Below are 115,343 nucleotides of genomic sequence, written 5' to 3' on the forward strand. Positions count from 1 at the left end.
CCTCTTCATAGCTGCCCCCTAAGACAATATCCGTACCGCGACCCGCCATATTGGTCGCAATCGTCACTGCACCTGGGCGACCTGCATTGGCAATAATATGCGCCTCGCGCTCATGTTGCTTCGCATTTAACACTTCATGCGGAATCCGCAACGCTTTAAGCTTATTAGACACTAACTCAGAGGCTTCAATCGAGGCAGTACCGACCAAAACTGGCTGGCCTTTATCAACGCAGGCTTTAATATCTTCGATAATCGCATCGAACTTTTCTTCAGCGGTCAAATAAATCAGATCATTCGCATCCTTACGCACCATTGGGCGATGGGTAGGAATCACAACCACTTCTAAACCATAAATTTGTTGTAGCTCAAACGCCTCTGTATCCGCTGTACCGGTCATACCTGACAGTTTTTTGTATAAGCGGAAATAATTTTGGAAGGTAATCGAAGCAAGCGTTTGGTTTTCAGATTGGATTTCAACGTTTTCTTTCGCTTCAATCGCTTGATGCAAACCTTCAGACCAACGCCGACCGGGCATAGTCCGCCCAGTAAACTCATCAACAATGATGATTTTGCCATCACGTACAATATAGTCGACATTCTTTTGGAATAAAGTCTGGGCACGCAAGCCTGCATTTAAATGATGCAGAATAGCGATACTGGCTGAGTCATATAAACCTTGGCCTTCAGGTAGCACGCCGCGCTCACTCAGAATTTGCTCAACTCGCTCTTGACCTACTTCAGACAGAAAAACCTGCTTGGCTTTTTCATCTACCCAGTAATCACCAACGCTATCTTCTGCTGCTTGGCGATCTAATTCGGGAACAATCGTATTAATAGCGCGATATAAATCCGAGGCATCTTGGCTAGGGCCAGAAATAATCAGTGGGGTACGTGCTTCGTCAATTAGAATCGAGTCAACTTCGTCAATGACGGCATAGGATAATTGCCGTTGTACACGTTCATCCATCGAGAACGCCATATTATCGCGCAGATAATCAAAGCCGAACTCGTTATTAGTACCATAGGTAATATCAGCGGCATAAGCTGTGCGACGTTGGTCTTGAGTTAAGCCATTAATAATCACGCCCGTGCTTAAACCTAAGAAACCATATAGCTTAGCCATCCAGCCAGCATCACGCTGCGCGAGATAATCGTTGACAGTAATAACATGCACGCCTTTGCCCGGCAAAGCGTTCAAATAGGCTGCTAAAGTAGCGACTAAGGTTTTGCCTTCACCCGTGCGCATCTCTGCAATTTTGCCACTATGGAGCACCATGCCACCGATCATTTGCACATCATAATGACGCATACCTAACACACGTTTACTGGCTTCACGCACCGTGGCGAACGCATCAGGTAATAAATCATCAAGGGTAGCACCCGCTACAAGGCGCTCACGGAATTTCACAGTGCGATTTTGCAAGTCGGCATCAGATAACTTGGAGTAATCAGCTTCTAATGCATTGATATTCTTGACGATCTTTGCATAACTTTTAACCAAACGGTCATTACGGCTACCAAAAATCTTTTTAGCAACAGAACCCAGCATAATCTCTTATTTTCTCCTAACTCATCCTGCCAGTGGCTCTAACCGGCAATTCCCTGAGCCAAACGACAAGGCAGAGAGCACACTCCCTTGTGATGACGCAGCCATAGTTGTTCCCCCACTATGGGGGCTAGCCCAAACAAAACAAGCTCAATTTACAAAAAAGTCCGGCGCAATCCTAAGAGAGGAATTGCGCCGGACTAATAGTATAGCCTCATTAACTGGCTATACGGTGAATTATTCCTACTCCGCCAAACCTAAATAAGTTTGTGGATCAATCGCCTCGCCGTTTTGTAGAATCTCCAAATGTAAATGTGGCCCTGTTGAACGCCCCGTACTACCTAAAAGTGCCACTCGATCCGCTTTTTGAATAATCGTACCTGCTTCAACTAAAGCCTGATCCAAATGAGCATAGCGACTCATCAAGCCATTGCCATGATCTATTTCCAGCACAGTACCATAGCCACCTTTATTGCCTACATAAGACACCACCCCACCTGCTACAGCATGCACATCCGTACCACGGGGTCCTGCATAATCCATTCCTTTATGCAGACGCGCCCCGCCATTAAACGGATCGCGCCGAAAACCAAACGGCGAAGAGACATAACCTAATTTCACTGGGCGTGAAGAAGGCATCACCACCGCCTCTAAGGCTTTACCTTCAAGCACTTGATATAAACCTTCCAACAGCGCTTGTTGCTGCTCCATTTGAGATTCCATAGTCTCAAATGCACCTAATAATTCACGAGTGGACACTTTAGGCACTGCGGCTGGAGTATAGTCTTCATCTAAACCACCGCGCGGTGGAGCTTGATCGAAGGAAAACTCATTAGGATCTAATTTAGCACGATTCACCACTCGCTTCGCTAAAGCGTTTAAGCGTACAATCTCCGCCTCTAAAGCACCTAAACGTACTGCCAGTGTGTCAACATCAACCGTATAGGTCGAGTAGGTTTTTTTGATTTCATTGACCGTCTGCATTTGCTGCTCAAGCGTTGAGATAATTTTCTCCGCTTCCTCGGCTGTTAGTGCTTTATGTTGAGGTGTATTATCCAAACGATATAGACCTAACATTTGGTTCACGGATAAGCCAATAATCAGTAAGGCGACTAAGCTGGCCGGTAGCACTAAATGGGTGATAGGGTTCAAACTAAACGAAGCGCGTCGTGCACCATCACGACTAATACAAATAACTTTCATGCGACTAACATCCGATGATGCCCTCCACAGGCAAACTAAGCACTCTTTTATAATAGTTGGATGTAGTGCAGGTTGATGTAAAAAGATATTATGAGAAAAATCAACTACTTTATTAATGATGGTTTGTCTGAAAGGCTGGATCAACTAGATAAGCTGAGCGATTTGATTAGCCAGCATACTCATATGTGCCTCGATAACCGGATCTGGCCGATGATACGCAATCGACGTTTGCTTGTGCTGACTGACGACCCTCATTTCGCCACCCAAGCACGATTTACACAGAAGACACTCTGCCATCATCTCAATAAAGAGTTGAATATTAAACTAAATGGCGTGGATATTAAATTGATTGCTATGCCGCTGGCAAGTTTTGGGCGAAAAACCAACAGAACACCGATGAGTGAACAAACCATTGAAACGCTTGCCAGTATTGCCCAGCAAATTACGGATGAAGGCTTACGACAAGCTTTAGTTCGCGTCGCTTTAGTCCATCGAACCCATACTTATCAGCCTCAAACCGCTAAGGCATAACCATCCGCGAAGATCGCACGCTCACGTTGTCTTTCTTCCAACGACACCATTTCCCAAGCATCTTTACGCACTAACAGTTCACGGACTAAGAGATTATTGATGGCATGCCCGGCTTTATGCCCATGAAACGCGCCGATGATGCCATGCCCTAAGGTGTACAAATCGCCAATTGCATCTAGGATTTTATGACGAATAAACTCATCACTGTACCGCAAACCATCTGGGTTCAACACGCGGAACTCATCTAAAACGATGGCATTTTCAAGACTGCCCCCTAAGCCCAAATTCTTTGAACGTAGCAGCTCAATATCACGCATAAAACCAAAAGTACGAGCACGAGCTATTTCGCTAGCATAGGCTTGTTTAGAAAAATCCAACTCCATGCTTTGGCGCGTAGCACTCACGGCGGGGTGATTGAATTGAATATCAAAAGAGGCTTTAAAACCTTCATAGGGGGTTAAACGCGCCCAAGCATCACCTTTACGGAACTCCACGGGTTTTTTAATCCGAATGAAGCGCTTAGTTGCCTGTTGTTCAGCAATACCCGCCGAGAGAATTAAATACAAAAAAGGAGCAGCGCTGCCATCCATAATGGGGATTTCAGCGGCATCAATATCCACATATAGATTATCCACCCCCAAGCCTGCCAAAGCCGATAAGAGATGCTCAACAGTAGCCACTTTCACCGGCCCATCCAATAAGGCTGTGCAGAGCATTGTCTCGCCTACTCGTTCAGGATGCAGACGAATTTCTGGCCGCTGTGGAAGATCAATTCGACGAAAAATAATCCCTGTGTTCACAGGTGCAGGCTGTAGGCGCATGGCTACTTTCTTTCCAGAATGCAAACCAATACCAGTTGAAGACACTGCCGTTTTTAGTGTTCTTTGTTTCAGCACTTGTCAGCCCCTATTTTTTCCATAACTACGTGTACCGCTTAATAAACGGCGCTGATCATATCACAATTAATCGCAGTCATTTTAAATAGATTTTGCCAAGCTTACGCTGAATAAAACCTTCTTACCGACCTCTAAAAGCAACCAACTGGGGTCAATCGGTTGCTAAGGCAAGTTTGAATCATGACAAGTGGCATTTAATCGGCTTGATGACGCAGAAATGCCGGCACATCTAAAGTCGTGCCATTATTAAGTTTATTACCGTTAGTGGAAACACCTGCATTCGTGCGAATATCGTCAATATTCACAACCACCCGGGGTTTTGCGGGGCGCATAGGCGGTACAGGCACGGTTTCATGCTTAGCCCCTTGATAGGCTGATTTAGAAGCTACTGGTTTAGAGACTGCGGTTGTCGCTGCATCTTCTAAGCCTGTGGCTACCAAAGTCACGCGAATTTCATCACGCATTTCAGGGTCAATTACTGTACCGACCACAACAGTGGCCTCATCTGAAGCAAATTGGCGAATCACTTCACCGACCTCTTCAAACTCATGGATACCCATATCAAGGCCAGCTGTAATATTCACCAGAATACCACGAGCACCATCTAAGCAAATATCTTCCAATAAGGGGTTAGATACGGCTGCTTGAGCTGCTTTCTCAGCACGACCATCACCTTGAGCTTTACCCATACCCATCACGGCCATACCCATGCCAGACATAACGGTACGCACATCCGCAAAGTCGACATTGATTAAACCAGGGCGAGTAATCAGCTCAGCGATCCCTTGAACCGCATTTAACAGCACATTATTAGCTGACTTAAAAGCATCTAATAAAGTAGCATTCTTACCTAAAGCGGTTAACAACTTTTGGTTAGGAATCGTGATCAAGGAATCTACATGACGTGCTAATTCAGCGATACCCGCATCCGCCAATTTCATGCGCTTATTCCCTTCTAAATGGAAGGGGCGAGTCACGACCGCAACGGTTAAAATCCCTAAATCACGGGCAATCTCAGCGACAACCGGTGCTGCACCAGTACCCGTACCACCGCCCATACCCGCTGTGATGAACAGCATATCCGTACCACGAATTAATTCTTTAATCCGCTCACGATCTTCCATCGCTGCTTCACGTCCCACATCAGGATTAGCACCTGCACCTAAACCTTTGGTCAGATTAGTACCTAATTGCAGAATCGTATCAATTTCACAGGTTTTTAGAGCTTGTGCATCCGTGTTAGCGCAAATGTATTCAACACCTTCAATACCGGAGGTCAACATGTTGCTAACTGCATTACCACCACCGCCACCAACCCCGATGACCTTAATCACGGCACCGGACTTTTGATTATCCATAATTTCAAACATGCCCATTCTCCAACTGTTACAAATTTCCGTTAAACCAACCTTTAATGCGCTCCCATAAGCTATCCGCTGAGCTTATTGGCACCGGGTGTATTCCTCTGCGCTCTCCATAAACCTGTTGGGTAATACCATACAACAGGAGTCCTACCCCAGTGGAGTGGATAGGATTTTCGACTTCACCACGTAAGCCACCAATATCACGCGGCATACCTAACCGAACTGGCATGTGAAAAACCTCCTCAGCCAATTCGATAGCACCTTTCATTTTCGAAGTACCCCCCGTGAGGACAATACCTGCTCCGATCCGCTCTTCATAACCACTGCGTTGAAGTTCATCCAAAACTAACGCGAACAACTCCGCATAACGTGGCTCAATAATAGAGGATAAGACGAAGGTGGATAGGCTCAGCGCTTCCCGCTCACCCACACCGGGTACATCAATAAATTCTTCCTGCCCAATCAATTTTTGTAAGGCGATACCATGTTTAATCTTGATCTCTTCCGCATGGCGTGTTGGAGTACGCACACCTAGCGCAATATCATTGGTCACTTGGTCGCCAGCAATAGGTATTACCGCTGTATGATGAATAGCACCATTGAGGAAAACGGCAATATCGCTAGTTCCCCCACCGATATCCACCAAACAGACACCCAACTCTTTCTCATCCTCCTCAAGCACGGCATAGCTAGAGGCCACTTGCTCAAGGATAATATCTTCTACACTCAGCCCACAGCGCTCAACGCATTTAATAATATTTTGCGCGGCCCCATGTGCGGCAGTCACTAAATGCACCCGAGCCTCCAAGCGGACACCTGACATGCCGACTGGCTCACGGATACCTTCTTGAGTATCAATCACATACTCTTGAGGCAAAACATGCAAAATACGTTGATCCGCAGGAATAGCGACTGCCCTCGCCGCATCCATCACACGCTCAAGATCTTGACTGGTCACTTCTTTTTCTTTAATAGCGACAATTCCGTGTGAATTGAGGCTACGCACATGACTTCCAGCAATACCTACATAGACTGAACTAATTCTGATCCCAGACATCAACTCAGCTTCTTCAACGGCTTTTTGGATCGACTGAATGGTCGATTCGATATTGACAACCACCCCACGCCGCATCCCACGTGAAGGCGAACTTCCAATTCCGACCACTTCAAGGCGACCATTTTCGTTCACCTCACCGACCATAGCGACAACTTTTGAAGTACCTATATCTAAGGCGACGATCGTGTTACGCTCTGATTTTTTTGACATCTTTAGCTCCCTAGGCTCTGTTGTGCGAACCTGTCTAAGGAACTCACAGCCGCGCCATTACCAACACCAGGTTTCCATTCCACAGCGAATCCATTGGTATAGCGTAGGTCAATCTGATCAATCTCACCGAGACGATCCTTCAAGCCTTGCAAATAGCCCACTTTAAAACGTTGCACTCGTTTTTCCTGTTCTTTACGGCCAATGATGATTTCTGGCCCATGACGCAACTTCATCCGCCATGACCCACGTTCATCTTCTGATAGCTCGATAATTTCTAAACTTAAGCCAGACAGCATTTTAGTGAGCTGCACATAACGCTCACCCATAACACGCCCATTAGTCTGAGGACTATAAATAATGGGAAAAACACCCTGCTTTTCTGGCAATGTACCGACGTAAATTTCGCCGAACTGATTCAATAACTTATCATCACCCCAAAAAGCAATCGGAAATTGCGTTTCTACCTCAACAACCAGTTGATTTGGCCAAATCTTGCGCAAACTAGCCCCTCTGACCCAAGGATGAGCCTCTAAAGCCAGCTCTAAACCTTGGGTATCCAACAAATATAAATTTGTCTGCGTATACGGCTCAGCCAGTGCTTCCAACTCAGCTTGCCTTAAATACTGAAAGTCGCCTTGCCACTCGACTTTTTGGATCGCCAAACTAGTGGGGTCGCTAATCCATGCACGAAACCAGAGTACAGCACCACCGACTACCATTAACACAGCCAACACCGTTAACCAACGCGCCATGCTAGGCGACAACTCAGGCACGAGCTGTACGTCTTTCACGGGGCGCGCTTGAACACGGCGCTTAACCGGTTGGCTAGGCTGCTTGGCCATTACAAAGTAGTCTCCAAAATACGTAAGACTAGGGTTTGAAAATCCATACCAACCGCACGAGCCGCCATTGGTACTAAACTATGATCGGTCATGCCGGGGTTAGTATTGACTTCAATCAACCAAGCTTTACCTTGTTGATCACGCATCATATCGACCCGCCCCCAACCTTGACCACCTACCGTAGCAAAAGCTTCTAGGGCTAAAGCACGCATGGCTTGTTCTTCGGCTTCACTCAGACCACTGGGGCAAAAATAGCGAGTGTCATTGGAAATATATTTAGCTTCATAGTCATATAACACGCCCGGCACTTCGATTCTAATCAAAGGCAAAGGCTCACCTGCTAGTAAACCTGCGGTATATTCAGCCCCAGTGATCCACTGCTCAACAATCACCACAGGATCACTCTTAGCCGCTGCTTCATAAGCCGGTTTCAAAGCAGCCGCTTCAGTCACCTTACTAATGCCAATACTGGAACCTTCACTAGCGGGTTTGACAATCAGTGGTAGACCTAGCTCCGCAACGACCTCAGCAAAATTAGTTTCAGCGGTGAGCACACGATAATTAGGCGTAGGCAAACCCGCCCCCAACCATAAGCGCTTAGTCATGAGTTTATCCATGCTAATAGCAGCGGCCTTCACCCCACAGCCAGTATAAGGCAAACCTAGTAACTCTAGAGCACCTTGAATCACCCCGTCCTCACCGCCACGACCGTGTAAAATATTAAATACTCGGTCATAATGGCCTGCTTGCAAAACACTCAGAATATCGCGATCTACATCAATACCGTGGGCATCAACACCACTTTCTTGCAAAGCCGCTAATACGGCTGCGCCACTTTTTAAAGACACCGGACGTTCAGCAGCCCAACCTCCATACAATACGGCTACTTTGCCAAAACGTGAAAATGTTTTATCCATTTATGCCTGCCCTGTTTGATAAAAAGTCAGTTTTTCTGGCAAACTAGCGGCTAAGCCACCCACACTGCCCGCGCCTTGGGTCAAAATCACATCACCGTCTTGCAGAATATGCTTGAGCACACCGGGAACATCTTCCACATCGGCCACAAAAATTGGGTCAACTTTGCCACGAATCCGAATGGCTCGCGCTAAGGCACGCCCATCGGCACCCGGAATAGCCTGCTCACTCGCGGCATACACATCCATGAGGACTAAGACATCCGTTTCTGAAAGTACTTGCGTGAAATCCTCGAATAAATCACGGGTGCGCGTATAGCGATGTGGTTGAAAGATCAACACTAAGCGCCGAGTTGGCCATACGCCACGCAAGGCCTTTAAAGTGGCCAGCATTTCACGGGGGTGATGACCGTAATCATCTACTAAGGTGGCAATGCCTTTACCAAAGTTAATATCACCATACAGTTGGAAACGCCGCCCCACCCCACTGAATTTACGCAAACCATTCAGAATCGCCTCATCTGCAATATCTAACTCCATTGCAATCGCAATCGCGGCCAAGGCATTCAGCACATTATGTTGTCCGGGTAAATTCAGAGTCACCTCTAAACTACGATGACAACGTTTGCAGTGCACCGAGAAAAAGCTCTGCGTACCTTCAAAATGCAGATTAGAAGCCCGTACATCAGCGTCTTGATCAATACCATAGGTAATCACAGTACGATTGACCTCAGGCAGAATAGCACGCACATGCTCGTCATCCACACAGAGCACTGCCAAGCCGTAGAAAGGCAAATGATGTAAGAATTCAATAAAGGTTTGTTTTAGTTTAGAAAAATCACCGCCATAGGTAGACATATGATCTTCATCAATATTCGTAATCACCGAGATCATTGGTTGTAAATGTAAAAAGGAGGCATCACTTTCATCCGCTTCTGCCACCAAATACTCACCCGTACCTAGTTTCGAATTACTCGCAGAGCTATTCAGTTTGCCACCGATCACATAAGTAGGATCTAATCCACCCTCAACTAATAAGCTCGTGGTTAAACTTGTAGTCGTCGTTTTTCCATGTGTCCCCGCGACAGCAATACCTTGGCGGAAACGCATTAACTCAGCCAGCATCTCAGCCCGCCTTACAATCGGAATCCGTTGCTCACGGGCAGCGATAATTTCTGGATTCTGAGCATCAATCGCCGTCGACACCACAATCACATCCGCGCCTGCAATATTTTCTGCCGCGTGGCCTTTGAAAACAGTAATGCCCATCGCTTGCAACCGCCGAGTCATGGCACTCTCGGCCAAATCAGAACCACTCACGGTATAACCTAAAGTAGCAACGACCTCAGCAATTCCGCCCATACCTGCCCCACCGATCCCAATAAAGTGCAGGCGATTAATTCGTTTGCGGGCGAGGTTGTCATTCCCTGTTTTCATGCTTGCTTCCTAGTCTCTTGAAAATCATAACCTGCATAAGCTGCACAGATAGCGGCTACCTGTGTAGTGGCATAGGGCATCGCTAACTGACGTGCAGCGATCCCCAGCTTTAATAAACGCACTCGATCAGTGCAGAGTTCGGTTAGCACTTTAGCTAAACGCTCTGGGCTTAACTCAGCCTGCTGCAGCAATAGACCCGCCTGCTGATCAACCAAATAACGGGCATTCGCGGTCTGGTGATCATCAACCGCATGGGGATAAGGAATAAACAATGCCGCTAAACCGGCTGCTGACACTTCTGCCACGGTCAAAGCCCCAGCACGACAAATGATTAGATCAGCCCAAGCATAGGCCTCAGCCATATCATCAATAAACGGAGTGACTGTAGCCCTAACGCCTGCTGCTTGATAAGCCTGCTGAGCCGCTGCTAAATTCTTTGCACCCGCTTGATGACGAATGTCAGGCCGCACACTAGGGGCGACTAAGGCCAAAGCCTGTGGTACTGTTTGATTTAAAGCGGCGGCACCTAAGCTGCCACCCACCACTAATAAACGCACAGGTTGATCTGCACGATCCGCTAACCGCTCTAAAGGCTGTGGTAAAGCTGCAATATCCGCCCGCACCGGATTACCTGTGGCTTGAACCTTGTCACTATTCGGAAAAGTCCCGGGGAAACCCTCCAAGACACGTTTGCTGAGTTTCGAGAGCAGCTTATTCGTTAAACCTGCCACCGCATTTTGCTCGTGGATCACGACAGGTTTACCCATCAAAGCAGCAACTAAGCCCCCAGGTCCGGCAACAAAACCGCCCATACCTAACACCGCTGCTGGTTGATGCGTCCGCATAATTCCAACTGACTGCCATAACGCTTTAGCTAACCGGAAAGGTGCTAAAGCAAGCGCTTGCCAACCTTTGCCACGTAGACCTGAAACCTCAAGCCAAGCCACTTCAATACCCGCCGCTGGAATAATTTTCGCCTCTAGCCCCGCCTTAGTCCCCATCCAAATAATAGGAATCCCTTGTGCTTGTAACTCGCGTGCAACCGCTAAGCCGGGGTAGACATGCCCACCTGTACCACCTGCTGTGATTAAAATCGGTTTAGGTTTAAGCACGCTTATTGCCCCCTAATAAAGGAGAACGTCGCACAGCAGCTTTCACTGGCTTGCGAGTACTGGTTCTGGTTTTTACTGGTAAACCTAAAGCAAGGATTTGTGTATCGCGGTGAATACGCATCAGCAAGCCCATTGCTAATAAAGTCACTAATAAGCTACTCCCGCCATAGCTTAAGAAGGGCAAAGTCAGCCCCTTAGGCGGTAACACGGCAAGATTAACCCCAACATGCAAAATGACTTGGAAACCCATCCAAAACCCAATGCCGTAAGCCACATAAGCTCCAAACTGCAAGCCTTGCTTATCTGCATTAAAACCAATCACAAAAGCGCGATACACCAACCAACCAAAGAGCACCAACAGTAACATCATGCCAACAAAACCGAATTCTTCCGCTAAAACGGCAAAAATAAAATCATTATGTGCCTCTGGCAGATAAGAGAGTTTTTGCACGCCCGCCCCTAAACCATTACCAAACCACCCACCATCACCGATGGCGATCAGTGAATTAATAATTTGATAACCGGTATTTTGGGTGTCCGCCCAAGGATTCAAGAAAATCTCAATCCGGCGCAAGCGATAACCCTCAAGGGCAACCACTGGCAACATAATTAACAGAGAACCGCCTAAAAACATCACTAATCTTTTTAAAGGCACCCCACCTAAAAACAATAAGGCCAACCCCACCATAATAATGATCACCGCCGAACCGAAATCTGGCTCGAGCAATAACAAAACCCCCACCCCAGCTAACACTAATAAAGGCATGACTAAGGGTTGATAAGAAGGTGAAGTGGATAATTTTTTACCATGCCGAACCATATAACTTGATAGGTACATAATCATAATGATTTTCACCAGCTCCGAGACTTGAAAAGCAAAAGGCCCTAAAGCTAACCAACGTCGGCTTCCCTTGACATATACACCAATTCCCGGAATCAACACCAAAATCAATAAGATCACTGCGATGGGTAACAGCTTGACTCCTAAATCCTCCCAGAAGCCAATACGCACTTGGTACAAGGCAAGAGCACAAAACACACCCACAAACACAAACAACAACTGGCGATTGAAAAAATAATACATATCGCCATAAGTCTTTTGCGCTACCCAAAACGAAGCCGACCCCAGCATCACTAGCCCAAGCCCAATGAGCGCAAAAATAACCAAGCCTAGATCACGATCAAAATAGCGTGACCAATCAATAGCCTCGATCCGTTCAAGTAGCTTCGTGGGTTTGCTTACTTTCATGCGGGTAAGCTCCTAACAGCAGCACTAAATACCTCACCACGATGCCCATAGTTTTTGAACATATCGAAACTAGCACAAGCGGGAGAGAGTAAGACATTATCACCCGGCTGTGCATAATCAGCGGCCCATTGCACAGCCTCTTCCATAGTGCTGGCATAATGCACCGGCACTTCAGAAGCAATCACCTTGGCGATTAAAGGTGCATCTCGACCGATTAACACCACTGCCCGTGCTTTGGCTTGAATCACTGGGCCAAGCGGGGTGAAATCAGCATCCTTTCCAATCCCACCAGCGATTAAAACCGTCTTACCCGGCAAGCCTTGCAAAGCCGCTAAAGTCGCACCGACATTCGTACCTTTGGAATCGTCATACCAGCAGACACCTTGGCGCTCCCGCACCCATTGGGTTCGATGTGGCAAACCTGTAAATTCGCGCAAGCCCGCTAGCTGACCGTCTAAGGACAGCCCAATAGCCTCACCTAAAGCTAAGGCCGCCAAGGCATTGGCATGATTATGACTACCGGGGAGTTTCATGGCAGAAGTCGCTAGCAGTAAAGCCTCACCCTTAGCCAGCCAAGCTTGCCCGTCATGTTCACGAATACCGTACTCATCTGCTGCAGGCACACCTAAGCCAAAACTGAGCTGTGGCCGGCCAACAGGTAACATTGAGCCTACTAAAGCATCATCACGATTCCAGACCGCACAAGCGCAATTTTGATAAATCACCTGCTTAGCCGCTGCATACTCTGCATAACTGGTGTAACGATCTAAATGGTCTTCACTCACATTCAAGACAACCGCCGCAGCGGCCTGCAAAGAATGCGTGGTTTCTAATTGAAAACTCGATAGCTCCAGCACATACCAATCAGGCACCGGTAACTTCAGTAAATCCAAAGCAGCCTCACCGAGATTGCCACCCGCTAAAGACTGCTTACCCGCTGATTTCACCATGAGATCAACAAGAGTCGTCACACTGCTTTTACCGTTAGAGCCAGTAATCGCCACGATGGGGGCTTGAGCCACTCGGACAAATAACTCAATATCGCCAATAACCTCAGCACCACGCTGTTTAGCGGCATGAATTTCAGGAGTGGCAATGGCAATCCCTGGGCTAACAACTAAAGTCTGAGCCTGCTCAAACCAAGCACTTATTGCGGAAAACTGACCAAAGAAATACGGCACTTCTGCAAAATGCTGAGCTAACTCCTCTTTGCCCGGTGGATCTATGCGGCTATCCACCACCGCAAAATCTATACCCGCTGCCTTTAAATAGCGCGCAACAGACAATCCAGTCACCCCAAGGCCGACAACTAAAGTGCTCCAATTTGAACTAGCCGTTGACTTCATTAGCGCACCTTCAAAGTAGCTAAACCAATCATGACCAAGACCACGGTAATGATCCAAAAACGCACAATCACTTTCGGTTCAGGCCAGCCTTTCTTTTCATAGTGATGGTGTAAAGGTGCCATACGGAAAATGCGCTTCCCACCTGTTGCCTTAAAATAGCCCACCTGCAAAATCACCGATAAGGTTTCTAGTACAAAAACCCCGCCCATAATGGCCAGTACAATTTCTTGGCGAACCACAATCGCAACAATGGCTAAGGCTGCACCTAAAGCCAAAGCGCCTACATCCCCCATAAAGACTTGCGCAGGATAGGAGTTAAACCAAAGAAATCCTAAACCAGCCCCGACAATTGCTGAGCAAAACACCAGCATCTCACCCGCACCGGGTACTTTGGGTACACCTAAATAAGTTGAAATCGAGGCATGACCACTGGCATAAGCAAACACACCCAAACCACCGGCGACCAGAATAGTGGGCATAATCGCTAAGCCGTCGAGACCATCCGTCAGGTTGACCGCATTGCTAGTACCTATCAGCACCAAATAAACCCAAGGAATAAATAACCAACCCATTTCCCAATGGACACCCTTCAAAACTGGCATATACAAGGTTATTTCCGTCGGAGATTGAGCGGTATAAAATAAGAAAAAGGCGGCGGCAAAACCGACTAAAGTTAAGCCCACCGTTTTTTGGCGTGCCGTTAACCCTAAGTTACGTCGTTTCTTCAGCTTGATGTAATCGTCTAAACCACCGACCAAACCAAATCCCAGCATCACCGCCAGCGCAACCCAAGTAAACCGATTACTTAAATCGGCCCACAATAAGGTTGACACGCTAATCGCAAGGATAACCATGACCCCACCCATGGTCGGTGTACCTGCCTTCATTTGATGTTGAGGGCCATCCTCACGAATGTACTGACCAATTTTCAAGCGTGTGAGTGCTCGAATCATCGCCGGTCCAGTCCAGAGTGCAATCGCTAAAGCGGTGAGTACACCTAAAATAGCGCGGAAAGTTAGGTATTGAAAAACATTAAAACCACTATACAGATCGCTCAGTTGTGCAAAGAGCCAGACTAGCATGTAGCGACTCCTTGCTCAGTCAAAGCCTCAACTACCCGTTCCATCCGTGCAGAACGTGAGCCTTTCACCAAGATTTGAGTGTCAAGGGTCAAGTTTGGCCTTAATGCCGCTAGTAAGTCGGCTAAGTCCTGAAAAGCATAAGCCCCTTCACCAAACGCTTGGCTAGCAGCGGCACTTAAACGCCCTAACGTATAAATTTCATCAATTTTTGCTGCTTTTGCGATTTGCCCAATTTCAAAATGCAGTTGTTCACCGGTTGCGCCCAATTCAGCCATATCCCCTAAGATTAAAATTTTTCTTCCCTGTTGTTCGGCAAGCACTGCCACCGCAGCAGCGGTCGAACTTGGATTTGCATTGTAAGTATCATCAATCACTAAACCACCATGCTGACCCTGCTTGGGATTTAAGCGCCCTTTAACCGGCTGCAAGGACTCTAAACCTTGCTGAATCACGGTCAAGGGTAAGCCCAGCGCGGAAGCACCGGCTGCCGCTGCTAAGGCATTTAATTGATTATGTTTGCCCAAAAGTTTCAAATGCACCCTGACGGAATCAGCGCCGTAGTGAATCACTAATTGCTGGTCAAGACTCAGCTCACCACGTAAATCCGCATCACTAGCAAAGCCAAAACTCAGTAAACGGCGGTGCTTATTTAAATCGTGCCAATAAGCAGCATAAGCATCATCCGCATTAATCACCGCCACCCCATCGGCTGCTAGACCCGCAAAAATCTCACCTTTAGCCCGTGCAACACCCGCTAAATCCCCAAATCCCTCTAAATGAGCGGCCCCAGCATTATTCAGAATGGCGACTTTGGGTAAAACCAAATGGGTCAGATAATCAATTTCACCAAAATGATTAGCTCCCATTTCAATCACCGCAAACTGGTCTTCTGCCCGTAAGCGTAATAAAGTTAGTGGCACACCCAACTCATTATTTAAATTCCCCACCGTGGCTAAAGTTTGGCCTTGCTGACTCAAAATAGCCGTGAGCATTTCTTTTAAGGTGGTTTTGCCATTGCTACCCGTCAGACCGATCACGGGTTGAGTAAACTGTTGTCGCCAATGCTTCGCCAATTGCCCCAAAGCCAAACTCACATCCGGCACTATCACTTGCGGGATTGGCGCAGCCACCGGACGTGTCACTAAAGCCGCACTCGCCTTACCGACGACTTGTGGTACGAATTCATGCGCATCAAAGCGCTCACCTTTGAGGGCTAAAAATAAATCCCCCGCTTGCACAGCCCGCGAATCGCGCTCTGGTCGTTCTAAATTGAGTTGCTGGGCAGCCGCTAAACTCACCTGATACAAAGGTGCTTGCAGCAACTCGGCCACTTGAGCTAGGCTCAACCAAGTCATACGCCGTACTCCTGCAAAGCCAAATAGGCTTGAGTACGATCATCGAAAGGAATCGAGCGATCTGCCAAAATCTGCACGGTTTCATGGCCCTTACCAGCAATTACGACTGTATCGCCCGCTTTAGCTTGCTGGATAGCTAAACGAATCGCTGCCGCACGATCATGCTCAAAATAGATCTTTTCAGGCTGAGCAAAACCGGCACGAATATTGGAAAAAATAATTTGTGGATTTTCTGTACGAGGATTGTCGTCCGTCACGATCACTAGGTTCGCTATTTGTTCAGCTATTTTTGCCATTAAGGGGCGTTTACCAGCATCTCGATCCCCACCACAGCCAAACACACAGATTAACCGCCCTAAAGTATGGGCTTTAGCCGCCTGTAGGGCTTGCTGCAAAGCGGTTGGAGTATGTGCAAAATCAACCACGACCAATAAACCTGTTGCTTTACCCGCACACTCCACCCGCTGCATACGTCCGGGTACTGTTTGCACCTGTTGAAAGGCAGTCAAAGCAGCATCTAAAGACCAACCCTTCGCTAATACACTCGTTAAAGCAGCTAAGAGATTGTGTAGATTAAAACGCCCTAACACCGGGGCGGTTAATTGGCCAACACCCAAAGGTGTGGTCACGGTCGCTTGAATACCGCGAGCATCAAACTGCGCCTCCGTAGCAATGACCGCATCCGCTGGATAGTCAGCAGCAGCGCCCACACCATAACCCCAAACTTTCACAGGGCTTTGGCTCAATTCTTTAGCTAGATCCTGCCCAAACGCATCATCTAAATTCAAAACGACCTGTTGTAACGCTGGCCAATGAAATAATTTACGTTTAGCAGCAGCATAAGCCTCCACTGTGCCATGATAGTCCAAATGATCGCGGGTCAGATTAGTCAGCACAGCTAGCTCAAATTGCACTCCATTCACCCGCCCTTGATCAAGAGCATGTGAGGACACCTCCATCGCAACTGTTTTAAAACCTTGCTGCTTAAGCTCGTGGAATTGCTGTTGTACTTGAATCGCATCCGGCGTGGTATGTGTCCCTTTTTGCAAAGCACCCGGTTGACCACGACCTAAAGTACCTAAAACCGCTGCCGGCTCGCCTAAATAAGTTAACGCCTCTGCAATAAAATGCGTCGTGGAGGTTTTGCCATCTGTACCTGTTAGGCCAATCACCGATAAATCAGCGGCCGTCACTTGATAATAACGTTGCGCGATTAAACCTAACACTTTGGATAACTGTGGCACAGCCACTAGTGGCACGGACAAAAGGGGCAAGTCTAACTCTGCAACAGGTTCATATAAAACCACGACCGCCCCTGCCTCAAGTGCTGCAGCTGCATAAGCTAGGCCATGTTGACGAGTACCTTGCAAAGCGATAAAAGCCATACCCGCTTGAATTTGACGATGATCCAACGCCAAACCACGAATACTTAAGTTTGGAACATCCTGAGTAAAACCGTCTAATAAATTGGCCAGCTGCTTCACGTATTGCCCTCTTTAATTGTTTTTGTATCGGCTTGTTTTAAGTCATCGGGTGGAATATCTAATAAGCGTAAGGCCTCTGCCATCACCTTAGAAAACACGGGAGCCGCAGCACGTCCACCACTATCATCTTTTTTCGGCTCATCAATTTGTACCGCGACCACTAAGCGCGGCCGACTCGCGGGGGCGATGCCACTGAAACTTGTCATATAGCGCGTATTGCTATAGGCATTATTGATAAATTTATAGGCCGTACCTGTTTTACCTGCGATCCGATACCCATCAATCATCGCTCGTTTACCCGTCCCATCGGCTTGAACCACCGCCTCCATCATCTTCACGACTGCCTGAGCATTAGCGGCGGACATCACGGTTTGAGCCAAAGGCAATTTATCCAGTTTATAAATCGTGGCAGGCATCAACTGACCTTGGTTAGCTAAAGCACTATAAGCATGTGTCAGTTGCAATAAACTGGTGGATAAACCATAGCCATAGCCATGTGAGGCATGATCGACTTTGCCCCATTCTGTGTAACTTGAAAGTTGGCCTGAGCTTTCACTGGGGAAACCTGCTGCAGGAACACGCCCTAAACCTAAACGGCTCAGAAACATCCAATGATCGCGTGGATTCATTAACAAAGCGACCCGACTTGCGCCCACATTACTGGATTTGGCTAGCAAACTCGCTAAGGAGATCGGCCCATAATTGCTAGGATCACGCACCGTATATTTGCCAAACTTTAATTGCCCGGGTGAGGTATCAATTTCCACCTCCGGTGATAACACCCGTGACTCTAAGGCCGCCGCCACCGTTAAAGGCTTTAAGGTAGAACCGGGTTCTGATTTATCCGTAACCGCTCGATTCCGATAATTTTGAGCATCCAATTGTTTACGATTATTGGGATTGAATGAAGGCAAATTAGCCATCGCGAGGATTTCACCGGTTTGGGCATCCATCACAATAATCGAGCCAGCCTTAGCTTCCAAACGGACTACTTGCTCTTTGAGCTGCTTATACGCGATATATTGAATCCGCCGATCAATACTCAGCTGAACCGCTTGACCAGGCACCATATCCTTTAGGCTTTCGATACTTTCAACAATCCGATTACGCCCATCTTTGACGACTCGCATCCGCCCGTCTTGACCTGCTAACAGCGTATCGCTAACTTTTTCGATACCCTCGATGCCCTTACCGTCGGTATCAGTCATCCCCAAGACATGGCCACTGGTTTCTGCTAAAGGATAAAAACGCCGATACCCCAATGTACTTTCAATACCTGGTATATCTAAAGCGAGGATGTCTTCCGCTAATTCAGGAGGTAATTGTCGACCGAGATAATAAAAATTCTTACTGCGTGCTTCCTCAAGGTTTTGTAATAATTGCCCCGGAGGATACTCCAGAATTTCCTCGACTCGACGCAAGGACTCTTCTAACTTAACAAAGCGAGTTGTCGCTAAAGCACGTTCAGCCGCTAAGCGCTCATCACCTTGCGTCGCTTCTGCTAAACGCAAGGCCGCCTCATACTCATCCCGCAAACTAGTGCGCGTATCTAATAATAATTTAGGATTGCAGCTTAAGGTTTGAACGGGGGTACTGACTGCCATCGGATCGCCATTGCGATCTAAAATCATCCCACGATAAGCAGGAACCGTCACAATTTTGGTTTGACGCTGATCAGCACGCTCTTGCAACATAGACTGGTCAAAGATCTCCAACCAAACTGCTCTGAGCATCAGCACACCAATAATCGCCAGCAAAGCCAACATTAAGAAGCGTCTTCTTCCTTGAAAAACGGGCGATGCTAGTTTGCGTTTACTCATTCACGAATTACCTGCGTGTTGTCTGCCATGGGTTTTTGCATACCTAAAACATTTTTGGCTTGGTCTTCTACACGCACTTGATTTAACTGGGTGCTCTGCTCGAGAATGAGACGACTCCAATTGGCACTGAGCTGGTCGCGCTCTTTTTGCATCTGCTGCAATTCACCAAATAACTGACGCGCATGATGACGATTGGCCACCACCATCACTGCCAATACAATTACTAACACATAGAGCATCGCCGTAGCTAAGCTTTGCCAGCGGTGTAGGTTCATCCTTAGATCTTCTCAGCAACCCTTAAAGTCGCGCTGCGCGCACGTACATTGACTTCAACCTCGGCCTCACTCGGCCGCAAACCTTTCCCCACCAAGCGCAGCGGTGGAGTCATCGCTATCGCTTGAATCGGCAAACCCTTTGGCAACCGAGGCGGTGTAGCATGCTCACGCATAAAATGCTTAACCATTCGGTCTTCTAAGGAATGAAAGCTAATCACGGCTAAACGTCCACCACTTTTTAAATGTTTTAAACTAGCCTTCAAGCCAGCTTCTAAATCGTCTAACTCTTGATTCACTTTAATCCGAATCGCTTGAAAACTACGGGTTGCAGGGTTTTTACCCGGCTCACGCTTAGGCACTGCTTTAGCAATTAAATCCGCCAGCTGCACAGTGGTTGCTATCGACTCACTCGCACGCGCTTTAACAATGGCGCGAGCAATTTGCCGTGAAAAGCGTTCTTCCCCATACAACCACAAGACTTGAGCAATGTCCTTTTCATCCGCTTGCATTAACCATTGCTGAGCACTTAAGCCCAGTGCTGGGTTCATCCGCATATCCAAAGCACCTTCACGCATAAAACTAAAACCACGTTCAGCTTCATCGAGTTGTGGCGATGACACCCCTAAATCCAGCAATAAACCATCAATGGTTGGTGCTAAACCTAACTCAAGCAAAGCCTGTGGAAAATCCCGAAACGAACCCTGCCAAATCTTAAAACGCGGGTCACCTTGATGAGCGGTGAGCGCATGCTGAATCGCACTGGGATCTTTATCAATCGCTACTAAACGCCCGTCTACATCAAGACTTTCAAGAATCTTGGCAGCATGCCCACCACGTCCATAAGTACCATCCACATAAACGCCCTTGGAGTTTATATGGAGAGCCGTTACCGCTTCGTTCAGCAGTACGGTGGTATGCACAAGTACTTTTGACATCACATGCAAACCTGACTTAATAAGTCATCAGCTTCATCGTCGGCACGAGCTTCTTGTAACCAAAGATCACGGGCTTGTTGCCACTGGTCTGCATCCCATAATTCAAACTTATTAATTTGCCCGACTAATACCACTCGTTTGTCTAAACCTGCATATTCGCGCAAAGGTGCTGGCAGTAAGACTCGTCCTTGTACATCTAACTCCAGTTCAGCGGCATGCCCAAGGATCAGGCGTTGCATATTGCGCACACGGCGACTTAGATTAGGAAGACTCATTAATGCTTGCTCTACCTTAAGCCATTGATCCATCGGATAAATCAATAGGCATTGATCAACATGGTCTACGGTGATGACAATCTGACCTGCTGCACTTGCTAAGATAGCGTCACGGTATTTCGAAGGCATTGACAGCCGCCCTTTGGTATCTATTGAAATGTTTGAGATGCCACGAAACATGCTGTCACTCAGGGCTTTAGGTATCTTGGATAGTTTTTATCTAACAGTGAGTTTAGTCCACGTTTTTCTACTTTTCCCCACTTTTTCCCACCATACCCTAAATGATAGAAATTATATCCCACCCTGTCAATCAAATGGCGGCTTGGGTTGCTTGAAAAGCTGCAGGGCGGCCGTAAAATTCCGGCTGAAATTAGCCGAAGAATTAATCAGCTATTGATGGAGAACTAATCGAATGTATGGGGGGGTGAGTAAATAGAACCGAAACAGCCAATGAATTAATTGAACACAATTAGAACATTATTCGATCATTATTAGATAATTATTTATACAATTTGAGGAAAAAATAGCCGATCTGTAAGCCGGGTTCTGTCGAGGACAATCATTCATCTAGGGTATACGTCACCATATACCTCAAGCAACCTACCCGAATGCAACGCGGGCCGCGTCAATGCATTCCTATTTGGTCTTGCTCCAGATGGGGTTTGCCCTGCCGCACACTGTTACCAATGGCGCGGTGCGCTCTTACCGCACCTTTTCACCCTTACCTAAGCTAATTAAATAGTTTAGGCGGTATATTTTCTGTGGCACTTTCCGTCGACTTGCGCCGCCCAGGCGTTACCTGGCATCTTGCCCTATGGAGCCCGGACTTTCCTCCCCTTCGGTTTACTTGCGCAAACTGAAGCAGCGATTGCCCGATCGGCTAAGTGCTTTATAGCAAAAAAGCAACGGCTTGTCTCTAAGGCGCGGCACGATGTCACAGATGAGTTTGCTAATGGCGCGATGACGGCAGCTTTTGTGCATTTGTTTAATGCTGAATGGAGTCCGCGTTTCCACCGTCCAGAACCCGTCATGGAGTATGAGACAGCGGCACCTGCGATTGAGACGGGAGTAGCGGTTGCAACTACAGTGACCGATAACTTTGAAGTTGCTGATTTTCATACCTACTTTGTGGGACAGTTCGGCGCTTGGGTGCATAATAGTTGTTGGAGAAGGCTCGATGAGCTTATACCTATTCATTCTTCAAGTACTGTCGGTATTCGATCCGATTTGGTAAAGCTTTCAGATGACATGCACCCCATCTACCTCAACCCTCTCACCGATTTCGGCCTCAAAAAACTCTTCGGCGAAGAGCCGAATAAAGACCTGTTGATCAGCTTCCTCAACACCCTACTGCCCGCCCATCATTAAGTGTCGGAGCTGACCTACACTGAAAACGAATACCAAGGCATCAGTGCCGCTGACCGCAAGGTCATTTTTGACCTCAACTGCCTCAGTCCGTCCGGTGAACGCTTTATTGTGAATTGCAGCGCGTCAAACAAATCTACTTCAAAGATCGTAGCCTGTTCTATTCCACCTTTGCGATTCAAGAACAAGCCAAATGCGGTGATTGGAACTACAAACTCGCCGCCGTTTACACCATTGGCATTCTCGACTTTCTGATCGACGATCACGGGCAGGACGTGCTCTATCATGCTCAGCTCCCGCCCGAAGAGCGTCAAGTGTATGAGCGGATTTAGAGATGTGCTTAATGAGCTTACAACCAGAGTACCTGCTATCAATTAGTTAGCCATTGATAGAGTGCCACCTATAGAAAATCAGCACAAAGCCAATCCAATTTCCAAACGACTGCGTATTAGCTTTATCCAGACCGCATCAGTTTTAAGCTACAGCGGGCTAGTACCTTAACCCTCAACTATCAAGGAAAACATCATGAACCCTTCTATCCTTGCTCTCGCTTCTGCTGCTGTATTGATAGCGGCCTGCTCAACTAGCAGCATGAAGCCAGTTGAATTGCTACCGACGACCATTCAAGTCCCCGCAGGTCATAATATGGCGATGGAAACCGTAGGAGTTGGTGAAATCACCTATCAATGTCGGATTAAACAAGGAGCCGCGAGTGAATTTGAATGGGCTTTTGTCGGCCCTGATGCCGTGCTGTTTAATCGCAGTGGCCAAGTGGTCGGGCGGTATTATGGCCCACCGGCCACTTGGGAAAATAATGATGGCTCAAAAGTTACGGGCAAACAATTAGCTACCGCTCCAGCGGGTGAGGGAAATATCCCGTTACAATTAGTGAAAGCCAATCCAGCAATGGGCAATGGCATGATGCAGGGCGTAACTTACATTCAACGGCTTGCGATCAAAGGGGGGGCAGCACCTGCGCATAGCTGTAGTGCTAGCAATTTAGGTAATAAAGTGATTGTCAAATACCAAGCCGATTATATTTTCTGGAAAGCCGCTTAACTGCTAGCTTGACCTACCCAGTGTTAGCCTTGGAACAGATACACACTGGGTAGGGTCTTTTATTTAAACCTAAATTAAACGTGAATAAGCACTCAACTTATTTAACATCTAAGAGTTCAACATCAAAAACCAAGGTAGCATTCGCTGGAATCAAACCACCACCCGCCCCAGTTTCGCCATAAGCGAGGCTAGCGGGAATAGTTAAAGTGCGTTGGCCACCGACCTTCATGCCGACGACGCCTTGATCCCAACCTTGAATCACTTGGCCACTCCCTAAACTAAACTCAAAGGGTTCGTCTCGGTCATGGGAACTATCGAATTGAGTACCATGCTTATCAGCAGCTTTTTCATCATACATACAGCCAGCCCGTGTAATGTACGCTAACCGTTTTACCCGCCACTGCCTCAGCACCAGAACCTAGTTTCACATCATTACTTTGTAAGCTAGTGACGGCTGAACTGCTGGCTGCTAGAGCAGGAGCGGCAGGTTCAGCGGGCGCAGGTGCCGCCGTAGCAGCCGGATCAGTAGTTGCTGGCGCTGCTGTTGCGGCGGTGGCTGAAGCAGCAGGATCAGCTGGCTTGGCTTCAGTAGTTGTAGTAGTTGCTGTTGTGGTCGTTGTGGCCGGCGTAGTCGCTTGATCACCACAAGCAGCCAATAAAGCTCCAACCGATAACAGCGTCGCAAGGGATAGACTGAGTTTTTTATTCATTTCAAAAAGAATCCAGAATAATAAAGACAAAAAGAAAACGCATTATGCCTATTTTTTATGAGCTTTTGCAGCTACTTGCAGCAGATTGAGCTTAACGCTTTAATAAGACATACACCGCACCCGTTCCACCATCGACCGGGCGAGCTGAATGAAAGGCTTGAACCCGATCATGTTGGCGCAACCAGTGATTCACTTTAGTTTTTAGCACCGGGCCACGATGGTTTGAGCGATTACCCTTACCATGAATAATGCGCACACATTCGCCGTGTAACGGATAAACGGTTACTAAAAACTCGGCTAAATAAGCACGAGCTTGGCGTATATTCAAACCATGCAAATCTAGCTCGGCAGCAACCCGATATTCACCCCGTTTTAACTTATTAAAAACCCGATGTTGCACCCCCGGACGTAAATAACTCAGCATATCGCCGGGTTGTAATTCAGTGGGGTCGTATTCATCTGAAAACATATCTAACAGGACTTGCTGTTCGTCCTCGATAGTTTTTAGAGGAATCGCAGGAGGCTTCTTGAGTGCTAACTCGGCTTGATTTAACGGTTGCAGGGGGGCTACATCCTGCATAGACTCCCGAAATAACACGAAGTCATCAGCGGGAGGTGGCCTGTGTTCGTTTTGCATTGAGCATCCTCCTGCTAACTATAATAATTGCATCGACTAATACTTAGGACATCATGAATATATTGCTGAGCAATGATGACGGCTTTCAAGCACCCGGCCTCACCGCCCTGCGCCTCGCTTTAGCAGCGCAGCATCATGTTATCACAGTTGCACCTGACCGTGACCGCAGCGGTGCAAGCAACTCACTCACCTTGGTGAATCCACTGCGGTTGCGCCCACAGGCGGAAAATCTGTACAGCGTGAATGGTACACCGACTGATTGTGTCCATTTAGGCTTAACCGGATTGTATGCGAGTCCGCCAGATATTGTGATTTCTGGTATCAATTCAGGGCCTAATTTGGGGGATGATGTACTCTATTCAGGAACAGTGGCCGCAGCGATGGAAGGTCGACATTTAGGCTATCCCTCGCTCGCTGTTTCCATGAATTCACATGATCCTAGTCACCTGCAAAGTGCCGTCAATGCGGTTCTATATTTGCTGCCGCTCACTCATCAATACCCAGACCGTAGCCACATGATTTTAAATATTAATGTACCCAATCTGCCGTGGGAACAGATCCGTGGCTTTAAAGTGACCCGTCTAGGTCAGCGTCATTATTCAGAACCAGCCATTCGCAGTACTGATCCACGCGGCCGAGAAATTTTCTGGGTGGGAGCTGTCGGGAGTATTGCAGATGCCGGTGAAGATACCGATTTTCATGCCGTTGAACAGGGCTATATTTCTATTACCCCGATTCACAGTGATTTAACCCGCTATCAAGCTTTAGCTTGTACGCAGCAGTGGTTAGAGGAGCAAGCTCATGGCTCTTAGTCGATTAGCCATCGAAGGGATTGGCATGACCTCGCAACGGACTCGTGATCGCATGATCCTACGTCTGCGTGAGCAAGGTATTCAGAATGAAGCCTTATTAGCCGTGATGCGCAAACTTCCACGTCATTTATTCATGGATCAAGCACTAGCCACCCGTTCTTATGAGGATACTGCTTTGCCCATAGGCCACGGGCAAACTATCTCCCAACCCTATATCGTAGCGCGGATGACTGAGCTGCTCTTAGCCAGTGAGCATCCGTTAGAAAAGGTATTAGAAGTGGGAACTGGCTCGGGCTATCAAGCAGCTATTTTAGGCAAGCTCATTGCTAAAGTGTATTCGGTTGAACGGATTCAAGCTCTACATAAACAAGCCCGCGCTTTATTGGATGAGCTGGCCTATCGTAATATTCGCACCAGTCTCAGTGATGGTAGTTGGGGATTGGCCTATGAGGCCCCCTTCGATGGGATTATAGTGACCGCTGCACCCGCAGAAATTCCCCAAGCCCTGTTAGAACAACTTGCTGTCGGTGCACGTCTAATTATTCCTACCGGAAAACAAGGCGAGGTTCAGGTATTAAAAGTTGTCACCCGAACCAACGAAACTGACTATCAAGAACAAGTGATTGAATCTGTGCAATTCGTACCTTTAGTTCGTAGTGAGCGGCTGTAATGAACGGTTTGTATTAGGAAAATAAATGGATACTGAAACTTTTCCGTTATTTATACGACAAAGTATCCATGCAGATAAGAGTGAGTAGATGTTTTCGGGCCTGCACTCTTGGATGAAACACCACTAAAAGTATAGTGATTGCGTCGTGTACATTATCAACAGTCTTGATTCCATTTATAATTACGGACATGATCAAATTGGGAGCACGTTCTTTCTTAGTGCAGCGCTCAGTACCTGCACCAGCCCCAACGTGTTTTGATAATTGGGTTCGTAGCCTCGACGGGTCTAGCTGTTTGCAATGTGGCTGCTCTCTTTTTTAAGCGTTTAAATAACACAGGTGTATCTCATGGATAGAACAATCAAGCTTCTCGCAGCAAGCTCCGTAGTCATGTTAACAATGACAGCTTGTGCACCAGGCTATTCGCCTTATGGCTCATCCGGCACGGGGAGTACTTATGATGCAGGTAGTAGCAACTATGGCGGGGGAGGGGCTACTAAAGAGGCCGTGACCCATTCTCACGGTGGCAAAGTTCACTCTCATGCCCTCCCTGGCACTGGCTTACGACATACCCATGCCACAGGTGGTGGTTATGGTGGCGGTGGCTATACTGGGGGAGGTGGCGGCACAACGTATGTAGCTCCTCCGCGCAATCCCAATCCTTATCCACAACAATATAATCCGGGCAATAATAATGGTGGTGTACCGCACTCCCATTGTGGTCGTGTCCACAGCCATCCCTTACCTTCTCAAGGCTTAGCTCATACACATGGCAATCCAGCCTGCCCTGCTGGCTCAGCCTCTGGTGGTGGTAGTGCTAACGCTGGCCAATATAATAATCAACAAGGTGGCGGTAACCCACAGCAAGGCAATAACAGTGGTTATGACTATGCTTATGGGGGCAATACCAATAACGGTGGCGGCAGTAGCAGCACTTACGATTATTCTGGGCAAGCAGGCAATGGCACTGCCACGAATAACAATAGCTATTATAACTATGGCGAAGCCGGTAGCGCTACCAATAATAACAACTCTAATTACTACGATAGTACACAGCCTAAAGCACCGTCTAACTATTACGACAATAACTCCAATACCAACTATGACTACAGCTCACCTAGCTCAAATAGCTATAGTTCAGGTAACACCGCCAACACCGACCCCTATGCAAGCGGCGGAAGCAGCAGCGGTGGCTCGTTTGCCCCGAATAACTACTCCGGTGGCAATACTTATACTGTGAAACGCGGTGATACGGTATTCCAAGTCATGCGCAATACTGGCGTGTATTGGAAAGACATTATTCGTTTGAATAACTTACAAGCTCCAAACTATCAAATTAATCCGGGCCAATCCTTGCGTCTTAAATAAGATCCATTATGAAAAACCCGTATTTTTAAGTACGGGTTTTTATGGTTTTTTGCTAATCAGCAGTCAGTATTACCTAGACTTATGATCAGCATAAGTTACCCGTACAAGGCTTTTGAGTATCTTTATCGGAAAGCATACTAGCGCCTCTATTAAAATATCCCTTCAACTGATCGACTGTGACAGCCCCCATATGCGTATCAATCACTTGACCTTGAGGCGAAACAATATAAGTGGTTGGCACACCATAAATTAACCCAAGAGCAAACATTGTGCTATCTTGAGTGGGTACCACGGTATAATTAATCCCTTTTTGGCGAATGAAACGCCGTAACTCGGCATTGGGTGTTTCACCTGCATCCATGCCTAATACCACGACATTATTACGATACTGTGCTGCCACTTGCTTTAAAGCTGGAATTTCCGATAAGCAAGGTCCACATTGGGGCGACCAATAATTAACAATCACCCATTTACCTTTGTATTCAGAAAATTGGTGTTGTTTACCGTAAATATCTTGAAAAGAAAAATTAGATACTTGTGCAGAAGCCACTGCAGACATTAACAAACCAGAAAAAACAGTTACCCACTTCATGACTTTCATAGAGATGCCCTCAAACCTTTGATTTAGTAATTGAAAATAGCCCATGCACCAAGAGTTATTATTTTGTATAAAACATGAATGATAAAGGTGTTAGTTATATTTAGATATTATTATCAATACCATTTAGGATCAACGATTTAGTTAACTCACCTGTGCATGACCGATAATAGATAGCCCACATCGCAACCTCGAATACACTCCTAAGATTATGGATACCCTGCTTTGATTGCAAGTTGTATTTCCACAACATTTTGACAGTCAAATAATTTTTTTTATCTATCAATAAAAAAGGTCAGGGGCGTTAAACCCCTGACCTTTTAATTAATTAAATAAATGTGCTTTACTGCTTTTTAGAAAAACGCCGAAACGCTAGAAAACCTAACAACATCGTCAACACAAGCTGCGCCCATTGACTTAGGGTCGGCACTGACACCTGAGTACTGACTACCGTGTTAATAAAGTTTTTATCCAAATAATCGGGTAAACCATTCTTATCCACATCCACTGCATCGCTTGGATTACCATCTTTATTAGCATCAGCACCTTCTTGAGGAGTCGGTACTCCATCGCCATCATCATCGCCATCAAGATAGTCGGGTATCCCATCAGCATCGGTATCCGTATTCAGTACACCCGCCGCCTTATAATTCTCATAGAGACTGAAAATCCCATCATTATCATCATCTTTGTCGACTGCATTGATTTTACCATCGCCATCGGTATCTATCGGCTTGGCTAGCTCACTGCCCACCTCTTTAGCGTCTGGCACACTATCGCCATCCGTATCCGCTTTACTAGGGTCAGTGCCTAAGGTTTGCTCTTGGGCATCGGTCAAGCCATCGCCATCCGTATCCCCTCCTGAAGCTTGAGCCGTGATGGTAATGGAGATAATCGCGGTATTTTTACCACCTTTACCATCTGAGACCACATAAGTGAAATTATCCATCCCCACATAGCTGGAATCAGCGGTATAGATCAGTTTATTCGATACCAGCGAGACTGAACCATGAGTTGGCTCCATTACACTATCAATACTTAAGGTATCACCATCTGCATCGGTATCATTAGCAAGCGCATCAATCGTCACTGATCCCCCTGCGACAACCGAGGCACTATCCGCCACCGCTTTGGGCACAGCGTTTGTTGAGGTCGTAGGGCTATCACTGGCATCAATCGGATCAGGAACACCATCGCCATCTGTATCCCGTGGATTAGTTTGCGGATTGCCATCACCGTCGGTGTTGTTATCCTCATCCTTAGTCAACTTGCCATCGCCATCATCATCGGCATCTAAATAATTTGGTTTACCATCCCCGTCCGTATCGGTGGCTTGCGTCGCTGGATTCTTATCTGCATCTAGATTTTGATCCTCACCTTTAGTGGGAATACCATCGCCATCATCATCCGTATCGAGGGCATTGATTTTGCCATCCGCATCGGTGTCGACTGGCTTAGTCAGATCAGCACCGACTTCGACTTTATCCGGCACACCATCCCCATCCGTATCCGCGAGGGCAGGATTCGTACCTAAAGTTTGCTCTTGAGTATCACTCAAACCATCCCCATCCGTATCGGTGGCAGAAGATCCACTCGTCACGGTCACATTGACCGTACCTTCAGTCACGCCACCCTTAGCATCAGACACAAAATAGCTAAAGCTATCCGACCCCACATAAGCCGCATCAGCGGTATAAACGGGCTTGCCATTTTTAATGACAACCTTCCCAAAATCACCATCGGTGACATGTTGCAGAGTCAAAGTGTCATTGTTTGCATCCGTGTCATTGGCTAAAGCCTCAACAGTGATCGAGCTACCACTCACTACCGAGATAGTGTCTGTTACCGCATTAGGCGCAGTATTAGCACTGGCACTCGCCGTACAATCAGCTTCAGCGGGACTGCCATAATTACCCAGATAATCATTATCCCCAGCCCAAGAGTTATGACTGAACTCATTACCGGCATTAAGATTCGATACCCCACCGATAATAGGATCGGTTTCATTATTGATAATTGAAATAGCCCCTAAACATTTCCCAGTATTCTTAAAACTGAAGACCTCTTGCTCTACCCCTGCTTGCCAGCCCACATCACGGGAAGTGCTGTTGGGAATACTTGCGGTAAAAGAAAAATAATCAAAGCTTGAGCTTTCGGGGGGTGCATAGGCTTTTGAGGTAACAGGCCAAGCCCATTCACTATGCGCAGCCGTAATCCCCGTGGTCGGAATTGTAAATTGATTAGGTAACTCCGTATGCGGTACACGAATCGTCACCTGCGCCGAGATCGGAATATCGGGTGCGGCGGGAGTAGCCACTGGGCGGATATAAACACGATAGAGACCGCTAGTGCCATCCCACCTGATACTATACTCGACCCCCTCAGTGGGTGCAGCCAAGGCGTAGCCTGCTTGGGCAGTAAGAACTAAGGTAATCCCCCTAAGAACAGCTTGCTTCAGTGACTTTTTCATAATTATTTACCAGTTTTAATTCTTATTAAATCAGCCGAGTTTTTCAGTGAAAGTGGGTTAATAACCCACCTTCAACTTTAACCTGCTAAGGTAACTGACTTTTTACAATGTAGTTCGCATTGAAGTTCGTATTTGCTGGATAAACCAACACATTAGCCACTAAAATATTGGTATCATTATTCGGGCCAGTAAAAATGGTGTCCCCATCCAGGGTGAAATCGGTGGTATTGTAACCACTGACAACGAAATTACTGCTGAACGAACTATTCAACGGAGCGCTTAATATTTTTGCATAAATCACTCCTGCATCTTGCCCGACACCATTACTGATTAAGCGCGTATCCATATTGGCATCCCCAGCCCACAGTAAACTAACACCTTTAGTTTGGGTGCGTCCGGCTGCATCACCGTAGATCTTGGTAGTAGAAGTCGTAAAATCAATTAAGGTCGGTGTCGTCATTAAATTTACCGCCGATGAGCTCATCACCCCTAGATGATTCCGGTGGCGAATAGCAACATAGTAATTGCCGGGCAAAGCACCTGAGATGCGTAAGGTACTATTACCTGTGTCGGCCTCAACCAGATCACCATCCCGTTGGACTAGCGCGGCTTTACGGTACAATACGGTTTTACCATCTATCGGCGAGCGTAGCTCAATCAATACCCAATCCACGGGGGCATTATTACCCGTGATACTCAGCTGACTCGTAGCCACTTGTTCCACACCTGGATAAGCATAAGGTGCTACGGTGTAAGGCTGTTTACTGGGAATTAAACCTTTCGCACGCAGATCATCCCGCATTAATAAGCTTGAACTATTGAAAGCACCTTGCAACATCGCACGCATTTGTAAAGTAATCGCATTCACGGTGGCATCTAAGTAATCGACAATTCCATCCTGATCTGCATCCACGGCATCCTCAGGTAAACCATTTTTATTCGGGTCATTACCTTCACTCGCGGATAAGATACCGTCATTGTCATCATCATTATCTAGATAATCCGGCTTGCCATCTTTATCAGTGTCATCATCTAAGGCCGTGTTGCTATTATAGTTTTCACTGCTGGTTAACAAACCATCACCATCATCATCGGCATCTAAATAATTCGATTTACCATCACTGTCCGTATCGGTAGCTTGTGTCGCTGGATTCTTATCACCATCCAGATTTAAGTCCTCACTCGCGGTTGGAACACCATCATTGTCATCATCGCTATCTAAAGCATTGATTTTGCCATCAGCATCCGTATCCAGGGGTTTAGTCGGATCACTGCCTATCTCAAGATTATCTGGCACACCATCACTATCACTGTCGCGAAGGTCAGGATTGGTACCTAAGCTCAGTTCTAAATTGTTAGTTAAGCCATCCCCATCTTTATCGCCTGTTGGGCCATCCGTGTCCACTGCATCCAGATAATCGGGAACTCCATCACTATCCGTATCGGTCGGACTGGTCGCCGGATTTTTATCACTATCAAGATTTTTGTCTTCAATCGCCGTTAGCTTTTTATCACCATCATCATCGCTATCTAAATAATTAGGCAAACTGTCTGTGTCGGTATCTAAAGGATGGGTTGAGGGATTCTTATCGCCATCTAAATTCATATCTTCAGTGAGCGTTGGAATACCATCGTTGTCATCATCCGCATCCAAGATATCAATTTTGCCATCGGCATCCGTATCGCGGGCTTTAACGGCAGTTCCAAACTCTTGACCATCAGGAATACCATCATCGTCACTATCAGCATCAGTCGGTGAAGAGCCAATTAATTGTTCTTGCTCATTCGTCAGACCATCTTTATCCAGATCACCCTTTACACCATCGGTATCATTACTGTCTAAATAATCCGGCTTAGCATCCCCATCGCTGTCTAGTGCATCATCAGGCCAGTTATTTTTATTCGGATCATTGGATTCTGCTACTGAAAGCTTGCCATCCCCATCATCATCACTATCGAGATAATCGGGTTTACCATCCTTATCAGTATCATCATCCGTCGGTGTAGCCCCATTGTAGTTTTCGCTTACACTCAATAAACCATCATTGTCATCATCGGTATCGAGTGCATTAATCTTACCATCTGCATCCGTATCTATTGGCTTTAAAGGATCAGGACCAATTTCAATACCATCATTCACGCCATCGCTATCACTATCCGCTTTCAAGGGGTCAGTTTTAGTGGTATTGATTTCAGTACTATCCGTCATACCATCCCCATCGGTATCACTACTTAAAGGATTCGTTTTAGTGATATTAATTTCAGTGCTATCATTTATCCCATCACCATCCGTATCGGCTTTCAACGGATCAGTTTTAGAAACATTCACCTCATAATGATCAGATAACCCATCACCATCAGAATCTATCATTAATGGATTAGTTTTATTTAGATTAACTTCAGCCCCATCAGTTAAACCATCACCATCCGTATCCGCTTTCAACGGATCGGTTTTGGTCGTATTGACTTCCATTCCATCGGTTAAACCATCCCCATCGGTATCCGCTTTGAGTGGATTGGTTTTAGTGATATTTAATTCAACCTGATCACTAATACCATCTCCATCGGTATCCGTTTTGAGTGGATCAGTTTTAGTCGTATTGACTTCAAACCCATCGGTTAAACCATCACCATCGGTATCAGCTTTTAAAGGATTAGTTTTGGTGGTATTCACTTCCAGCCCATCCGTTAAGCCATCGCCATCCATATCAGCTTTGAGTGGATCGGTTTTAGTAATATTCACCTCAACACTGTCTGTTAGACCGTCCCCATCGGTATCTGGATTATCAGGATTAGTCCCTAATTGACGCTCTAAACCATTATTTAGGCCATCACCATCGGTGTCTAAACTATCAGCACAGTTAGCAGCACCTCCGTAACTACCTAAATAAGCATTTTCACCCATATCCCAGCCGATATTACTTAGCTCATTCCCCGGATTCGTTTGTGCTGAGTTAGAACCGGTATTAAATGGATCGGTATTCTCCATTAAGGTGACTGGCCCTAGACACTTACCTGCATTAGCAAAATTAAATACTTCAATTTCTTTATTAGCTTGCCATGCAAAGGCATTGACTTGATCAGCTCTTAAGATAAAAGACAGGTAATCATAAGCACCGTTAGTTTCAACCGGAGCATTTACCCGTGAACTGGATGACCAAGTCGTATTAACGACTGTAGAAAATAGATCGTTTATCTTAAAAGCCGTGCTTAATTCACTCGAGTGTGGTACAACTATAGTCACTTGCCCATTTAAATGAGCATCGGGTGCAGGAGTAATACTTGGCTTCATATAAACATGATAACGATCATCAGTAGTACTCCAACGAATAGCAAATTCAACATTAGGAGCAGCCCATGCTGCCTGACTACTCGCAGCGAGTAAAAACACAGAAACACTTAGCCCTAAATACTTATTTAACGTGAAGGTGCGGGTACGCATTTGCTTTATCTCTTTTTTATTTTGACGCAAAGGCTCTAGAGCAAGCAAACTCAAATTGCCTGCCCAGAATAAACAATTTTACTGAAGCTAATACAATCTAATACTTTATTTAATTATTACTTGTTCAATATTTTCAATTATTATTTTCAATTAATTCTGAATTTATTTATTAAATTATTATTTTTTCAAGCATTTAGGTGAAGCACCATAAACACCTTTAAAATTATTTTCGCCGACAGCACCCCAGCCTAAATTGGTAAATTGATTGCCGGGATTGGTTTGCTGCGAGTTATTAGGGATATTAAAAGGATCATTATCCTGCATAATGCTCAGACCATTCACACAACCTTTTTCATTAGCAAATGAAAACACTAAAAGCTCTTCATCTGCCACCCAAGGATAATTTTGTGCACTATTCCCTTGTGCGCCAATATAAGAGAAAGAAATATAATCATGCTCAGGATCTTCTTTAGGTGCATCGACCCGCGAAGCTTCAATCCAATCAGCACCCTCCACCCCTGCTACCACATTCAAAGGTTTAAATTTCGCGGCATGCGGCACTTTTAGAGTCAGCTGCCCCGTTAAACTAATATTCGGCTTGGGTGTTACTGAGGGTTTCATCCAAACTTCATAGCTTTTACCATCATCAGCGAGTGCTAGCTTATATTCAAGCACTGGATCAGCTAAAGCGGAATTTGCAGTCAAGCCTAGACTTAGGGTGATTAATAGACTAAAAATGGAGGATTTATTTTTATTGTGCATCTGTGAATTCCTAAAATTATTATTTTTAATATCAGCTGATTGTAGCGACTAGCTTAATTAATCTGCTAAATTTACAGACAGGCGGACTAAGGGCTGGCAAAGCTCTGTGCCTGCCAGCCCCTTGAGTTACTTAGCTAATCCACCTACTGCTATATAGTTACTATTTTTATCCTTATTACTCGGGAATAAAAATAGATTCCCCAATAAAATATTGGCATCATTATTGGGTCCCATAAACAGAGTCACTCCATCCATGTTCAAGTCAGTTGCTAAATAACCTGATAGGCGATAACTACTATTGAGGTTAGTATTTTTAGGTGCTTTGAAGACCGCATTGAGCATTACTCCGGCATCACTGCCAATCCCAATCGCGATTAAACGGGCATCTTGATTAGCATCACCTGCCCACAGCAAGGCTAAGCCTGCACTTTCAAGCCGCGCATGTAGACCCGCGACCTGAGTAGCGGTTTGGCTGAAATCAACGACAGTTGCTTGGCCAGCCAAGGCAATTGCCGTAGCCGTTCTAACACCTAAGTGATTACGATGCCGCACACTCACAACATAATTGCCTGCTGCTACCGGGAAGTTCAGTGCAGCCGCTCCAGTCAGTGCATCAACCACATCACCATCCCGCTGTAGTAGTCCAGCTTTACTCGCCACTACGACTTTGGGATTCGCTGCTTCACGTAATTCAATCAGTATCCAGTCAACTACAGCATCCTTACCTGTCACGGTAGCTAAATCCACATTCAGCTGTTCAGTCCCTAAGTAATTAAACGGACTCGCTGTATAAGGCTGAACCATCGGCAATAAACCTGTCGCCCGTAAACTATCCTGCATCAGTCCAGTTGAAGTGAGATAAGGCCCTTGTAGCAAGACTTTAGTTTGCAGATAAACGCCCTCATTGAGCTGATCATCAATCACTGCCAGTTTTAGGCTACGCACACTACTCAGCCCTTGATCATCCATCACCCGCACATCCAGTACGTAGATATTGTTTTTGTCTGCATCTAACGGCTGTTCAAAATCCGGCGCTGCGATAAAGCTCAACTCACCTGTTTTAGGATTAAGTTTAAAACGGCTGCGGTCAGCGCCACCCGAAATCGCATAGCTAATCCCTGCCCCTTCCTGATCACCTGCATCAGGATCGAAGGATTCAACATTAAGTGCTACCCCAGTTTTACCCTCTAAAACCTCTGTCTGGTTTTCATTGATAATGACAGGCAACTCATTAATATCTCTGACTCCTACGGTCATTGGACGCACATAAGCTTGCCCCTTGACGGTCGCAGTAATCGTCAACTCATAACGATTGTCACCACCACTATCGCTAGGGGCTTCATAATTCCCCGGTATTAACAACGGCGAGGCTTTAGTGATAGAGGCCGAACGTGCACTCACAATATTAGGGTTACGGAAGACGATCAGCTTGCAGTCTAAGCTTGCACCCGGACTGGGGTCTTGCACGATAAACTGCTGACCATCAGCTCCGCCACTAATCACATAAGTAATCGGATTACCATTATCATCAGTCGCTTCCAGATAAGTAATGACCGGTGAGTTTTCATTCACTGTCATATCCGCACCTGTACCACTAATCAAATCAGTACACACTGAGACTGAACCATTCTGTACCCCAGAAAACTCCGAGGTACTGCCTAGGCTCGTCGCACTGGTTTTCTCGGTTACTGTCACCGCAATATTGGCATTCGCAGGCACGGTTTGATTAGCGTTGAGTGAGCCTTTAAAGTTTAATACCCCACCACCCGCATGATTAATATCCACATAACCGAGATAGATCTCACCCTCCCCATGCTTGGAGCTATCCACCGACGTATTACGGAAGAACTCTAGGCGATAACCATGCGTATTCGTCGGCAGATCCAGATCAAAATCATAAGCAACGACTTTCGTACCATTTGAACTAATAGAAGAACCTGCCTCAACCATTGGATAATTGAGTAACTTATTAGGGCCAGTATCACTATCAAGATTGTCATTCGCGGTCACGCCATCAACGCCTAAATCAATCCCCAAACCACCATTGTCATGAATACTATTCTGGCTATAGGTATTGCCTAGGCCATTACCGATATGGGCGATACCTGCCCAAGTATTCTGTGCAATCGTATTGGTGATCACCCGATTATTGAGCACCTCGTTGATTAGGCTAATACCGTATTGGCTATTATTGAGCACCGCGACCCGCTCAATCACTGCATTATCAGTATCATCCAACACCACACCACTACCAGCAGCATGGCTCACTGTCAGATCACGAACTGCCGAGCCTGTTGCACTAGGCAATAAATTCAAGCCATTGCTCGTACTGTTATCTAAAACAATCCGACCACTACCAATATTAGCTAGCTGGGTACGCCCATCCAGCGCCGTATTCGCCCGCTCTAAACTTAGAGCACCACTGGTTAAATTAATCAGGGCTTCACCGGCCGTCAGTTGGCTAGCTGGGATCATGAAAATACTGGTTTCAGTTCCGGCTGGATACTCAGCAGCTAAGGCAGCAGGTAAGGCTTGTGCCAAACTATTGATGGCCAACTGTTTATTATTTAATAAAAATTGCCGTAACGAACCCTGTCCACTGTCATTCGTATTGACCACTGTACTAAAGTTAAAGCCGAAATCAACCTGTTTTACACTATTACCTGCTAGGGTTACTCGTTGCACTGATTGCGCAGGCTTAGCCGTTAAACTACCACCACTAAACAAGAAGGTCGTCGTATTTAAGGTCGCAGTCCCCGGATTCACACCCGCATCAACCAAGTTTGGCCGATTACCACCAATCTGATTCGTGGTCGCGGCGACACCATCTGAGCGATAAGTCAACACCGCTAGTTCAGAACCATTCGAGCCTAATCGACTAGAACTCACCGTCTCATCCACAACCCGTACCCAGTAATCTGCATCTGGCAGATTGGGCAGCATATATTTGCCATTGGCTGCACTGACGATACTGGCCACATAATTACCCGTCTGGTCATACACCTCAATAACCGCCCCTGCGATTCCCACAGTACCCGCAGTCCCGAAAGGACGACCACTCCCACCTCCATAATTGGTATCCTCGAAAATAGTCCCAGAGATACCACTGCTACAAATCGCTGTTCCTTCGACCAATTCATCCACTTGTTCAGTGGTTAATTGGAAACCCGAAGTCACTGCAACATAACGACGTGGCGTGGTTTGTGAACCCTCAGGATCTTGTGGATTTGCCTCAATCGCGGCGGTATAGCCACCTCCCACTGAAGCAATCGCAGCGGAGGCCGCAATATCAACCGGTTCTGGATTAAAGCTGACGACTGAAAATGATACGCCTTCGGCTTTCATTTGGTTATACACAGTGAAAGCCGAGCCATCATCAGGTTCTGCACCTGAGCCGGGTGGATCAATCAACATAGAAATATCGACAGGCACAGCATCTATATAACGTGCTGCATCGGTCATTAATACAATCTGTAAAGGTGCTGCAGTATTGCGCGCTGTTTCCTTGATTGGGCTGAGAATATAACTAGACAGGGTACTGACCTGACCATCCAAGGCATAGCGCATTTGTTGGATAGCACCCGCCAAATGATCAGCCGTCCAACTAGCATTAAAAGCCCCACCCCAAGCAAACTGCCGCACTGGTGCAGACATCGCGGTACTGGAGAAGTCACGCTCAATATAAACATACTGACCACCACTGACCAGAGAATCCGAAGGTCCGCCGAAATGAGCCACTGCGATACGATTATTCGGATTATTCACCAATAACTGACTACCCACGGTTTGAATGGTTTGGGCAAAATCAGCATATTCTAGTTCAGTAATTGAGCCTGAATTATCGACAATGAACAGAATATCTGAACCACCCGTCGCTGCACAACTCCCTGCACCAATCGGTGGCGGGCCAGCAATCGCCGTGACGGTCGGTCCAAACTCGGAAGTACCTACACTCAAAGTTGCAGTGGCAGTCAGCACATCACCTGTCATCAAGCTAGCCGGGGTTGGTACAGAGAATTGGAAGGCTTTCATACCCGTGTGGTTGTTACCATCTTGTGCAGGGACATTACAATTGCCGTTATCCGTATCGGCTACACTCCCTTCCACCATGCTACCTAAATAGACCTGACCTTCACCATAATCCTGTGATAAACCAAACCGATTGCTACCCGCTGTGGCAGCACCGCCCACACTGACATCGGCCTCGAAAAACTCCACGACTGCTCCGGCGGGTGCACAACCACGCACCAAGGCATTGCCATTACTAATCACCAGCTGTTGTAATACCGGGAAGTTGAGCAAGTCATTCGAACCATTATCCGCATCATTTAGGTCATTAAGTGTGATCTGATCATCGGCTAGGTCGATACCTAAACCCAGATTAGCATAGATACTGTTACTAGAAATACGCGCCGCTTCGTTAGTACCGACGCCATTAAAGTTCCATACAACCACACCATCGCCTTGGTTATAAGCAATCCGATTATTCTGAATAAAATTCAGGCCAGAAGGACTCATTACATCAACCCCAGGCCCAGTATTACCTAGGTTAGTCGCCGTGCCTGTGGGGTCAGTACCAATATAATTGGCTTCAATCAGATTATTTTTGGAGTGATAGATCTTAATACCTGCGGTTGTAAAGCGATTAATTGCCAAATATCTAATCGTGCTACCACCATTGACCCCATTCAGGCGCAAACCATTGCCAAGTACACCTGCGGGCAGATTACTACCGCTCAACTCAATCGTCGGCCGATTAGCGAAACTAAAGCCTACCCGAGCTGCTTGGGTAGAACCATCAATCACTATATCGTCCCCGATCAGAGGCAATTCACTTTGTACGGAAATCCTCCAATATTGTTGGGCTGCTTGATAATTTGGATCAGTCGTGGTGAGTTCTAAAATCGCATGCTCTTTACCGGCGGTACGCCCCGCTTGTGCCAAACTGCTCTCCCCACCCAAGACCGTAGTATTGAGAATAAATTGGCGTAAAGACCCTTGCCCACTATCATTAGTATTAACCACCGTATCAAAATTGAAACCAAAATCGACCCCACTGCTCTGACTGGTTGCAACTGTCACCGCTTGTACAGACTGAGCCTGACCGCCTCCAGACAAAAGGAAACTCGTGGTATTGAGGGTTTGGTTGGTAATATTTGCATTCGCATCCGTAGCCGTCACTTGACGCCCACCGACCTCATTCAGAGTCGCGGTTGTCCCATCAGTACGGAAAGTTTGGATACCACGCTCTGTACCATCAGACCCCACTCGCGTCGACTTAACACTGCTATTCACGACACGCACGAAATAATTATTGGCGCTCAGATTGTTAAAACTATACTGGCCATTGGTATCAGTGAGAGTGCTGCTAAGGAGGCTACCATTATTCGCATATAATTCGACCCTTGTTCCCGTAACCCCTACCGCACCGGCGGCTGAGGATGCACGCCCAGCGCCACCGCCGTAATTCACATCTTCAAAGATCTTGCCGGTAATAGAACCCGAGTTACCAACCGATAATGCCAAGGCATAATCTTCCACTTCGCCGTCAGGGGCATTAACTGCGGTGGCTCGTTCATCGACTGTGGTCGTGCCTGCATTATCGGTGAGTGTTCCCGAGGTAAAGCGGAAGCGCGCATAGGTCGTTCCCACTGAACCAGCGACAATACCTGTCCAGCTTAAAGGACCGGAGAGCGTGCCATTGGTAACCGTGACCGAGCGATACTCACCTGAGGTAAATCTACCATCTTTATTGAAGTCGATCCAAGCGTGCAAAGTTCCTGTGCCAGTTGCTGAAATATTGGCAACCGGAATGGAATAGCTGGTGGCACCGGCCAACAGTGCGGGGAAACTGGCCACTCCATCTTCATCATCAATGCCATTGACATCATCGCCCGTACCATTCAGGGGTGTCAGCGTGGTTTCACTGTCGGGGGCATTGGCACCGAGCTTGAGTGTACCTGCAATACGATGGATGGGGCTGCCATAGGTTGCGGGTGCGTCACCGTAATCCAGTGTATCAAAGCCGAAATCCTGATTCGCTGTTGTGCCACCTGCGGTGACACTGATACCCGTCAATGGGTTAGTAGTGCCAATGGTTTTACCTGCCAGATCAGGATCAGCCGTATCCACCTGAATCTTGTAGGTCAGGGCAGGATTCACCGTGGCGAAGCTGTAGGTGCCGTTCGCGGCGGTGCTGGTCGTGGCGACGGTGGCATTATTTGCCGCATTCAGCAGAGTGACCGTGATGGAGCCGATACCGGATTCAGTGCCGGAATTGTAAGCATTGTTGCCATTGCTATCGGTGTAAACCGTGCCACTGATCGAACCCGTCGAACCCATTTTCTCAAGGCACAGTGCATCGACTTTAGCAAAATCCAGCCCCCCGTTATTGGCTTCGACCCGGACGGCGACAGTACCTGCGGGAGCAGCGCCCAAAGCCAGTGAGTAAGGCCCTCCCAGGATCTGTGGAGAAAAGTTATCCGTATCGAAGGCAATAGCGTAGGTAGCAGGTGTCCCCAGTGTTCCACCCGTGCTATTCAAATAGCGGATTGAAACCGTTTGTGATCCCGGTGCATGGGCCCCCGCATAGAAACGCATGGAGAACGCTTCACCCGCAACGGCAGGCACATCCTGATACAAGGTACCCGCAGGGCCATCATTGTCGTAAGCGAACTTGCTACCATCCGGCTCGCTCGTGTTATTCCCGGCGACCACACCCGTTCCACTCCAGCCCGTGGGCGGTGTCGTGTTCAGGGCATCCAGCTCAAAGCTGGCGTTGGCAAGCAAATTACCGGGACAGGCCGATACACAGCTACCGGGATCAGCCAATGGAACAGCCAGTGTACAGCTTGCATTGGCACCATCCGTAAGGGTGAGCGTCTTATTCCCACTGCCGGCAGAACCAGCACCGAGGACAAACCATTGGTGAGTACCATAGTTAACCGCCGATGCGGGCGCAATCGTCATTCCGCCAGAAACCGTGACGCTGTAATTAACGCCTAAACCAGTACCAGTGGGATTCAGGCTGAAATAGATCTGGTCATCCGCAGGTGCAGCCGGTGTACCGTTAGCATGGCAGGCTACATTCTGTAAAGCAGCCGCATTAATGGCACATCCTCCAGTACCGACCGTCAGTGCATAATCCTCCACCTCGCCATTAGCGGCAGCACCACTTGCCCGCTCGTCAACCCCTGGTGTGCCTGTGTTGTCCGTCAAGGTCGTTGAGGTCAAGCGGAAGCGGGCGAAGGTCGAGCCTGCTGCACCCGTCGTGATCCCCGTCCAAACCAAATTATCGGATAGAACACCATTGGTTACCGTCACAGCTTTGTATTCAGTGGCACTGAAAGCGCCATCTCGATTGAAATCCACCCAAGCATGCAGGGTTCCGCTGCCTATTGCGCTGATATTCGCTGCTGGAATGGTGTAGCTGGTTGTACCGATCACTAAGGTAGGAACGGTGACACCATCATCATCGGCACCATCCCCCAAGGCATCCACACTCATAATAGGAGCATCGTCGAAATCGACACTGGCGCCAAGGCGTAAGGTGCTCGGTGTATAATCATGCCAAGCTTCAGTATAGCTGGCTGGGGCATCGGAGCGCTCAAGGTCAGCACTAGAGGCGTAAGGAGAACAGAGCCGTAAAACGGAATTATTCCCACCAAATTTTTCGATCATGACGGTCAGCTTATGGTATTCGCTCGTAGGCAATCTGACCTTCGTCCATTTACCCGTTTGCACACCCGCACCTGTCGGGAAGAAGCCCAGAATGGTTAGGCCATCTGCACTATAACTCGGCCCTGGACTGGCAACCCCCGGATTATAAATGACGGAAGTGTCATCCCGTACACTGATCGGACCTAGTTGGCTACTAGAGAGATTCAGTGCGGATGGAATGCGGATGCCCTCAAGCTCTTCGAAATCCTCTAAAGACAGGGTAAAGTTGGCAGTTGCTGCTGGAACAATTTGGTTAGTACCGGTGCGGTAGTATTCGATCTCTAAGCGCCAAGGTATAAAATTATTGTACAAGCCAGAGGTTGAGCCATCCAATATAAACCCACCGCCCACAATCGGAGTTCCATCTTGATTGAGAGCGCGTAACACGAGGTCAACGCCGAGGCCACCGACATTTTCATACACGCCTAACCCAGTAGTGGCGATGGGCGTGTAATCCAATAAACCCAGGGCGGGATTGGCGGCAGCGGCAGTGGTAAAGCTTAACTGCGCATCACATAGATTTTGTACGATAACAGGGGCGACTGGAGTGACCGTATCGGTGTCAGTGCTGCTGTTATTACTATTATTGGGGTCAGTTGTACCGCTAGGTGTAGCCACCGTGGCGGCATTTGCCACACTACCACTGGTGGCGCTGACGGTCGTGGTCACGTTAATTTGATAAGTTCCACCTGAGGGAATACTCGGTGTATTAAAGCCCGCTTGCAGGCTAGCGACAGTCGGTGGAGTCACGCATACACCCGGAGTTGTACCGCAGGCGACCGCTGTTTTGCTAAGCCCTGTGGCGATAGGGTCAGCTAGGGTGGCGATGGCAGCACTGGGGCCATTATTGGTGACAGTGATGGTATAAATTGTGCTGCTATTTGCATTGACACTGTTTACACCGTTGGTCTTGGTGACAGCAAGATCAGCGATTGGGGTAGCGATAACCGTCAGTGCATAATCCTCCACTTCACCATTAGCGGCTGCCATCGTGGCACGTTCGTCGACCGTGGTTGTTCCCGCGCTATCTGTCAAAACGCTCGAAGTAAAGCGGAAACGCGCATAGGTCGTTCCCACTGAGCCAGCCACGATACCTGCCCAGCTTAAAGAGCCGGAGAGCGTGCCATTGGTAACTGTGACCGAGCGATACTCGCCCGAGGTAAATGTACCGTCTTTATTGAAGTCGATCCAAGCATGCAAAGTTCCTGTGCCAGTTGCTGAAATATTGGCAACCGGAATGGAATAGCTGGTTGCCCCAACTATCAATGTGGGGAAGGTAGACACACCATCCTCGTCATCTGTGCCAGTCACATCATCGCCAGTGCCATTCAGGGGTGACAGCACACCATCAACATCTGGCGCATTAACGCCTAATTTGAGTACCCCAGTCACGGTGTGCACTGGTGTCCCATAAGATGCGGGCGCATCAGAACGGTCAAGAGCAGGCCGATCACGGTAATCCACGTCACCACCAGTCAGAACATCATTGTCTGCATCGGTGAAATTGTCAGTTTGAGTATTATCATACAGGCCGTTGACATCATCGAAGTTATCCAGCACTTCACGAGTATTATCCAGCCCGTTCACGCCGACAGGATTATCCGTTCTGCCATCACCGCCTGCATCGGGGAGGCTAGCGCCTGATTCGGTAATGTCAAACAGACCATCATCATCCGAGTCAAGATCAAGATAATCCGCCGTGCCAGTTCCGTCTGTATTCACAGGAGTCAAACCAGCTGCATAGTTGGTATCAACACCACTGCTATTGATCACGCCTGAAGGCGCAATATAGGCGGTCGTGCTTTGTGCTTCGATATTGTCCGGGATGCCATCATTATCACTATCCAAATCTTTGGAGTCGTCAATACCATCACTATCGGTGTCTTCGCAGACAATACAATCAGCCAAGCAATAATTGATGCTGTAAGAGCCCGATCCCGTGGCAATAAAGCGCAATCTCAGCGAGTCAACACTTGGATTACGGATGCCCCAGTGATAAAGCCCATTGCCAGAGCCTTTGAACTCAGGGTAGGTGATAGTGGCCGCTGAGGTATAAACACCTGCCACCCGCTCCAAAAATTCAATATTAACTGTTTCAGCAAAGCTAGAAGCACTGTTGACATCAGTAAAGCGAATAATGTCACCCGCTTTGGCCGGAGCACCGGAGCAAGAAACGCTGAACGCACTGGAAGCAGAGCTTGTCCCACCACTGGAGCTGCCAGATTGGGTACGGCAGCTAGCGCCACTGACAGTCGCTGGGCCACCTGTGCACTCAAAAACGTCTAAGATTCCATCATTGTCATCATCCAAATCCACAATGTCAGCAACACTATCCCCGTCGGTATCTTCGGTTGTAGGGTCCGCAGCCGGATCAAAACCAAAATTAGCCGTTTTAACACCATTGACTAAGGGGACTAGACCCGTTGAAGGATGCGGTGTACCGATCGTTAAACCACTTGGCAAATCAGGATCGCTGGTATCAACCTCTACCCGATAACTTGCATTCGCATCCAACTGCTGAAACACATAATGTCCATCGGCAAAACTGGACTGACTCGCGACCAAACGATCATCGGTGAGATCCGCCGGTGTACCCTTTTCATCATAAATTCTCACAGTAATCGCAGGTATCGTCGTTTCACTACCTAACTCATAGGTATTATTCAGATTAGTGTCCCGATACACATAGCCACCAATCCCACCCGTCGCACAAGCGGCCTCCACCAGCCTTACATTGTCGATACTGAGCTCATTAGCTGTTTTACCGTTATTATCCAAACCACCTACGGTACACCAAGCATTATTCATCACATTACAGTAGCCATTACTATTCGGAGCAAAATGGCCATAATTCACAAAGCTAATCGAAGAGCTTGTGCTAGTCGCGGTGAAATCAATCGCATAATCCAAGATACCTTCTGTGCTAGCAGGGGCTTTAAAATGAATCGAACCGCCGGGTGCATCGACCCGCATAATACCGGGTAAAAAATCTCCAGTTTCACGCAGGGCAGAGAAATATAAACGATAGGTTTTACCGACTGTCGTAGCGAACGAACGCGATAAACTCACCGGCAAAACACCCCAATGGCTTTCATGCGCTGTCCCAGAAGCATCCAAATCATCAATCGTGTCCCTTAAGGCCACAGCATCAATCGGTGTTAATAACTTGCCTTGAGCATCAAAACTAAAACCACTGCCTAAGCTGGGGCTAACATTACGCACCGCACCGTTGCCAAAATAAATCGACGTTCCATAACCTAAGCCCCAATCTAGCAAATACCCATAGGTATCCGTACCGCCTCCTGCAGCAGTCCAAGAGCGAATCGGCATAGCCCCTCCTGCATGATTGGCTCCCCAATAACTCGTGCTGATTGGATTCAAATCATTAAAATCATCTTGGAAAATCACTGACTGACAAGCCAAAGGTGCCGAGGTCGTGGCAATAGAGATACTTGGGCTATTCGGTGGAATATCCATGTGGACGGGTAAAATGAAATCCTCCACCTCACCATTTGGTGCAATCCCTGCTGCTTGCGTGGCAGCAGTCGCATCCGTAGTTAAGCGTAAGCGGATATAGGTTGTACCCAACTTAATATCCGTTGGAATACTAGACCAAGTTAGCGGGGTATCGAGATTATTTGAGCCAGTGGGAACATCGACCACTGCCCGTTCATCAGCATCAAAGCTGCCATTTTTATCGAAATCAATCCAGCCACTTAGTTTGGCTAGATTACCTGTCTGATTAGTGGTACGAATAATTGTGCTATAGCTCATATCCGTCATTTTCAAAACGGAAAAACTAAAAATACCTGCGCCGACTGCTTGCAGGGGTGGGCCGTCTTCATCAGTGGTATCACCGTTTGCCCGAATTGAATGAATACTCGCACTCTCTGCATCGGGAATAATTGCACCTAAATACAGATTATTCGCAGCCACTTTATGCGCTGCAACCCCATAACTTAACGGAGCATCACCATAATCATAACTATCATTGCAAGTTTGCAAGGATTCCGCACCATCCACCCACATCGCGCCAGCTTCATAGCTCAAGCGAATATATTGTGAACCACCACCGTTCGCATTAATCACGACTCGGGCTAATTGATTGATAGGGGCTGTACCTAAACTCCCCGCATTTCCAAAGCTACCTTTGTAATTAAAAACAACACCGTCTAAAGACAGTTCAATGCTAACTCGAGCTGCATTATCTGCCGGAGCCAGTGACAAAATGATCGGCGAATCAGCAGGAATGACTTTGCCTAAATCCAAAGTCAGTACCCCATTGGTATTAATTTTTGCTGAATTACTTGCGCTGGCTGTTGCTGCTACTGTGTCTAATGAACTGAGCGCTTGAGTTGGGTTTTCGACACTGTTACTGGTTACATTGATCACCGTGCTGGCTTGATTTTGTAAAGCGCTATTGGCAGGGCATAGTTTTAAATTAGTGATCACTTTATAGGGGCTAGTACAGGTCGCAGGGGCATCTAGCTCAGTTGGGCGGGCAAATAAAGAACGGAAGGTATTAATCGGTGTGACGGTATAATTATCAAATAATAGACCTACAGTGGAGGTCTCGTCATAAAAATTAATAGGGTTGGTGGCATCACCTATGAAGCTCCCTTGATTGCGCGTTTCACCTGAAAAAATTAAAGCACCAGAGCCACTGAAGGCCGCATTATTAGTGAAATCTTTACCCGCAATTTTCGCATCCACGCCATTGAAAAAGTCTAGATTATTTTGCCAAAGCCCACTAGGCGCACCGGAAGCATCGGTCATTAAGATCTTACCCCAGTTAGACATCAACATCGCATTATTATTAAAACCATCGGTCGCAACCAAAGTACAATAATTATTAACTAGAGCACCCGCGTTGGTGTTTATGAGCTTTTTAGAGTAAACCCGTCCATAGTTGCTGAAGCTACCACTAGGGTTAAAATTACCTTCTATCTCAAGGCGATACTCATTACTTAAACTCGTCCCTGAACTGGTATTAAGATCCTGCTTCGCCAAAAATAGGCCTTGATTTTCCAGTGTAGAACCATTCGACAACTGAAAATTATTTATGATTGACATGGTAGCATTCGCACGATTTCGGATGGTAATGCTGCCATTCAGATTGAGTCCGCCCATGAAATACCATAGGCCATAGTTATCTAAGCTAGTGGCTTGATTATAAGCAAAGGTCTGGAGTTTGGTGATGCCATAATTCGTGAGCAAACCGGCGCTATTATTCAAGGCACTCGGTATAAAACTTGCTCCCGCCTCCACACAAATACTGGAATTAGCTGCAAAATTATTAATTGCTCCCGTGTAAGTACCCGTATTAATTTTTAAGGACTCACCGGAATTTAACGAATAACTATTACTCGAACCATTGTCGGTATAAGTGTAGCTCGCCGCCGTACAGCCTAAGGCTAAGACTTGCTCACTTAAAAACCACAAGATTAAGCTACAGAAAAACCGTACTAGAGCACTCGAAGATAGTGCACGTGAGAGGGTCATGCTATTCGCTCCATTGTTTTTATGATTATTTAGCGTGCTTCAGCACTCAATTGGGTTATCACGGTTCACTCAAAAACGATGAAGAGGAACTTGTCATCTGCTCATTTTTGGTCAACAAAATTTTAAATTATTGACTTAAATGATACTATATCAACTATATTAATATCAAGCTCAGTTTTGAGCTGATAAAATGTGCAGTTGCTGGCCAAAAATCAGCACAAGGCCTTAGCCTTGATCCTGAGTACTGACTATTCAATACCTTCAATACCCATTGCCACGCAAGATATAGTTGCCTGCAAAGGAGGTATTTGCGGGGTAACTGAGGATATTGGAGTAGATCAAACGACTGTCATTGTCAGGTCCAACCGCTAGCGTCTCACCATCTAAATTCAGATCAGTGGCAGCATAACCATTGAGTCGATAGCTGGTATTGAAAGCCGTATTCGCACTCGCACTGAGGACTGTACTGATCAGTAGCGTATTATCACTACCCGAGCCATGAGCAATAATTTTTTTATCTTGACTCAGATCACCCGCCCAAAGTAGCGCTTTAGTTTTATACAGATAACGACTATGTTGCCCTGCGACTGTAAACAGTGGATCACTAAAATCAATCAGACTGCTGGTAAAGCTCAAACTGAGTGCACTGGCACTGACCACCCCTAAATGATTGCGATGCCGCAAAGACACATAATAAGCCCCTGCACTCAGATTCAAAAAAGCTAAAGTCGTTGAGCCAGTCTGCACATCCATCAGGTCACCATCAGCTTGCAAACCCACGGCCTTTTGTGCAAGAACCAGCGTTGGATTGCTAGCACTACGCAACTCAAGTAAGAGCCAATCAATCAAAGCTTCCTCATCTCCACCGACCGAAACACTAGTCAGTGACCGATTTAAAGTCTCACTCCCCTGATAGAGAAACGGAGCTTGACGATAAGGCTGATGCAGTGGTAGCAGCCCTTTTGCCCGCAAATCATCCTGCATTAAGTCTGTACTGGCCTCATACGGTCCTTGTAAATAAGCACGGACTTGTAAATTCACTCCGACTTGCAGGCTTTTAAGGTGGCTTGAGTCAGCGGCGAACGCGAGCGAATACCATAGCAAATAAAAAAGGCAAACCATAAAAATACATAATGAGTAAGCGATGAACTTGCAAGGCTGCGCGAGGATCTGCATCTTAGATAATCTCCATGAACTGCTTACTCTTGCTATTGAATAATTATTATTAGACACTAAGTCTGCTGCTGTAATTATAATTCTAACTTATAAGACTAACGCGCTAATTTTCATAAAACAATGGCAAAATGACGGATCGAGGGTGGCAGATCACTTGCCTAGTCGCTCACATCCGGCTAGATTGCAGCTCTGAACTGACAGGAATTTACTCATGGATAACACCGTCACGATCTATCATAACCCCCGCTGTTCCAAATCTAAGCAGGCTTTAGCACTGCTAGAAGAAGAAGGCGTTAGCCCTGATATTATCAACTATCTCAATAAACCCTTGAGCGCTGATAAGCTACGTGAACTATTAGGCATGCTCGGCATGAGCGCACGCGGCTTATTACGTAAAACGGAAGCGGAATATGCTGAGTTGAACTTGGCCGATACCAGCCTCAGTGATGAGCAACTCATCCAAGCGATGGTCAAGCATCCCAAATTAATCGAGCGGCCAATTGTGGTGGTAGGTGGCAAAGCAGTGATTGGACGCCCGCCGGAGAAAGTATTGGATTTAATATGAGCCAAACTAAGCAAGTCTTAATTCTCTATTACAGTCGTCATGGTGCCATCGCAGCGATGGCACAGCAGATAGCACGGGGGGTGGATAGTGTGGCGCAGACTGAAGCCCGCCTCCGCACGGTCGCCCCTGTTTCTGAGGTCTGTGCCAGCGTCGCAGCTAGCATTCCAGAAACCGGTGCACCTTATGCTTGCTTAGAGGATTTAAAAACCTGTGATGCCCTAGCTTTAGGTAGCCCAGGGCGATTTGGTAATATGGCAGCCCCCTTAAAATACTTTTTAGAAAAAACCAGTAGCCTATGGTTATCAGGTGAATTAGTGGGTAAACCTGCGGGGGTGTTTACCTCCACTTCAAGCCTACACGGTGGGCAAGAATCGACCTTACTGTCGATGATGACTCCACTACTCCATCATGGGATGCTGATTACAGGCTTGCCTTATACTCAGGCCGATTTAATCAGTACCCAGACTGGCGGCACACCTTATGGCCCGAGTCATGTCGCAGGGAGTGAGAATAAACCGACTTTAAGCGCGGAAGAGCAACGTTTATGTAGGGCGTTGGGGAAACGCTTAGCGGAGTTGGCTCATAAACTATGAAAAATTGGCTTTGGTTTTGGCGTGGGTCGGCGATTCTTGGTTTATTGGGTTTGATTGCCTTAATCATCCTCTGGAATGGCTGGCTGTCAACGACTCAGCAATTTCCACGCTCGCTTGAAATCCTGATTTTACTTCTCCCCTTAATGCCCTTGATACGCGGGATTATTCGTGGGAGTAATCGCAGTCATGTGTTTTCGATTTTAGTTTCCCTCCTCTATGCCACCTTAGGGGTTGGGTACTTATTCTCTCCTCAAGAAGAAATCTATGGTTGGTTAATGCTATTGGCGAGTAGCTTACTCTATATTGGCGGTTTTATGAGCGCCAAACTGACCGGAACTGGGCGGCGCGAACCTAAAACAGACGGCTAACCCGACTCAAACTCACTGCGCAGAGGGCTTATTAGCGCAGGTTTTACATCAAGGAATAATAAAAATGAATCCGCATTTATCCAAACTCATCCTGACTCTTATCAGCTTAGCTGCCCCGAATTTATACGCTGATGAAACATTATGGACCGATATTCAACCGCGCCAAACGAGTGAATCCCCGCTGCAACAACGTACTCTCAACTTGAACGAAGCGAGTCTACATAGCTTATTTATCCATGCGGGTTTAGAACCCCGGTTAAGCCTACCTTTACCGACGGGTGGCTTTGCCAAAGTACAACTAATTCCAGTCGAAACCTTAAGCCCAATGATCGCAGCTCAATTTCCAGACTGGCATACTTGGCAAATTCAAGGCTTAGATGGGCAAGTTAGATACGGGCGAGCAGAGTTCACCGCTTTAGGCTTCACAGCGATGTTGGTGATGAAAAATGGCGATACCTTATTTATTGATCCAACCACAGCAACCACTCAAGCCGCCCAACGCAGCTATCGCAGCTTAAGTAAACAGGCCAATTCAGGACTATTTAACAATAGATTTCAGTGCAATACCTCCCATCCTACAACTGAAGCCCTCACTGATGAGACAACACCGCTTATTGCTGCCCGTGCTGGAGAAGATTTAAAAACCTATGATATTGCCATCGCTGCTACAGGCGAATACACCCAGTATCATGGCGGTAGCAAAACCACGGCCTTGAGTGCGATTACCACCACGATCAATCGCATGAATGACATTTATCAGCGTGATTTGAGTATTAAATTACGCTTAGTCAGTGGGGTCACCACGATATATAGCGATGCTGCCACCGACCCCTATCCCAGCTCCGGTTCTAACCTCCTCACTGAAAATCAGACGGTCCTGGATAATCTGATCGGGAGTGAAAACTATGATCTAGGGCATTTGTTTACCACCGGCGATGGCGGACTCGCTGTAGTCGAGGCAGCTTGCAGAAACAGCTATAAAGCCCAAGGTGTCAGTGGTTGGGATACACCAACGGGTGATATTTTTGCCATTGATTATGTTGCCCATGAAGTCGGCCATCAATTGGGTGCTACCCATACCTTTAACTCCAACTCAGGCAGCTGCTCAGGAAATAATCGTATCGCTAAAACCGCCTATGAACCCGGTAGCGGCAGCACAATTATGTCCTATGCAGGCATTTGCTCACCCGATAATCTCCAAACACATAGCGATCCGATGTTTCACTCAGGCTCGATCAATCAGATTACCGCTTATACCCAAACTAGTACCGGAGCGCTCTGTGCAGACAGCAGTCCCTTAAATAATGCAAATCCTGTGGTCAATGCAGGCCAAGATTATACCATTCCAGCACGGACTCCCTTTATCTTAACGGGCAGTGCGAGCGATACGAATACGGGTGATCTGCTTAGCTATTCTTGGGAGCAAATTGATTTAGGCTCTAGTGCTAAACTGGATGTGGATACTGGAGATAATGCCCTAGTACGCGCACAACTACCCTCTAGCTCACCAAGCCGCACGATTCCACGCCTCACTGACCTATTATCCAGTAGTCATACTTATGGCGAAACCCTATCTAACCAAACCCGTGCTATGAATTTTCGCTTGCAAGTCCGTGATGGTAAGGGCGGAATCGGTGCAGATGAAATGGTTGTGAATATACAAGATACCGGCTCAGCTTTTGAGGTCACTGCACCCAAAAATACCAGTTTAGTCGCAGGCAGCACGTTGAATGTCACTTGGAATGTCGCCAAAACCGATCAAGCACCCATTTCTTGTAGTCAGGTTGATATTGCACTGAATATGACCAGCACCACCAGCAATGAAAACTTCCAAACATTGCTCAGCAATACTCCCAACGACGGCACAGCCAGTGTCACCTTACCCAGTAGTTTAGGCACGAAAAATACGATTCGCGTCAAATGCAGCCATAACATCTTCTTTGCACTGTCGGATGTGAATCCGACTTCAGCCGGTAATGGCACGGATGATGGGATATTGACGAGTGGTGGTACGGGTTCTTTCCCCCTCGAACTTGTTTTATTAGTCGGCTTGGGCGCTTTGTTCCGTCAAGGTGTGAGCCGCTCTAAAGGAGTCTCAGCATGAAACTGTGCAAACACCTATTCACCGTCTTCACGGTCACTGGCTTAAGTTTAACCCTAGGCGCTTGTCGAGAAATGCCCAGTCATCCTGTTTCTGGTACAGGTAATACGCCACCTCCCCATCAAACGACCTCGACTGAAGATGCACAATTTGTGAAAAAACTCAGTGAGTTACAAGCGAGACATCCACAACAAGAGGCTCAAGCCGCGATAGCGCGTGGAGAACGCTATTTTCTGTGTAATGCAGGCCGCAGTCGCTCTGTACCGGGGTTAACAGCTGAAGTGTATGCCAAGGCCAGCCAACATTGCGCCACCCAATGCCTAGATGGGGTCACGGATGCTTTATACGGTGAACACCACGCCAAATACTTAAGCGTTGCTTTAGCGTATTCGGCGCAGTGGAATCAAGTAATGATCAGCGCTTGCGATTAAGCAGTAAGGGTCTGAATACCTGTCGGTGTACCCAAAATCAGTACATCGGCAGGGCGCAAAGCAAATAAGCCATTGGTGACGATACCCGGAATCTGATTGAGTTGGCTTTCTAAACTGCTCGCATCGGTGATAGCTAAGCCTTGTACATCAATAATGAGATTACCATTATCGGTAATGCAATTTGGACGTACCACGGGCTTACCGCCTAATTTCACAATTTCGCGTGCGACTAATTCCCTCGCCATCGGAATCACTTCAATCGGCAAGGGGAACTGCCCCAATACCTCGACGAGCTTACTACCATCGGCGATACACACAAATTGATCACTCGCCCCTGCGACGATCTTTTCACGGGTCAAAGCCGCACCACCACCTTTGATGAGCTGCAATTGATAATTCGATTCATCCGCACCATCCACATATAAAGCCAATTGCCCAGCTTCATTCAAATCCAGCACCCGAATTCCATGTTTTTGCAAGCGCTCTGCACTCGCAAGGGAGCTAGCGACAGTCGCTTCAATCTTGGATTTCATCCCGGCTAATAAATCAATAAAATGATTCGCGGTAGAACCTGTACCAATCCCAATGATTGAGCCAGCCTCTACATAAGCCAATGCAGCCTCTGCGGCCGCTTTTTTCATTTCATCTTGAGTCATCGTGTTAGTTCACCTAATGCTTGCGTTGGGAGTTTGGCCTATACTACCTGACCCGCAACCGTTGCGACTACAGAGCATCATGAATAGAGCTGACAAATCCTTAATCGAACGCATCCTGACCGCCCGCGTTTATGACGTAGCCAAAGAGACTCCGCTAGATTTTGCCAAGAATCTAAGCCAGCGTTTAGCTAATCACATCTTCCTGAAGCGCGAAGATTTACAACCCGTGTTTTCCTTTAAACTACGGGGTGCATTTAATCGGATGTTTCATCTCACCCCCGAAGAGCGCGCCCGAGGTGTCGTGGCAGCTTCAGCAGGCAATCATGCACAAGGGGTGGCTTTAGCAGGGAAAACCTTAGGCATTAAAACCACGATTGTGATGCCCAAAGTCACCCCTGATATTAAAATTAATGCCGTGCGCTCATTCGGCGGCGAAGCAGTCATTCATGGTAATTCTTTTGATGATGCGTATGCACATGCTCGCCATTTAGAGCAAGTCGAGGGAATGATTTTCGTGCACCCCTTTGATGATTTGGATGTGATTGCTGGCCAAGGCACGATTGGTATGGAATTAGTTCGTCAACATCCCGATCCGATTGATGCCGTTTTTATTTGTGTGGGCGGTGGCGGTTTAGTTTCAGGGGTCGGCAGTTATTTGAAATATCTCTATCCGAATACCAAAATTATTGGTGTTGAGCATGAGGAAGCCCCAACTTTACATGCGGCTTGGAAAGCGGGTCAGCGTGTGCAATTAGCGCAAGTGGGTACGTTTGCTGATGGTGCAGCCGTTAAATTAATTGGTGAACAGACCTTCGAGCTAGCTCGTCAAGTGGTGGATGATGTCATACTCATCAATACCGATGAAACTTGTGCTGCCATCAAGGATGTGTTTGAAGAAACCCGCACTCTACTTGAGCCAGCTGGCGCTTTGGGAGTCGCAGGGATTAAAAAATATGTCGAGCAACAGGGCTGGCAAGGTAAACATTTAATTGCTATCACCAGTGGGGCAAATATTAACTTTGATCGCCTCCGCCATGTCGCTGAGCGTGCGGAATTAGGCGAGGGTCGTGAAGTCTTATTAGCAGTCACGATCCCAGAGCAACCCGGTAGTTTCCGTCAATTCTGCCGCGCCGTTGGCAATCGTTCGATTACTGAATTCAACTATCGCTACTCAGATGCTAAAGATGCACAAGTATTTGCAGGGGTGAAAACCGCAGGGGGCAAAATAGAACGCGAAAAGCTGTTAGCAGAATTGCGCGCACTCAATTATTCGTTCGTGGATATGACTGATAATGAAGTCGCCAAAGTCCATTTGCGCTATATGGTGGGTGGGCATGGGCAAGGGGTGGAAAATGAAATGATTTATCGTTTTATGTTCCCCGAACGCCCCGGTGCTTTATTGCATTTCTTGACGAGTATGAGTGCTGGCTGGAATATTAGTTTATTTCATTATCGCAATCATGGCTCAGACTTCGGGCGAGTACTTGTAGGCATGCAAGTGCCTCTGGAGGAACGTGAAGCCTTTAATCAATTCCTCGACAAACTCGGCTATGAATATTGGGATGAGACAGATAATCCGGCTTATCAGCGCTTTTTGGGTTGAACCTAGACAGTACCGTACCTTACACTTAGCCCGACCTCAGCTGCCTAGACCTCATGCTACTAGATAAGGCAAGCAGTCAACCCAATAAATCAAAAACAAGGAGATTGAATAATGTATACCTTAAACTACAAAGCAAGCTACCAAGCGAGCTTACTGCTTGGTGCATTGTTGGTTAGCGCCCAAAGTACCGCCAACTCACCACCTGTCATCAATCCGCCCACGCCTTGTGTGGCCACAGCCCCCACGACTATGAACCTTGTCTGTGGCGAAATGAGTAATGGCGCTACTCAAACCTATCCAAACTCAATCCTTGCTTGCAGCACTCCGGGGATCAGTGGCTATTATCAGGGGGCTTGCCCGAATAAACCCGGGATAGTCAAACAGGCCAAAATTGCTGGTACGGTTGTCTTCGCAAACAATATCAGTCTACCTTCAGGCACTATCACTACAGTCACCCTGCAAAACAACAGTATGGCCGATGCGCCTGCTCAAATCTTAGGTAAGCAAGTGATTCGCGGCGCGAAGACCTTTCCGATTCAATTCACTATTCCCTACCAAACCCGCATGATTAACCCTGCTCTGCTGCAACAGCCGATCAATTATGCAGTACGAGTACGGATTGAAAAGCAAGGCAAATTGCTATTTATCAGTGATACCTTCACCCCTGCTTTTAGCGGTGGAGCCATTACCCTGCCAGTGATTCAAGTCAGATAACTCCCAATATCTGTGGAGAGCGGGCTTATCCTAGCTCTCCCGATTGACCTAACTCAGCCAGTACTGATTTTTATAGCCATAATAAACATAACAAGCCCGCCAAAAAATAATACGACCCGTATTGAAAAGATAAGGGCTTTTTAAAACTCTCAGGGAAGTATTGCTCTAAGCTCGGAAAAAAATACCGTGCTGCGCCTATCACTAAAGCAGAGACACCCAGAAGTAGCAGCAGGACACCCGCCACAGCAATTAGATCTTTCATGTTTATCTTTCAGGTAGTGAGTTTATTTGCTGAATAAGCTTGCACGTCTAGCGGACATCGGTCAAATTAAGCCACAGGGTTAGAGCAAGGTGCGGTGGTTCTTGGAACAATACCACTGATAATCTGCGTTGTGCGGTTCGTAACAGGAATCATCCTTCTGATCGGGCCTACGGCCTGGGGTTTCGAGTTTGTGCCTTCTCCCTAGTTGCTGATTGCTGAATTCTGTTTTCTGAATACTACTTTCTGTTATCCTGATTGCTGACCACGGCTGCAATTAAGTTCCCCCCTGCCGCGTAGCGGCACGAATTTTTTTAGAGCGGATAGATGCCTAAAGTTTTCGACAATTTATATCCACAGTTGATCGACTTCGGCAATCTTTATCTTGCTTGGCAACGAGCTGCCAAAGGCAAACGTGGCAATCCTTCCGTGGCTCATTTTGAGCTGCATTTAGCCGAAGAGCTGCTGCAATTACAAGCTGAACTTAGCACCCAAACCTGGCAGCCTAGCGCTTATCAATCTTTTTATATCCGTGACCCTAAAAAACGCCTCATCTCCGCTGCGCCTTTTCGTGATCGTGTTGTGCACCATGCACTGCACAATGTCACTGCAATGATTTATCGTTTTGGATAAAGCACTTATTAATCCACATTGGAATCATTGCATGCCATGCCTTCAAATGGGTTTATTTTCAGTACCACACTAGCCAGCCAATCCTACTAACTTTTAGGATAAAGAATCATCTGCGTACAACGGAATAATACCATCGTCTTACCCGTTTCTTTCTGCGTGATCACGGCATCCCAAACTTGGGTAGTACGCCCGCGATGGGTGGGTTTAGCGATACACTCCACCATCCCAGAACGAGTCGTGCTTAAATGGTTGGTTTTCAGCTCCATCGTGGTGAAGCCAAGCGCACCTTCAGGCAAATGCGCTATACAACCTAAACCCGCTGCATAATCCGCTAGCGTAACTAAACTGCCTGCATGCAGAAAGCCATTGGGCGCGAGCAAATGCGGGGCTGCATCCATCTCTGCAATCACCTCACCCTCTTGCAAGCGCGTAAAGATAATCCCTAAATGCCCGGTGAGTGTGCCAGCCGCTAAGCTGTTATAGTAATCAAGATCAAATCTGTCCTTCATGCTTAGCCCCTGTATAAAACTCCGGCCACTGGCGCTTCACCACCTCACCGTCGCTCGCTAAAGCAATACAAGTATCTAAAATCCCTAGCTTGTTGCGGGTAAAGTTTTTATCTGCAAGCTTGCGCTGCTCCGCACGCTCTTCTAAAGCGGAGTGCATAGTTTGATAGGCGGTATTCGCAATCGGCGTGAGTAAATCAATCAGATGAGTACAAGATACTTGCGTGCTAATCCGCTCGCGTACTGCTTTCAGCCAGCCTTTACCCATACGCAGTCCGATCAAGCGTGGCATCACCTGTGCAGCCTGAAAGCAAATCGGGAAGGGCGTTTCATCTGAGACTGCCACGGCCTCATGAATAATAAAATCCAAATCCAAGGTCAAGCGTACCTGCATATTGTGTACGTTTTCACCAGCCTGAATCAGACCACCCCGATGCTCAGGATCATAACTGCAATCATAAGTGCGCTGATCGGTTAAATGCGCCTCAATATCCCATAAACCATCCTCGCGCTTAAACCCTTCACATTGGATACTACGATGATGTAATTGACTGCGTTTAACCGGATTCGGTAAGGGCATATTCTTTCACCTTCTAGAACCTACTCAACACCCTAGGGCTAACACCTAAGGCGCTAAAATTTTGCCTAGCTTAGAAGCTGGCGAACGCCCTAAGCTTGCCGAAATAAAGCGGCTGGCCGCCAACAGCTTAGCCATATCCACGCCTGTTTCAATACCTAAGCCATTAAGCATATACAGCAGATCCTCCGTGGCAACATTGCCACTAGCACCCTTTGCATACGGGCAACCACCAAGACCAGACACTGAGCTATCCATCGTTGCCACACCTAATTGCAGCACAGCGAAAAGATTCGCTAGCCCCTGCCCATAGGTATCATGGAAATGTGCCGCTAACTGCTCAATTGGAATCCGCTTAGCCACCGCTGTAATCATCGCTTGGGCTTTTAAAGGTGTACCTACACCAACAGTATCGCCTAAGGATACTTCATAGCAGCCTAAATCATAGAGTTGACCTGCTACTGCTGCCACTTGCTCAACAGCGATCTCCCCCTCATACGGACAACCTAGCACACAGGACACATAACCCCGCACTTTGATTTGATGAGCCTGTGCTTGCTGCATCACTGCGGCGAAACGTTCAAAGCTTTCGGCAATACTGCAATGGGTGTTTTTCTGCGAAAAAGTTTCTGAGGCTGCCGCAAAAATAGCAATCTCTTGTACACCTGCGGCCAGTGCACTCTCCATGCCTTTGAGATTAGGCACCAGCATCGGATAACTCACCCCAGCTCGCAGTTGAATACCTGCATAAACCTCGGCACTACCCGCCATTTGTGGCACCCATTTGGGCGAGACAAAGCTGCCGACCTCGACCACCGATAAACCCGCATCAACCAGCTTTTCGACTAAAGCAATTTTAGTTTCTAAACTGAGGGGTATTGGCTCATTTTGCAGGCCATCGCGTGGCCCTACTTCGACGATTTTCACCCGTTTAGGCAGACTCATGACTGGACTCCAAGCTGAGTAAAACCTCACCTTCTTTGACTTGATCACCGACTTGGAAATAGATTTCCTTGACCTGACCTGCATGAGGTGCCGTAATCGTATGTTCCATTTTCATGGCCACTACAATCATTAAAGCTTCACCGGCTGCGACCTGATCACCGAGCTTGACGTGTACAGCAATCACCGCGCCCGGCATCGGTGCGGTTAAATTACCCCCCTGCACGCCCTGCTCATCAACTTCATGCACTGGATCATGCAAACGCAATTCCCAAGCCTTACCCTCCCAAAGTACCGTGCGATTCGCCAACACGGTAGCACGGAAGGTTTTTTTCCCCAAACTCACCAACCATTCATGCTCAGTCAAACGCTCACCACTTAAACGCTGCTCAGCTTCTGGCGTTTGCAGGTAATAAGCATCCGCACGATAATAGCCTTGAATCGGATAGAGCACTTCGCCTAATTGAAACTCAAAATGATCGACTCCCTCCTGATTCATCCGCCATGCATCCGCGATCGCCCACGGTGAATAGGGGTCGATACTTTGGGCTTGGGTTTGCGTCAATCGTTCTTGGCGAGTGACTAATTCAGCCAAACACGCAGCCGCCAAGACTTCATTCGGTGGAGAACTTGCTGGCGGGAATAACGCCTCTAAATGCTGCTCAATAAAGCCAGTATCCAAATGAGCAGCCGCAAAATCTGGCAAGCTCACGAGGGTAGATAAAAACGCTAAATTCGTTTTCACTCCACTAATATAATAATCACCTAAAGCAGCTTGTAACCGCTTTAGCGCTTGATGACGATCCGCACCCCAAACGATTAATTTAGCAATCATCGGATCATAAAACATGCTAACTTCATCGCCTTGCCGCACGCCCGTATCAATCCGTACATAGTCGGTTTCAGTGGGAGCATGCAGATAGGTTAAGCGGCCAGTGGCGGGCAGGAAATCACGCTCCGGCATTTCCGCATAGACACGAACCTCAAACGCATGTCCCTTGATTTCAAGCTGCTCTTGGGTAAGCGGCAGTGGCTCGCCATTTGCCACGCGCAATTGCCACTCAACCAAATCCAGCCCCGAAATCATTTCCGATACCGGGTGCTCAACCTGCAAGCGGGTATTCATTTCCATAAAGAAAAACTCACCGCTTTGATCGAGCAGAAATTCCACGGTGCCCGCGCCCACATAGCCAATCGCTTGCGCGGCATTAATCGCCGCCTGCCCCATTGCCTGCCGTAATTCAGGAGTCATACCCGGAGCGGGGGCCTCTTCAAGTACTTTTTGATGGCGACGCTGAATCGAGCAATCACGCTCAAATACATGCACCACATTACCCAAGGTATCGGCAAATACCTGCAGCTCTACATGGCGGGGCTGTTGTAAATAGCGCTCAATCAATACGCTATCATTACCAAATGAAGCCAAAGCCTCACGCTTAGCCGAAGCTAAGGCGGCATCAAACTCGGCAAAGTTTTTCACCACCCGCATACCCTTACCACCACCACCTGCACTGGCTTTAATCAGTTGCGGATAGCCAATTGCTTGCGATTGTTCACGGAGTAATTCAACCGACTGATCTGCACCGTGATAGCCGGGTACAAGTGGAACCTTCGCTTCAGTCATTAAGCGCTTGGATTCACTTTTTAAGCCCATCGCCAGCATCGCTTGCGTGGGTGGGCCAATGAAGACGACCCCCGCTTGCTCACAGGCTTCGGCAAACCCCGCATTCTCAGATAAGAAACCATAGCCCGGATGAATCGCTTGTGCACCTGATAATTTAGCGATTGCTAAAATTTTCTCACCACGCAAATAGCTATCCGCTGCGGGAGCTTCACCAATCCAATAGGCCTCATCGCAAACTTTAACATGTTGCGCTTGGGCATCAGCCGTCGAGTAGACTGCAACCGTTTTGATCCCCAAGCGCCGCGCAGTCCGTGCGACTCGGCAAGCAATTTCGCCACGATTGGCAATCAGAATTTTGGTAAACATGGTTTTCTCCTTACATCCTGAAGATGCCAAAATGAGTCTCTTCAATCGGTGCATTCAGCGCAGACGCTAAGCCAAGAGCCAGCACTTTGCGCGTGTCTTTGGGGTCAATAATTCCATCGTCCCACAGGCGTGCACTGGCATAATAGGGGTGGCCTTGCGTTTCGTATTGCTCGCGCACGGGGCGCTCGAATTCGGCCTGCTCCTCAGCACTCCAGCTTTTACCTTGCGCGTCTAAAGCATCACTACGTACTTGGCTCAACACTTTAGAGGCTTGCTCACCACCCATAACCGAAATGCGTGCATTCGGCCACATCCACAAGAAGCGCCCACCATAAGCTCGTCCGCACATCGCATAATTACCTGCCCCGAAGCTACCACCAATAATCACGGTAAATTTCGGTACTTTAGCACAAGCGACCGCTGTCACCATTTTCGCACCATCTTTAGCAATTCCACCATGCTCGGCCTTTTTACCGACCATAAAGCCGGTGATATTTTGCAAAAACACCAAGGGAATCTTGCGTTTGGCACATAGCTCAACAAAATGCGCCCCTTTAACTGCCGACTCAGAAAAGAGTATGCCATTATTCGCTACAATCCCGATGGGATAGCCATGCAGATGCGCAAAACCACACACTAAACTCGTGCCATAGAGCTTTTTAAATTCATCGAACTCACTGCCATCGACAATCCGTGCGATGACTTCACGAATATCAAACGGCTTACGCGCATCTTGCGGGATAATGCCGTATAACTCATGGGCGGGATACAGCGGATCAGCAGGCAGTCGCACTTGGACTGATCGAGGTTTAGTGCGATTCAGATCAGCCACAATGTCTCGTGCCATGCTCAAGGCATGCGTGTCATTTAAAGCATAATGATCCGTGACACCGGAAATTCGCGAGTGGGTATCTGCCCCACCTAACTCCTCGGCACTCACGACTTCACCCGTTGCCGCACGTACCAAAGGTGGCCCACCCAAAAAGATCGTGCCTTGTTCTTTGACAATAATGCTTTGATCACACATAGCTGGCACATAAGCCCCCCCTGCGGTACATGACCCCATTACCACGGCAATCTGTGGAATTCCCAGAGCGGACATCGTGGCTTGATTATAGAAAATCCGCCCGAAATGCTCCCGATCAGGGAAGACCTCATCCTGCAAGGGCAGAAATGCGCCACCTGAATCGACTAAATAAATACAAGGCAGATGATTTTCTAAAGCAATCGCTTGCGCACGGAGATGTTTTTTCACGGTGAGTGGGAAATAAGTCCCCCCTTTGACCGTTGCATCATTGGCGACGATCATACACTCCTGCCCACTGACCCGCCCAATACCGACAATCACCCCAGCGGCAGGTACTTCATTGTTATACATACCGTAAGCGGCGAATTGGGCGATTTCTAAAAAGGGTGAACCTTGATCTAGTAGCACTCGAATCCGTTCACGCGGTAGCAGCTTGCCGCGCTCTAAATGCTTTAAGCGGGCTTTTTCGCCGCCTCCTAAACTGATTTCGGCTACTTTGGCGCGGAGATCGTCGACTTGGGTTTGCATCGCGGCTGCATTAACGCGGAAGTCTTCGGCGCGGGAATTAATTTGGGTCGGTAACTGGCTCATAATGTGGTGCTAGCCTGAGTAGATGAGTGAAGAAAATAATAATTGACGTTTACGTTAACGTCAATCAACAAGCGCTTATTTCAGCCAAAAGAATTAAAAATTTATTGTATAAAAATTATTGACGACTAGGCATAAGGGCGGGTTAGTACACGGGACACAATACTTGAAAACTAGTCCCAAACTACTCCCACCTAAGCAAGGCTTAGATGAGAATAGCTTGTAGAACTAGCCAGACCTGCTAACTGTCTGTACTTTTTTAGACTTAAACAGCACTCGCTTGACGCTTGCGCTTGAAATAACGCATGACTAAAGGCAAGGCCACCACGGCAAAAGCTAGGCCATACAAAGCCCAACTATTAACTGACTGGAATAAAATAGACCAGTCACCACCCGACATAGACAGTGCACGGCGTAAATTATCTTCAAATAAATTACCTAAAACCACGCCCAAAATCACCGGTGCTAGCGAAAACTCTAATTTACGTAAGATCCAACCTAAAACACCTAAGCCGATCACCATATACAAATCAAACGGATTGCCCACCACCGAATACACCCCAATGAAAGCTAAGACCGTAATCAAGGGTGTCAGGTATTGCTGTGGAATGGTCAAAAGGCGAGCAAACAGACCTACTAAAGGCAAGTTAATGATTAATAAAGCGATATTGCCAATATACATCGAAGCAATTAAGCCCCACGCAATTTCAGGCTTTTGCTCGAATAATAACGGACCTGGAGTGATATTAAATAACAGCAAAGCACCTAACAGAATCGCGGTCGTACCAGAACCTGGTATACCCAAGGTTAACATAGGCACCATAGCGCCACCCGCTGAAGCATTATTGGCAGACTCCGGTGCAGCCAAGCCGCGAATATCTCCCGTGCCAAAGCTCTTGCCCGACTCACCGGCTAAGCGTTTTTCTGTTCCATAGGATACTGCCGAAGCCACTGAAGCACCTGTACCCGGCAAAACCCCCACAATAAAACCTAACAAGGAGCTACGCAGCATCACCCATTTGACCGCAAACAAATCTGCCCATGATACAAAGGTTTTATCCACGGGTAAGGTTTTGAGCGTGCCACGCGCATAAGACTCCACCAAATGCAGCAACTCTGCCATCCCAAATAAGCCAATTACAATCACTAGGAAATCAATCCCTGCCATCAGGTCTGGGCTACCTAAGGTAAAGCGCATTACCCCAGTATTAGCATCGACACCAATGGAGGCAATCATTAGCCCGATCACAGCAGCTAATAAAGTTTTAACTGCACTCTTACCCACTAAAGCCGCTAAGGATAAGAAAGCAAACACCATCAAAGCGACATAATCAGCTGGGCTAAACTTAACTGCAAACGCGGCGAGCATCGGCGCGAATAAAGTCATGAGGATGATAGAAATCGAGCCACCCACAAAAGAGGCAACCCCAGATAAAGATAAAGCTCGTCCGGCTTCCCCGCGCTTAGCCATCGGGCTACCATCCAAGGTAGTCATGACCGCGCCCGCATCCCCCGGTACATTCAATAAGATGGATGAAATCCGCCCACCATATTCAGCACCGTAATAAATACCCGCTAATAAAATCAAAGCCGATTCTGGTGGAAAACCTAAGCTGTAGGCAATCGGTAATAAAATGGCAACGCCATTAATCGGACCAATCCCCGGTAGTGCACCAATTAAGGTTCCCAAAAAGCACCCAGCTAATACTAAAAATAAGTTGAACGGCTGCAAAGCCACGGCAAAGCCTTGACCTAAGCCGGATAAAATAACATCCATGAGTCATCCTCTTAGATCAAGTTTTTAAAGACACCCGCAGGTACATTCAACTCGAGCAATTTAGCGCTGACTAAATAGCCGATAACACTAGTCACCACACCAAAAATAACCGCTTGTTTGACATTTCCGCCTAGCAACTTAACGGACGCACCACAATATAAAGCGGTAGCAATAATGAACCCCATATGCTCAAACAAGTAAGCATAGCCAATCAATAAACCAACCATCAGAGCAATACGTACTAAGGAGTTTTTCGTAATATCAAACTCGTGAACTGTCGGTTTAAAGATAATCCAAAGGCAGCATAAACCCGCAACAACGGACAGAATACGCGGCCAAGACTCAGGACCTAAAGGGTCATATTGGAAAGGTGCTTTAATAAGCATAAAAGCAGCCCACCCATAAGCCATTACTACTAGGAGAGTAATGGCAGCGAAAATTCTGTCTGCCATTTTGATTAACTCTCTAAGACTATTTTTTAACTTCGATTAAGCCCATATCAGTGGCTAAGGTGCGGAGTTTAGCCACATCTTGCATGACATAATCTTCCATTTCTTTACCTGTTAATTTCAGCTCAAATAAGCCCTTATCTTTAACCACTTTATTAAAGGCATCACTTTCAAAGCTTTTCTTAAACAGTTCTACCCAAGCATTATAAGCTTCGTCAGAAGCTTTTTTACCCATGTAATAACCACGGATGATCGCCCATTGCACATCATAGCCTTGCTCTTTGGCCGTCGGAATTTTATCAAAGGGTGCAGGTAAACGATCACTATGCATCACGGCTAATACCCTCATGGTACCCGCTTCTAAATGTGCCGCCATTTCTGCAAGATCGCCCGTATATACCCCGATATTGCCACCTAATAAAGCAGCAATCGACTCGCCACCACCATCGAAGGCCACATAACGCATTTTCTTAGGATCGGCATCCACGGCCTTAATCAATAAAGCCGCTTTCATCCAATCTTGAGAGCCTACCGAACCACCCGCCCCGACGATCACACTGCTTGGATCAGCTTTTAAAGCATCCATCAAACCTTTCAAATCTTTATATGGGCTATCAGCTTTAACGATTACTGCACCATAATCCGTACCCGCTGTGGCAATCCAACGCGCATCTTTTTCCGTCCACTCGCCGTACTTGCCGGTGGCAATATTTAAGAGTGAACCACTAGAGAAGGCGACCACTGCATTAGGATCATCCGTGCGAGTGGTGTTGAATAAATTATAGGCCACTGCCCCAATCCCACCGGGCATAAAAGTAACTTGCATCGGTGCTTCTAGGGTTTTGGCCTCCAACATACCGGTTTGAATAATCCGGCAAGTTAAATCAAAGCCACCCCCGGGCTTAGCCGGTGCCACACACTCAGGTTTTTCTGGGGTAGCCGCAACACTTAAAGTCGGTAGGGTAAAAAGCGCAGCTGCTAGAGTGGCTGCCAAAAATAATGGTTTCATGTTTCTCCTCCAAAACATAGCTTGTTCAACTAAACGCATTTAGTGTAAAACCTAAAACTGTCATGGAGCTGTCATACCCCTTGCTTGCCAAGCTAGGGTTTGCTCAAGCTTAGGATGAAGGTTTGGATTATTTAGCTATTTGCTTCTTCTGAGGTCTTGCATGCGCCTATTGCTAGTTGAGGATACAGCTGATTTAGCGGAAGCCATCGTGGAACGTTTAACTCAGGATGGACACGCTGTCGATTGGCTCACGGATGGAGAACAAGCCCTTAAAATTTTAAGCTATCAAAATTATAGCTTGATTATCCTCGACTTAGGCTTGCCTAAACTGGATGGTTTGTATGTGTTAAAAAGGCTAAGAGCGGAAAATAATAAGAATAATAAAACCCCAGTTCTGATCCTCACTGCCCGCTCGGGGATTGATGATCGGGTACAAGCACTAGATATTGGCGCCGATGATTATTTAATTAAACCGATTGACCTACGTGAGTTATCCGCCCGCTGCCGCGCCGTGCTCCGACGTCATCACGGTGAAGCCGCCAGTCTTGTGCATTATGGCAAGCTGCAATTTGACCGCTCCGCTTCACGGATGAGCATTGGTCATGAGGTATTTGAACTCCCACGGCGCGAACTATGCATTCTAGACTTACTCCTTACTCATCAAGGGCGAGCACTCAGCAAAAGCCAGCTCGCCGATCAACTCTGCTCTTTTGCTGATCATGATGAATTACCTAGTGATAATGCGATTGAGCTTTATATCGGGCGTTTACGTAAAAAGCTGACGGGTAGTGGTGTAACGATTAAGACCCTGCGTGGGATTGGCTATTTATTATATGTTGAGCAGTAAAGGTTCTTTACGTACCCGCTTATTTTTACTCTTTGGGTTAGTGCTTTTGATTGGCGGTACAGTTCTGCTGTTTGCGGCAAACACCTTAGCGCAACGTTCAGCTGATCAACTTTACGATAAATTACTGGAAAGTGCGGCACTCACCGCCATCGACAACCTGAGTGTGATAGAACAGCAATTACATTTTGATCTGCCTTATGCTTCCCTCGCAACCCTCGCACTCTCTGAAGATGATCGCGTGTTGTATAGCTTGATTGATAGCCACGCTCAAGTCCTCACGGGCTATGACTTCGTGCAGCCCGAACTCCCCGAACAGATGAAGCAACAACATCAACAAGGTTTGCCCTATTTTTTTAATCATCGCTACCAAGGCGAACTGTTTCGTTTTGTGGTGCTAGAACGGCGTTTACTTGAGCTAGGTATGCAGGACACGATCTACCTACAAATGGGGCAAAGTCGCTTAGCCCGTGATCAATTAGCCGCTGATTTAACCTTTAAAGCGACCTTGGGCGTGGGAGGATTGATTATTTTAGGCTGGCTATTTGTATGGCTGACAGCGGGCTGGTCTTTACGCCCTTTGCTCAAAATTGAACAAGAACTCACGACCAAACAACCCACTGATCTAACCGCTTTAAGTACTCAAGTCCCAACCGAGGCTGCGCATTTAGTTGAAGCAATTAATAAATTCATGGGGCGCTTGCAGCGTAATCAAGATCGCAACCATGCGTTTATTGCGGAAGCGGCTCATCAGCTACGCACGCCGTTAGCTAGCCTCCAAGCTCAAGCTGAATTAGCTACCGAAGAACAAGACATCGCTAGCATTCAAAATCGGACTCGACGGATTTTGCGGAATGCACGTGAAACCAATACAAGGATTAGCCAACTGCTTAACTATGCTACCCTTGCTCATCGTGCGGATGTACTCTTACCTGAACCCATCGTGCTCAGTGAAGCGGTCAGCCAAATCCTAGTGGATCTAGCACCGATTGCCCTCACTCAAGAGGTCGAGCTAAGCTTTGATAACCATATTGGTGACACCTGCATCACTGCCGACCCTGAAGCGATTAAAGAAATTCTACGCAATCTCGTTGATAATGCCTTGAAATATGGCCAACCTGCCACTGGCCCGGCGAGTATTAATGTCAGCCTTGAACTTGTTCTGGATAATGCTTGGGTCAGGTTACAAGTCCAAGATACGGGGCGCGGCTTGCCACCAGAGCTATTAAGCCAAGTCACTCAACGATTTGGGCGGGGCGAACTCAACCAACAATCGGGCAGTGGCCTAGGTTTAGCTATTGTCGAACAGCTCGTACATGGCATGCAGGGGTATTTGGAATTAGCGAATGCCAGCGATGCCGGCTTAAGTGCACGAGTATTTTTAAAGACCAGCCTATGCAAGCCCTAAACTGTTTACGCTTATGTTTAAGTATCGGCCTAATGTTACTCAGCTACGCGACTGAGGCTACTTGGTATCCCGCACTGCAAACCGAGAAACAACAATTGCGTATCCATTCCGCCACCGACGAGCAAGCCATGCGCCATGCTCTACTTGATTTCCAACAACTGTATCCTGAAGTTAGCCTTGAATATCTCGACCTCGGAACCCTACCTTTAATGCAACGCTTTTTAGCCGATGCCGAGCAACAACAAACAGCGGATCTCCTCATTAGCTCAGCAATGGATTTGCAGATTAAGCTCATCAACGACGGTCATGCACTAACCCATGAATCTGAAATTGCCGATGCTTTGCCAGATTGGGCGCAATGGCGTAAACAAGCGTTTAGCTTTACCTATGAACCGATTGTGATGGTTTACAATAAACGTTTATTAGCGGTCGATAAAATTCCACAAAGTCGATTGGAGCTGATTAGCCTCTTACGTGATCAAAGCGCTTATTTTCATGGCAAGGTCGGGACTTATGATATTGAGCTTAGTGGATTAGGTTATTTGCTGGCCAGTCAAGATGCCCAACAAGCCAGTACTTGGGGACGGCTCACTGAAAATTTCAGCCATTTAAACTTTAAACGTTACGCCAACACCCAAGAAATGTTAGATGCAGTACGGTCTGGTGAGTTATTGCTCGCTTATAATGTACTGGGTTCTTATGCACAGTCAGAAATTAATAAACACCCTGACCTCGCGACTATTTTTCCGAGCGATTACACCCTCGTCGTATCACGGGTCGCTTTTATTTCAAAATACACTCAAAATCCCAAGCTAGCTCATCAGTTTATGGACTATTTACTCTCACAACGCGGCCAACAACTCTTAGCTGAGCAAGCCCGATTATACTCACTGCACCCAGCTATTAGTGGCGAAGCGACTTATCAAGGTATTCAAAAATTAAGTCGGGAACGTGTCCCCTTAAAAGTGATTAAGCTCAGCCCCGCCTTACTCACGTATCAGGATCAACTTAAAAAACGCAGCTTCCTAGAAGAATGGCAAAAGCTCTTGCCCCCTGCCCCTCAACCCTAAGGATTACCAACCACCTCGGGCTAACCACTGCTCAACCTGCGGGATACGATCATTCCCCCAAAAATGTTCACCCTCCACCATCACAAATGGTGAACCGAACACACCTTTAGCTAAAGAAGCTTGCACCGCCGTTTTAAAACGCTCTTTGACCGCCTCCGTTTGGATGGCTGCCTCTAGAGCTTGGGCATCAATCCCTTCGGCACTGGCGATGGCTTTAATATTAGCGACTTGCAACAAATCTTGCCCCTCGGCAAACGCTGCTTTGAAGACCGCTTTTGCAAAGCGTTTGGCCAAGGCGGGGTCTTGATCCTGCAACCAATAAAAGGCACGCCCTGCCGCCAACGTCGCCCCCGGAAACGTTGCAGGCATCACAAAGGGAACGCCGTCTAAGCGAGCGGTGCGCGCAAAATCATGCGCTGAATACGCTCCCATCATCGGAATGTCCAGCAAGGGTTTAGACCCGACTGCTTTAAAAGCAGGTCCCAATAAAATGGCATGCCACTGCGCTTGGTAGCCATAGCGTTCAGCTATGTCATCAATTTTGTAATGCGCTAAATAACCATAGGGTGAGTAAAAATCAAAATAAAAATCGAGGGTCTTGGTCATTTAAACCTCCATTAATTGGCGGGCAATCACCATACGTTGAATATCGCTTGTACCTTCATAAATCTGGGCAACTCGTACATCACGATAAATACGCTCTACCGGAAAATCATTCAAATATCCATAGCCACCCAAAATTTGCAGAGCCTCTGAACAGACCTTTTCCGCCATTTCTGAAGCAAATAGCTTACCCATACAAGCTTGCTTTAAACAGGGCTGGCCTGCATCGCGCAAGCGGGCTGCGTTCAGGACTAACAAACTGGCAGCTTCGAGTTGAGTTGCCATATCCGCTAAACGAAATGCCACCGCTTGATGCTCAATCAGCGACTTACCAAAACTAGTACGCGCCTGTGCATAGGCTAAAGCTGCCTCATAGGCTGCCCGTGCCATGCCGACACATTGGGCAGCAATCCCAATCCGCCCGGCTTCGAGATTACTCAGTGCGATTTTGTAGCCTTCACCTTCTTGACCGAGTAAATGACTGGCTGGAATACGGCAATCTTCAAAAAAGAGCGCAGCTGTATCTGAGGCATGCTGCCCCATTTTCTTTTCGATGCTAGCGACCTGATAACCCGGATTATCGGTCGGAACGACAAAGGCACTCAGGCCTTTTTTACCTGCACTTGGATCAGTGACCGCAAATACAATGGCGACTTGGGCATTTTTGCCCGAGGTAATAAACTGTTTACTGCCATTGATGCGGTACTGGTCTCCCTCGCGAATTGCACGAGTTTTAATAGCAGCCGCATCTGAACCTGCATGAGACTCGGTTAGACAAAAACACCCCAGTTTTGCACCCGAGGCCAAAGGTTTAAGATAAGTTTCTTTGAGGTAATCACTACCGTAACTAAGGAGCGGGCCACACACCACCGAATTTTGCACGCTCAAAATAGTGGAGCATGCTCCGTCCCCTGCTGCAATCTCTTCAATTGCCAAAGCAAGGGCTACATAACCAAGATTCGAACCACCCCACTCTTCAGGCACAACCATCCCATATAAACCCAAATCCCCCATTTCCTTGAGTTGCTGGGTAGGAAAGCTGCTATTGCGATCCCAGTCAGCAGCAAAGGGGGCAACCTTAGCTTGAATATACTGCCGCACCGTATCCCGAATTAAAATTTGCTCTTCGGTTAGTATCATCTTGAATCCCCTAGCATTTTTATTTTACCCCGCCTCGACAAAGGAAGGGTTGGGAGGAGTTTAAACCAACTCCACGGCAATCGCCGTCGCTTCACCCCCACCAATACACAAGGCGGCAACCCCGCGCTTCAAACCACGTTGTTTTAAAGCTGATAACAAGGTCACAATAATTCGCGCTCCCGAAGCCCCAATCGGATGCCCTAGTGCACACGCACCACCATTCACGTTGACTTTCTCATGCGGTAAGTTCAGTGCTTGCATAGCGGCCATCGTAATCACCGCAAAGGCTTCATTGATTTCATACAGATCAACGCCTTCAGTCGTCCAACTAAGCTTAGCTAACAAGTGCTGAATCGCGTCAATCGGAGCCGTGGTAAAGAGTGAAGGCTGCTGCGCAAAGGTACTATGGCCTTGAATCACCGCCAAAGGTTTTAAGCCTCGCTGTTGTGCTTCAGACTGACGCATTAATACTAAGGCAGCCGCACCATCCGAAATCGAGCTGGAATTGGCTGCTGTTACTGTACCTTCTTTGCGGAAGGCTGGTTTTAACTTCGGAATTTTATCAAGTGCCGCTTTATGAGGTTGCTCATCGGTAGTGATTTGGGTTTCACCCTGACGATTTTTTACCCTGACGGCGACAATTTCATCTTTAAATGCACCCGTTTCGATGGCAGTTTTAGCTCGAGTGAGTGAAGCTATTGCAAATTTGTCCTGTTGCTCGCGGGTAAAGCCGAATTGATCTGCGCACTCTTCGGCATAACTGCCCATTAAACGACCTTGTTCATAAGCATCCTCGAGTCCATCTAGAAACATATGATCTTTGATTTCGCCATGTCCCATGCGTAAACCTGTGCGAGCTTTGGGCAGGAGATAAGGCGCATTTGACATAGACTCCATCCCCCCCGCAATCATGACCTGATTAGTACCTGCCACTAATAAATCATGGGCGAGCATGGTGGCTTTCATGCCTGAACCACACATTTTATTCACCGTGGTACAGCCGGCACTCAATGGCAAATGAGCACCCAAAGCGGCTTGGCGGGCAGGTGCTTGGCCTTGACCTGCGGGTAAGACACAGCCCATGATGACTTCTTGAACTTCTTTGGCATCAATCCCTGCGCGTTCAACGGCACCTTTTATAGCAGCAGCACCTAATTCAGCAGCGCTTAGACCTGCAAAATCCCCCTGAAATCCCCCCATCGGCGTCCGCACAGCACTAACAATTACCACTGGATCACTCATGCTGCACCTTAACGGGTTTCATTAAATAATTCGCGCCCAATCAACATACGGCGAATTTCTGAAGTACCTGCACCAATCTCATAGAGTTTAGCATCACGCAATAAGCGTCCAGTCGGATAGTCATTCATATAGCCATTGCCACCCAAAATCTGAATCGCATCCAATGCCATTTGTGTCGCTTTTTCAGCAGAGTATAAAATTGCCCCCGCCGCATCTTTTCGGGTAGTTTCGCCCCGATCACAAGCAGCCCCTACTGCATAAACATAAGCTTTGCAGGCATTCAGAGTAGTGTACATGTCGGCCATTTTGCCTTGAATCAGTTGAAATTCGCCGATACTTTGCCCAAATTGCTTGCGCTCATGAATATAGGGGATGACCACATCCATACACGCTTGCATAATGCCTAAAGGTCCACCGGACAAAACCGCGCGCTCATAATCCAAACCACTCATCAGTACCGCTGTGCCACGCCCGACTTGCCCGAGCACATTCTCTGCCGGCACTTCAACATCCTCAAAGACTAATTCACCGGTATTTGAGCCACGCATACCCAACTTATCGAGCTTTTGTGCCACTTTAAAACCGAAGCTTTTTTCAACAATAAAAGCCGTCATACCTTTCGAACCTGCTTGCGGATCAGTCTTGGCATAAACCACAATCACATCCGCATCAGGGCCATTAGTAATCCACATTTTCGTGCCATTGAGAACATATTTACCCCCCTGTTTCTCGGCACGCATGCGCATACTGACGACATCCGAACCTGCATTCGGCTCAGACATGGCTAAAGCACCGATATGCTCACCGCTAATCAGTTTGGGGAGATATTTACGCTTTTGCGCATCAGTTCCATTGCGGTTAATTTGATTCACACACAAATTAGAGTGTGCACCATAACTCAAACCAATCGAGGCGGAAGCGCGGCTAATCTCTTCCATCGCCACTATATGGGCGAGATAGCCCAGCTCACTGCCACCATAGGCTTCTGGCACGGTAATACCTAGTAAACCCATTTCGCCCAATTTAGGCCAAAGTTGATTGGGGAATTCATTAGAACGATCCGTTTCAGCAGCAAGGGGGGCGATTTCTTGCGTGGCAAAACTACAGACAGCTTCACGTAGCATATCCACGGTACTGCCCAAGTTAAAATTCAAACTAGAACTCATGGTGCTAAGCTCCTCCTCAGTTTAGGTAGGCAAATTAGCTTAGATAGTAAATTACGTTTACGTAAACGTCAATAAAAGACTCTAGCTAAACACTAGTGATGACAGTGCTAATAATTAGCCAATAAAAATTACAAAACGATATTAATTTTGTACTAAAATACTAAAAACTACTTAAAAATAGGTATTCAACTAATATGATTTCACCACTTTTATCTCTTTCTAATCAAATCAGGACGCAGAAGCTACCGGATTATCGGCGGTTTTTGTTACAGCAAATCGATTTTTCCCAGCGTTTGATCGGTGTTATGGGCGCACGTGGGGCGGGCAAAACCACGTTATTGCTGCAATACTTGAAGTCGGTGACGCGGGAAATCAAGGTGTTGTATGTGATTGCGGATCATCCTTTGGTCGGGCAGTACGGCTTGTTTGCGATTGCTGACGAGTTTCAGAAAATCGGCGGTGAATTGCTTATCATCGACGAAATCCATAAATGCCCACACTTCGAGCGCGATTTAAAACTGATTTTTGACAGTTTTTTTAGTCTGAAGGTCATTTTTACGGGGTCTTCCGCCACCGCGATTGATAATGCCAAAGCGGATTTGAGCCGTCGCGCCATGTTGTACCACTTGCCCGTGTTGTCATTCCGCGAGTTTCTAGAGCTGGAAACGGGGGCTAGTTTTGAGGCGCTTCCATTAGCAACTTTGTTGCAAGAGCATGTAGCTTTAGCAATGGAAATCGTCAGTTGCATCAAACCATTAGCCTATTTGCCTGCGTATCTGGAACATGGTGCATACCCGTTTTACCGTGAGGCAGGTCCGACTTATTTGCCGCGTTTGTTGAATGCGTCGATGCAAGTGATCGAGATGGACATCCCTGCACTGTACCCGATTGATCACGACAAAGTGAACGCCTTGAAAAAGCTGATGGTTATGTTGTGCCAAAGCGAACCTTACGACATTAATATTTCCAAGCTGGCGGGCGCGGTGGAACTCAATCAGAAAACTCTCTACAAATACCTCGGTTTGTTGCAGGCGGCGGGTTTGTTGCGTTTATTGGGGGCAAAATCCAGCGGGGCCAGCATTATTTCCAAGCCAGAAAAATTGTATTTGGATAATTCCAACTTGTTTGCCATTTTTTGCAATCAGCCGAAAGCAGGTACGGTGCGCGAGACGTTTTTTGCTTCAATGCTGTCTTACCAACACAGCCTGAATTACCCCAAAAGCGGAGATTTTCTGGTGGATGAGCAGTATGTGTTTGAAATCGGCGGCAAATCCAAAACCAAGCAACAAATCAAAACCGAAACGGCGGCATGGGTAGTAGCGGATGGGCTGGAAATTGGGGTAGAGGAGAAAATTCCGCTGTGGCTGTTTGGGTTTGTGTATTGAGTTGAGGTCTATTGGTTCACACAGCAGTTCTGCTGTGGCAGATGCACATCCACCACGAGCAGCATCATTTATCTGTTTGAGCGAAATGCTTATCCAGCTCAAGTACTGCCAAACCAGCGGCGACATTACCACGCGCTGCGCGTAGACGAAAGCGGGCTTCTGCATCCACAGTTGCTATCCGAATCAATACAAATTTATATGCGGTCACTTCAATCAGTATTAAGCCATAAACCCCCGCAGCTGCGGCGTATAACCCGGCAGTATCTGTGCCAGTGCATGGTTAGCAAAATGCTTACTCAGTATCTCGGCAAACACATCCCGAAAATCCACGCTATGGGCTAAATAGCGCTGCAAATACAGCTTATCTTTAGCCAAACCCGGCCAAGTGCCATAGATGCCACCTTTAACGCTGCCGCCGACTGCAAACCAAGCCGAAGCATTGCCATGATCAGTACCACCACTGCCGTTCTCTTCAGCGGTGCGGCCAAACTCGGTCATGGTTGAAACCAGTACGTTTTGCATAGTCGTGCCTAAATCTAAACAGAAAGCGGCAATCCCATCCGCAAAATTTTTCAATAAATTGGCTTGTGAACCCAAGGCTCCCCCCTGTGCGCTATGAGTATCCCAACCGCCTAAATCAATGGCGGCCACTTCCAAACCGACGCCTTGTTTAATTAATTGTGCGGTTTGCTGTAATTGACTACCAAATAAATTTGCCGGATACACCGCCGCATTCGCGGGTCGATAGGCTTTCGGGTCAATTTGCCGGGTAAGATCCAAATCTCTTAATAAAGTCTGCCCTGTTTGCTGTAAAAGTTTCGCATAGGGATTACTATCCTGCGGGTGCTGGGCATACACTGTGTTTAAACGCGAACTTAAACGCATTTCCTCAGTATCACTTAAACCTAAATCAAAATTGGCTAAATCCCGCAACGAGGAGACGGCTACACTCCCGCGCAAGGACTGCGCTAGTTCATTCCCAAAACCCACTCCACGCATACCGCTGCTATTCATCGAGCTAGCCAAATGTCGATTCATCCAACCCTCTAAATCACTACGAATCGCACCGCTTTCAATAAAATGCTGGCTATCAAAATGTGATAAAGAAGCCTGTGGATAATGCACCGCAGGAAAAACCGCTAATTGTTGCTGCTGATATAAACGCTGTAAACCTTGCATGGCTGGATGCAAACCAAAATAGCCATTCAAATCTAAAGCACCATTGACTTGTCCTGGGGGTGCAATCGCAATCGTTGGGCGCAACCGATAATAATCATTATCAGCATAGGGTACGACCACATTTAAACCATCACAGCCGCCACGCTGGAAAATCACCACCAGCGTTTTGGGGGCAGCGGCAGCTTGGGCAGCCTTTAGGCGGAAGGAATCATCTAATAACCAAGCACTACCCGCTAAAGAGGAAGAGCACATTAGCTTGAGAAAATCACGTCGTTGCATGGTTCTATCCTTATTCTTATTATTGGTAGTTACCGGCTGGATAACTTAATACAGTGGATAACATCGCTTTTAAGCGCGTATTGGCATTGGCGGCCTCTAAATCAAAAGCCGTTTCTGCATTTAAAATATCAAAGGCTGTTTGCCATTCCACAGTGCTATAGTGGTTATTCATCAACAGATCAAAACTCTCTGCCAAAATACTCTCGGTCGTTAAAGCTCCACGACTACGGAAGAAGGCCACTGGATCGAGCTGGATACCCGAGACATTGCCGGCAACTAAGCGGTTTACAAAGCGAATGCGCTCCTGTAATAAACCCGTGCTAATCCAATCATCACCTGTTTCTGACCAACCTGTAGGCACTGGATTACGGTGCAAACTTAAGCCCATGCGTCTAACTTCATCCACTAAACCCTCGGTACTGACTTGCCCTGCAAACGCACGCACCGCCGCGACCCCAAACTCGACTGGAGTACGGAATTTACTATTGAAATGATCTTCTGCATGGAATTCGGGAGCCGTTAAGATCGTCCGCAGTACCTGAGCGATTTGATCGGCTTGGCTAGCGGTATTGATAAAGGTCGCAGAACAGCGTTGGAGTAAAGCATCCACCGGTTGATCACTCACAAACAGGGTAATCAGTTTAGAGCAAATAAATTTAGCAGTCGCGGGATGGCGCGCCAAAAAGCGCAAGGCTTGCTCGCCCTCTTCCACCCCGCCGCCTTTAATCGTTTGCCCCCAGAACACTTTATCCATAGCATTATGTTGAGCTGCATTAAAATAAAAAGCATCATTCTGGACTTGCCAACCGGTGAAAATTTCCGCTAAGACCTCCACTTCACGTTGTGAATACCCACCTTTGACACCAACCGTATGCAGCTCCAAAACTTCACGGGCATAGTTTTCATTAGCATTGGCTTTAAGATTGGCAATATTATCCAAATAGATCAACATGGCGGGGCTTTGCGCACTACTTAGCAGCAAATTATAGAAACTACCTAAGGCATTGGCGCGGAATACATCATTCTCAGCTAATTCATACAGTAGTTTATTCCCGGTTCTATCTAAATTAGTGTTGAAATGATTATCCCAGAACCAAGTCATGACCTCCTGCAATTGACGAGGGCTATGAACCATGTGGAATAAGGTATAAGCCTGCAAATCCTCATGGGTAAATAAATCCAAATCAGCCACGGCCTGATCAAAGGCGAGTGCTTGAATTTGACTCGGTGCTAACTGGGACTCTAAGAAAGCGTCTGCACCGCTGCGCCGCACTTCAGCCAATAAACTTGGTGAAGCCCCAAAACTAATCCGATTAATTAACTGTCGCGCCTCAGCCGCTGCTCCGATCACTGGTAGATTTAAATGGTAGTTAGCGGTTTTCCCACTCAAATCGGTGGCGGTTAAACTGACTTTGAGCACTTGTCCTTCGGTCAATTTCCCATTCGGTACAACCCAAGCCCAATCACCTTGACTACTGAGGGTTAAAGTCTGCGCGGCAAATACACCCGCCCCTTGTGCTTGAGCAGTGAGGCTCGCCAGTCCAGTATCATCACTCACCCGGCCTTTTAGGATGAAGCCTGTTTTAACCACTTCCTCACCCTCACGATGTGAACTGACTTGAATCACTGGCAAGGCTTGATCGGCGATCACTTTAAATTGTGCTAGCCGCTCGGCTCGATTACCCGCTTGGTCCCAAGCCGTTAGCATCACGCTGGCCTCTTGTCCGGCCGCCAATAAACGGCCCGCTACTTGCGCAGACCAATCACCTGTCAGCGGATTCAAGGCGATTGGCAAAGTTTGGGTAGTGGTCGCGGTACGTAAACTAGCGGTAAGTTCGCGGATCGCCCAGTTATCTAAAGCCGTACCTGTTAGGGTAAAGCCTGTGCTCCCCACTTCTGTTTGCTTGGGTGTCAATAGCTCAATCCGTGGTAACTCCCAATCTAAGCGACTGCCCTCAGCATCAAGGCGGATCGAAAAATCAACCGCACCCGCTCCTGTCACGATGCGACTGTAATAATTACGCCCTTGCTTAAAAGGGTCTTGGGCAACAAAAACATGGCGTTCACCCGACACCAAGGATTCTAAATCAAACTGCACCTGCCCAGCACTGTCAGTTTTCCCTGATTTGACCCACCACAAGCGATTGCTAGCATCAAGACGATAAGCATTTAAAGTTACAGCTGCCATTGGTTCACCCGTTGCACGATGGCTTAAGCTAACCGGAATATGCCCAACCGGAAATTTCAGCGCAAATTCACCCGCAGCAAAGCTGGCACTTTCCACCCGCCCACCGTTGTACGGCGTGGCCACTAATAAAAAGCGCTTACCTTCGACGGAGAACGCTTCAGAATCCAGCTTTGCAAGACCTTGCTCATCGGTGTTCGCACTCGCGATCCAGCCCTTCCAACGATTGATACCATCGGCATCGAATTGATAAGCCGTGATCGCCACTTTCGGCACTGGCAAGCCACTCAAAGCATTGTGCAGCTTCACCTGCAATAAGCGCGTACCGACTAAGAACGTATATTGCCCAGTCGCTTTGAGCAATTGACTGTTACGATAGCGCCCAGTCACCGGACTCAGTGCATTCAGAATATAGTGCTTACCTTGATCAAGGTCCGGCAAATCAATCCGCAAGACTCCATTGCTATCAGTGGTAGCACGACCTATCCAAACTGATTTTCCCTCGGCTAATTGCTCACGCACTTGGACTTCTAGATTAGGTAAGATCGTGGCCTGAGCCTCAGTACCATCACGGACAGTCACCACCACTGAACCGAGTAAGAACTCCACTGCGCCACTGCGGGTAAACACGGGGCTAAGCGCAGTAAATTGATTATATACTTTGGCTTGTAAGCGAATCAGTGCGTTTTCGGTATTCAGTTCAGCGAGGTCGAAACTGACCTGACCGGCTGCGTCAGTTTTTTGTTGTCCCCGCCACTGCCGCGTACCATCGGCTAAAATACGCCAAGCGACCACATCGACCCCAGCGAATACTTGTTGCGAATAGGCATCCTTCACCGTAGCGACTAAAGGATTCGACCCTACCACAAACACCGAATCACCCGTCGCTTTCAGAATAGGACTGGTTTTATAAGTCTTGGTCAGGGGGCTTAACGCTTGTAAATAAAACTGCCGCCCTTGCGCTAAACCGGGTAAATCTAAGCGCAATAAACCATCACTCCCCGTTTTCGTGGTCGCCAACCATTGATCCGTACCATTCGCCAGCTTTTCTCGCACATAAACGGTATGATTCGCCAAGACAGGCTGACTCGGGCTCGTACCATCGACAACTTTAATTCGGCTGGTGCCTAACTGCCACAGCTCACTGCCTGCTTGAGTCAGCAGCCTAGAGCGTGCAGTGAATTGATTATAAGCACTCGCTCTTAATTCAATTTTGCCACCGGTACTGAGTTCGGGTAGGTCTAAGGCCAACTCTCCTTGACTATTCGTGACCCCTGCAGTGCGCCATTGATATGCTCCCGTCTCCAACCATTGATAAGCGGTGACATTTACCCCTGCAAGCGGGGTAGAGCTGAGTGCATCACTAAGCTTAAGTTTGAGGAGTGGTGAGCCTAATTTGAAACTAAACTGCTCACCTTTTTGTAGCGGAATACTGCTACGATATTTATTAAAGACTTGATCTTTAGCCAATAAAATATACTTTTTACCTGCTAATAAATTCAAGCGCAGCCCACCTTGGGCATCCGTCACGCCTTGATTGAACCAAACTGAGCTGCCATCCGCGAGCAGTTCTCTAATCTGAATCGGGGTTGCCGCTAAAGCTGGCAGATTGGCTTGGGTGGCATCGAGTAATTGAACTCGAGTCTCACCAAGGGCAAATTCAGCCTCACCCGCCTGAGTAATCCATTCGCTCACTGCGCGCATCTGATTAAAAGCCGTCACCGAAAGCTGCACCGGTAGACCTTGAGACAATTGCGGAATATCGAAAGCAAGTTTGCCATTCGCATCGGTGGTTTTCTGTGCCGCCCACACTAACTTCCCATCCTGTTGATAGCGGGCAGTGACGGGTAAATTAGCAAGGCTACTACCCGTTAACCCATCTTTGACGGTGAGCTTTAATAAAGGTGAGCCGACACGAAATAAGAAACTACCCGTTGCGCTTAGTGTGGTACTCATCCGATAGCGACTATCAAATGGGCTGAGCGCATACAGCTGATAATAGCGTCCTGCCCCTAAACCCTCCAAAGTCAAACTAGCTTGACCACTCGCATCGGTTTTAATAGCTGTTCGCCATACGCTGCTGCCATCCGTCATAAGCTCCCGAACCTGCAAGCTGGTATTGGCTAGCGGCTGATCATTGGCTGTTCCATCGACCACACTCACTTGCAAATTAGGACTTAAACTCGGATTTAAACTAACCACCGCATGGCTAGCCAAAGGTAAAGCACTGAAGAATAAACAGCAAAACCACAAACACCACTGACTCAGCCAATGGGCTAGCCTATACGAGGGGTTGAACATAAGTATTAGCTCTTGTTATCAACAATTAGCGTCAATGCGAAGCAGGTCTAGCGCTCGACCTGTTTCGGATCTAACCCGGCTACTTGCTTAGGATCTGGCTTGACCCATGCGGCCTGCTGACATTCAGTCTCTGCTTGGATTAAGCTCATTTGTGCTTGGTTTAAGGCGTGTGCTTGTTGACTTAGCTGCTGCTCTAACTGTTGGATTTGCTCAGCATTCTCATCCAAACTAGCTTGTTGTGCTGACCACTGTTGTTGCTCAGCCGTGAGTGCCTGCAATTGCCCTGCACTTTCACTAAGCTCCGTTTGGGCTTGAGCTAAAGCAGCCTCTAGAGTTTGTAGGCGCTGCTGCAAGGTGACTAACTCTGTTTGTAAACTGGGATCAATGTCTGCAGAGGGTTCAAGCACTGCTGGCTGAGCTTCGGGGCTAAGCACAGTGACAGTGGCAGCTGAAGGCAGAGCGGGCTGTTGGCTGAGCTGCGTATCTTCACTGCTACACGCAGCAAGTAAGCTTAAGCTAAGCCCAGCCATTAAATAGGCTAGTTTGGTCATGGGGTGCGACTCTTAACTGATTATTTTTCTATAAGTATCTTTTATAGTTTAACCTTCGACACCCAAAATACAACCACCGATCAGCGGAAACTTTAACACTCAGGGACGATAAAAACGCCTTACTTCATAAGCAAAATGTCGACCTAAGCCCACACTACCTAGGGTATTGTAATGAATTTGATCAGCTGCCTTCGATAAAGCATCGGTATTCACCCAGACAGTGCGTGGCATTTGTGTAGTCACCACTTCTTGTGCCTTCCTCAATACATCTACCGCAGGATGCTGTGCTTTGGGTGGATTAATTCGCCCTAAAATAAATGCAGCCTGCGGGCTGGCGTATTCACGGCGCAAATCGGTAATAAATGCTTTCAGATTGCCTAGATACGCATCTGCAGCGAGTGGATAGCGGGCATCGCGCTCACCTTGCATCCAAATAAAAGCCTGCACGGTATTGCCTTGAGTCAGTATTTGACTGACTTCGATTTGTCGCTTCAAGAGGGCATAGAGGCTAGTTTGAATCGTGCTTTCGGTCATGCGAAACGAGAGACGTGGATTCCATAATCGCGCCCAATCATAAATCGAGGTACCGCCGACAGCTAATTTCAGGATACGAATTTTACGCCCCGGATACCAAGCGGCTAGATATTTAGCAAACGCCACTTCTGGCCCAATCCGCCCACCGGGTTGCTGATGAAACTCCATTTTGCGACCATGCTGGTGAAACTCAACTTGAATCGGTTTTATTTTTAACCAATCGGGTAACTGACCAAACAAACTTTCTGTCCAGCCTACCATATTGGATTGACCGATAAGGATAAATACCAAGTCTTGGAGCATAAGACTACCTAGCAGGATTAGGGCAATAAATGCTAATAGCAGAGCGCACACACTCGACTGGCGCTCTATTTTGAATATAGTTAGGATTCTGCTAACTGTTGCCCAGTTCCGACTAACGGAAGCGAATGAGGGTCAAGCCTGTTTGAGTATGAGCCAAATAGGCCATTTTCTGATCAGCACTGACCGCAACTCCCTGTACTGCAGGGCGGGTTTGAATACTTTGCTGAATATGCGGTTCTAACGGGCGGCTCACATCGACCACGACCAAGCCATTGAATAAATCAGCCACTAAGGCGGTTTGGCCATCTTGGCTTAAAGTCACAGCAAACGCATTGCGCATGGGTAATTGGGTCGATGGTATAGTGGCTGAGTTCTGTAGAGCATGCACACTCAATCCGCCCTCATTATTCGCAGAAAATAGCCAGCGTCCATCTTTAGATACGACCAAACGCTGTGGATGCCCTGCTGGATTAAAATGCCCCTGATGCACGGGCGCTTGCGGCCGACGCACATCGACCTGTTGAATCCCATCCGCTTGATCGGCGATATATAAGGTTTGCCCATTAGCACTCAAAGCCACCCCTGCACTCGCGGCTGAAGTCGGAATCACCGCCAGCTGACGCGGCTTGCTCGGCTGGCTGACATCTATCACTACCACACCATTGCTATTGTCTGCCACAAACGCGGTACGTCCATCCGGCGTGAGCACTAGATCAAAAGCATAAGAAGAGGTGTCCAATTTCCCTAGCAGTTTTAACGCACTGGGCTGACTCAGATCAACAATCGCTAATCCCCCTGCACCATTGGCAATAAACGCTAATTTTCCTCGGACAACGATCGACTCTACTTGCTGTAATGCGCTGAGCTTGCTGATTAAAACCGGTTGTTCCGCTGAGCGCAGATCCATAATCAATAAACCTTCTTGGGCAACGCCTACTAGAAGGTGCCGTTGATCAGCTGTCACTGCGACTGCATGCGCTGAACCTTGGGTCGACACCTGCCCAATCACGGCCCCCGCACGAAAGGCAGCCTGAGCCAGATTCAAACCACTGCTTAGGAATAACACTAAACCTAAGCATCCCCAACCAACACGAGTACGGAAAGTTTGCATACCAGCCCTCCCCCTTGAATTGCAGAACAAGACTATCCCTATTGCAAGCATAGACCTGAATGCTTGCATTAAGTTGTGAATTGACTCATTAAAGCACTAGTTTGTATGCATGGGGGTGAGCTAGAGTTGAAGTTGATGTGGGAATTGAAGGCTCGGAGCTGATTAGCCTTGCGCTTCACTAGCCAATTTTCTCAAGCGCCATTTTGCCAATTCACCGTTGTCTACCCGCTCATAAATATCCTCGACTGTGAGCGTGACTTGGATCGACTCAAGCATTACGTCCTGCCCCAAATAATAATAAGAAGGCTGCCAGCCAGCACTGCGGCGATAGACAGTGACTTCCGCAATATCTTGCTCAACGAGTACATACTCCAACAAACTAGGCAAGGCGATATACTCCAAACGCTTGTCGGTTTTATCAGTACGGCGTGTGCTTTCTGGGATAACCTCCACCACCAAAATCGGATGCTCACGCACATAATCATCTTGAGAAGGATCATCATGGCAAACTACGACTACATCTGGGTAGCGGAAACGATCAGTGGCCGTTTTGATGAGCATGTCACTGGTAACAGGAAAACAAGGCTTACCCCGTAAACTTAACCAAAACAGAGCAGATAAGTTCGAGGTAATTATATTGTGATTAATCTTAGCACCTGCCATTGCATAAACTTGCCCGGCGACATACTCGTATTTTTCAGTGCTTAAGCGCTCACCGGCTATATAATCTTGGACGCTAATATGATCGAATTGCTGTGCTAACATGCTTTATCCTCTAATTAGGATACATAACTTGCGTCGATCTTAGCATATTTCTGCATGTTAAGGTCGGAATGCCTTGGCTTAAGTGATGGGCTAAGAAGTCATTTAAACTATGGCAGCTTTTTTAAAAGCCCCCCTAAACGATCATGACAAGGCAGCAACACCAAGTTTCATGTCGCTATTTTGATTTGGGTAGTTACTTGCGCCAAAAAGCGGGGGAGAACAACACTAAAATCGTAAACAACTCCAAGCGCCCCATCAGCATGGCAAACGATAACCACCATTTGGTAAAATCATCTAAACCCGAAAAATTGCTTGAAACCGTCCCCAAACCTACCCCCATATTATTTAAAGCCGCCGCGACCGCAGAAAATGCCGTCACTTGATCATGCCCTGCGGCCATCATACCGAGCATGAAAATCGCAAACACCGCCACATACATCGCAAAGAAACCCCAAACAGAGCGGGTCACTCCCTCTGGCACGGGTTCACCATTAATTTTAATATGGGTATGGGCGCGTGGATGGGTCAGAATATTGACCTCACGCCAACCTTGCTTCATTAATAATAAAAAACGAATCACCTTTAAGCCGCCGCCGGTCGAGCCAGCACAGCCACCAACAAAACTTACAAACACCAATAACACAGGCAACAAGGTTGGCCATACGGAAAAATCAGTCGTCAATAAACCAGTTGAGGTCATAATCGACACAACTTGAAAACTGGCATAACGCAAAGTCGTTAAAAAATCGGGGTAAACTGAGTTTTGCATTAACACAAGAATGCAGATGCTACACACCAGCAGCATAATAAACAGATACAGCTTAAACTCTGAATCTTGCCAATAAAACCTGATAGACTTATGATGCATCACAGTAAAATGCAGGGTAAAACTCACTCCGCCCATAATCATTAAGAATATCGCTGAATAATCAATAAATGCATTATTAAAATAACTTAAGCTAGAATCATGCGTAGAAAATCCACCTGTGGAAACTGCAGAAAACGCATGGCAGACTGCATCAAACCAAGACATGCCACCGAGCAGAAATAAACCTATCCCCAAAATAGTTAGCGCTAGATACACATACCATAAAAGCCGAGCAGTTTCCGTAATACGTGGGGTCAGCTTTGAATCTTTAACCGGGCCTGGAGCCTCGGCCTTATATAACTGCATCCCCCCGATCCCCAGCATCGGCAGAATCGCCACCGCTAAAACGATCATTCCCATGCCGCCGAGCCAGTGTAACTCTAAACGGTAAAAATTAATCGAGCGGGGTAAGGAATCAATTCCAACAATAACGCTAGCACCTGTCGTAGTAAAACCAGATACGGTTTCAAAAAAGGCACTGGCTAAATTAATTTCAAAATTAGTCGATAAAGACAAAGGAATGGTGGCAGCAACGCTTAAACCCACCCAAAACAATACAGCGATTAAATAACCGTCTCGTAGGCGCAATTCATTTTTACACCCTTTAAAAGGCAGCCACAATAAAAAACCCACCACGAGAACAATACCAAACCCCCACCAGAAATTAGACAACTCAGGGTCACCCATGAGTTTACCAATCGCAATTGGTGGCAGCATAGTTAAACTAAACAACATCAAGAAGATTCCGAGAATTCGGAAAATAACGCCATATTGCATAATTAGAAGAAATGAATACCAACCTGGAAAAGTTTTTCCACGGCCGGAATATAGCGTTTATCAGTGAGGAACATAATCACATGATCATCTGGCTCAATCAGCACATCGTCTCCCTCATTCATGATGAGCACTTCCTCATCCCGCACTAAAGCGCCAATAATTGTTGAAGGGGGCAATTTGACCTCACTCACCCGCCGCCCGACGACTCGTGAAGTTTTCTTATCGCCATGCGCAATCACCTCAATCGCCTCTGCAGCCCCCCGCCGCAGAGAATGCACGGCGACAATATCACCTCGACGGATATGAGTTAGTAGCGCGCCAATCGTAATCTGATGAGGCGAAATAGCCAGATCAATGCTACTTTCTACTAAAGCAGTATAGCTCATGCGATTAATTAAACTCATCACTCGTCGAGCACCCAAGCGCTTGGCTAACATCGAAGACAAAATATTGGCTTCATCATCATTAGTGACTGCGATGAACACATCAATATTCTCAATACTCTCTTCAATCAACAGATTCTCGTCGGCGGCATCCCCTTCTAATACCAAAGTTTTGTCTAGACGCTCGGCGAGCTTGGAGGCACGCTCGGGATTTCTTTCAACGATTTTCACTTGATAGCGAGCATCTTCTAACTGCCTCGCTAAGCGATTCCCAATATTACCCCCACCCGCGATCATAATCCGTTTATAGGGTTTATCAAGACGGCGCACTTCACTAATTAAAGCTCGAATATGCTTGGGGTGAGCAATGAAGAAAACCTCATCATCTACCTCGACGACCGTTTCGCGATTGATCGGAACAGGCTTATCATGCCGAAATACTGCCACTACCCGCGCCTTAACACCCGGCATGTGATCATACATTTCACTTAAGCGATGCCCGATCAAAGCCCCACCCGCAACCGCATTCACCCCCACTAGCTGCACTTTTCCACCGGCAAAATTCAGAACTTGTGAAGCACCGGGGTGAGAAATCAAACGAAAAATATACTCAGTCACCAACTGCTCAGGACTGATCAACACATCAATCGGTAAAGCTTCTGAGGAGAATAAACGCGGATGATCCAGATAATGCGAGGAGCGAATGCGGGCAATTTTAGTCGGTGTTCGGTACAGGGTAAACGCCACATAGCAAGCGATCATATTAATTTCATCGCTATTGGTGACCGCAATCACCATATCAGCATCTTCAATGCCTGCACGCTCTAAAACCCGAGGATAAGAGGCCTGACCGATTTCAACCCGAACATCCAATTTCTCACGTAGATTACGCAATGCCGAAGCATCGGTATCAACGATAGTAATATCATTGTCTTCATGCGCTAGTGCTTCAGCCACTGAGCGCCCCACCTGTCCTGCGCCAAGAATCATGATTTTCATGGCGAGGATTATAGATGTTAATTAACGATCAACGCCCATATTTTTTTGGGTCAACCCCTAAAGAACGCATCTTCCGGTATAAATGAGTCCGCTCCATTTTCACCTGATCCGCTAACTTACTCACATTCCCATCGACTTGTTTCAGTTGATAAATTAAGTAGTCATGCTCAAATTGTTCACGAGCTTGACGTAAAGGCAGATCGTATAAACTTTCCGGCATCTGCCCGAGTTCACTACTAAACACCGGTACAGTCGCACCTACGGCCTCTTCTGCTTCTTCCAAGCTAATGTCAACTTCTGTACCCAAAATCAGCAACCGATGCACTAGATTCCGTAGCTCGAGAATATTTCCCGCCCAACGATGGTTACGTAAGAAATTTTGTGCGGGCAAAGTGAAATGCCGATAAGGCAAACCATCTTGGGCAGTAAGTTGATTCACATAGTAGTTCAGTAGCTCAGGTACATCTTCAGCATGTTCACGCAAGGGTGGTACTTGCAAAGGCAATACATTCAGTAAGTAGTAAAGTTCCTCATTCAAATCACCCGCTTGAATATCATCTTGTAAATCATGAGTCGCAGACACAATCAGTTGGACATCAAAATCAATCGGATCCGACCCGCCAACACGAGTAAAACTTTTGGTCTGTAAGGCTGCTAATAAGCGCTTTTGGCTGTCGGTATCTAACTCTGAAACTTCAGCTAAATACAGACAACCGCTCATCGCTTCATCAATCAAGCCATAAGTAATTTTGCCATCCATTTCTGAGCCAAATAATTTTTGCTCTACCGTACCCACTTCCAGCAGGGGTAGCACGACTTTTACAAAAGGCCGCTCCCGACGCAGACTCTGGGCATGAATATAACGTGCCACCGCTTCTTTACCGACTCCATGCTCCCCATAAATCAAGACACTAGAATCATGCTGAGCCATCCGCCCTGCTTGCTCGCGTAACTGTTGCATGGCTTTCCCTGTGCCGACTATTTCATGGGAAAAAACCATTTGCCGCCTCAGACCTTGGTTTTCTTGCTCTAATTGGCTGGTTCTTAAAGCATTCTCAATCGTCAGCAGCAGCTTCGCTAAGGATAAGGGCTTTTCAATAAAATCATAAGCGCCTAATTTCGTCGCTTCGACGGCGGTTTCTATCGTCCCATGACCGGACATCATAATCACCGGCCCCGATAAGCTATTCGTTGAGCGCCATTCTTTGAGCAAAGAAATCCCATCCAGCCCCGGCATCCAAATATCTAACAGCACGAGATTAGGCTTGCGTTGCCGATAGATTTCTCGGGCGCGCTCAGCGTTTTCTGCTACCTCCACACGATAGCCTTCATCTTCGAGAATCTCACTAATGAGTTGGCGAATATCCGGCTCATCATCCACGACTAGAATAAGTTGTGCAGTCATTGCTGACCCTCCTTTAATGACTTGTTTCCGTTGAATCTCGAGCGTCCTGCTCGCTGCTTAGCGGAAAGGTTATTGTAATAATAGCGCCATTTGGCTCAGCATTGCGTGCTGCTAAGCTACCGTTATGCTCTTCCACAATCTTTTTTACAATGGCCAAACCCAAGCCTGTCCCTTTATGCTTAGTTGTCACATAAGGCTCAAATAAATGCGGCAGAATTTCATTCGGAATCCCAGGGCCGTTATCCTGCAAACATAACACTACCTGCTGAGTCTCTTGCTGCCATTCGACCCGAGTACGAATTAAAATCTGTCCATCCTCACGTCCATCACCAATCGCCTCTAAAGCATTCTTGACTAAATTGACCAGCAACTGCCGAATCCGATGCGGATCTAGCTCTAAGACAGGTAAGTTGCCTTCCTCTAAGATCACGCGCACCTTCTGCGGATTATCCATATACAGCTCAGTGACTTCGCGCACAATCTGATTCAGATGCGTCGTTTGTGTCACTAAAGCAGGTGCTTTGGCATATTCGCTAAAGGCATTCACCATCGCTTTCAGCGTATCCACTTGCTGGATAATCGTGCGAGTCATCCGATTTAAGAAATCCGCTGACTCTGCATCCAAGGACTTACCTAATTTACGTGACAAGCGCTCAGCTGATAATTGAATTGGTGTCAGTGGATTCTTAATTTCATGAGCTAACCGCCGTGCAACCTCACTCCAAGCTGCATCATGCTCAGCTTGCACGACATCGGTCACATCTTCAAATACCAACACATAGCCTTTTTGCTGCATCGAATCATAGGGTAAGCCAGCACCTCGACAGACCAACACCCGCCGACCGCGTTCAGATGGCAAATTAATTTCTGCTTGCCAATCGGTTTGCGGCTGATCCAGCCAAGGTTTTAATGCTTGCAGAAAAGGCTGTAAGCCCTCTTGAGAGAAGGCCTCACTGAGATGCTGACCTAAGTAATTATGCAAGGGGTAGCCTAAAATCAAACTAGCCGCACTGTTCACCCGTCGAATCACCTGCTCTTCATCTAAAGTGACCACCCCCGAAGATAAATGCTCCAAGACCACGAAAAGATAATCATGCTCCTGTTGCAATTGCCGCCGTGCTTGCTCACGCTCTTGTTGCACACTGGATAAGCGCTTAGTCATGGTATTAAAAGAACGGGCTAGCAAACTAAAATCATCCCGATCTGAGACGGGTAGTTTCTTCTGTAAATCCCCCGAAGCCACCGCCAAAGTTCCCTCAACCAAATCACGTACTGGCTTAGTCAAGCGCCTAGAGAAAATAAACGCTGCCCACAAAGAAAATAAAATCGTCAGCACTGAAATCACTAAGAGGGCTAAGCGAAAAGTATTTTTTAAACCCTCTTGATTGAAACTAATCGTCCGATATTCTTCTTGAGCAGACGATACACTCGAAGCCAAACTGCTTTCACGTTTAGAAAACGGAAACATGGCTGTCAAAATACCATTTCGACTATCCGAACCATAACGGACTCGTATCGCCACCCGAATAAACAAAGTACCCTCTTCACCAGTGGGTTCTAAATGTGAATAATTATCGCGGCGATTCATGGTACGAATTAAATCGCCAATGGGAAACAAAGGGATCAACTTCGCTACTTCGTCGACACTAGTCACCAAAATCCGCTGATCATCACTAATTAAAATCGCCTCTTGTGCACCGTGTAAGGCTCGCCAATTATCCATTAAGGCCGAGACCTCTAAACGGCCCTTACCTCTGATTTGAGCAGCCAAGCGTGATAAATCTTGTAAATGAGCACTGCTACGAATCGACAAGGATAAATGCGACAATTCCACGGCATCATCTAAAGCCCGTGCAATCCGTACATCCAATTGCTGCCCAACATTTTTACCAATGAAATTCATCGAGAAATAAACGACAACGACGACTGGCAACATCGTGAGAATCAAAAAGCCCACCATTAAGCGTAAAGTAAACCGTGAGCCAGCTTGACGGGTATGCCATTGATAAATGGCTCGCACCAAATTCGTGAGGATCGCCATCCCCAGTACTAATAAAATAAAACCATTCAGATAAACAAGGGCTTTGCCATAAGCACGAAAAAACTCAGCATCGCGGGTGGCCAGATGTAATAAACTTAAAGAAATAACTAATAGCACCGCCACGATTGCTGTGGGTAGCCAACGTAATAAACTAGCTTTCAGGGTGTTAGTGCCCACAATACGCCTTGACTCACTAATGCATGATCCTCAGAAAATAAGCTTGATAAACCTAAAGGTAGACTATCTGGCTCTTTAGGCGCTAGCGTCGCCTCCATATATAAAGAGGTATCGTTTTTATAAGCATTCGCGGGTAAGGGGGGTAATTTATAACTTTCTAAAGCCCCTAAATGGCTAAGCGCCGAAGCCAAATTTGAAAAATTCCAATGCTCACCGGTATCTTTACGCACTACTTGATAATGACGGCTCAGTGAATGATATTTTAACTCAGAGATAATACTGGCAAATTTCTCGCTTTTATTAAACCACCAGTCACTATGCCAAACTAAGTTAAAGCGAACCTCATGCCTTAAAGTACCGCCATTTAACAAACTATCACGCAAATAATCGGTGAGCTGATAATCTAAATGCAAAGTGGCTGTCAGCGGCTTATTTTGCCCTTGATTATAAAGTGTAAAATCCCTAACGGTGATTTTTTCTGCCGCCGCAAAACTCGTTGTTGCTATTAGCCACCCTAAAAAAACGATGCACAAAGGGCGCATCCACCATGAGTTTTTCATTATATGCTCTTTACTTACGCTGCTTTTTCTAACAGCGCATAATAGAAACCGTCCATGCCCTGCTCACCGGGCAAGATTTGCCGTCCTACTGACAACTCTCGACCCCAAGTGGCCTTGATTGCTTTGACCCGAGCATCTGGCTGAGTTTTTAAAAACTGTTCAATTTGTAAATTATTTTCTTCTGGTAAAATCGAACAAGTGGCATATAACAATAAACCACCCTGCTTTAGAACTTGCCATAAAGCCTGCAATAAGGCTGCTTGCTGCTGTTGCAGTGTAGCAATATCCGTTTTTTTCCGCAGCAGCTTAATATCGGGGTGACGCCGAATCACGCCAGTGGCCGAACACGGAGCATCTAACAAAATACGCTCAAAGGTTTGGCCATCCCACCAAGCTGCAAGATCCACGGCATCCGCTACTTTTACCGTAGCGGCTAGGTTTAATCTCGTTAAATTTTCGTAAACTTGCTTAATACGTTTTGCACTATTATCAAGCGCCACTAACTCGATCTGGGGATAACGCTCTAAAAGGTGGCAAGTTTTGCCCCCCGGCGCAGCACAAGCATCTAACACCCGCATTGTTGCTTGCGGTGCTAACAACACCGCTGCTTGCTGAGCAGCCGCATCTTGCACGGAGACTGAGCCTTGCGCAAAATCAGGTAGCTCCGTCACGGCCAATGCCTCAGGCAAATGAATCCCAAGCTCCGTGCTAGCAATAGGCTCTGCTTGAATTTGCTGCTGCTTCAAACGCTCTAAATACTGCTCACGAGTCGCCAATAAACCATTCACTCGTAAACTTAAAGGGGGGTGCTCATTACTAGCCTGCATAATCGCTTGCCAATCCTGCGGCCAAGCGTGTTTGATCTGATCTGCCAACCAAGTCGGGAAGGAATATTGGGCTGATTCAATCTGATCGACTTTAGCGAGCACCGTTGCCTGCTCCCGCAGAAAACGTCGCAACACTCCATTCACTAAGCTTCCCGCCCATGCTTTTTTCAAAGCACGACTCGCCTCGACGGTTTCACTTACGGCCGCATGGTCAGGGGTGCGCTGATAGATGATTTGATACAAACCCAAGCGCAACAAACATTCAATATCCTTATCTGAGGCTTTAATTGGTTTATCGAGTAATTCACGTAAAATCGCCCCTAAACGCCCATGCCAGCGTACTGCCCCAAAACAGACATGGCGTACCCAAGCTTGATCACGCACTGAAAGGTTTTGAAGAGTGGCATGCCGGAAAACCTCGGTGAGCGATTCCCCTTGATAAGTCACCCGCTGGAGTGCACGGGCAGCAATGGCGCGGGTCTTCACGAGTTCACCTTAGAAAAATGCTCGCCCAGCAATGAGCGCGCATTCAGAAAATCAGCGGCGGCTAAACGCTTGCTACCCGCCATTTGTAATTCTAGGATACGCACTAAATAGCCATCACCTGCGACAATATCAATCCCTGCTCGCGTTTCAGCGACCACGGTACCCGCAGGGGCAGTATTCGTTTGCCTTAAGGCTTGCGCCGCAAAAAAGCGTAAGGCTTGGCCGCGATAAACACTATACGCCGTTGGCCAAGCATCAAACGCACGAATTTGCCGCTCAATCACCGCAGCAGGCTGCTGCCAATCAATTTCTGCTTCCGCTTTGCTGAGCTTATGCGCATAGCAGGCTTGTTGTTCATTCTGTTGTTCAGGTTTTAACTGATTGTCGGTTAACTGCTCTAAAACCTGCAATAAAGCCTCTGCACCTTGCTGAGCCAGCTTATCATGCAGGCTCTGCCCACCATCGGTAGCAGTGATCGGGCAAGCGGTTTTCAGTAACATAGCCCCCGTATCTAAGCCAGCAGCCATTTGCATAATCGTGACACCCGTCATGCTATCACCCGCTTGGAGCGCCCGTTGAATAGGGGCTGCACCTCGCCAACGGGGCAGCAAAGAAGCATGAATATTCAAACAACCATAAGCTGGGATAGCTAAAACGGCTTGGGGCAAAATTAAGCCATACGCAGCGACGACCATCACATCGGCGGCATAAGCTTTTAAACTCGCTTGTGCTTCTGCGCTTTTAAAACTGAGGGGTTGCTCAACTGCTAGACCTGCGGTGATGGCGAGTTCTTTCACTGGGCTAAATTGCAATTTACGCCCCCGCCCTGCCGGACGATCTGGTTGAGTATACACCGCGAGCACTTCATGCTTTGAGGCCAACAAAGCTTGCAAAGCAGGTACTGCAAATTCGGGAGTACCCGCATACACCACACGCAAAGCTCGACTCATCCTGCCGCAGCCTCAGACGATGCGGCTGAGTTCGTCGCTGGCTGGCGAGCTAATTTTTCCATTTTTTTGCGTACCCGCTGCTGCTTCAGCTGTGAAAGGTAATCCACAAAGAGTTTCCCTTCCAAATGGTCTAATTCGTGCTGAATACACACAGCCAATAAACCCTCAGCCTCTAATTCAAAGGCTTGGCCATCTCGGCCTAAGGCACGAACTCTCACTCGTTCAGCACGAGTCACCTTTTCATAATATTCTGGCACAGACAAACAACCTTCCTCGTGCTCGATCTGACCTTCTTTATGCAAGATTTCGGCATTGATCAAATACAAAGGCTGGTTTTTTTCCTCAGATAAATCAATGACGACGACGGCTTGCTGCACATTCACTTGAGTAGCGGCCAAACCAATACCTTTGGCGGCGTACATGGTGGCTAGCATATTATCTAGTAGCTCGCGCGTCTTCTCGTCGACCACGGCAACAGGAGCTGCTTTCTTGCGTAAGCGGGGGTCGGGGTGATGTAAAATTTCTAAAATTGCCATATTAATAATTACCGAAAATCAGAAAATGGTGCGCGTAATTCAATCATTTGACTATTATAACGCAAAGTCCTCTTAGCCAATAATAACTACAAGCTCGAATTACAAGGATAACAACATGCTTCGCTTTTCCCATCTGCTATGGGCTGCTGGTGTCGCTAGCACAACGGTAACGCTAGCAGGGTGTATGACCCAATCGCCCGCTCATAAGCCTGCTATGTCTTCTGCTCATCAACCTAATTATGACGCTTATTATGGCAATCCACAGCCCTCTGCTGGCTTGAGTTTTGCGGATCGCCCTGACGGCAGTGGCCTGCAAATCAATCCTTCGGCGCCTTCAACTTATGTGGTACAAAAAGGCGATACTTTGTGGGGTATTGCGCGCAAATTCCTAAATACGCCCTCTTATTGGCCAGAAATTTGGGACAAGAACCAACAAGTCAAGAATCCGCACCAAATTTACCCCGGTGATGTTTTATATTTTAGTTATAACAAAGAAGCTGGCAGCGATGGCTCTCAAAAACTCGTGCCACGGATTCGAGTCGAACCAAAGGGCTTAATGGGGCAATCCCTAGTGACACTAGCACCTTTTTTAGAATGGCCGCGTATTATGAGCGATGAGGCCATCAAAAATTCGCCCTATTTACTTGCTTCTAAAGATAATGAAAGCCTGATCCCGCCCGGTGCTACCGTTTATTTAAAAAATCTGCGGCAGCCACGAGTTGGCTCACGTTATGCGGTCTATCACCCTGATAAACCTATTTATGATCCTGAGACTAACGCTTTATTGGGCCACCAAGTGGTGTACAGTGGCTATGCGCGGGTGGATCGAGTCGATAGTATTTCCACTGCAACCATTTTAGATATGGATGAGGCCATTCGGGTGGGTGATCGCATTTTGCCGGTCGAGCGCCGCCACAGTGAGTTACGCGCTCCCATTCAACTACCACGCACTAAAATTCGCGGGCAGATTGCAGCACTTTATGATGCCGATTATATGGGAGCTAATTGTATGATTATCGCGATTAATCGGGGTAAAAAACACGGCATCAAGCCCGGCTATGCGGTAGGTGTTTATACAGAAGGTCATCGAGTCGAAGACCAATATGCTAGCTTCCGGGGGCATGCTCGCAATACGCCCACCGTAAATTTACCCCCCGCGAAAGTGGGGGAGGCGATTGTCTATAGTGTGCATGAGAATTTAAGTTATGCCTTAATTACTGAATCTCAGCGCGAAATCAAAAATGGAGATAAAATAGGTAATCCTTAAAGCGCTCGCCCAACAGAGATTACTGTCTACGTGAACATTACTGAAGATGAACTACGCGCACGCCTCCAAATCTGGCGGGCGGTGGGTATTGGCCCTGCTACTCTCAATCGCCTGCTTAATCACTTTGGTTCTGCCGTCGCTGCCTTAGACGGCAGTGATGCTGAACTTGCTAAAGCAGGTTTAAAACCTGATACCCTTCAAAACCTGCGCTCAGTGCCTATTGAAGCCACTTTAGCCGATTTGGAATGGTTGCATCGAGCACAGCACCGACATATTTTAGTACCAGAAGATCCACGCTATCCAAAGCTGCTGCGTGACCTTAAAGCGGCTCCACCGATTCTGTTTGTCGCAGGGCAACCAGAACTCTTGAATGAACCACAACTTGCGATGGTTGGTAGTCGCACCCCCACCACGTATGGCAAAGAGAATGCGCAAGCTTTTGCGCAGTATTTAGCTAAACACGGCATTACCGTCACCAGTGGCTTAGCCTTAGGTATTGATGCTGTCAGTCATCAAGGTGCTTTAGAGGCTGGGGGGACAACTATTGCGGTCATTGCAACCGGCTTAGATATTATCTATCCCGCCAAAAATCGCAGTTTAGCCGAGCGCATTGTTGAGCACGGAGCAATTGTCAGTGAGTTCCCGATTGGGGTTAAACCGCAAGCCCAAAATTTTCCAAGACGGAATCGAATTATTAGCGGCTTATCCTTAGGGAGTTTAGTGGTTGAGGCCGCCTTACAAAGTGGCTCCTTAGTGACCGCTCAGCATGCACTTGAACAAGGACGTGAAGTCTTTGCGATTCCCGGTTCAATTCATAGCCCACTCGCTCATGGTTGCCATCGTCTGATTCGCCAAGGCGCTAAATTAGTCGAAACCGCCGCTGATATTTTGGAAGAACTGACTCCACAGTTACACGCTTATTTAGGCAGCACTGCGATGCCAACTGCACTAGCACTATCCACGACTCAAGCGTCTAAACCGATAAAACCCACCAAGCCTTTATCCTTCCTAAAAAGCCTTACAACTCAAGAAAATACGGAAGAACGGTCAGAGGCTAAGCTTGATCCAGAAGAGCAACAAATTCTTGCTACCATAGGTCTAGAGCCGATACCGATTGACCAGATAGTCCTCCAAACAGGGTTGACCCCTGATGTTGTTTCATCCATGCTGCTGATGCTAGAGCTACAAGGCTACATCGCTGCATGTGGCGGTGGTCGCTACCAGCGATTGTAACCAAGAGACTGAACTTGATGAAAGAAAGCACACTGGAAGTACTATTCTATTTGTTCGACAATTATCCAGAAATGGACGACGAAGCCACCCCAAGTGATGATCGTGAATCCATGAATGTCTATTTGCAGGGAGCGGGCTTTATGCCCGGTGAGATTAATCGCGCTTTTAATTGGCTTGAAAGTCTCGGTGATGAGCATCAAGATGTCTTAGAGCCTTATTCACCCCATTCTTTGCGTAGTTTCGCATGGCAAGAGCAACGCTGGCTGAATACCGACTGTCAAAATTATCTTTTATTTTTAGAAAAAGCGGGGGTGCTTAATTACGAGGCACGTGAACAAGTGATTGATCGCGTATTAGCCTTAGAAGACCCTGATTTCACGCTAGATCGCTTGAAATGGGTGATTCTCATGGTATTGGTAAACCGCCCTGATGAAGATAATAGTTTCTTATGGACTGAGGGTTTAACCCTCGATGGCTCAACGCCGGTCTATCACTAATCCCACAAGGACTCTTTACTTTTGCTAGCTTTTCGGGTTTAAAATGCAGGCCATTGGCTTTCTTGCGAAGGCTAATCTTTAAAATTTAACTTGAAAAGCAGCTAAATGAGCGAAAATCTGGTCATCGTCGAATCACCGGCGAAGGGCAAAACTATTCAGAAATACTTAGGCAAGGGCTTTGAAGTGCTTGCATCTTATGGTCATGTGCGCGACTTAATTCCTAAAGAAGGTGCCGTTGACCCTGAACAGGGTTATGCCATGAAGTATGAGATCATTGACCGCAATCAGCGGCATGTCGATGCCATCGCCCGGGCTGTTAAAAAAGCGGATACCCTCTATCTAGCCACTGACCCTGATCGTGAGGGTGAGGCCATTTCTTGGCATTTGTACGAAGTGCTTAAAGAACGCGGTTTACTCGAGGGGAAACAAGTTCATCGGGTGGTCTTTTATGAAATCACCAAGAACGCTGTTCAAGAGGCGATTGCCCATCCGCGTGCACTCGCCTATGAGCTGATTGATGCTCAGCAAGCACGCCGCGCCTTAGATTACTTAGTTGGCTTTAATTTATCGCCCTTATTATGGCGAAAAATTAAACGCGGTCTCTCAGCGGGGCGAGTCCAAAGCCCTGCATTGCGCATGATTGTGGAACGCGAAGAAGAGATCGAAAGCTTTGTTCCTCAAGAATACTGGAATCTCACGGCACTGCTGGATAAGCAGAGTTTCGAATTCACAGCGCGTTTGCATACTTTGGATGGTAAACGCTTGGAGCAATTCGATGTCAATACCAGTGAAGTGGCTCATCAGGTGCGTGATCGTTTGCTGCAAGCCGCACGTGGCCAATTAACGGTTACCAAAATTGAGCGTAAAGAACGTAAGCGTCATCCTTCTGCGCCCTTCACCACCTCCACACTCCAACAAGAAGCCGTGCGCAAATTACGCTTTTCCTCACAAAAAGCCATGCGAACTGCCCAGCAATTGTATGAAGGTATTGACTTAGGCAGTGGCCCGGTCGGCTTGATTACTTATATGCGGACTGATTCGGTAGCGCTAGCAGGTGAGGCCATCGCTGAATTACGCGCATTCATTCAGCAGCGCTATGGCAAGCCTAAACTACCTGAGTCACCGCGCCAGTACAAAACCAAATCCAAAAATGCACAAGAGGCACATGAAGCAATTCGCCCCACTTCCTGCCTGCGTGTTCCTGAAGAAATCCGTAGCTATCTCAGTGAAGAGCAATTCCGTTTATACCAATTGATTTGGCAACGTACAGTGGCCTGCCAAATGATTCATGCTCTGATTGATACGATTTCTGTGGATTTAGCGGCTGAGCCTAGCAGCTTCTTCCGGGCGACGGGTTCGACCATTCGTGATCCGGGCTTTTTAGCCGTGTATGAAGAAGGCCTTGATGATCAAAAGGTGGAGAAAGAAAATCCGCTGCCGCCGTTAACCGAAGGCGAAGCCATTAAGTTAAATGATATTGAAGCCACCCAGCATTTTACTGAGCCGCCACCGCGCTATTCTGAGGCCAGTTTGGTCAAAATGTTGGAAGAATATGGGATTGGCCGCCCGTCTACTTATGCGAGCATTATTTCCACCTTGCAAGCACGTGAATATGTCGAATTGGATCGGTTGCGTTTCACGCCAACTGACATTGGCCGGATTGTTAATAAATTTTTAACGGAGCATTTTACCCGTTATGTTGATTACGATTTCACTGCCAATCTCGAAGATCAACTCGATGAAATTTCACGCGGTGAAAAAAACTGGACACCCGTACTCGATGAGTTTTGGCAACCATTCAGTCAACTCGTTGAAGAAAAAATGGACAATGTACAGCGCAGTGATGTCCTGCAAGCGCGTGAACTAGGGCTAGACCCTAAAACTGGCAAGCCTATTTCCGTGCGTATGGGTAAATTTGGTCCGTTCGTGCAAATCGGCTCACGTGATGATGAGGATAAACCCATTTTTGCGAGCCTCAGAGCGGGCATGAAAATGGACTCGGTGACTTTAGAAGAAGCCTTAGAGTTATTCAAATTGCCACGTGCCTTAGGTGAAACCGCTGAAGGTCAAACCATTAGTGCTAGCATTGGGCGCTTTGGCCCATATTTACGCTATGGAAGTAACTTTGTCTCCTTGAAAAAGGAGGATGATCCTTACACAGTCACCTTAGAGCGGGCTTTAGCCTTGATTGAAGAAAAGAAAGCCAGCGATTTAGCCAAAATTATTAAAGACTTTGGTGATGGGATTCAGATTCTCAAAGGTCGTTGGGGGCCGTTTTTAGCGAGTGGCAAAATTAAGGCGAAAATCCCCAAAGATAAAACCCCCGACACCTTAACCTTGGAAGAAGCCCAAGCCTTAATTGCGGAAGCCACACCCGCGAAAAAAGAAACTAAGAAAGATCCGAAAAAAACCAGTAAAAAACCCGCTGAAACTCAAGCAGATACCAGTGAGCCGGAAGCTAAACCGACAGCTGAGCCTGCTAAGAAAAAAGCAGCTCCTAAAAAAGCCAGCTCAAGTGAAGCTACTCAAACCAAAGCGCCTGCCAAAAAATCAGCCGCAAAGCCAACGACTAGCAAAACTAGTAGCACAACGGCTAAAACTCCGCGTAAGAAAACAGGTACTTGATGTCATGCGCATCACTACCCAGCTTGAAGAGGCCGTCGCTATTCTCAAGGCGGGCGGCCTGATTGCTTATCCGACCGAATCGGTCTTTGGCTTGGGTTGTGATCCCCGGAATGACGCTGCTTTACAGCGTCTATTACAACTTAAGCAGCGTCCTGCCCACAAAGGCTTAATCCTAATTGCAGCCCAGCTTGAGCAATTAACCGATTATATCCTGCCTGTAAATGCCGAACTGTTAGCCCGTATTCTGCCCACTTGGCCAGGACCTTATACTTGGCTATTACCCGTTAGAGAACAAGTATCACCCCTGTTACGTGGCACACACCCAAGCTTAGCCGTTCGTCTGAGTGCTCATCCAACCTGCCAAGCCTTATGCCAACAATTCGCCCATCCCATTGTCTCGACCAGTGCCAATCCTGCGACTCAAGCCCCCGCTCGTGATCTGGAGCGTTTAACTCATTATTTTGCAGATCAAATTGATTTAGTCCTTAACCTACCGCTGGGCCAGCAAGCCCATCCTAGTGAAATTCGTGATGCGGTCACGGGCCAATTAATTCGCGCTAGTTAATTCGACCAAAGGTAGTGGTTAGATGCATCTAAAAACATTTGCTAAGCGTATTAAGCTTCAGGAACAGATGGCATGGATTCTTTAAATGAACTGCTACTACGTTGTGGCCGACAAGATGGAATAGCGTTTAAGCAGCTTTATCAGCATACCTCACCAAAGCTTTATGCTTTATGTTGTCGCTTAGTGCGCGATGAAGCCCTCGCAGAAGATGTCTTGCAAGAAGGATTTATTAAGATTTGGCATAGTGCATCAACTTATAGCACAGATAAAGGCCATGCCTTGACTTGGATGGCAACGATTGTTCGCAATCAAGCCCTTGATCGCTTACGGATGGCAAAAAGCCGCCCTGAGATTCATCCTGATCTGGAATATGAATCTTTAGAGTTTGCCTCACAAGCGATCACACCCGATTTACTAACACAACTCAGTAGTGATACCCAACAACTACTGGAATGTATGGAAGAGTTAAAGCCCGAACAACGCGAGTGTATTTTGCAAGCCTTTTATTACGGCTGTACTCATGAGGAATTGGCAGCTAGCATGGCACGCCCTCTAGGTACGGTAAAAGCATGGATTCGTCGTGGCTTAGAACATCTGAGGAATTGCCTAGCATGAAGCGGTATAAAAACCCCGATATTTTTGAGCCACTAGCGATGGCTTATGCGTTAGGTACGCTCCACGGCAAAGCACGCTTACGCTTTGAACAACTAATGGCTCGGCATTTATATTTACGGGCTACCGTACAAGCTTATCAGCAGAAATTGAATGGCCTAGCAGAAATACTGCCACCTCAAGCCGTCCATGCACGGGTTTGGCAAGGTATTGAGCAGCACTTAAACCTAAAAGTTGCTCAACCTAGTTTCTGGAGTCGCTTGCAAAATCAATTGAATTGGGCGTTACCAAGTTTAGCGGCGATCATTGCAGCGGTCTTAACCGCCTTCTTTTTACACCAGCCCCCTAAACCACAAGCGTATGTAGCTGCCCTAAAATCCACTCAGCAACACCCCCAGTTAGTTTTAGCGATGGCTAAACACGATGAAATGAAAATTTCTTTTGATTTGCTTGATCAAAACATCACTAACCCTCAAGGCATGATCCCTACACTGTGGTGTATTTCTAAAAAGAAAGATGAGCCACCCATGCGCATGGGGACTTTAGAGCCAACCAAACCAGAAATCAGTATCAATGCCAAAATGTGGCAAGGTTTGGAGGGTGCGAGTCAATTTGCCATTAGCTTAGAGCCAAATACAGTCAGCGCCTCCACTCAACCCCAGGGTGAAATTATTTTAAGCGGCACTTTGCATCCTCTTGGCCAATAGGCGTTACCAAGACTGCTTAAATGCTTCGATTTTGCGGCGTTCTTGTTTATTGGGTTTACGCACCGGCACATTGACCCCATGTAAGCGGCGTATTTCAATTTGCTGTTCACGCTCTTCACGTTGGTGCTCATCTTCTTGATACAGTAGCGCAGCTTCTTTCGCAGGGCGACGCTGTTCATTCAAAGCGAGCACGGTCACTTTCCAAGTATTTTGGTCTTTGCGAATTCTAAGCACATCACCCACCTGCACAGCTCGTGAAGGTTTAGCACGCTCTTCATTCACATGCACATGGCCACCGTTGATAGCCTCCACCGCTAAAGAGCGAGTTTTGAAAAAACGCGCAGCCCAAAGCCATTTATCTAAGCGCAAACGGGTTAAGGTTTCCACTCCAGAGGCCAATCCACCACTCGATCTTCCCATTCGTCCTCATTCACATCTTTACTAAATACAAATTTTCCAATAATAGACTCACCTTGCTGATGAATCGTTGCTTTATTCCCGGACACTAAATGATGCCAAGAAGGCAAATCTTTACCCTCATAGACCAAGCGATAGGCACAACTGGGTGGCATCCAATACAGTTGCTCCAAATTTTGCGGGGTTAGCCGCACGCAATCGGGCATCAAAACCTGCCGTTTTGAATAATTACTGCACCGACAGGTTTGACCGTCTAATAAATCACAGGCCACATCGGTATAATAAACCGTGCCATCGTCTTCATCTTCAAGTTTATTTAAACAACATTTGGCACAGTGATCACACAAACTTTCCCACTCATCAGTGGTCAATTCGCTTAATTCCTTTTGCTGCCACCAAGGCTGCTTGTCAACGGTTTTTTTAGGCCTATTCATGGGCTTGCTCTGCAGGTAAGTTTAAGATCTTGGTTTTTAGCTGCGGAAAATCTTGCGGTGAACTGTAATAAAACATGTCTCCGCCTTTGGCATCAATCAGCATGGCTAAATTGCGATCTGCATAAAACCAAGCATCGACGGTGGCGGTTAAGTTAACAATCTCCGCCCCTTCGCCAAAGCGCGCACGAATCAATTCAGGTTCGTAATTGACCACAGGAATATAGATCAGATACTTAATCAAAAAATCATTCGCAAGTTTTACATTCGCTTCAGACACCGACAACCGCCAAGCGCCACTGGCTTGCGGCTCACGCTTGATCTGCTCTTGAGAAAACTTTTCCAAAATGGCTGGATCAGCCACCAGCTCAGCCACCAATTTCGCTTCAAATAAACCCAAGCGCTGTTTACCGAAGTAGGCCTCTAAACTCAATTCATTAGTACGCGACTGCATCACTGCCAACTCAGGAAAACTATGCCACTGCTCAATCGCTTGACGTAAAGTGGTTTTGCCGAGTTCTAGATGAAAAACACGGGTCGTTCCTTGCTCAGTACTGGTGATGTCCCAAGGTAAATTGTCTACCACCTGCGGGTCTGACTTGCCACAAGCACTCAATAACAGCAGAATCCCCATCACTGCTAGCAAACGCTGCATTGCTCTAACCTATCAGCTACAAAGATACGCATCATACCGCAGGCGTGTTGCTCACGCATACCCGTCTTCACTTTCGCCATGCTCTAGCAGCAATTGCACTAGGTCTGAGACATATTGTTTGAGGTATTTATTTTTCGCCCAAGCCACTCGTGTCGTCGAAGTTGGCAGCAAGTGCGACAAATCTCGCAGAACTAAATCATCATCATGAATATGGGAATACGCCATTTTTGCAATAATACCCGCACCAAAACCTAAGCGTACATAACTTAAAATCACATCGGTATCCGTGGCCGCAAAAGAAACATCGAGTTGCAAACCTGCCTGCTCAAAAGTGGATTGCACTTTGGAACGCCCTGCAAAACCAAAGACATAAGTTAGGATCGGATGGCGAGCGATACGCTCCAAGGTTAACTCACCGCCTGCCAATGGATGCCCATCGGGTAAAATCAAGCCGTGACTCCAGTCATAGCAACGCTCACTGGTTAAACCCGGTGCTTTACCAATTTCCTCGGTACAAATCGCAATATCTGCCTTACCCTCATGGAGCATCCCGACTAATTGTGAAGGCGCACCTTGCAAGAGGTGAATCGAGACTGAAGGATAACGCTGGCGAAACTCCATTAAGACCTCGGGCAGAAAGTATTTGGCTTGCGTATGGGTGGTGGCAATCCGAATTTCACCACTGGTTTCCATGCGATACTCATCCGCAACGGCACGAATGTTTTCGAGGGCTTGTTCAATCGTATCAATTTGCTTCACTAAAGCACGGCAAACGGGGGTTGGCTCAACCAAGCGCTTACCTTTGCGCTCAAACAGTGGCATGCCTAACTCTTCTTCTAATAGGCCTAATTGCCGACTGACAGCTGACTGCACCACATAATGTTGCCCTGCTGCTCTAGACACATTCATGCCATTACCTAGTAGGGTTTTTAACAACCGCAGCTGAATTAACTTCATTGCCAACCTCTTTAATCTAAAAGATAGATATTCTTATCTTAATATATCACTTTTATGGATTAAAGATTTTTCGTAATATCAAGACCACTTAATACCCGCAATGACCACCCGAGGATGTTTGACATGAATGCTTTAGCAACTAATTTAGAGACTCAAGCTGAAGACCAGACAGCAATTGAAGTGGTCGCTCAGGCCGAAAATGATGCGAACTATCTCAATGAGCCTGAAATCAGCGTATGGACTTTTGACCCTAGCATCTGCGGCTAAAGAATAGATGAGGATAGATTAATGAGTAGTTTGACCAAAATCTTAAGCCATGATCAGCTTGACACCCTAGAGTTATTATTAAATGGTGCTTTTGCACCTGTGGATAGTTACTTAAATCAGGCTGATCATCTTAGTGTTTTAAATAATAAACGCTTAGCAAATGGTTGCGTTTGGCCTTTGCCCATCACCTTGAACTTAAGCCCCGCAGAAAAATTAACCGCACAGATCACCAAACGGATTACCTTGGTGGATCACGAACAACGGGCTGTTGCTGAGCTTAAACTTGAAGAGCTGTATCGCTTACCCCTGAGTTAGCAGCTGTCAACGCTGCTAGCCCAGATACTTGGTATGCTGCGGGCCAACTTGAAGCCTTAAATAAGCGTTTACATTTAGCGTTTAACCGTAGTCGCTATACCACTGACCGCTTGCGCAACGAATTAGCCGATAAAGGCTGGAAGAATGTAGTGGCCGTGCAAGCTAATCCAAGTTTGGATGCTGCGGATATGAAGCAAGCTTGTGAGTGGCTCAAGCAAATTTTAGAACCACAATCCCAACAAGGCGGCTTATTAATTCAATTAAATGCCAATGAGCAAGCCTCTGACTTCCATCAACAGGTGCGCGCTTTACGTGCCTCAGTGCGCTGTAGTGTCGTGCGGCAAATCAAAATGAGTCTGCTGCCGCAGATCGCTCAACAACTAAGCCCCGAAAGCTTATTACTGTTACAAGCCTTAATCGCTCGTAATTATGGGGCAACGGGCTTTGTCGTGGGCTTACAGCACTCCCGCTCGGCTTTACGCTTTGTCTTGCAATACCGTGATGAATTAGGCATTGACCTCATTCCGGTCAAACACCGCACCGCACGTCAATTAGCTCAGACCCCACCCTTGGCTTTGGCGGCTTAATCCCCTATTTCCTCTCAGCGACGCGGCGGAATTTTATTTCCGCCCTTTTTTTTAAATACTTCTGATAAAAAACTCTTCTAGCAAATATTTTTTAAGGATTTGCTGTTATTTTACCCTATTGAGCTTTAAAGTAATTTATTGAACGAACTGCTCAAATCCTATTCAAATCATTCTACACTCTATAGCTAAGCTTATCTTTTTTAGGATATATAATGAAAGCGTTGTTTTTCTTGAGTATTTTTGCATTGACGACCCTTGCATTTGCCTTGGAGGACAACCTGGAGAACCGTCAAGCCCAAGCCAAGCGCTATTTAGAGGCCAATCCACCCAAAGCGATGGCACAAGCCTTAGCTGATCAAACCGTCACCATGTTGCCAGAAGCTGAACGTAAGCCTTATCTAGACATGCTAACCAAACACTTGGATGTGAAGGCGATTCATCAAGCAATGCAGACCGCTTTGATGAATCATTTCACCGCGAATGAACTCGAGGTCTTGGCTAATTTTTATAGTAATCCTGAAGCCAAAACCGCCTTAGCTAAAATGGATCCTTATATGGCTGAGGTTTTACCGGTATTACAGGCCGAAATGCTCAAAGCTCAACAAAAAGCATTTAACGCCTCGAATAGTCGTACCCAAGTTGACGAAGTGACAAATAATAGTATTGTGAAACTTCCATAGTGTTTGCACATTTCAGCACGGTTTGATGCACAATCACGACCTAGACTTTAGTTTAACAGCATCCATCAAGAAGTCCCACTCTTGCTACGCAATGCTGTCACCCTAGAGTAGGAGAATACCGTAATGAAAAAAATAAGCTTAACTGCAATCGCAGGCCTTGCCTTAATCATGAGTACCACCGCCTCAGCAGGCGGTGGCCATGATAGACATCATGGTGGACATGGCAGCCATCATAGTAGTAATAATGCTTCGTTCTATATTGGCTTTGGCCCACAGGGACATGTGAGTTACGGCTTACATGTCGGTGCGCCACAGGTCTATGTGCAACCACGCCATCACTGGCGTCCAGTGCATCAACCTCGTTATAACCACCGTCCTTATCGCCCCCATCACCGCGTCATCCATCGCAGCCGTGGTTATTGCGAACTACATCGCGGCTATCACTAATAAGGTGAGCTTGAAGCATCGGCCTTGAGGCATCAGCACGGTTTTATTCAATGACCTAGAGTATGAACTGTGCTGGTGCTTCAAGCGCTATTCAAACGCCGACTGATCTAAACCACTTGATCATTTTTGCCCTCACTGTTGGCACAAAACTCTTTAATCGACCTCCTCACTAGCCTGTGTATTAGATAGCAATGGCTGCGGTAACTTGCCTCAAGTTTTGGTTCATTTATACTGCGGATTCCCTTTGGACTACCCATACATTTTAAAGAGTTATTCGTTTCAAACAATCAAGGAGCAAATTCGATGAAATTAGGGAAAACAGCTTTAATAGCCGGTGCTTTTTTATCAGCTGCGATGGTGATGACCACGCTCTCAGCTGCTACCCCGCAAGAAAATGCCATTGAATATCGCCAAGCGGCTTACACCATGATCCGTAATCATTTTGGACCGATGGGGGCGATGGTTAAAGGTGAAGTTGAATTCAATGCAGAGGCTTTTGCAAAAAATGCTCAAGCCGTCGCCACTCTCAGTCAATTCCCACTCAATGGCTTTATTGAGGGTAGCTATGAAGGCGATACGGCAGCTAAACCAGAAATCGCAGCCAAAATGGAAGATTTCAAAGCTAAAATGGAAACCTTTAAAGTTGAAGCGGCGAACCTTGCCAAAGCAGCGGAAGGTAGCAGCGATCTTGCCGCTCTAAAGCCTCAATTTGCTAAAGTTGCAGAATCCTGTAAAGCCTGCCACGATATTTATCGCGAAAAAGACTAAATCCAAATCGACTCAGCCTGCTTGACTCATCTAAACTAAGCAGGCTGCTCTTATCTAGAAACTAATATATCTATGAAAAAAATTGTGATCTGTGCAACACAACGATCAGGCTCAACGATGTTGTGTAAAGAGTTAGAAGCCACCACCGTATTAGGACGACCCAAAGAAGTTTATATCAATCCAAAAGTACAAAATGCGGCTGAAGCTCAAAACTTTGTTAATCGAATTGTTAGCCAAGGCCAATCAGAAAATGGCTTATTTGCGGTTAAAATCATGCAAGATCAATGGGAAAAAGTCGATAAGGTTCATAGCTATTTAAGCCCATCTTCGCCGCCATCCCTCATGCAGTCTTTATTGTATAAACTTAGTTTTACTAAACTTATTCAGACAGATCCTAAGCTAAAACTAGATAGCTTCCATCAGTTTTATCAGGGTGCTACTTGGGTTTTTTTAAGGCGTAAAGAGCATTTATACCAAGCCATATCACGAGACATGGCCAGTCAAACTAAAGTTTGCCATGTCGTTAATACAAATGATGAAACTAAATTACAAGGCATTGGTAAACGTGGCGCGATTGCTATGGAAAATGCCCATGATTACAATATGAAGACTCAATTTGATGCTAAACGGCTATTCAACCGTATTCAAAGCATTGTGCGCGAAGAAGCGGGTTGGGAGCGTTTTTTCAAAAAATATCAAATTAGCCCACTTGAACTTTATTATGAAGACATAGTTGGTAACAAAGATTACTTAAAAGAACTCGCTAGGCAAGTTGAAGTTAAACTCCCTGATACTATACCTGCCATTCCTTTAGTCAAAGTTGGCAACCAACTTAATGAGGAATGGGCTGAACGCTTTAAGCAAGAATATCCACAATATGCCTAGTATAAACACATGGAGCTAAGCGTTAATTAAACGCCTAGCGCGTTTTAAGTGAATAGACTAGCTTAAATACTTAGCTCAATGTCTACAGCGTTTTAAGGAAGTCGAGTCCAAAATGCACCACAGCATACACGATGATGAAAATACTCAAGGCCAACCAAGGGCTTTTAAAACTTAAATGGTCTGGAATAGGTTGTTGCTCAACCGGCCAATCCGCACTACCTGCCACCATCGCCTTAATTAAGTTAGTACGTTTACGAATCTTGTAAAAACCGATAGTGAAGATATGTATAAGCGCTGCAAGCAGTAAAATATTAAACCACAAATGATGGAAACTCGTCAGCGCCCCAGCAGTTGATTCAGTCACTAAACCATAAAGCGGCCCCTCTACTAAAATATCATCGCTAACAAATAAACCAGAGATCGCTTGCAGCAAGACTCCAACTAATAAAAACACCACCATCCAAGCCCCTAAAGGATTATGGCCAGCATAATACGCTGTTCCACGGTCTTTCAGCTCTTGCCAATGATGAATAGCGCGGGCAGGCGATTTTATAAATGAGCTAAATCGGCTAGTTTCACTGCCGACAAAACCCCAAATAATACGAAAAATGATTAAAGCCAGTATCAAGATGCCTGCTTGCATATGCCAGTCCATCCATAAGCCACCTAGCTCAGCAGAAAGCCACGAAAAACCTATGCCGAATACTAAAGTCCAATGAAAAACACGGGTGGGTAAATCCCAAATTTTGACCGAAGTCGTGACACTGGCTTTATTCATTTTAACCCCAAGACGTCTTGCATATCATACAAGCCAACTTCTTGCGCTTGCAGCCATTGAGCAGCCCGCACTGCACCTTTAGCAAAGGTCATACGACTCGAGGCTTTATGACTAATTTCAATCCGCTCACCAATATCAGCAAACATCACCGTATGATCACCTACAATATCGCCAGCACGAATAGTTTCAAAGCCAATCGTTTTACGATTGCGCTCATCCGTCACACCTTGGCGACCATAAACAGCACAGTCTTTTAGATCCCGCCCTAAAGCCGCTGCGACCACTTCCCCCATCCGTAAGGCAGTTCCCGAAGGGGCATCCACTTTATAGCGATGGTGGGCTTCAATAATTTCAATATCGACGGTATCTCCCAATACCTGTGCAGCCATCTCGAGCAATTTAAAGCATAGATTCACACCGATGCTCATATTCGGTGCGAACATAATGCCAATTGTCTCAGAAGCTGCACGAATAGCGGCCTTACCCGCCTCATCAAAGCCAGTTGTACCGATCACCATCTTTTTATGATGAGCCACACACCAAGCTAAATGCTCTAAGCTCGGCTCTGGACGAGTAAAGTCGATTAAGACATCAAAATCATTCGCCGCAGCCTCTAAGGACGGGGCAATCAGCACCCCATTCGCACCGATACCTACCACTGCGCCAATATCGGTATCCACTAGCGGACTATGCGGGTGTTCTGTTGCGACGGTCACCACCACTCCCTCAGCAGCATTGCAAGCCTCTAAGAGTGTTCTACCCATCCGCCCTGCAGCACCGACAATCGCTATCCGTGTCAAATTGGTCATGTTAACCTCCTTCACTTCATGATTATGCTTAAGCTTTAATCGTTTTTGTCACCAAATAAATCATGCTTTACATCATCAATGAAACCTTTTGCCTTGTCTAGCCAGCTATGCTCCCTCGGACTATGCCGATTCCCACCCTCACTCATCGTTTTATCCAGCTCTGCTAATAGCTCGCGCTGACGAGTATTCAGATTGACTGGGGTTTCTACTATCACTGTACAGACCAAATCACCAACCGATGCACTGCGTACCGATTTCACACCTTTATTGCGTAGGCGGAATTTTTTGCCAGTCTGGGTTTCTGCCGGAATTTTTAAGGTCACTTTACCCTCTAACGTAGGCACTTCCATCTCGCCACCTAAAGCCGCTGTAGTAAAGCGAATCGGGACATTGCAGAATAAATTATCACCATCACGGGTAAACAGCTCATGCTCTTTTACAAAGATTTGTACATACAAATCTCCAGCTGGGCCACCATTTAAACCCGCTTCACCTTCACCGGATAAGCGAATACGATCTCCAGTATCAACCCCAGCAGGGATCTTAACCGATAAGGTTTTATTCTCTTCGACACGACCTTGACCATGACAGGTCTGACAGGGATCAGTGATCACTTTGCCATTGCCATGACATTGTGGACAAGTCTGTTGAATGGAAAAGAAACCCTGCTGAATGCGCACTTGACCTTGGCCGTGACAAGTCGAGCAGGTTTGTGGATAACTGCCTTTTTTCGCCCCCGTCCCTGAACAGGTTTCGCAGGTTTTCATCGCAGGAATGCGAATATCAACTTCTTTACCAACCACCGCTTCTTCGAGAGTCAACTCCAAATTGTATTGCAGATCACTACCACGATAAGCACGGGTGCCACCGCCTCGGCGACCGCCATTTTCACCAAAGATATTGCCGAAAATATCTTCAAAAATATCCCCAAAGCCCGCGCCACTGCGTGCACCGCCCATACCGACTTGATCCACGCCTGCATGGCCAAATTGATCATAAGCAGAGCGTTTATTTTGATCCGCTAGCACTTCATAGGCTTCTTTAGCTTCTTTAAATTTCGCTTCAGCCTCAGCATTATCTGGGTTGCGGTCTGGATGATATTTCATCGCTAAGCGGCGAAATGCCTTTTTTAAATCATCCTCACTCGCATTTTTTTGTACACCGAGGACTTCGTAATAATCCCGCTTTGACATTAGTATCCCCTGCTACAAATAGGAGTCTATAAAAACAAAAAGCAGGCGTGATAGTCCCCTACCACGCCTGCATTCGTGCGCTTAAATAGCTTACTTCTTGTTCACTTCTTCAAATTCAGCATCAACGATGTCATCATCGGCTGATTTAGCACCACCGGCTTGACCCGCAGCACCCGCCTCAGCACCCGCATTCATCCCAGCCATTTTCTGCATCAACTTGCCAGAAGCTTCACCTAAAGCTTCGCTCTTACGCTCGATCACATCCTTATTATCGCCTTTTAGTGCATCACGCACTTCACGGACTAAACTTTCGATATTGGCACGATCTGCACCATCCACTTTATCGCCATAATCACGTAAGGATTTCTCAGTCGCATGCACTAAGCCATCTGCTTGGTTGCGAGCTTCAATCAATTCACGTTGTTTACGGTCTTCTTCCGCATGAGCTTCAGCATCCTTCACCATCCGATCGACTTCAGCATCTGACAAACCAGAAGACGCTTTAATCACAATCGACTGCTGCTTGCCAGTGGCTTTATCTTTCGCCGATACGTTCAGAATACCGTTGGCATCAATGTCGAAAGTCACTTCAATCTGTGGCATACCACGCGGGGCGGGCGGAATATCTTGCAAATCAAAACGGCCGAGTGACTTATTATCTCGTGCCATTTGACGCTCACCTTGCACTACATGCACGGTCACAGCGGTTTGATTGTCATCGGCTGTTGAGAACACTTGATTCGCTTTAGTTGGAATCGTGGTGTTTTTCTCAATCAACTTAGTCATAACGCCACCTAGGGTTTCAATCCCCAAGGACAACGGAGTCACATCTAATAACAGAATGTCTTTCACGCCACCACTTAAGACACCACCTTGAATCGCAGCCCCAACCGCCACGGCTTCGTCTGGATTCACATCACGACGTGGCTCTTTGCCGAAGAAGTTTTTCACCGCTTCTTGGACTTTCGGCATCCGAGTTTGACCGCCCACCAGAATCACTTCATTGATTTGTGCGGCACTCAAACCGGCGTCTTTCAGAGCAATCTTGCAAGGCTCAATCGTGCGTGTAATCAAATCGTCAACCAAAGACTCCAACTTAGCACGAGTCACTTTAATGTTCATGTGCTTTGGACCTGAGGCATCTGCGGTGATATAAGGCAGATTCACATCCGTCTGTTGGCTGGATGACAATTCAATTTTGGCTTTTTCTGCCGATTCTTTCAGGCGCTGCATCGCTAAAGGATCGCCTTTTAAATCAACACCAGATGACTTGCGGAACTCATCCACTAAATAGTCAATCAAGCGCATATCGAAGTCTTCACCACCGAGGAAGGTATCGCCATTGGTTGATAATACTTCGAACTGCATTTCACCATCGACATCGGCGATTTCAATGATAGAAACGTCAAAAGTACCGCCACCTAAGTCATAGACTGCGATTTTGCTATCGCCTTTGGACTTATCCATGCCATAGGCTAAAGCTGCCGCCGTTGGCTCGTTAATAATCCGCTTGACTTCTAAGCCCGCAATCCGACCGGCATCTTTAGTCGCTTGACGTTGGGAGTCATTAAAATAAGCCGGCACGGTAATAACGGCTTCAGTGACGGGTTCACCTAAATAATCTTCGGCAGTTTTTTTCATTTTCATCAGCACCCGTGCAGAAATTTCTGGGGGTGCCATTTTTTTACCACGAACTTCAACCCAAGCATCGCCATTGTCAGCTGCGACAATTTTGTAGGGGACTAATTTAATATCTTTTTGCACAGCGTCTTCTTGGAAACGCCGACCGATCAAACGTTTGACTGCATATAAAGTATTTTCAGGATTAGTCACCGCTTGACGCTTGGCCGTTTGACCGACTAATACCTCTTCATCCATAAAAGCAACCACTGACGGAGTGGTACGATCACCCTCAGAGTTCTCAATCACCCGTGGCTTATCGCCTTCCATGACCGCCACACATGAGTTGGTAGTACCTAAGTCAATACCAATGATTTTTCCCATAACTTTGCTTCTCCAGAAATCTTTTTAACTACGGCAACTTAAAGTCGCTAACTGCATCCTTAGATAGGGGCTGTTTATGGCTTTTCAAGGCTAAAAACCCCAGAAAAAATGCTTTTTTAACTATTTCTTGCTAACCATCACCATCGCAGGGCGAATGGTCCGACCATTTAAGGTATAGCCCTTCTGCATCACTAAAGAGACGGTATTATTCTCATAGTCTGGGTGTGGCTGCATACCTACCGCTTGATGTAACTCAGGATTGAAGACTTGCCCTAGTGGATTAACCGCCTCCATTTTGAACTTTTCCATCACCGCCTCAAACTGCTTTAAAGTCAGCTCCATGCCTTGGCGCAAACTATTGGCATCACCCTGTGCTTGTAAGCCCATTTCTAAGCTGTCTGCCACTGGTAGCAAGGCTTCAGCGAAGCGCTGCACTGCAAACTTATGCGCATCTTCGACTTGTTTTTCGTAACGCCGCCGCTGATTGTCAGCTTCTGCTTGCCCTCGTAAATACATTTCCCAATTTTCATTGGCTTTAGCTTGAGCAGCGGCTAACTCTTGTTGCAGTTTAGCCAGCTCAGCTTGTACAGTGGCTAAATTATCAGAGCTAGGCATCTCTGCCTTGGTTGTCTCTTTAGCCGCCTCAGTTTGAGAGGGCTGAGTCTTCGACTCTAGGGTTTGATCTTGCTTATTCTGTTCTGCTGGGTTCATTTTCGATCTCCAAAATCTTGTCACGCTGCTACACGCTCCATGTACTGAATCGCCTGAAAGAAATAAGGGTTAATTTGTTAAATTCAAGGCCAGCAGATAAAAAGCGGCTACAAAAACTGTCTTTTTGTGATTATTTTTCTTCGAGAGACCTGCCTGATGACGCCATCTTTTAAAGATCATTTTTCTAATTTAGCTAAAACCTATGCGACTTATCGCCCTCAATATCCAGTCGAATTATACACTTGGCTTGCCAGTATTAGCCCTAGCCAACAATTAGTCTGGGATTGCGCTTGTGGTACAGGGCAAGCTTCTTTAGGTTTAGCTGAGCATTTTCAACAGGTCATTGCCACTGATGCCAGTGCACAGCAAATTGCTGCCGCTCAAGCACATCCTCGGATTGAATGGCGAGTAGCGCCTGCAGAACAGAGTGGTTTAGCAGCGCAGAGTGTTGATTTAATTACCGTAGCGCAAGCCCTGCATTGGTTTGATTTAACTCAGTTTTATGCTGAGGCACAGCGCGTCTTAAAGCCGGAAGGCGTATTAGCCGTCTGGACTTATGGAGTGCTTAAGATTCACCAACCCGCCATTAATGCGTTAGTACAAGATTTTTACACACAGGTGCTCGGTCCGTACTGGCCACCTGAACGGGCTATTGTCGAGACGGGCTACCAAGCTTTACCCTTTCCCTTTCAAGAACTCCCAGTTCCCGCATTCAGCATGCAGCTAGCGTGGAATCAAGCCCAATTAATGGGTTATTTGCGCAGTTGGTCAGCCACTGAGCGCTATATCCAAGCACAGGGGCAAGATCCAGTTACGCGGTTAGAACAACAAGTTGCCAGCTTATGGGAGGATCCAGCGTGTTATTTAACCGAGTGGCCCTTAGCATTTCGAGTCGGGCAAAACGGATGAGCTTATATCTCTCCTAGTCTCTCGCCTCTCCTGAGTAGTCAAAGTATGCTTAAGCTGTTGATGAGCAAGGAGGATTAACCGATGCAGACTTTAACACGTAGCCAACCTTGGTTTGGGGGTTTGGGCTTATTATTTGCCCTATTCTTTACTTTTATTTCACCGAGTCATGCTGAAACCACTACTGAAGGTAAAGTCGTTGGTGGGGTTGAACATGAAATGCCTGAATGGTTTAAAGAAAGCTTTTTAGAAATCCAAGAAGATGTTAAGGAAGCCTCAGCGGGAAACAAACATGTCATGTTGTTTTTCCATCTGAATAACTGCCCCTATTGCGATAAAATGCTCAAGGATAATTTCCTCCAAGAGCCTAGCAAAACTTATATTCAAGAAAACTTTGATGTGATCGCCATTAATGTCAAAGGCGACCGACAAGTGCAATACAGCAAAGAGCTGGCTTTTTCAGAAAAAGAGCTCGCTGATGAGCTTGAAGTCGCACTCACCCCAACAATTAGCTTTATCAATTCAGAGAATAAAACCGTTGCCCGCTTAAATGGTTATCGCTCACCGGAGCAATTTAAGCCTGTCCTAGATTATGTAGCCAAGCAGATTTATAAAACTGAATCTCTCAGTGATTATTTAGCTAAGCAACCTCAATCAGACCAGTATACCTTACGCCCTAATGAGCTATTTCAACCTCTTAAAGACCTTTCTTCGATTAAAACCCCATTAGCGGTAATTTTCGAGTCGAGTACCTGCAGTGATTGCGCATATTTCCATGATACTTTGCTACAAGATGAGGCGATCAAGACTGAATTCAAAGCCTTAACCGTGGTGCGTTTTGATGCGAATGATAGCACCGAAATCATCGACGTGAATGGCCAAAAAACTACGCCGAAAGATTGGCTAAAACAGCTCAAATTGAGTTATCAACCCGGTATGGTGT

Annotated in this window: 97 protein-coding genes, 1 other RNA gene and 2 pseudogenes (2 of these 100 cut by a window edge); 34 read left to right on the forward strand and 66 right to left on the reverse strand. The window is 47.0% G+C overall.

Going from position 1 to position 115,343, the window contains the following annotated elements; translation table 11 throughout:
* Positions 1–1,549 carry the 5' portion of a preprotein translocase subunit SecA gene (gene secA / locus B5D50_RS00985; RefSeq protein ID WP_078920705.1) on the reverse strand. The gene continues 1,154 nt to the left of window position 1, outside the view, so only the first 1,549 of its 2,703 coding nucleotides appear in the window; its start codon is at positions 1,547–1,549; its stop codon lies beyond the left edge, outside the window.
* Positions 1,550–1,789: 240 nt separating this feature from the next.
* On the reverse strand, positions 1,790–2,749 hold the full coding sequence (locus B5D50_RS00990) for a M23 family metallopeptidase (RefSeq protein WP_078920706.1): 960 nt from the start codon (positions 2,747–2,749) through the stop codon (positions 1,790–1,792).
* A 90-nt stretch (positions 2,750–2,839) separates the two neighbouring features.
* Between B5D50_RS00990 and B5D50_RS00995 the strand changes: the two genes are divergently transcribed.
* Positions 2,840–3,280 (forward strand): hypothetical protein, encoded by a 441-nt coding sequence (locus B5D50_RS00995; protein WP_078920707.1) that lies wholly within the window; start codon positions 2,840–2,842, stop codon positions 3,278–3,280.
* On the opposite strand, the gene lpxC is transcribed toward B5D50_RS00995, so the two are convergent.
* The 17 genes from lpxC to rnpB form a co-directional block, all read right to left on the reverse strand.
* Positions 3,262–4,176 carry a UDP-3-O-acyl-N-acetylglucosamine deacetylase gene (gene lpxC / locus B5D50_RS01000; protein WP_078920708.1) on the reverse strand — a complete coding sequence of 305 codons (915 nt, stop codon included), beginning with the start codon at positions 4,174–4,176 and terminating at the stop codon, positions 3,262–3,264. The two genes, B5D50_RS00995 and lpxC, sit on opposite strands and share 19 nt — an antisense overlap.
* A gap of 194 nt (positions 4,177–4,370) precedes the next feature.
* Entirely contained in the window at positions 4,371–5,546 is a 1,176-nt protein-coding gene (gene ftsZ, locus B5D50_RS01005; protein ID WP_078920710.1) for a cell division protein FtsZ, read from the reverse strand.
* Positions 5,547–5,562: 16 nt separating this feature from the next.
* Positions 5,563–6,807 carry a cell division protein FtsA gene (gene ftsA / locus B5D50_RS01010; protein WP_078920711.1) on the reverse strand — a complete coding sequence of 415 codons (1,245 nt, stop codon included), beginning with the start codon at positions 6,805–6,807 and terminating at the stop codon, positions 5,563–5,565.
* Positions 6,808–6,809: 2 nt separating this feature from the next.
* Entirely contained in the window at positions 6,810–7,649 is an 840-nt protein-coding gene (locus B5D50_RS01015) for a cell division protein FtsQ/DivIB (protein WP_078920712.1), read from the reverse strand.
* Positions 7,649–8,566 carry a D-alanine--D-alanine ligase gene (locus tag B5D50_RS01020; RefSeq protein WP_078920713.1) on the reverse strand — a complete coding sequence of 306 codons (918 nt, stop codon included), beginning with the start codon at positions 8,564–8,566 and terminating at the stop codon, positions 7,649–7,651. The genes B5D50_RS01015 and B5D50_RS01020 overlap by 1 nt, the downstream gene beginning before the upstream one ends.
* Positions 8,567–10,000, reverse strand: a complete 1,434-nt coding sequence (murC, locus tag B5D50_RS01025) for a UDP-N-acetylmuramate--L-alanine ligase (protein WP_078920714.1) — start codon at positions 9,998–10,000, stop codon at positions 8,567–8,569.
* Entirely contained in the window at positions 9,997–11,112 is a 1,116-nt protein-coding gene (murG, locus tag B5D50_RS01030; protein ID WP_234975755.1) for an undecaprenyldiphospho-muramoylpentapeptide beta-N-acetylglucosaminyltransferase, read from the reverse strand. Before murG ends, murC begins: the two co-directional genes overlap by 4 nt.
* Complete coding sequence (gene ftsW, locus B5D50_RS01035) at positions 11,105–12,361, reverse strand: putative lipid II flippase FtsW (RefSeq protein WP_078920717.1); 1,257 nt, start codon at positions 12,359–12,361, stop codon at positions 11,105–11,107. The genes murG and ftsW overlap by 8 nt, the downstream gene beginning before the upstream one ends.
* Positions 12,358–13,707, reverse strand: coding sequence for a UDP-N-acetylmuramoyl-L-alanine--D-glutamate ligase (gene murD / locus B5D50_RS01040; protein WP_078920719.1), 1,350 nt, complete (start codon positions 13,705–13,707; stop codon positions 12,358–12,360). Before murD ends, ftsW begins: the two co-directional genes overlap by 4 nt.
* Complete coding sequence (gene mraY / locus B5D50_RS01045; protein WP_078920721.1) at positions 13,707–14,789, reverse strand: phospho-N-acetylmuramoyl-pentapeptide-transferase; 1,083 nt, start codon at positions 14,787–14,789, stop codon at positions 13,707–13,709. Before mraY ends, murD begins: the two co-directional genes overlap by 1 nt.
* Positions 14,783–16,144 carry a UDP-N-acetylmuramoyl-tripeptide--D-alanyl-D-alanine ligase gene (locus tag B5D50_RS01050; RefSeq protein WP_078920722.1) on the reverse strand — a complete coding sequence of 454 codons (1,362 nt, stop codon included), beginning with the start codon at positions 16,142–16,144 and terminating at the stop codon, positions 14,783–14,785. The genes mraY and B5D50_RS01050 overlap by 7 nt, the downstream gene beginning before the upstream one ends.
* Positions 16,141–17,628, reverse strand: a complete 1,488-nt coding sequence (locus B5D50_RS01055) for a UDP-N-acetylmuramoyl-L-alanyl-D-glutamate--2,6-diaminopimelate ligase (protein ID WP_078920723.1) — start codon at positions 17,626–17,628, stop codon at positions 16,141–16,143. The genes B5D50_RS01050 and B5D50_RS01055 overlap by 4 nt, the downstream gene beginning before the upstream one ends.
* The gene (locus B5D50_RS01060; RefSeq protein ID WP_078920724.1) at positions 17,625–19,448 is read right to left on the reverse strand and encodes a peptidoglycan D,D-transpeptidase FtsI family protein; all 1,824 of its coding nucleotides are present in this window, start codon (positions 19,446–19,448) and stop codon (positions 17,625–17,627) included. Before B5D50_RS01060 ends, B5D50_RS01055 begins: the two co-directional genes overlap by 4 nt.
* Positions 19,445–19,723, reverse strand: a complete 279-nt coding sequence (gene ftsL / locus B5D50_RS01065; RefSeq protein WP_078920725.1) for a cell division protein FtsL — start codon at positions 19,721–19,723, stop codon at positions 19,445–19,447. Before ftsL ends, B5D50_RS01060 begins: the two co-directional genes overlap by 4 nt.
* 2 nt (positions 19,724–19,725) lie before the next feature.
* Positions 19,726–20,658 carry a 16S rRNA (cytosine(1402)-N(4))-methyltransferase RsmH gene (gene rsmH, locus B5D50_RS01070; RefSeq protein WP_078920726.1) on the reverse strand — a complete coding sequence of 311 codons (933 nt, stop codon included), beginning with the start codon at positions 20,656–20,658 and terminating at the stop codon, positions 19,726–19,728.
* Positions 20,658–21,113 carry a division/cell wall cluster transcriptional repressor MraZ gene (gene mraZ, locus B5D50_RS01075; protein WP_078920727.1) on the reverse strand — a complete coding sequence of 152 codons (456 nt, stop codon included), beginning with the start codon at positions 21,111–21,113 and terminating at the stop codon, positions 20,658–20,660. Before mraZ ends, rsmH begins: the two co-directional genes overlap by 1 nt.
* A gap of 339 nt (positions 21,114–21,452) precedes the next feature.
* Positions 21,453–21,817, reverse strand: an RNA gene (gene rnpB, locus B5D50_RS01080) — RNase P RNA component class A.
* A gap of 364 nt (positions 21,818–22,181) precedes the next feature.
* On the opposite strand from rnpB, the pseudogene B5D50_RS01085 reads away from it, so the two are divergent.
* Positions 22,182–22,618 (forward strand): annotated as a pseudogene (locus tag B5D50_RS01085) (PD-(D/E)XK nuclease family transposase); the annotation flags it as partial.
* 205 nt (positions 22,619–22,823) lie between these two features.
* Positions 22,824–23,357 (forward strand): DUF3455 domain-containing protein, encoded by a 534-nt coding sequence (locus tag B5D50_RS01090; protein ID WP_078920728.1) that lies wholly within the window; start codon positions 22,824–22,826, stop codon positions 23,355–23,357.
* Between the two features lie 97 nt (positions 23,358–23,454).
* On the opposite strand, the gene B5D50_RS20570 is transcribed toward B5D50_RS01090, so the two are convergent.
* The 3 genes from B5D50_RS20570 to B5D50_RS01100 form a co-directional block, all read right to left on the reverse strand.
* Complete coding sequence (locus B5D50_RS20570) at positions 23,455–23,715, reverse strand: FKBP-type peptidyl-prolyl cis-trans isomerase (protein ID WP_234975757.1); 261 nt, start codon at positions 23,713–23,715, stop codon at positions 23,455–23,457.
* On the reverse strand, positions 23,708–24,067 hold the full coding sequence (locus B5D50_RS20575; protein ID WP_234975758.1) for an FKBP-type peptidyl-prolyl cis-trans isomerase: 360 nt from the start codon (positions 24,065–24,067) through the stop codon (positions 23,708–23,710). The genes B5D50_RS20570 and B5D50_RS20575 overlap by 8 nt, the downstream gene beginning before the upstream one ends.
* A gap of 91 nt (positions 24,068–24,158) precedes the next feature.
* Positions 24,159–24,704 carry a Smr/MutS family protein gene (locus B5D50_RS01100; RefSeq protein WP_234975759.1) on the reverse strand — a complete coding sequence of 182 codons (546 nt, stop codon included), beginning with the start codon at positions 24,702–24,704 and terminating at the stop codon, positions 24,159–24,161.
* A 53-nt stretch (positions 24,705–24,757) separates the two neighbouring features.
* Here B5D50_RS01100 and surE point away from each other — a divergent pair, with 53 nt between their 5' ends.
* From surE to B5D50_RS01115, 3 genes are all read left to right on the forward strand, one after another.
* On the forward strand, positions 24,758–25,516 hold the full coding sequence (surE, locus tag B5D50_RS01105; protein ID WP_078920729.1) for a 5'/3'-nucleotidase SurE: 759 nt from the start codon (positions 24,758–24,760) through the stop codon (positions 25,514–25,516).
* Positions 25,506–26,186 carry a protein-L-isoaspartate(D-aspartate) O-methyltransferase gene (locus B5D50_RS01110; protein ID WP_078920730.1) on the forward strand — a complete coding sequence of 227 codons (681 nt, stop codon included), beginning with the start codon at positions 25,506–25,508 and terminating at the stop codon, positions 26,184–26,186. The genes surE and B5D50_RS01110 overlap by 11 nt, the downstream gene beginning before the upstream one ends.
* A gap of 346 nt (positions 26,187–26,532) precedes the next feature.
* Entirely contained in the window at positions 26,533–27,552 is a 1,020-nt protein-coding gene (locus B5D50_RS01115) for a LysM peptidoglycan-binding domain-containing protein (protein WP_078920731.1), read from the forward strand.
* An 85-nt stretch (positions 27,553–27,637) separates the two neighbouring features.
* On the opposite strand, the gene B5D50_RS01120 is transcribed toward B5D50_RS01115, so the two are convergent.
* From B5D50_RS01120 to B5D50_RS01145, 6 genes are all read right to left on the reverse strand, one after another.
* Positions 27,638–28,153, reverse strand: coding sequence for a TlpA family protein disulfide reductase (locus tag B5D50_RS01120; protein WP_078920732.1), 516 nt, complete (start codon positions 28,151–28,153; stop codon positions 27,638–27,640).
* 340 nt (positions 28,154–28,493) lie between these two features.
* Positions 28,494–30,620, reverse strand: coding sequence for an IPTL-CTERM sorting domain-containing protein (locus tag B5D50_RS01125; protein ID WP_078920733.1), 2,127 nt, complete (start codon positions 30,618–30,620; stop codon positions 28,494–28,496).
* A gap of 85 nt (positions 30,621–30,705) precedes the next feature.
* The gene (locus B5D50_RS01130) at positions 30,706–34,062 is read right to left on the reverse strand and encodes a hypothetical protein (RefSeq protein WP_143594207.1); all 3,357 of its coding nucleotides are present in this window, start codon (positions 34,060–34,062) and stop codon (positions 30,706–30,708) included.
* 177 nt (positions 34,063–34,239) lie between these two features.
* Positions 34,240–34,824 carry a cadherin gene (locus tag B5D50_RS01135; RefSeq protein ID WP_078920735.1) on the reverse strand — a complete coding sequence of 195 codons (585 nt, stop codon included), beginning with the start codon at positions 34,822–34,824 and terminating at the stop codon, positions 34,240–34,242.
* 126 nt (positions 34,825–34,950) lie between these two features.
* Entirely contained in the window at positions 34,951–48,045 is a 13,095-nt protein-coding gene (locus B5D50_RS01140; RefSeq protein WP_078920736.1) for a GEVED domain-containing protein, read from the reverse strand.
* A gap of 261 nt (positions 48,046–48,306) precedes the next feature.
* The gene (locus B5D50_RS01145; protein WP_078920737.1) at positions 48,307–49,221 is read right to left on the reverse strand and encodes a hypothetical protein; all 915 of its coding nucleotides are present in this window, start codon (positions 49,219–49,221) and stop codon (positions 48,307–48,309) included.
* 211 nt (positions 49,222–49,432) lie between these two features.
* Here B5D50_RS01145 and arsC point away from each other — a divergent pair, with 211 nt between their 5' ends.
* From arsC to B5D50_RS01170, 5 genes are all read left to right on the forward strand, one after another.
* The gene (gene arsC / locus B5D50_RS01150) at positions 49,433–49,786 is read left to right on the forward strand and encodes an arsenate reductase (glutaredoxin) (protein ID WP_078920738.1); all 354 of its coding nucleotides are present in this window, start codon (positions 49,433–49,435) and stop codon (positions 49,784–49,786) included.
* Entirely contained in the window at positions 49,783–50,379 is a 597-nt protein-coding gene (gene wrbA / locus B5D50_RS01155) for an NAD(P)H:quinone oxidoreductase (protein WP_078920739.1), read from the forward strand. The genes arsC and wrbA overlap by 4 nt, the downstream gene beginning before the upstream one ends.
* Positions 50,376–50,747, forward strand: a complete 372-nt coding sequence (locus tag B5D50_RS01160) for a DUF2069 domain-containing protein (RefSeq protein WP_078920740.1) — start codon at positions 50,376–50,378, stop codon at positions 50,745–50,747. Before wrbA ends, B5D50_RS01160 begins: the two co-directional genes overlap by 4 nt.
* A 64-nt stretch (positions 50,748–50,811) precedes the next feature.
* A complete protein-coding gene (locus B5D50_RS01165) occupies positions 50,812–52,851 on the forward strand; it encodes a reprolysin-like metallopeptidase (protein WP_078920741.1) in 2,040 nt (679 codons plus the stop codon).
* The gene (locus tag B5D50_RS01170) at positions 52,848–53,279 is read left to right on the forward strand and encodes a hypothetical protein (RefSeq protein ID WP_078920742.1); all 432 of its coding nucleotides are present in this window, start codon (positions 52,848–52,850) and stop codon (positions 53,277–53,279) included. The genes B5D50_RS01165 and B5D50_RS01170 overlap by 4 nt, the downstream gene beginning before the upstream one ends.
* Here B5D50_RS01170 and rpiA read toward each other — a convergent pair.
* Positions 53,276–53,935: a ribose-5-phosphate isomerase RpiA gene (gene rpiA, locus B5D50_RS01175; protein ID WP_078920743.1), complete on the reverse strand. Its 660-nt coding sequence runs from the start codon at positions 53,933–53,935 to the stop codon at positions 53,276–53,278. The two genes, B5D50_RS01170 and rpiA, sit on opposite strands and share 4 nt — an antisense overlap.
* Positions 53,936–54,014: 79 nt before the next feature.
* Between rpiA and ilvA the strand changes: the two genes are divergently transcribed.
* Positions 54,015–55,538 carry a threonine ammonia-lyase, biosynthetic gene (gene ilvA / locus B5D50_RS01180; protein ID WP_078920744.1) on the forward strand — a complete coding sequence of 508 codons (1,524 nt, stop codon included), beginning with the start codon at positions 54,015–54,017 and terminating at the stop codon, positions 55,536–55,538.
* A gap of 111 nt (positions 55,539–55,649) precedes the next feature.
* Entirely contained in the window at positions 55,650–56,252 is a 603-nt protein-coding gene (locus B5D50_RS01185; RefSeq protein ID WP_078920745.1) for a YbaY family lipoprotein, read from the forward strand.
* Positions 56,253–56,322: 70 nt separating this feature from the next.
* Here the strand turns inward: B5D50_RS01185 and B5D50_RS01190 are convergent, their stop codons facing one another.
* Positions 56,323–56,514 (reverse strand): hypothetical protein, encoded by a 192-nt coding sequence (locus B5D50_RS01190; protein WP_078920746.1) that lies wholly within the window; start codon positions 56,512–56,514, stop codon positions 56,323–56,325.
* A gap of 324 nt (positions 56,515–56,838) precedes the next feature.
* Here B5D50_RS01190 and B5D50_RS01195 point away from each other — a divergent pair, with 324 nt between their 5' ends.
* Positions 56,839–57,144 (forward strand): hypothetical protein, encoded by a 306-nt coding sequence (locus B5D50_RS01195; protein WP_078920747.1) that lies wholly within the window; start codon positions 56,839–56,841, stop codon positions 57,142–57,144.
* Between the two features lie 86 nt (positions 57,145–57,230).
* On the opposite strand, the gene B5D50_RS01200 is transcribed toward B5D50_RS01195, so the two are convergent.
* The 8 genes from B5D50_RS01200 to B5D50_RS01235 form a co-directional block, all read right to left on the reverse strand.
* Complete coding sequence (locus tag B5D50_RS01200; protein ID WP_078920748.1) at positions 57,231–57,653, reverse strand: PaaI family thioesterase; 423 nt, start codon at positions 57,651–57,653, stop codon at positions 57,231–57,233.
* Positions 57,637–58,230, reverse strand: a complete 594-nt coding sequence (locus tag B5D50_RS01205) for a DUF2889 domain-containing protein (protein ID WP_078920749.1) — start codon at positions 58,228–58,230, stop codon at positions 57,637–57,639. The genes B5D50_RS01200 and B5D50_RS01205 overlap by 17 nt, the downstream gene beginning before the upstream one ends.
* A 45-nt stretch (positions 58,231–58,275) precedes the next feature.
* Positions 58,276–59,172: a hydroxymethylglutaryl-CoA lyase gene (locus B5D50_RS01210; protein ID WP_078920750.1), complete on the reverse strand. Its 897-nt coding sequence runs from the start codon at positions 59,170–59,172 to the stop codon at positions 58,276–58,278.
* The gene (locus B5D50_RS01215) at positions 59,159–61,159 is read right to left on the reverse strand and encodes an acetyl/propionyl/methylcrotonyl-CoA carboxylase subunit alpha (protein ID WP_078920751.1); all 2,001 of its coding nucleotides are present in this window, start codon (positions 61,157–61,159) and stop codon (positions 59,159–59,161) included. The genes B5D50_RS01210 and B5D50_RS01215 overlap by 14 nt, the downstream gene beginning before the upstream one ends.
* 10 nt (positions 61,160–61,169) lie before the next feature.
* A complete protein-coding gene (locus tag B5D50_RS01220; protein ID WP_078920752.1) occupies positions 61,170–62,777 on the reverse strand; it encodes a carboxyl transferase domain-containing protein in 1,608 nt (535 codons plus the stop codon).
* A 262-nt stretch (positions 62,778–63,039) separates the two neighbouring features.
* Positions 63,040–64,551 (reverse strand): tripartite tricarboxylate transporter permease, encoded by a 1,512-nt coding sequence (locus B5D50_RS01225; RefSeq protein ID WP_078920753.1) that lies wholly within the window; start codon positions 64,549–64,551, stop codon positions 63,040–63,042.
* 11 nt (positions 64,552–64,562) lie between these two features.
* A complete protein-coding gene (locus B5D50_RS01230; RefSeq protein WP_078920754.1) occupies positions 64,563–65,003 on the reverse strand; it encodes a tripartite tricarboxylate transporter TctB family protein in 441 nt (146 codons plus the stop codon).
* Between the two features lie 19 nt (positions 65,004–65,022).
* Positions 65,023–66,009, reverse strand: a complete 987-nt coding sequence (locus tag B5D50_RS01235) for a Bug family tripartite tricarboxylate transporter substrate binding protein (protein ID WP_078920755.1) — start codon at positions 66,007–66,009, stop codon at positions 65,023–65,025.
* A 160-nt stretch (positions 66,010–66,169) separates the two neighbouring features.
* On the opposite strand from B5D50_RS01235, the gene B5D50_RS01240 reads away from it, so the two are divergent.
* From B5D50_RS01240 to B5D50_RS01250, 3 genes are read left to right on the forward strand one after another with little or no spacing between them, the layout of a single operon-like run.
* Positions 66,170–66,856, forward strand: coding sequence for a response regulator transcription factor (locus B5D50_RS01240; protein WP_078920756.1), 687 nt, complete (start codon positions 66,170–66,172; stop codon positions 66,854–66,856).
* Positions 66,843–68,261: a sensor histidine kinase gene (locus B5D50_RS01245; RefSeq protein WP_078920757.1), complete on the forward strand. Its 1,419-nt coding sequence runs from the start codon at positions 66,843–66,845 to the stop codon at positions 68,259–68,261. Before B5D50_RS01240 ends, B5D50_RS01245 begins: the two co-directional genes overlap by 14 nt.
* Entirely contained in the window at positions 68,249–69,331 is a 1,083-nt protein-coding gene (locus B5D50_RS01250) for an ABC transporter substrate-binding protein (RefSeq protein ID WP_078920758.1), read from the forward strand. Before B5D50_RS01245 ends, B5D50_RS01250 begins: the two co-directional genes overlap by 13 nt.
* Positions 69,332–69,334: 3 nt before the next feature.
* On the opposite strand, the gene B5D50_RS01255 is transcribed toward B5D50_RS01250, so the two are convergent.
* The 4 genes from B5D50_RS01255 to B5D50_RS01270 are packed head-to-tail and all read right to left on the reverse strand — an operon-like array spanning position 69,335 to position 73,482.
* Positions 69,335–69,937, reverse strand: coding sequence for a 2-hydroxychromene-2-carboxylate isomerase (locus B5D50_RS01255; RefSeq protein WP_078920759.1), 603 nt, complete (start codon positions 69,935–69,937; stop codon positions 69,335–69,337).
* Positions 69,938–71,074 (reverse strand): acyl-CoA dehydrogenase family protein, encoded by a 1,137-nt coding sequence (locus B5D50_RS01260; RefSeq protein WP_078920760.1) that lies wholly within the window; start codon positions 71,072–71,074, stop codon positions 69,938–69,940. It lies immediately after the preceding gene.
* Between the two features lie 60 nt (positions 71,075–71,134).
* Complete coding sequence (locus tag B5D50_RS01265) at positions 71,135–72,316, reverse strand: acetyl-CoA C-acetyltransferase (protein ID WP_078920761.1); 1,182 nt, start codon at positions 72,314–72,316, stop codon at positions 71,135–71,137.
* A gap of 8 nt (positions 72,317–72,324) precedes the next feature.
* Positions 72,325–73,482 (reverse strand): isovaleryl-CoA dehydrogenase, encoded by a 1,158-nt coding sequence (locus B5D50_RS01270; RefSeq protein WP_078920762.1) that lies wholly within the window; start codon positions 73,480–73,482, stop codon positions 72,325–72,327.
* 263 nt (positions 73,483–73,745) lie between these two features.
* Here B5D50_RS01270 and B5D50_RS01275 point away from each other — a divergent pair, with 263 nt between their 5' ends.
* Positions 73,746–74,867: an AAA family ATPase gene (locus B5D50_RS01275; protein WP_159448541.1), complete on the forward strand. Its 1,122-nt coding sequence runs from the start codon at positions 73,746–73,748 to the stop codon at positions 74,865–74,867.
* Positions 74,868–74,931: 64 nt separating this feature from the next.
* Here B5D50_RS01275 and B5D50_RS19990 read toward each other — a convergent pair whose 3' ends face one another.
* From B5D50_RS19990 to def, 15 genes are all read right to left on the reverse strand, one after another.
* Positions 74,932–75,075, reverse strand: coding sequence for a hypothetical protein (locus B5D50_RS19990; protein WP_200807002.1), 144 nt, complete (start codon positions 75,073–75,075; stop codon positions 74,932–74,934).
* An 11-nt stretch (positions 75,076–75,086) separates the two neighbouring features.
* Positions 75,087–76,325: a DUF1501 domain-containing protein gene (locus tag B5D50_RS01280; protein ID WP_078920764.1), complete on the reverse strand. Its 1,239-nt coding sequence runs from the start codon at positions 76,323–76,325 to the stop codon at positions 75,087–75,089.
* Between the two features lie 19 nt (positions 76,326–76,344).
* The gene (locus B5D50_RS01285) at positions 76,345–80,811 is read right to left on the reverse strand and encodes a DUF1800 domain-containing protein (RefSeq protein WP_078920765.1); all 4,467 of its coding nucleotides are present in this window, start codon (positions 80,809–80,811) and stop codon (positions 76,345–76,347) included.
* A gap of 47 nt (positions 80,812–80,858) precedes the next feature.
* A complete protein-coding gene (locus tag B5D50_RS01290; protein ID WP_078920766.1) occupies positions 80,859–81,362 on the reverse strand; it encodes a hypothetical protein in 504 nt (167 codons plus the stop codon).
* A gap of 99 nt (positions 81,363–81,461) precedes the next feature.
* Complete coding sequence (locus tag B5D50_RS01295; RefSeq protein WP_078920767.1) at positions 81,462–82,199, reverse strand: sialate O-acetylesterase; 738 nt, start codon at positions 82,197–82,199, stop codon at positions 81,462–81,464.
* Positions 82,200–82,311: 112 nt separating this feature from the next.
* Positions 82,312–83,310, reverse strand: coding sequence for an LVIVD repeat-containing protein (locus tag B5D50_RS01300; RefSeq protein ID WP_159448542.1), 999 nt, complete (start codon positions 83,308–83,310; stop codon positions 82,312–82,314).
* A gap of 162 nt (positions 83,311–83,472) precedes the next feature.
* Positions 83,473–84,075 carry a Uma2 family endonuclease gene (locus B5D50_RS01305; protein ID WP_078920769.1) on the reverse strand — a complete coding sequence of 201 codons (603 nt, stop codon included), beginning with the start codon at positions 84,073–84,075 and terminating at the stop codon, positions 83,473–83,475.
* A 193-nt stretch (positions 84,076–84,268) separates the two neighbouring features.
* Positions 84,269–85,678 (reverse strand): TrkH family potassium uptake protein, encoded by a 1,410-nt coding sequence (locus B5D50_RS01310; protein WP_327192636.1) that lies wholly within the window; start codon positions 85,676–85,678, stop codon positions 84,269–84,271.
* Positions 85,679–85,722: 44 nt separating this feature from the next.
* Positions 85,723–87,102 carry a Trk system potassium transporter TrkA gene (gene trkA / locus B5D50_RS01315; protein ID WP_078920771.1) on the reverse strand — a complete coding sequence of 460 codons (1,380 nt, stop codon included), beginning with the start codon at positions 87,100–87,102 and terminating at the stop codon, positions 85,723–85,725.
* 28 nt (positions 87,103–87,130) lie between these two features.
* Positions 87,131–88,507, reverse strand: a complete 1,377-nt coding sequence (locus tag B5D50_RS01320; protein ID WP_078920772.1) for a sigma-54-dependent transcriptional regulator — start codon at positions 88,505–88,507, stop codon at positions 87,131–87,133.
* A 13-nt stretch (positions 88,508–88,520) separates the two neighbouring features.
* On the reverse strand, positions 88,521–90,725 hold the full coding sequence (locus B5D50_RS01325; RefSeq protein ID WP_078920773.1) for a sensor histidine kinase: 2,205 nt from the start codon (positions 90,723–90,725) through the stop codon (positions 88,521–88,523).
* On the reverse strand, positions 90,707–91,285 hold the full coding sequence (locus tag B5D50_RS01330) for a DUF4390 domain-containing protein (RefSeq protein ID WP_078920774.1): 579 nt from the start codon (positions 91,283–91,285) through the stop codon (positions 90,707–90,709). Before B5D50_RS01330 ends, B5D50_RS01325 begins: the two co-directional genes overlap by 19 nt.
* A gap of 14 nt (positions 91,286–91,299) precedes the next feature.
* Positions 91,300–92,598 (reverse strand): 16S rRNA (cytosine(967)-C(5))-methyltransferase RsmB, encoded by a 1,299-nt coding sequence (rsmB, locus tag B5D50_RS01335; RefSeq protein ID WP_078920775.1) that lies wholly within the window; start codon positions 92,596–92,598, stop codon positions 91,300–91,302.
* A complete protein-coding gene (gene fmt / locus B5D50_RS01340) occupies positions 92,595–93,548 on the reverse strand; it encodes a methionyl-tRNA formyltransferase (RefSeq protein ID WP_078920776.1) in 954 nt (317 codons plus the stop codon). Before fmt ends, rsmB begins: the two co-directional genes overlap by 4 nt.
* Complete coding sequence (def, locus tag B5D50_RS01345; protein WP_078920777.1) at positions 93,545–94,084, reverse strand: peptide deformylase; 540 nt, start codon at positions 94,082–94,084, stop codon at positions 93,545–93,547. Before def ends, fmt begins: the two co-directional genes overlap by 4 nt.
* Before the next feature lie 115 nt (positions 94,085–94,199).
* On the opposite strand from def, the gene B5D50_RS01350 reads away from it, so the two are divergent.
* The 7 genes from B5D50_RS01350 to B5D50_RS01380 all read left to right on the forward strand — a co-directional run bounded on the left by B5D50_RS01350 (position 94,200) and on the right by B5D50_RS01380 (position 101,590).
* Positions 94,200–95,351, forward strand: coding sequence for a LysM peptidoglycan-binding domain-containing protein (locus tag B5D50_RS01350; protein ID WP_078920778.1), 1,152 nt, complete (start codon positions 94,200–94,202; stop codon positions 95,349–95,351).
* Positions 95,352–95,381: 30 nt separating this feature from the next.
* On the forward strand, positions 95,382–96,584 hold the full coding sequence (dprA, locus tag B5D50_RS01355) for a DNA-processing protein DprA (protein WP_200807003.1): 1,203 nt from the start codon (positions 95,382–95,384) through the stop codon (positions 96,582–96,584).
* A gap of 17 nt (positions 96,585–96,601) precedes the next feature.
* Positions 96,602–97,081: a Smg family protein gene (locus B5D50_RS01360; RefSeq protein WP_078920779.1), complete on the forward strand. Its 480-nt coding sequence runs from the start codon at positions 96,602–96,604 to the stop codon at positions 97,079–97,081.
* 105 nt (positions 97,082–97,186) lie between these two features.
* Complete coding sequence (locus B5D50_RS01365; RefSeq protein WP_078920780.1) at positions 97,187–99,706, forward strand: DNA topoisomerase I; 2,520 nt, start codon at positions 97,187–97,189, stop codon at positions 99,704–99,706.
* 4 nt (positions 99,707–99,710) lie between these two features.
* Positions 99,711–100,271 (forward strand): L-threonylcarbamoyladenylate synthase type 1 TsaC, encoded by a 561-nt coding sequence (locus B5D50_RS01370; protein WP_200807004.1) that lies wholly within the window; start codon positions 99,711–99,713, stop codon positions 100,269–100,271.
* Positions 100,272–100,343: 72 nt separating this feature from the next.
* A complete protein-coding gene (locus tag B5D50_RS01375) occupies positions 100,344–100,886 on the forward strand; it encodes an RNA polymerase sigma factor (protein ID WP_078920781.1) in 543 nt (180 codons plus the stop codon).
* Positions 100,883–101,590, forward strand: coding sequence for an anti-sigma factor (locus B5D50_RS01380; protein ID WP_159448543.1), 708 nt, complete (start codon positions 100,883–100,885; stop codon positions 101,588–101,590). The genes B5D50_RS01375 and B5D50_RS01380 overlap by 4 nt, the downstream gene beginning before the upstream one ends.
* A gap of 3 nt (positions 101,591–101,593) precedes the next feature.
* On the opposite strand, the gene B5D50_RS01385 is transcribed toward B5D50_RS01380, so the two are convergent.
* Genes B5D50_RS01385 through B5D50_RS01400 form a run of 4 tightly spaced genes read right to left on the reverse strand, consistent with a single transcriptional unit; the run spans position 101,594 to position 104,050 of the window.
* A complete protein-coding gene (locus tag B5D50_RS01385; RefSeq protein ID WP_234975760.1) occupies positions 101,594–101,977 on the reverse strand; it encodes an RNA-binding S4 domain-containing protein in 384 nt (127 codons plus the stop codon).
* A complete protein-coding gene (locus B5D50_RS01390; protein ID WP_078920784.1) occupies positions 101,965–102,441 on the reverse strand; it encodes a YcgN family cysteine cluster protein in 477 nt (158 codons plus the stop codon). The genes B5D50_RS01385 and B5D50_RS01390 overlap by 13 nt, the downstream gene beginning before the upstream one ends.
* Positions 102,434–103,093, reverse strand: a complete 660-nt coding sequence (locus B5D50_RS01395) for a hypothetical protein (RefSeq protein WP_078920785.1) — start codon at positions 103,091–103,093, stop codon at positions 102,434–102,436. Before B5D50_RS01395 ends, B5D50_RS01390 begins: the two co-directional genes overlap by 8 nt.
* A gap of 51 nt (positions 103,094–103,144) precedes the next feature.
* A complete protein-coding gene (locus tag B5D50_RS01400; protein WP_078920786.1) occupies positions 103,145–104,050 on the reverse strand; it encodes a LysR substrate-binding domain-containing protein in 906 nt (301 codons plus the stop codon).
* Positions 104,051–104,173: 123 nt separating this feature from the next.
* Between B5D50_RS01400 and B5D50_RS20295 the strand changes: the two genes are divergently transcribed.
* From B5D50_RS20295 to B5D50_RS01430, 7 genes and pseudogenes are all read left to right on the forward strand, one after another.
* Complete coding sequence (locus B5D50_RS20295) at positions 104,174–104,317, forward strand: hypothetical protein (protein WP_159448544.1); 144 nt, start codon at positions 104,174–104,176, stop codon at positions 104,315–104,317.
* Positions 104,318–104,338: 21 nt separating this feature from the next.
* A complete protein-coding gene (locus B5D50_RS01405) occupies positions 104,339–104,632 on the forward strand; it encodes a hypothetical protein (protein ID WP_078920787.1) in 294 nt (97 codons plus the stop codon).
* Between the two features lie 101 nt (positions 104,633–104,733).
* Positions 104,734–105,219: pseudogene (locus B5D50_RS01410) on the forward strand (hypothetical protein); the annotation flags it as partial.
* A gap of 212 nt (positions 105,220–105,431) precedes the next feature.
* Positions 105,432–105,899 carry a DUF2059 domain-containing protein gene (locus B5D50_RS01415; protein ID WP_078920789.1) on the forward strand — a complete coding sequence of 156 codons (468 nt, stop codon included), beginning with the start codon at positions 105,432–105,434 and terminating at the stop codon, positions 105,897–105,899.
* Between the two features lie 123 nt (positions 105,900–106,022).
* Positions 106,023–106,346, forward strand: a complete 324-nt coding sequence (locus B5D50_RS01420) for a hypothetical protein (protein WP_078920790.1) — start codon at positions 106,023–106,025, stop codon at positions 106,344–106,346.
* 303 nt (positions 106,347–106,649) lie between these two features.
* Positions 106,650–107,114 (forward strand): c-type cytochrome, encoded by a 465-nt coding sequence (locus B5D50_RS01425; protein WP_078920791.1) that lies wholly within the window; start codon positions 106,650–106,652, stop codon positions 107,112–107,114.
* Between the two features lie 72 nt (positions 107,115–107,186).
* Positions 107,187–107,999, forward strand: a complete 813-nt coding sequence (locus B5D50_RS01430; protein WP_078920792.1) for a Stf0 family sulfotransferase — start codon at positions 107,187–107,189, stop codon at positions 107,997–107,999.
* Positions 108,000–108,081: 82 nt separating this feature from the next.
* On the opposite strand, the gene B5D50_RS01435 is transcribed toward B5D50_RS01430, so the two are convergent.
* The 5 genes from B5D50_RS01435 to grpE form a co-directional block, all read right to left on the reverse strand.
* Positions 108,082–108,777, reverse strand: coding sequence for a cytochrome b/b6 domain-containing protein (locus tag B5D50_RS01435; protein WP_078920793.1), 696 nt, complete (start codon positions 108,775–108,777; stop codon positions 108,082–108,084).
* Positions 108,774–109,586 (reverse strand): 4-hydroxy-tetrahydrodipicolinate reductase, encoded by an 813-nt coding sequence (gene dapB / locus B5D50_RS01440; RefSeq protein ID WP_078920794.1) that lies wholly within the window; start codon positions 109,584–109,586, stop codon positions 108,774–108,776. Before dapB ends, B5D50_RS01435 begins: the two co-directional genes overlap by 4 nt.
* Positions 109,587–109,621: 35 nt before the next feature.
* A complete protein-coding gene (gene dnaJ / locus B5D50_RS01445; protein WP_078920795.1) occupies positions 109,622–110,779 on the reverse strand; it encodes a molecular chaperone DnaJ in 1,158 nt (385 codons plus the stop codon).
* A gap of 90 nt (positions 110,780–110,869) precedes the next feature.
* A complete protein-coding gene (gene dnaK, locus B5D50_RS01450) occupies positions 110,870–112,783 on the reverse strand; it encodes a molecular chaperone DnaK (RefSeq protein WP_078920796.1) in 1,914 nt (637 codons plus the stop codon).
* A 120-nt stretch (positions 112,784–112,903) separates the two neighbouring features.
* Entirely contained in the window at positions 112,904–113,494 is a 591-nt protein-coding gene (gene grpE, locus B5D50_RS01455) for a nucleotide exchange factor GrpE (protein WP_078920797.1), read from the reverse strand.
* 156 nt (positions 113,495–113,650) lie between these two features.
* Between grpE and B5D50_RS01460 the strand changes: the two genes are divergently transcribed.
* On the forward strand, positions 113,651–114,403 hold the full coding sequence (locus tag B5D50_RS01460) for a class I SAM-dependent methyltransferase (RefSeq protein WP_078920907.1): 753 nt from the start codon (positions 113,651–113,653) through the stop codon (positions 114,401–114,403).
* Positions 114,404–114,484: 81 nt separating this feature from the next.
* Positions 114,485–115,343: the 5' portion of a thioredoxin family protein gene (locus tag B5D50_RS01465; protein ID WP_078920798.1), read on the forward strand. 179 nt of this gene lie beyond the right edge of the window; only the first 859 of its 1,038 coding nucleotides appear in the window; it begins with the start codon at positions 114,485–114,487; its stop codon lies off the right edge, out of view.

The sequence above is a fragment of the Thiothrix eikelboomii genome, from assembly GCF_900167255.1.
Classification (GTDB): Bacteria; Pseudomonadota; Gammaproteobacteria; order Thiotrichales; family Thiotrichaceae; genus Thiolinea; species Thiolinea eikelboomii.

Excerpts from the sequence above, each read along its gene's own strand:
- B5D50_RS00990 (WP_078920706.1), bottom strand. The coding sequence starts at position 2,749 with ATGAAAGTTATTTGTATTAGTCGTGATGGTGCACGACGCGCTTCGTTT.
- B5D50_RS00995 (WP_078920707.1), top strand. The coding sequence starts at position 2,840 with ATGAGAAAAATCAACTACTTTATTAATGATGGTTTGTCTGAAAGGCTG.
- ftsZ (WP_078920710.1), bottom strand. The coding sequence starts at position 5,546 with ATGTTTGAAATTATGGATAATCAAAAGTCCGGTGCCGTGATTAAGGTC.
- ftsA (WP_078920711.1), bottom strand. The coding sequence starts at position 6,807 with ATGTCAAAAAAATCAGAGCGTAACACGATCGTCGCCTTAGATATAGGT.
- B5D50_RS01015 (WP_078920712.1), bottom strand. The coding sequence starts at position 7,649 with ATGGCCAAGCAGCCTAGCCAACCGGTTAAGCGCCGTGTTCAAGCGCGC.
- B5D50_RS01020 (WP_078920713.1), bottom strand. The coding sequence starts at position 8,566 with ATGGATAAAACATTTTCACGTTTTGGCAAAGTAGCCGTATTGTATGGA.
- murC (WP_078920714.1), bottom strand. The coding sequence starts at position 10,000 with ATGAAAACAGGGAATGACAACCTCGCCCGCAAACGAATTAATCGCCTG.
- ftsW (WP_078920717.1), bottom strand. The coding sequence starts at position 12,361 with ATGAAAGTAAGCAAACCCACGAAGCTACTTGAACGGATCGAGGCTATT.
- murD (WP_078920719.1), bottom strand. The coding sequence starts at position 13,707 with ATGAAGTCAACGGCTAGTTCAAATTGGAGCACTTTAGTTGTCGGCCTT.
- mraY (WP_078920721.1), bottom strand. The coding sequence starts at position 14,789 with ATGCTAGTCTGGCTCTTTGCACAACTGAGCGATCTGTATAGTGGTTTT.
- B5D50_RS01050 (WP_078920722.1), bottom strand. The coding sequence starts at position 16,144 with ATGACTTGGTTGAGCCTAGCTCAAGTGGCCGAGTTGCTGCAAGCACCT.
- B5D50_RS01060 (WP_078920724.1), bottom strand. The coding sequence starts at position 19,448 with ATGAGTAAACGCAAACTAGCATCGCCCGTTTTTCAAGGAAGAAGACGC.
- ftsL (WP_078920725.1), bottom strand. The coding sequence starts at position 19,723 with ATGAACCTACACCGCTGGCAAAGCTTAGCTACGGCGATGCTCTATGTG.
- rsmH (WP_078920726.1), bottom strand. The coding sequence starts at position 20,658 with ATGTCAAAAGTACTTGTGCATACCACCGTACTGCTGAACGAAGCGGTA.
- mraZ (WP_078920727.1), bottom strand. The coding sequence starts at position 21,113 with ATGTTTCGTGGCATCTCAAACATTTCAATAGATACCAAAGGGCGGCTG.
- B5D50_RS01090 (WP_078920728.1), top strand. The coding sequence starts at position 22,824 with ATGAACCCTTCTATCCTTGCTCTCGCTTCTGCTGCTGTATTGATAGCG.
- B5D50_RS20570 (WP_234975757.1), bottom strand. The coding sequence starts at position 23,715 with ATGTATGATGAAAAAGCTGCTGATAAGCATGGTACTCAATTCGATAGT.
- B5D50_RS20575 (WP_234975758.1), bottom strand. The coding sequence starts at position 24,067 with ATGAATAAAAAACTCAGTCTATCCCTTGCGACGCTGTTATCGGTTGGA.
- B5D50_RS01100 (WP_234975759.1), bottom strand. The coding sequence starts at position 24,704 with ATGCAAAACGAACACAGGCCACCTCCCGCTGATGACTTCGTGTTATTT.
- surE (WP_078920729.1), top strand. The coding sequence starts at position 24,758 with ATGAATATATTGCTGAGCAATGATGACGGCTTTCAAGCACCCGGCCTC.
- B5D50_RS01110 (WP_078920730.1), top strand. The coding sequence starts at position 25,506 with ATGGCTCTTAGTCGATTAGCCATCGAAGGGATTGGCATGACCTCGCAA.
- B5D50_RS01115 (WP_078920731.1), top strand. The coding sequence starts at position 26,533 with ATGGATAGAACAATCAAGCTTCTCGCAGCAAGCTCCGTAGTCATGTTA.
- B5D50_RS01120 (WP_078920732.1), bottom strand. The coding sequence starts at position 28,153 with ATGAAAGTCATGAAGTGGGTAACTGTTTTTTCTGGTTTGTTAATGTCT.
- B5D50_RS01125 (WP_078920733.1), bottom strand. The coding sequence starts at position 30,620 with ATGAAAAAGTCACTGAAGCAAGCTGTTCTTAGGGGGATTACCTTAGTT.
- B5D50_RS01130 (WP_143594207.1), bottom strand. The coding sequence starts at position 34,062 with ATGCGTACCCGCACCTTCACGTTAAATAAGTATTTAGGGCTAAGTGTT.
- B5D50_RS01135 (WP_078920735.1), bottom strand. The coding sequence starts at position 34,824 with ATGCACAATAAAAATAAATCCTCCATTTTTAGTCTATTAATCACCCTA.
- B5D50_RS01140 (WP_078920736.1), bottom strand. The coding sequence starts at position 48,045 with ATGACCCTCTCACGTGCACTATCTTCGAGTGCTCTAGTACGGTTTTTC.
- B5D50_RS01145 (WP_078920737.1), bottom strand. The coding sequence starts at position 49,221 with ATGCAGATCCTCGCGCAGCCTTGCAAGTTCATCGCTTACTCATTATGT.
- arsC (WP_078920738.1), top strand. The coding sequence starts at position 49,433 with ATGGATAACACCGTCACGATCTATCATAACCCCCGCTGTTCCAAATCT.
- wrbA (WP_078920739.1), top strand. The coding sequence starts at position 49,783 with ATGAGCCAAACTAAGCAAGTCTTAATTCTCTATTACAGTCGTCATGGT.
- B5D50_RS01160 (WP_078920740.1), top strand. The coding sequence starts at position 50,376 with ATGAAAAATTGGCTTTGGTTTTGGCGTGGGTCGGCGATTCTTGGTTTA.
- B5D50_RS01165 (WP_078920741.1), top strand. The coding sequence starts at position 50,812 with ATGAATCCGCATTTATCCAAACTCATCCTGACTCTTATCAGCTTAGCT.
- B5D50_RS01170 (WP_078920742.1), top strand. The coding sequence starts at position 52,848 with ATGAAACTGTGCAAACACCTATTCACCGTCTTCACGGTCACTGGCTTA.
- rpiA (WP_078920743.1), bottom strand. The coding sequence starts at position 53,935 with ATGACTCAAGATGAAATGAAAAAAGCGGCCGCAGAGGCTGCATTGGCT.
- ilvA (WP_078920744.1), top strand. The coding sequence starts at position 54,015 with ATGAATAGAGCTGACAAATCCTTAATCGAACGCATCCTGACCGCCCGC.
- B5D50_RS01185 (WP_078920745.1), top strand. The coding sequence starts at position 55,650 with ATGTATACCTTAAACTACAAAGCAAGCTACCAAGCGAGCTTACTGCTT.
- B5D50_RS01190 (WP_078920746.1), bottom strand. The coding sequence starts at position 56,514 with ATGAAAGATCTAATTGCTGTGGCGGGTGTCCTGCTGCTACTTCTGGGT.
- B5D50_RS01195 (WP_078920747.1), top strand. The coding sequence starts at position 56,839 with ATGCCTAAAGTTTTCGACAATTTATATCCACAGTTGATCGACTTCGGC.
- B5D50_RS01200 (WP_078920748.1), bottom strand. The coding sequence starts at position 57,653 with ATGAAGGACAGATTTGATCTTGATTACTATAACAGCTTAGCGGCTGGC.
- B5D50_RS01205 (WP_078920749.1), bottom strand. The coding sequence starts at position 58,230 with ATGCCCTTACCGAATCCGGTTAAACGCAGTCAATTACATCATCGTAGT.
- B5D50_RS01210 (WP_078920750.1), bottom strand. The coding sequence starts at position 59,172 with ATGAGTCTGCCTAAACGGGTGAAAATCGTCGAAGTAGGGCCACGCGAT.
- B5D50_RS01215 (WP_078920751.1), bottom strand. The coding sequence starts at position 61,159 with ATGTTTACCAAAATTCTGATTGCCAATCGTGGCGAAATTGCTTGCCGA.
- B5D50_RS01220 (WP_078920752.1), bottom strand. The coding sequence starts at position 62,777 with ATGAGCCAGTTACCGACCCAAATTAATTCCCGCGCCGAAGACTTCCGC.
- B5D50_RS01225 (WP_078920753.1), bottom strand. The coding sequence starts at position 64,551 with ATGGATGTTATTTTATCCGGCTTAGGTCAAGGCTTTGCCGTGGCTTTG.
- B5D50_RS01230 (WP_078920754.1), bottom strand. The coding sequence starts at position 65,003 with ATGGCAGACAGAATTTTCGCTGCCATTACTCTCCTAGTAGTAATGGCT.
- B5D50_RS01235 (WP_078920755.1), bottom strand. The coding sequence starts at position 66,009 with ATGAAACCATTATTTTTGGCAGCCACTCTAGCAGCTGCGCTTTTTACC.
- B5D50_RS01240 (WP_078920756.1), top strand. The coding sequence starts at position 66,170 with ATGCGCCTATTGCTAGTTGAGGATACAGCTGATTTAGCGGAAGCCATC.
- B5D50_RS01245 (WP_078920757.1), top strand. The coding sequence starts at position 66,843 with ATGTTGAGCAGTAAAGGTTCTTTACGTACCCGCTTATTTTTACTCTTT.
- B5D50_RS01250 (WP_078920758.1), top strand. The coding sequence starts at position 68,249 with ATGCAAGCCCTAAACTGTTTACGCTTATGTTTAAGTATCGGCCTAATG.
- B5D50_RS01255 (WP_078920759.1), bottom strand. The coding sequence starts at position 69,937 with ATGACCAAGACCCTCGATTTTTATTTTGATTTTTACTCACCCTATGGT.
- B5D50_RS01260 (WP_078920760.1), bottom strand. The coding sequence starts at position 71,074 with ATGATACTAACCGAAGAGCAAATTTTAATTCGGGATACGGTGCGGCAG.
- B5D50_RS01265 (WP_078920761.1), bottom strand. The coding sequence starts at position 72,316 with ATGAGTGATCCAGTGGTAATTGTTAGTGCTGTGCGGACGCCGATGGGG.
- B5D50_RS01270 (WP_078920762.1), bottom strand. The coding sequence starts at position 73,482 with ATGAGTTCTAGTTTGAATTTTAACTTGGGCAGTACCGTGGATATGCTA.
- B5D50_RS01280 (WP_078920764.1), bottom strand. The coding sequence starts at position 76,325 with ATGCAACGACGTGATTTTCTCAAGCTAATGTGCTCTTCCTCTTTAGCG.
- B5D50_RS01285 (WP_078920765.1), bottom strand. The coding sequence starts at position 80,811 with ATGTTCAACCCCTCGTATAGGCTAGCCCATTGGCTGAGTCAGTGGTGT.
- B5D50_RS01290 (WP_078920766.1), bottom strand. The coding sequence starts at position 81,362 with ATGACCAAACTAGCCTATTTAATGGCTGGGCTTAGCTTAAGCTTACTT.
- B5D50_RS01295 (WP_078920767.1), bottom strand. The coding sequence starts at position 82,199 with ATGCTCCAAGACTTGGTATTTATCCTTATCGGTCAATCCAATATGGTA.
- B5D50_RS01300 (WP_159448542.1), bottom strand. The coding sequence starts at position 83,310 with ATGCAAACTTTCCGTACTCGTGTTGGTTGGGGATGCTTAGGTTTAGTG.
- B5D50_RS01305 (WP_078920769.1), bottom strand. The coding sequence starts at position 84,075 with ATGTTAGCACAGCAATTCGATCATATTAGCGTCCAAGATTATATAGCC.
- B5D50_RS01310 (WP_327192636.1), bottom strand. The coding sequence starts at position 85,678 with ATGTTGTTTAGTTTAACTATGCTGCCACCAATTGCGATTGGTAAACTC.
- trkA (WP_078920771.1), bottom strand. The coding sequence starts at position 87,102 with ATGAAAATCATGATTCTTGGCGCAGGACAGGTGGGGCGCTCAGTGGCT.
- B5D50_RS01320 (WP_078920772.1), bottom strand. The coding sequence starts at position 88,507 with ATGACTGCACAACTTATTCTAGTCGTGGATGATGAGCCGGATATTCGC.
- B5D50_RS01330 (WP_078920774.1), bottom strand. The coding sequence starts at position 91,285 with ATGAAAAACTCATGGTGGATGCGCCCTTTGTGCATCGTTTTTTTAGGG.
- fmt (WP_078920776.1), bottom strand. The coding sequence starts at position 93,548 with ATGAGTCGAGCTTTGCGTGTGGTGTATGCGGGTACTCCCGAATTTGCA.
- def (WP_078920777.1), bottom strand. The coding sequence starts at position 94,084 with ATGGCAATTTTAGAAATTTTACATCACCCCGACCCCCGCTTACGCAAG.
- B5D50_RS01350 (WP_078920778.1), top strand. The coding sequence starts at position 94,200 with ATGCTTCGCTTTTCCCATCTGCTATGGGCTGCTGGTGTCGCTAGCACA.
- B5D50_RS01360 (WP_078920779.1), top strand. The coding sequence starts at position 96,602 with ATGAAAGAAAGCACACTGGAAGTACTATTCTATTTGTTCGACAATTAT.
- B5D50_RS01365 (WP_078920780.1), top strand. The coding sequence starts at position 97,187 with ATGAGCGAAAATCTGGTCATCGTCGAATCACCGGCGAAGGGCAAAACT.
- B5D50_RS01370 (WP_200807004.1), top strand. The coding sequence starts at position 99,711 with ATGCGCATCACTACCCAGCTTGAAGAGGCCGTCGCTATTCTCAAGGCG.
- B5D50_RS01375 (WP_078920781.1), top strand. The coding sequence starts at position 100,344 with ATGGATTCTTTAAATGAACTGCTACTACGTTGTGGCCGACAAGATGGA.
- B5D50_RS01380 (WP_159448543.1), top strand. The coding sequence starts at position 100,883 with ATGAAGCGGTATAAAAACCCCGATATTTTTGAGCCACTAGCGATGGCT.
- B5D50_RS01390 (WP_078920784.1), bottom strand. The coding sequence starts at position 102,441 with ATGAATAGGCCTAAAAAAACCGTTGACAAGCAGCCTTGGTGGCAGCAA.
- B5D50_RS01395 (WP_078920785.1), bottom strand. The coding sequence starts at position 103,093 with ATGCAGCGTTTGCTAGCAGTGATGGGGATTCTGCTGTTATTGAGTGCT.
- B5D50_RS01400 (WP_078920786.1), bottom strand. The coding sequence starts at position 104,050 with ATGAAGTTAATTCAGCTGCGGTTGTTAAAAACCCTACTAGGTAATGGC.
- B5D50_RS20295 (WP_159448544.1), top strand. The coding sequence starts at position 104,174 with ATGAATGCTTTAGCAACTAATTTAGAGACTCAAGCTGAAGACCAGACA.
- B5D50_RS01405 (WP_078920787.1), top strand. The coding sequence starts at position 104,339 with ATGAGTAGTTTGACCAAAATCTTAAGCCATGATCAGCTTGACACCCTA.
- B5D50_RS01415 (WP_078920789.1), top strand. The coding sequence starts at position 105,432 with ATGAAAGCGTTGTTTTTCTTGAGTATTTTTGCATTGACGACCCTTGCA.
- B5D50_RS01420 (WP_078920790.1), top strand. The coding sequence starts at position 106,023 with ATGAAAAAAATAAGCTTAACTGCAATCGCAGGCCTTGCCTTAATCATG.
- B5D50_RS01425 (WP_078920791.1), top strand. The coding sequence starts at position 106,650 with ATGAAATTAGGGAAAACAGCTTTAATAGCCGGTGCTTTTTTATCAGCT.
- B5D50_RS01430 (WP_078920792.1), top strand. The coding sequence starts at position 107,187 with ATGAAAAAAATTGTGATCTGTGCAACACAACGATCAGGCTCAACGATG.
- B5D50_RS01435 (WP_078920793.1), bottom strand. The coding sequence starts at position 108,777 with ATGAATAAAGCCAGTGTCACGACTTCGGTCAAAATTTGGGATTTACCC.
- dapB (WP_078920794.1), bottom strand. The coding sequence starts at position 109,586 with ATGACCAATTTGACACGGATAGCGATTGTCGGTGCTGCAGGGCGGATG.
- dnaJ (WP_078920795.1), bottom strand. The coding sequence starts at position 110,779 with ATGTCAAAGCGGGATTATTACGAAGTCCTCGGTGTACAAAAAAATGCG.
- dnaK (WP_078920796.1), bottom strand. The coding sequence starts at position 112,783 with ATGGGAAAAATCATTGGTATTGACTTAGGTACTACCAACTCATGTGTG.
- grpE (WP_078920797.1), bottom strand. The coding sequence starts at position 113,494 with ATGAACCCAGCAGAACAGAATAAGCAAGATCAAACCCTAGAGTCGAAG.
- B5D50_RS01460 (WP_078920907.1), top strand. The coding sequence starts at position 113,651 with ATGACGCCATCTTTTAAAGATCATTTTTCTAATTTAGCTAAAACCTAT.